Below are 114,599 nucleotides of genomic sequence, written 5' to 3' on the forward strand. Positions count from 1 at the left end.
GCAGTTCCACCGACAGGCCAAATCGGGTGCGTCGGTCGCCTGCAACCGGTGGATCACGTCGAGGACAACCTCGCCCTCGTTGACCTCGACCGTGTAGTCCTGAAGGTCGCCACCGTCGGCGTCACCCCGCCAGATCCGGAACTGGCGCTTCGTGCCCATCAGTCGTTCTCCTTCTCGGCGGCAGCGGCATCGGCGGCGACGAGGGCGTCGAACTCCGTCAGCTCCTCGTCGGTGAGGTACTTGGCCAGCTCGGCACGGTCGAACAGGCCGATCAGCTCGGGCCGCATCTTCGGCAGCGGCTTGCGCTCCAACCGGACGGTGTCGCCGACCAACGAGCAGACCAGGTTGACCCGTCGCCACTGCGGATCCATCGTGGGGAAGTCCTCGCGGGTGTGGCCGCCGCGCGACTCGCGCCGCTCCAACGCCGCCTTCGCGGTGCACTCGGAAACGACCAGCATGTTGCGCAGGTCCAGCGCCAGGTGCCAGCCCGGGTTGTACCGCCGGCCGCCGGAGGCGCTGACCTTCGCCACCCGCTCGCGCAACTCCGCCAGGCGGACCAGCGCGTCCTCCAGCTCGGCCTCCCGCCGGATGATCCCCACCAGGTCTCCCATCACCGCCTGGAGATCCTGCTGGAGGGTGTACGGGTTCTCGCCGGTGTCCCGCTGCAACGGCGCCAGGGCCGTCTCCACCGCGGTCTCCACCGCTGCCACCGCCACCCGGGGTCGGCCGGCGAGCTGGTCGACGTACGTGGCCGCGTGGCCACCCGCCCGCTTGCCGAAGACCAGCAGGTCGGACAGGGAGTTGCCGCCCAGCCGGTTGGAGCCGTGCATGCCGCCGGAGACCTCACCGGCGGCGAACAGCCCACGCACCGAGCCGTACGCGGCGCCGCTGTCCGGGTCCACCTCCACCCCGCCCATCACGTAGTGGCAGGTCGGGCCGACCTCCATCGGCTCCTTGGTGATGTCGACGTCGGCCAGCCCCTTGAACTGGTGGTGCATCGACGGCAGACGACGTCGGATCTCCTCGGCCGGCAGCCGGGAGGCGATGTCCAGGTAGACGCCGCCGGCCGGCGTACCCCGACCGGCCTTGACCTCGCTGTTGATCGCCCGCGCCACCTCGTCACGGGGCAGCAGCTCCGGCGGACGCCGGTTGTTGTCCGGGTCGGTGTACCAGCGGTCCGCCTCCTCGGGCGTCTCCGCGTACTGCTTGCGGAAGACGTCGGGGACGTAGTCGAACATGAACCGCTTGCCCTCGGTGTTCTTCAGGATCCCGCCGTCACCGCGTACCGACTCGGTGACCAGGATGCCCTTGACCGACGGCGGCCAGACCATGCCGGTGGGGTGGAACTGGAGGAACTCCATGTTGATCAGGGTGGCCCCGGCACGCAGCGCCAACGCGTGACCGTCCCCGGTGTACTCCCAGGAGTTCGAGGTGACCTTGTAGGACCGACCGACACCGCCGGTGGCGAGCACCACGGCGGGCGCCTCGAAGAGGACGAACTCGCCGGACTCCCGGTAGTAGCCGAACGCGCCGGCGATCCGGTCACCGTCGAGCAGCAGCTCGGTGATGGTGGTCTCGGAGAAGACCTTGATCCGCGCGTCGTACGAGCCGTGCTCGCGCTTGTCCTCCTGCTGCAACGAGACGATCTTCTGCTGGAGGGTACGGATCAGCTCCAGCCCCGTCCGGTCACCGACGTGGGCCAGCCGGGGGTACTCGTGGCCGCCGAAGTTGCGCTGCGAGATCTTGCCGTCCTTGGTGCGGTCGAACAGCGCACCGTACGTCTCCAGCTCCCAGATCCGCTGCGGTGCCTCCTTGGCGTGCAGTTCCGCCATCCGGAAGTTGTTCAGGAACTTGCCGCCGCGCATGGTGTCCCGGAAGTGCACCTGCCAGTTGTCCCGGCTGTTCACGTTCCCCATGGCCGCGGCGGCTCCGCCCTCGGCCATCACGGTGTGCGCCTTGCCGAACAGCGACTTGGAGATGATGGCGGTCTTCTTGCCGGCCAGCCGCGCCTCGATCGCCGCGCGCAGGCCGGCGCCGCCGGCCCCGATCACGACGACGTCGTAGTGGTGTCGTTCGATGCGAGTGGTAGTGGTCGTCATGTCAGGGGCCCTCAGTTGATGAACCGCAGGTCGGAGATCCACCCGGCGGAGACGGACATGACGTAGAAGTCGGTCAGCGCCAGCGTGCCGAGCGTGATCCAGGCGAGCTGCATGTGCCGGACGTTGAGCCAGGAGACGTAGCCCCAGGCGCGGTAGCGGACGGGATGCTTGGAGAAGTGCTTGAGCCGCCCGCCGATGATGTGCCGGCAGGAGTGGCAGGAGATCGTGTACGCCCAGAGCATGACCACGTTGCCGAGCAGGATCAGGTTGCCCAGCCCGAAGCCGAAGCCCTCGGGGCTGCGGAAGGCGGCAATCGCGTCCCAGGTGTTGATCAGCGAGATGATCGCGGCGAAGTAGAAGAAGTACCGGTGCGAGTTCTGCACGATCAGCGGGAAGCGGGTCTCACCGCCGTAGGAGGCGTGCGCGTCGGGCACCGCGCAGGCCGGCGGCGACAGCCAGAACGACCGGTAGTACGCCTTGCGGTAGTAGTAGCAGGTGAGCCGGAACAGCAGCAGGAACGGCAGGGTGAACGCGGCGTCCGGGATGATCCACCAGCCGGGCAGGTACTGCCCGAAGTGGGAGGCCTCCGGCAGGCACCGGTCGGTCACGCACGGGGAGTAGAACGGGGTCAGATAGTGGTAGTCCTCGACCCAGTACCACTTGTGCATGAAGACCCGGACCGTCGCGTACGCTACCCACGCGCTGAGCCCGATGACGGTGATCAGCGGGGCAAACCACCAGCGGTCCGTCCGCAACGTCTTCGCCGCTATGGCGGCGCGTGCGCGCACACCCTGCGGTTTCGTTGCCGATGATGTCATTCGCGTCGTCTCCCTGACGGGGCCCTGTCACGGGCGGCGGAACACTTCCGGGCGGCAGGCGGACCGGGCGAACCCGTGCCCGCATACCGCGTCATGCGCACACCAACGACCGCACCGGGCGTACCGGAGCAGCTAAGTGACACACGTTACGCCGATCTCGGCGGGCCGTCCGCGCAAGGCAGTGTCCCGTGTGTCCCGCACTTTGGAAAGCCTCTCAACAAGATCAATCTGTGAGCGTGCGGAAAAGATCGTCCAGCGGGCCCGAACGGTCAGCCGGAGGCCCCACCGGTGAAGTTCCACGAGGCCAGCCGCAACGACGGCGCCTCCCACCAGCCGCCGTCCGCGCGATCCGGCAGGCGTACCGCGTGTCGACCCACCTCCAGCACCGCGCCGGGAGCGAGCGCGCGGGGGTACGACTCGGTGAAGCGCAGGTCGCGGACCGCACGGGTGACCTGACCGTCCTCGACCAGCCACAACCCGTTACGGGTCAGGCCGGTGACGACCAGACTCAACGGATCCAGGACCCGGGTGTACCAGAGGTCGCTGACCAGCAGGCCGCGCTCCATCCGGGAGACCAGGGCGGCGGTGTCCGGGTCGCCGATCGCGCCGTCGCTTCCCGGGCCACCGGTCGGTGCGGTCACCTCCGCCGCCAGTCCGGCGGATCGCAGACGGAGGTTGCGGGGGATCGGGCCGATGGTGGCGCTGCCGGCCCAGGCGTGACCCGTGGAGGCGGCATCCAGCTCCGCGGCGGTACGCCGATCGTGGGTGACGGCGCTGGTGGTGCCCGCGTCCACCAGGGTCAGTGCCCGCCGTGGGGTGCCCTCCAGATCGAACGCCAGCCCTGAGGCCGCGAGCGGATCGTCGACCAGCGTCACCGCGCGGTCGAACTGGGCCACTCCGGGGGCGGCGAACGACTGCCGGTCGGCGTAGCGACGCCCGTTGAAGCCGTACCAGGCCAGGTTCTCCAACAGGTCCGCGACGGCCGCCGGCTCCAACACCACCGGATAACGCCCCGGAGGCAGCTCGACCGGTCGGACGGCCGCCCGGGCCTTCGCGGCGGCCCGGCTCCCCAGGGCGGCACCGTCGAGGTCGGCGAGCCGGTCGACGTGCTGCCGGGCGGTGCTGTCCGCGCCACCGGCCCGAGCGATCCCGTCCATCGCCGCGTCGGCCGCCTGGCCCCGCGTGTAGTGGCCCGCCGAGTTGGCGAACGCCGCCACCCGGTGACCCGTACGGCAGTAGCCGGCGGTCTCCAACCCGCCGGCCGCGTCGACGAACGCCCGGACCAGGGCGGCCCGCTCAGCGGGCTCGGCGTGGACCGTGGCCGGATCCCATCCCGGCGATGGCGACACCGATGCCGGCGGGGCGAGCCCCGGCCAGGCCGGATCCGGCGCGATGAACCGGGCCGCCGTCAGAACCCGCTCGACCAGCGTGCGCAACCCGTCGGCGGTGACCGTGTTCCCGCTGCCCGAGGCGGTACGCCCGGCCAGGTGGACCCGCAGCCGGACGTCCACGGAGGACGAGGCCACGTTCTGGTGGATCGCCGAGTTCGCGAATCGGGTCAACGCCGACTCGGACCGGGTCACCGTGACCTCCGCCTGCGCGCTCGCCCCGGCCAACCGGGTGACCAGATCCACCACCCGGCCGGCGATGTCCAACTCGTCCTCGACGGCTCGTGCCGCTGCGTCACTCACGCCGCACCCCGTGATCGGCCGGGTCGTACGGCGTCACCACCCCATACCGACGACTCGTCCACTGCTGCTCGATCACGCGCGTACCCCCACCCGGACGTTGCGGAAGCGGGCCGGTGCCGCCGGATGCCCGGTGTGACCGATCTGGCCCGGCTGGCCCTTGCCACAGTTCGGTGTGCCCCACGGCACGATCTCCGAGGAGAGCATGTCCATCGAACGCCAGAACAGCGGGCCGATGCCGGTGTACGTCGGATTGCGCAGCATCCGCCCTCGTCGACCGTTGCGGATCTCCCAGCCGATCTCGCAGCCGAACTGGAAGTTCAACCGCTTGTCGTCGATCGACCACGACCGGTTGACGTCCATCAGCACCCCCTGGTCGGTGGCGGCGACGATCTCCTCCAGGGTGTGCGGGCCCGGCTCCAGCCCGACGTTCGTCATCCGCACCATCGGCAGTCGCGCCCACCCGTCGGCGCGTACGCTGCCGCCGTGGTCGAGCCCCGCCACGGCGGCCGAGTCCCGACCCGCCAGCACGCCCACCCAGCGGCCGTCCCGCACCGCGTCGCGCCTGACCGCCGGTGAACCCTCGTCGTCGTAGCCGAAGCTGCCCAGCGCGCCGGGGATGGTCGGGTCGATGGTGATGTTCATCAGCTCGGAGCCGTACCGCAGCGAGCCGAGCTGCCCGAGATCCAGCCATGAGGTGCCGGCGAAGGCGGCCTCCCAGCCGAGGATGCGGTCCAGCTCGATGGCGTGCCCGACCGACTCGTGGATCTGTAGGGCCAACTGTTCGCCACCGAGGATCAGGTCGGTCTCGCCGCTGGGGCACAGCGGCGCGGTCAGCAGTGCCCGCGACTGCTCGGCGATCCGTGCCGCGTGCGCGGTCAGGTCGAGTGAGTCGACCAACTCCCAGCCGGTGGTGCCGTACTGGCCGCGGTAGCTGGGCCAGGACCGACGTTGGGTCTCGCCGTCTCCGACCGAGGTGGCCGAGATGCCCGCGCCGCATTCCCGGATGTGCTGGTCGATGCGATGCCCCTCGCTGGAGACGAACCACTTCGAGGTGTCCCAGATCTGGTAGAGCCCCTCGGTGATGTCGGCGCCGTGCTCGGTCATGGTGCGGGTGGCCGCCACCAGCAGGTCACCCTTCGCGGCGAGGGAGACGCCGAGCGGATCCACCCGACAGGGCGAGGACCAGCTCGCCGTGGTCGGGGCGGCGGCGACCAGGTCGACCGGCGGGCCGGGGACCAGGCCACTGGCCGCCGCGATCCGCCCGGCCCGGTGGCCGGCGTCGCGGGCCGCCCGCTCGGACAGCTCCGGTGTGGCGTGGAAGCCCCAACTCGACCCGACGAGCGCGCGTACGCCCAGGCCGACGCTCTCGTCCTGGGACAGCGACTCGATGTCGCCGTTGCGGGCGGTCATCGACTCGTAGCGTCGGTGCATCACCCGGACGTCGGCGTAGCGGGCCCCCGCGTCCAGCGCCGCCTGCACCGCTGCCTCGGCCACGTCGAACTCGCTCATGGCCCGACCCTAGGCCAGCCGACCGACAACCGTCAGGGGAGCTGCACCCATCGTCGCGCCCTCCGGGTGCCCGGACGGCATCGTCGTGCGGCGCTCACACCCCCAGGTGGGTACGGACGAAGTCGAGTTCCAGGCGGAGGAGGCGTTCGGCGGTGCCACCGGCGGCCATGTGGGTGGCGCCGGTCAACGGCAGCACCGAGTGCGGCCGACCGGCGGCCAGCAACGCCGCCGACAGTCGCAGCGTGTGCGCCGCCACCACGTTGTCGTCGACCATGCCGTGCACCAGCAGCAGCGGTCGGGCGTGTGCCGGGTCGGTGACCGGTTCGGCGGCCAGCTCCACCAGTGAATGGTGTGCGTAGACGTCCTCGCCGTCGGCGGGCAGGCCCAGGTACCGCTCGGTGTACGCGGTGTCGTACAGGGCCCAGTCGGTGACCGGCGCTCCGGCGATGCCGCACCGGAACAGCTCCGGATGCCGCAACACCGCCAGGCCCGCCAACCAACCGCCGAACGACCAGCCGCGCACCGCGACCCGGCCCAGGTCCAGGTCAGGGTGCTTGTCGGCGAGCGCGGTGAGCGCCTCCACCTGATCGAGCAGGACCACGTCGGCGACCCGCCGGTGGATGGCCTTCTCGTACGACGGTGCGATGCCCGGCGTACCCCGGTTGTCGGTCACCACCACCGCGAAACCGGCGTCGGCCCACCACTGCCGCTCCAGCCAGGCCGAGCGCGCGGCCACCACCTCCTGGTGCCCCGGGCCGCCGTAGACGTCCAGCAGGACCGGCAACCGGCGGCCGGTGACGTGGTTGTCCGGGTAGAGCACCGCCGAGGGGAGCCGACGATCGGTCACCCGCTCCAGCAGCGGCAGTGGTGAGTAGCTGGGTGTGGCGGCCAGCGACCGCAGCGTGGCGACCTCCTGATCGTCCTGGAACACCGTCCAGCGGACGCCCGGATGGTCCAGCGTGGCGCTGCCGACGACCAGCACTCCGCCACCGACCGCCCCGACGTGCCAGCCGGCGTCGGTGGTCAACCGGCGGGCGTCCACTCCACCGCCGATGCTGGTGCGGACCCGGAACAGATGCTGTTCGCTCGGCTCGCCGTCGCTCGCCTCGACCAGCAGGTCCGCCGGACCGTTGGCGCAGGCCAGCCGACCGATCACCCGGCGCACGTAGAGCGAGGGCGGGGTCAGCAGCGTGCCGTCGGCGAACAGGCAGCGCGCGTCGTACCCGTCGTGGGCCAGCTCGCCGCCGACCAGCACCCGCCCGTCGGGCAGGTGTACGGGAGTGCCCGGGATCGGCTCGACCCAGCGCGGGTCGGCCAGCTCGGCGTGCACCTGGGTCTCCCCGGTACGCGGGTCGACGGCGAGCACCAGACCGTGCTGCTGGGCACGGCGCAACACGGTGATCAGCGGCGCGCCCTCGCCCCAGTGCACCGCGGTCAGGTACGGGTACGTCTCCCGGTCCCAGTGCACGTCGACCCAGCCGCCGTCGAGGTCGAGCAGGTGCAGACTGACCTCGGCGTTGGGGCCACCGGCCACCGGGTACGCCACGCTGGTCGGCGCGCTGCCCGGCTGTGCGGGGTCGTGCAGGTGCCAGCGGGGCAGCCGCGACTCGTCCACCCGGGCGGCGAGCACCGACCGGCCGTCCGGTGCCCACCAGTAGCCGCGGTGCCGCCCGAACTCCTCCGCCGCGATGTGCTCGGCCAGACCCCAGCACACCCCGGAGTCCTCACCGGCCAGCATGGTGTCGGTGCCGTCGGTGTCGATCACCCGCAGCTCGCCCCGGCGCACCCCCTCGGCGGCGTCGGTCACGTAGGCCAGCCGTTGTCCGCTCGGATCCGGTCGGGGGTCGAGCACCGGCCCGACGGCCGGCACCTCGATCACGTCGCCGTGCACCAGGTCAGCCCGGAAGAGTCGCCCGGCCAGCGCGAATACCGCCACCCGTCCGGCACTGTCGAGGGCGTACGAGCCGATGCCGGAGGCGGTCAACCGCAGTCGCTCCCGCCGGGCCCGTTCGCCCGGGCTCAGCGCGTCGGGGTCGACCTCGCCACCGAGCAGGGTGCCCGGGTCGGCGACCAGCCGTTCCGTTCCGGTTGCCAGGTCCAGCAGCCAGAGCGCGTCGGCTGGGTCCTCCGGGCCCGCCGAGCGCAGGAAGACCACCCGGGCACCGTCGTCGGCCACGGAGAGGGCACGCGGCGCCCCGTGGCTGAACCTGCGGGTGCGGGCGGCCAGCTCCGGAAAGTCCACAGGCCAGATGGTAGGCCGGTACCGGGCGCAATGTGAGCGACCTGCGCGGACGCGTCGGAGCCGGCGGACGAGAACCGCCGGTTAGAGTGACCGTCGTGACGACGCTGCCTGACCGCCGCCTGTTGCTGGTCCACGCGCACCCCGACGACGAGTCCATCGGCACCGGGTCGACCATGGCCTACTACGCGGCCATGGGTGCCCACGTCACCCTGGTGACCTGCACCCTCGGTGAGGAGGGCGAGATCCACGTACCGGAGTTGGCCGGGCTCGCCGCGACCGAGGCCGACCAGCTCGGCGGGTACCGGATCGCCGAACTGGCCGCCGCCTGTGCCGAACTGGGCGTCACGGACCACCGGTTCCTCGGCGGTGCCGGTCGCTACCGGGACTCCGGGATGATGGGCCTGCCGACCAACGAGCACCCCCGGGCTTTCTGGGGCGCGGACCTGGACGAGGCCGCCGGGTACCTGCTGGAGATCATCCGAGAGGTACGCCCGCAGGTGGCCATCACGTATGACGAGAACGGCTTCTACGGTCACCCCGACCACATCCAGGCGCACCGGGTGACCATGCGGGCCGTGGAACTGGCCGCCGCCGAGGGGCTCGCACCGGCGAAGGTCTACTGGACGGCGATGCCCCGCAGCGTGCTGGAGGCGGGTATGACGCACTTCGCGGAGGCGTCGGACAACCCCTTCGCCGGCATCACCGACGCCACCGAGTTGCCGTTCTGCACCCCGGACGAGGAGATCGCGGCGCGTATCGACGCCACCGAGCAGCACGCCGCGAAGGAGGCCGCGATGCGCGCCCACGCGACCCAGATCCCGGCCACCTCCTGGCTGTACTCGATCGCCGGCAACTTCGGTGCCGAGTTCATGGGGGTGGAGTACTTCACCCTGGCCAGGGGGGAGAAGGGGCCGGGCCGGGGCCGGTACGGCTGGGAGTCGGACCTGTTCGCCGGGTTGGCGGCGGCGACGCCGGACGTGGCGGCTGGTCCGCCCGTGGTCGGTGGCCCGGTCAACCGGGCGGCCGCCTCGGTCGGTCACCGGTGACCCTGCCCGCCGCGATGTCGGTCGCCCCGCAGGAGCAGCAGCCGCCCCGGCCGAGCCGGTGGTGGCGGCGTCCGGTGGACGTCGGCCTGCGGACGGCCGGGGGATTGTTCGCCGTCGTGGCGGCGGTGCTGTCCGCGGTGCTGGAGCTGCTGCTCGCCCCGCTGCGGGTCGGTGGGTATCTGATCGGCGTCGCGGTGCTGGTGGCCGTGGCCACGAACATCGTGCTGAGCTGGTTCGCCGTGGAGACTGCCGGCCGTCGCTGGGCGGTGGTGCTGCCGGCGGTGCCCTGGGTGGTGATCATGGTGATCGCCGCCGACCGGACCAACGAGGGCGACGTCCTGCTCGTCGGGAACTGGGTCGGCCTCACCCTGGTGGTGGGCGGTGCGATGACTTTCACGGTGATGGCGTTCCGGTCGATCCTCGCACCGGCACCGGCCCTCAAGCGGTAATGACGACGTTCAGCGTCGAGTGATAGATATTCCTGCCAGGAGACCCGCCATCCGGGCGGGCCGTACGGCGGGAGGCGTGTCATGGCACAGCGGTGGCGTGCGGTTGGTGTGCTCGCGATCGCACTGTTCGCGGTCAACGTGGTCGCCCGGTTGATCATCCGGCTCGGCTTCGACGGCGACGACAGCGCCGCCGACCGGGTGTCGCTCGGAATGTTCGTCGTGATCGGCCTGATCCTGGCCGGGGTCGCCTTCGTCTGGGGTGAGCGGCGTCCGTTGGCCGAGTGGGCCAGTGACGTGGCCGCCGCGATCGGCATCGCGGTCGGGCTGACCGTGCTGATCGGGCCGCTGTCGGTCGGCCAGAACCCGTTCGCCGGTGGTGGCAGCACCTTCTTCGCGCAGATCGGGCTCTACCTGGTGGCGACCACCGTCGGCACGATGCTGGGCTACCTGCTGCTGGTCACACTCGGTCGCGACCACCGGTCCCGCAACCTGCAACGGTTCGCCGAGTCCACCGCGACCAAGCCCCGCCGCGTGGTCCGCCGCTGACCCATCGGGTCAGCTCGGCGCGACGCGGGTGAGATAGGTGTGGTGGGTGGTGAAGCCCAGCTTCCGGTAGAGCGCGACCGCGTCGGTGTTGCTCTGCTCGACCTGGAGGAACGCGTCGGTCGCGCCGATGCCGGCGGCCCAGGCGGCGAGTTCCCGGATCAGTCGGGTGGCGAGCCCCTGTCGGCGTGCGGCGGGCACCACCTCGATCAGACACAGTCCGAGCCAACGCCCCCCGCCGGTGACCGTGCCACGGCCGATCGCGGCGAGCGCGCCGTCGACGTGCACGTGGGCGAAGCGGATCTGGTCCACGGCGGTGAGCACGTGCCGGGCCGCGTCGGGCAGCCCGCCCTTGCGTCCGGCCGCCACGGTGAGCCAGTCCGCTGACGGTGCGGCGGCCAACTCGACGACGAAGTCGCCGGCGCCGCCGTCCGCATCTGCCGTCCCGGTGCCGCCGGGTGCGGTCGAGCTCGGGTCGTCCGGTGCCGCCGGGACGACGGTGGCGAGCGGGGCGGTCTGCACCAGCACCGGCGGGCGGCTGGCCCAACCCCGCCGGTCGAGTTCGGTGCCGACCGGTGCGGCCAGTGGTAGCGGCGTGTTGACCAGGGCTGGTTGGCCGTGTCCGACGTACCAGCGTTGCACCGCGTCCACCGCGTCCGGCAGCGGACGGTCCGGATCACCCACCGGCAGGGCCGAGTTGGCCCGGCCGGTCCAGCCGTCGGCAGCGCGCAGCAGCCAGTCGCCGAGACGCGCTCGGACGGGCGCGGGCCACGCCTCGTCGGCGGCGCGTTCCAACTCGATCATGGCGGCGGCGGTCGGTCGCCGCGCCGCCGGGACGCGTTTGGCCCGGTGCACCTCGTCGATCGGCACACGGAGCCGCCCCTGGCGGGTGGTCAGCGTGAGATGCGTCTCGGTCAGCTCGACCAGTTCGCCGAGGGAGTCGGAGTAGACCGGCCGACCACCGCGTACGCCGACGCGCCGCCGCACCACGATTCGGTGTCCCAAGTCTTGCTCTCGGAGCACGATCGACCTCCTCCCGGCGAGATACTAGGCTCTTACCGTCGCGGGTGATCGCGGCGTGTCTTGCGGAGGAGAAGACCGGTGACCTACATCATCGCCGAGCCGTGCGTGGATGTGCTCGACAAGGCATGCATCGAGGAGTGCCCGGTCGACTGCATTTACGAGGGCAACCGGATGCTCTACATCCACCCCGACGAGTGCGTCGACTGTGGTGCCTGTGAGCCTGTCTGCCCGGTGGAGGCGATCTTCTACGAGGACGACGTCCCGGAGCAGTGGAAGGACTACACCGGCGCCAACTACGAGTTCTTCGAGGACCTCGGCTCGCCCGGTGGCGCTTCGAAGATCGGCAAGGTGGAGAAGGACGCCACCTTCGTCGCCGCGCAGCCACCTCGCGGCGAGGGCCACTGAACCGCCCTGCCCCGGTCTCGTCGCGTCTGCCCGAGTTCACCTGGGACACCCTGGACGCCGCGGCCACGCTGGCCGCGGCGCATCCGGACGGCCTGATCAACCTTTCGATGGGTACGCCCGTCGACCCGGTGCCGCAGGTGATCCGGCAGGCCCTGGCGGACGCCTCGGACGCGCCCGGCTATCCGTTGACCGCCGGGAGCGTGGCGCTGCGGGAGGCGATCACAGGTTGGGTGTCGCGGGCCTGTGGTGCGCAGCCGGACGGGCTCGGGGTGCTGCCGACGATCGGGTCCAAGGAGCTGGTCGCCTGGTTGCCCACCCTGCTCGGGGTGGGCCCGGGTGACGTCGTGGTGGTCCCTTCGATCGCCTACCCGACCTACTCCGACGGCGTGCAGTTGGCCGGGGCCACCACGGTGCGCGCCGACTCGCTGACCGCCGTCGGCCCGACTCCCCGGGTCCGGCTGGTCTGGGTGAACTCGCCGGGCAACCCGACCGGGCGGGTGCTGCCCGCCGCCCACCTGCGCAAGGTGGTGGACTGGGCGCGTGAGCGCGGCGCGGTGGTGGCCAGCGACGAGTGCTACCTGCCGCTGGGTTGGGACGCCGAGCCGGTGTCGGTGCTCTCGCCCGAGGTGTGCGGCGGCTCGTACGACTCGGTGCTGGCGGTGCATTCGCTGTCCAAGCGATCCAACTTGGCCGGCTACCGGGCCGGCTTCGTGGCCGGCGATCCCGCGCTGGTGGCCGAGCTGCTCAAGATCCGCAAACACGCGGGGATGATCGTGCCGGCGCCGGTGCAGGCGGCCATGACGGCGGCCCTGCACGACGAGCGCCACGCCGACGAGCAGAAGGAGCGGTACCGCGCGCGCCGGACGGTGCTGCGGGCGGCCTTCACCGGTGCCGGGTTCACCGTGGAGCACTCCGAGGCGGGGCTCTACCTGTGGTTGACCCGTGGCGAGGACTGCTGGGACACGGTCGACTGGTTGGCCCGGCGGGGCATCCTGGTCGCCGCCGGGGTCTTCTACGGTCCCGGCGCCCGACAGTACGTCCGGGCGGCGTTGACCGAGTCCGACGAGCGGATCGCGGCGGTCGCCGACCGCCTGTCCTGAGCACGCCGGACCGCCGCCGGGAGGGCGATGTCGGGCGGCCTCCGGCAGACACCCCGAGCGGCTGCCGGTATCACGTCATCGAGGCCCGCCCCACGATCGTGCGGGGGCGGGCCTCGGCGAGGCGTCGGCTCAGTCCTCGTTGATCCGCTGGAACACCTGTAGCAGGTTGTCCCGGCTGTGCCGCTCCAGCAGCACGCTGCCGTACAGCTCCTGTAGGGCCACCGTCCGGCCGTCGTGCAGCGTCAGCTCGGCCTTCAGCGGAATCTCCCGGGTGACCGCCACCGAGCGCATCTCCTCGTACGGCAGGAACTGGTGCCGGGTGGCCAGCGTCGCCACCGGCGTGGACTCGAGCAGGCCCTTGAGTCGTTCCGCACCGTCGCCCGCCTTGCCCGGGCCCCCGACGAGGATCAGACCCCGGTCGAGCACCAGCAGATCGTGCTGCACACCGTCGACCTTCACGTTGCCGATGGCGCCGATGACACCGGCGTTGTCGGCGGTGGCCCGGCGCTGCACCACGGTCGCGGCGGCCGGGTCGACACCCAGCTCGGCGAGCCGGGCCTGTGCCTCGTCGACGGTCTCCGCCGAGACCGCCAGCTTGGCGATCTCGGCGAGGTCCAACGGCTCCCCGCCGGTGCCGACCAACTGGGCCGGGCCGCCCCAGGACAGCTGCCAGTACGCCCGCTGGCCGCGGATGGCCGCGTTGACCAGCAGCGTCTCCATCGGCCCGGCGAAGTGTGCCGCCGCCTCCCGAGGGGTGGTGTCGCTGAAGAACTGCTGGGCGAACTCGCCGAGGCGGTCCGAGCGCACCAGGTCGAGTACGGTCGCCAGGCCCGGTTCGGGGGCGCCGGTGAACCGGCCCAGCGCCCGGTAGACGCTGTCTGCCTGGCGCTGCACACCGACGGCGATCGCGGCGTGGGTGAACTCCGGCCAGGACAGCACCTGACGGTTGCCGAGTTCGAGCACGAGGCTCTGCAACCGGCGGCCGGCGTCCAGGATGTCGGCGAGCAGCACGTGTGCGGGACGGTCGTCGGGGCGGACCGTACCGGCCGGCAGCTGGGCCATGGCCGCGATCCGGACGCCGATCGGCGGATGGGTGTCCCAGCGGGACTGCTTGCGGTCCGGTACGTCCTGCCCCAGCTTGTCGATCTCGTCCCGGCGGGCCCGGAGAAGTTGCCCGAAGCCGCCGAAGAGGTCGTCCGGGGCGAAGCCGGCCTGCCAACCCGCCTCCACGTACCGGTCGGTGAAGAAGTTCCAGGCCGCGTCGAGCGCCGGCAGGTGCCGTAGCGCGGAGGTGGCCGCCTCGTGACCGGCGAGCTGGACGGAGGCGCGGTCGGCCTCCAGTTCCTGCCGCCGCGAGGCGGCGTTGTCGACCATCAGGTACAGCTTGGCGTACCCCTTGAAGACCAGCCCGATGGGGTTGCGCGGCTTGATCCGTTCGATGGTGCCCTCGATCGCCAGCCGTCCCCGGTAGGCGACGCCGCCGAGCCGGGTGTGCTTGCCGGAGTAGTGACCCAACTCGTGGGCCAGCACCGAGCGGAGCTGGTCGACCCGCATCGACTGGAGCAGCGGCAGACCCACGTAGAGAGTGCGTCGCCCGCCGACCAACCCGAGCAGCCGGCTCTGCTCGCCGACCGCCGCGTTCACCTCCGGCACCAACCGGATCTCGTCCGGTGCCCGGGTACCGACCGCGTCGGCCAGTTCCCGGACGGTGGCCCACAACTGCGGTGCCTCCCGCTCGCCGAGCACCAGGCCCGGTGCCGGTTCGTTCTTCGTCCGGATAGCGCGCCAGAGCCCGACCGCCACCGCGCCCAGCGCGATGACCAGCGGCAGCAGCAGTTTCCCGGTGACCAGGCCGTTCGTGTGGCTGAACAGCCACACGCCGAGGGCGGCGACGGCCGCCAGCTGAAGCAGCGCGACCACGTAGAACCCGATCAACATGACCACCGAGGCGAGTGCCCGGTACGTCGCGGCCATGGCCGTTCCTCCCCGTTCGTACGCCCGCGCGGCTGCGGGCGGCGCAGGGGACCGTACGACGTGGATGTTGGCCGGGCAACCCCCTTCCGGGTTGGGTCGACCGGATTCACGATCTTGCTTATCGTCGACGAGGTTGACCTGGTCGGCGCGTTCGGCCGCTGCCACGACAGCGGGTACGCCGTGCGCGGCTGACGGTAGTGGGCGCGTACCGGTCCGGCTGGCGGGCCGGCGGGTGGGCGGCGCTATCCTCGGCGCGGACGCAGGGCGTGTCCGCGCGGGAGAGGTGGCAGTTCGACGCGGATCCGGGCAGGCACGCCGCCGCGGGGCCGGCCGGCTCCGTGACGACACGGAACGCCGAGGTACGCGGATGGTGCTCAGCTCTGACGCACGGCTGCGGGCGGCGGTGGTCGGTACCGGCCTGATCGGTGGCTCGGTGCTGCTCCGACTGCACGCCGCCGGAATCGACGTGACCGGTTGGGATCCGGACGAGCCGACCCGTCGGCAGGCCCGGCTCGCCGGCCTGCCGACGGCGGAGCGGCTGACCGAGGCCGTGTCCGGCCGGGACGTGGTCTTCCTCGGCGGTCCGCTGCCCACGCTGCCCGCGACCCTGGCCGAGGTGGCCGCCGCCACCGGCGAGGGCTGTCTGCTCACCGACGTCGGTAGCACCAAGGCGGAGTTGGCGGCGTTCGCCGTGGAGCGAGGGCTGACCGACCGGTTCGTGCCCGGACATCCGATGGCCGGCACCGACCAGGCGGGACTCGCGGCGGCGTCGCCGGACCTGTTCACCGGTGCCGCCTGGGTGCTCTGCCCCGCACCTGGTGGACTGGCCGCGTTCCGTCGCCTCGCCACCCTGGTCACCGAAGTCTTCGCCGCCCGGGTGGTGCCGCTGGCGGCGGATCGGCACGACGCCGTGGTGGCGCTCGCCTCGCACGTGCCGCACCTGCTCGCCGGGGCGCTGGCCGGTGCGGCACACCGCTCGCCGTCGCGGGACGCGGTCCTGGCGTTGGCGGCCGGGAGCTTCCGGGACGGCACCCGAGTCGCGGGCACCCCGCCGCACCGCACCGGGAACATGCTGCGCGGTAACCGCGACCAGGTGCTGGCGGCGCTGGCCCAGGTCACCGCGTTCCTCGACGAGTTGGCCGGGGCGCTGCGCGTCGACGACGCCGATGCCCTCCTCGCCCGGTACGCCGAGGCCGGCGCCGCCCGGTCCGAGCTGGCCGGCCGCCCGTACGTCGAGCAGGTCAGGTCGTTCCGGGCGGGCGAGGATCCGGCCGAGGTGGCCTGGTTGCACGGCGTCGGTGCGGCGGGTGGGCATCTCGGTGAGTGTCGGACGGTGGCCGACGGCGTCTCCTACCTCGCGCACCTTCCACAGGTCTGAACCCGCCGCGCCCCGGTCATCGGCGGGCGCGGCGACGGGTCCGCCAGTAGGGTGAGGGCATGGTGGACGGACCGCTGGTGACCGTGCGCGGCGAGGCGTACCGCGAGGTCGCGCCGGAACTCGCCCGGTTCACCGTGGCCGCGCTGGCCCGGGACCGGGAGCGGGAGCCGACGTTGACCCGGTTGGCCGAGCGGGCCGCGGCGATCCGGGTCCTGCTCGACTCGTACGGTCCGACGATCGACCGCCGGGAGACCGGCGAGCTGCGGGTGCGCCCCGAAACCCGGCGCTCTGGGGAGCGGGTGGTGGCCTGGCACGGCTCGGTGGTGACCACGGTGACGGTCAGCGACTTCACCGCCCTCGGTGAGCTGATGCTGCGGTTGGCCGACCAGGATCAGGTCGAGGTGGCGGGCCCGTGGTGGTCGCTGCACCCGGACAGCCCGGTCTACCGGCAGGCGCGACATGCCGCGATCAAGGACGCGTTGCAGCGGGCCCGCGAGTACGCCGAGGCGCTCGGCGCCGAGGTCACCGACCTGGTCGAGTTGTCCGACGAGGGCGGCACCGCACAGCCGATGATGGCCCGGATGGCCTTCGAGTCCGGCGGGGTCGCCGCCGGTGGCCCACCCGAGCTGGAACTCGACCCGCAGCCGCAGAGCGTGCACGCGGCCGTCCGGGCCCGGTTCACGATCAGCCGACCGGTCCTGTCCTGATGACTCCCGCGCAGCTGATGCCGGTCGAGGATCTGCTGGCCCGCGCCCGGGCGCTGGCCGATGCCGGCCCGAGACAACTGCTCGGCATCACCGGCGCGCCCGGGGCGGGTAAGTCCACGCTGGCCGCCCAGGTGGTCGAGGCGGTAGGCCCGGCCGCCCGGCTGGTGCCGATGGACGGCTTCCACCTGGCCCAGGACGAGCTGCATCGGCTCGGTCGCGCCCTGCGGAAGGGGTCGATCGACACCTTCGACGCCAACGGCTACGTCTCGATGCTGCGTCGGCTGCGGCGCAAGGAACCGACGTCGGTCTGGGCCCCGCAGTTCCGTCGGGACCTGGAGGAGCCGATCGCCGGTGCGATCGAGGTGCCGCCGGAGGTGCGGCTGGTGGTGACCGAGGGCAACTATCTGTTGATCCCGAACTGGCCGTGGGACGAGGTACGCGCCCTGCTGCACGAAGCGTGGTTCCTGGATCTCGACGACGATCTGCGGCGTCGTCGGTTGGTCGCCCGGCACATGGCGTACGGGCGTTCGGAGCAGGACGCCCGCGCCTGGGCGATGGGCAGCGACGAGGTCAACGCGGCGCTGGTGGCCGGCACCGCCGAGCATGCCGACCTGGTGGTACGCCTAGCTGACCCCCCGCCGGGGTGACGGGACCGTACGCCGCAGCAGCCAGGCCACCCGGGATCTCTCCCGATGGAACTCGGCGGCCTCCGGGTAACCGCTGTGGCTGCGGATCGGCGGATCGGCGACCTCGCCGTCGCTCGGGTGCAGCGCCTCCGGGTCGGTGACCGCGATGTCCCGCTCCCCGGCGGCCACCGGCCAGCCGAGCGGGTCGGTGTCCCGCCAGAAGTTCGTCCACCGGGTGCTGTTGCCGGGGCGGGTCAGCGCCTCGGCCAGCACCGGTAGCCGGTCCGGGCCGAAGTAGGCGGGGAAGACCCGACCGTAGAGGCGGGTCAGTTGGCAGCCGTAGGAGAAGAACCAGATCCGGTGCCGCCAGCGGGCCGGCATCTGGAGGATGACCGCGGTGCAGATCACCGTGCCCTGGCTGTGTCCGGAGAGGATGATGCCGTCGACCCGGCGGGGATCGTGTTCGGGCAGCGCGAGCAGCCCGGTCGTGCGGGTGAGCAGTTCGGGCACCGCCCGCTCGGCGTAGCTCGGTGGTGCCAGGGGGTGGGCGGCACGGGGCCAGAAGGTTCCCACGTCCCAGATCACCCCGACCGAGCGGCGGATGGTGTTCTTGCGGTAGACGAGCAGGCCGATGGCGGCGACCGCCACCGGTAGCCAGCCGAGGAGCGCGTCGCCGACGGCACCCACCCCTCTGATCAGGGGGGCGGCTCCGTTGCTGCTGTTCTGCGGGAGAGGACACGCGAGCACGGCGGCGCACGCCAGGACGGCGAGGACGGTCATCGCGGCGGCGTACCAGCCGATCAGACGCAGCGCGTGCTCACCCACCAGCCGGTGCAGCGCCTGGTGGGCGCTGACGTCCCGGGCGCGACGCAGGTCGTGGGCGGAGAGGCGGCTGTCTCGCGCGGTCAGTTCGGCGTACTCCGCGCGGCGCAGCCGGTGGAAGAGCACCATCGCGCGGAGGGCGACCACGGCGAGTAGCAGCAGCGCGGCGGCGAAGGTCAGTCCGGCCCAGGTCACCGGGATCGGCGGAAACACCCGGTGGCGGTTGCCGGGGCTGCCACCCCCGTTGAGCTGGTTGGTGACCCAGTAGAGCACGCCGGTGCCGTACGCGAGGGAGAGCAGCCAGCCGAACCCGGCGATGACGGCGGGTGCCCGACCGTGCCAGGCCAGGTCGGTGTGCGGTTCGAGTGGCTGGTTGACCCCGTCGGGGCGGGTCCGGGGCAGCAGCAGGCCGATCGCGGCGAGGCCGAGCAGCGGCAGGGTGAGTTGCGACAGCGTTATCGAGACCGGTGGCCCGGCCGGCAGCCATCCTCGGCACCAGAGGGCGGAGAGGGTGATCAGCAGCGCGGCGGCGGCCGGTGCGGCGGCGCCACGCCGGCCGGAGCGGGCGGTCGAGCCGATCGCGATGAGCAGGAGCAGTTGACCGGTGCCCAGCCAGGCGATGACCCGGTCGAAGCCGGGCAGTGACCGGTCCGTCAGGCAGCCCGGCCGGGTGGGGTCGTCGTCGCAGCCGACGGGGGGACGTAGCTCGGCCAGCGGGCTGCCGGCGGCACCGTCGGGCAGCAGCAGCACCGCGAAGGTCCCGGCCAGGCCGATTCCGGTGAGGACGATGACCGCGATGCTCCATCGGCCGAGCGGGGTGGCACCGTCGCGTCGGGTCAGGAAGGGGCGGCCGATCGCCACCAGGGTGATCACCAGTACGGCGGTGAACGCGGCCACGGCGGACCAAGTGATCACCGCCCGGAGACCGTGCGGCGGGTCGAGCACCGAGACGGTGCCGAGCGGCACGGCCGCCGCGATCACGATGCCGGTGCACAGGTGCAGCACGGCGGTGCGGCGTAATTGCCCCTCGCCCCACCAGAACGTCGGGTCCTGTAGCGGGTTGGTCGACGGCCCGGGTGGCGGCTCGGGTGCCGGCGGTGGCTCCTGCACGGGCTGACCGACCGGCACGTCGGCGTCGACCGGCGGCGGGGTACGCCGACCCGCCGGGTTCGTGGACGGGTCGGCCGGCATGACCGCCTCGTACTGGTAGGTCCGCCAGGTGACCAGACCGAGCACCGCGATCATGACCAGCGGCACGGTGAGCCCGACGGCCATGGCCCGGCCGCCCTGCTGCCACCAGGGAGCGGCGAGGAAGTTCCACGGCCCGGGGATCCGGTTCAGGCAGTCCTGGTCCACGCACTGCCAGCCGATGAGGTCGACGCCGACGCCGGTCATCGCGAGCACGGGGGTGGCGGTCAGGCTCAGGCAGAAGAGCCTAATCAGCCAGGCCGTCATGCCGGAGCGGCTGGTCAGGCGGTCGGTGGTGGGGTCGGCCGGAATCCCCGGGCGGGCGTGCAGGGCGACGTTGGCCAGGGTGAAGGGCAACAGCAGCGTCCACAGGGCCCGCTCCACGTCGCGCGCGGTCCGCGCACCGGAGGTCAACTGCCCCCAGCTGTACGCCTCGACGACGATCGGGTCGGGGCTGGCGATCGGGGAGCGGTAGAAGCCGGTGACCGGGCCACCGGCGACGAGCCGTGGGTGTGCTGGCTCGCCGCCGGGTTCCGTGGTCAGACCCAGGGTCTCGGCGGGCGGTGTGTTGGACACTCCGTGTACGCGCAGTTCGAGGATCCGACCTCCCATGCGTGCCTCCTGGTGACGCGCCTGTCACCTACAGTGCCCGATGCGGAGGGTTGCACGCTACTCGCCGAGGATGGTGTTTGCGCAGCTAGAAGGGCCATTGTGGGGTCAATCGAGCTGGCGTACCGGGCGGGCCGGATTACCGACCGCTACGACGTTGGCGGGGATGTCGCGGGTCACCACGGCGCCCGCGCCGACGACCGCGTTGGCACCGACGGTGACTCCGGCGAGGACTATCGCCCCGCCGCCGAGCCAGACGTTGTCGCCGATGGTGATCGGTCGAGCCGCCTCCCACTTCGCCCGGCGCGGCTCCGGTTCCACCGGATGCGTGGGGGTGAGCAGCTGCACGTTCGGACCGATCTGCACGTCGGCGCCGATGGTGATCGGTGCGACGTCGAGGAAGACCGCGTGGTAGTTGACGAAGCTGCGGGGTCCGATCCGGATGTTGTAGCCGTAGTCGCAGTAGAACGGTGGCCGGATCCCGGTCTCCTCGCCGAGTTCGCCGAGCAGTTCGTGTAGTGCCGCCCGGCGCGCCTCCTGGTCGTCGACGCCGCTGTTGTTGATCTGTTCCATCAGGCGCAGGGCACGGAGGTGGTCGGCGACCAGTTCCGGATCGTCGGCGAGGTACGGCTCACCGGCGAGCATGCGTTCCTTCATGGACGTCATCCGTCCGATCATGCCCGGCTCCGCCACGGCTAGGACTCAACTTCGTCGAATTTATGACTCCCATTTGCATACTCGGTATGCAAGTCTGATGGAAGTCGATGTGTCCTACATCGATATATACGCTCCAGAGGAGGATTCAGTTGCGACGAAGGAGCAAGCTGACAGCTACCGGACTCGTTCTGGGTCTGGTGCTCGGCGTACCGGCGGCGGCCACGGCCGCACCGGCCCCGCTGGCAACGGCCCCACCGGCCCACGCCCCGACCAGCCGACCGGACCTCGGTCGCGCCACTGTCACCCTGATCACCGGCGACCAGGTGACGGTCACCGCGAACGGCGCGAGCGTACGCCCGGCGGACGGGCGGGACGGCATCCGCTTCATCACCCAGCGCAAGCGGGACCACCTCTGGGTGGTGCCGCAGGACGCCCTGCCGTTGATCCGCGACGGACGGGTCGACCGCCGACTCTTCGACGTGACCGGGCTGATCGCCGCCGGCTACGACGACGCGCACCGGGACGACCTGCCGCTGCTCATGACCTACGGGTCGGCCGCCCGACGGGCCGGTGCCCCGGCCGGGGTGACCGTCACCCGTGACCTGGCCGCCATCGGTGGTGTCGCGGCCAGCGCCGACAAGCAGCACGCGGGCCGGCTCTGGGCCGAGGTCGCCGGCATGCGAGGTGCCCGGTTCGACGCGGCGGGGGGTGTCGAGCGGATCTGGCTCGACGGCCGACGGCAGCTGACGCTGGAACACAGTGTGCCGCAGATCGGAGCACCCGCCGCCCACCAGGCCGGCTTCACCGGGCAGGGGGTACGCGTAGCGGTGCTGGACACCGGCGTCGACGCCGCGCACCCCGACCTGACCGGCCGGGTCGCCGAGTCGCGGAACTTCACCGAGGAGGAGAACCCGGGCGACATCGTGGGGCACGGCACCCACGTCGCCTCGACCATCGCCGGCAGCGGTGCCGCCTCCGGCGGTCGCTACCGGGGCGTGGCACCCGACGCGACCCTGCTCTCCGGCAAGGTCTGTGAGGAGTACGGGTGTACCGAGTCGGCCATCCTGGCGGGGATGCAGTGGGCCGCCACCGAGGCCGAGGCGGACGTGATCAACCTCAGTCTGGGCGGGACGGACACCCCCGAGGTCGATCCGCTGGAGGAGGCGGTGAACGCCCTCACCGAGCAGACCGGCGCCCTCTTCGTGATCTCCGCCGGCAACTCCGGACGGAGCGGGACGGTCGGCTCACCGGCCAGCGCCGACGCCGCGCTCGCCGTCGGCGCGGTCGATCGCGACGACGAACTCGCCTACTTCTCCAGCCAGGGCCCGCGCGTCGGTGACGACGCCCTCAAGCCGGAGATCACCGGGCCGGGCGTGGACATCGTGGCCGCCCGAGGGCAGGGCACGCAGCTCGGTGACCCGGTCGGCGAGGAGTACGTCGCACTCTCCGGCACCTCGATGTCCGCACCGCACGTCGCCGGTGCGGCGGCGCTGCTCGCCCAACAGCACACCGAGGCGACGGCGGAATGGCTCAAGGCCGCCCTCATGGCCTCGGCCCGGCCGCATCCGGAGCTGAGCGCGTACCAGCAGGGGGCGGGCCGGGTCGACGTGGCGCGCGCCATCACCCAGTCGGTGGTCAGTGAACCGGCGAGCGTCTCGTTCGGCCGGACGCTGTGGCCGCACGACGACGACGAGCCGATCGAGCGCGAGGTGACCTGGCGCAACACGGCCACCACGCCGGTCACCCTGGAGCTCAGCGTCGAGGCCACCGGCCCGGACGGGGAACCCGCGCCGGCCGGCGTGTTCACGCTCGGCGCGGAGCAGATCCAGGTGCCGGCTGGCGGCACCGCGTCCACCACGGTCACGGTCGACACCAGCGGCGACGGCCCGGACGGTCACTACACCGGCCGGGTGGTCGCCCGGTCCGGCGATCTGGTGGCGCTGACCCCGCTGGCGGTGCACAAGGAGGTGGAGAGCTACACCCTTTCCGTGCGCCACCTCGATCTTGAGGGCGGGGTGCCGGACTACTACGTGAGCTTTCTGATCGGGTTGGACGACTTCAGCGACATCTTCTTCTCCGACCCGGACGGCACCGCCGAGGTGCGGGTGCCCAAGGGGCGGTACGGCCTGGCCAGCTTCCTGGTCGACGAGACCGACGAGAGCCTGGTGCTGATGGCCCAGCCGGAACTGGTGGTGGCCGCCGACGGCGAGGCCGTGGTGGACGCACGCGTGGCGAAGCCGGTACGCATGACCGTGCCGGACCGGTCGGCGACGCCGGCTCTGGTCGCCGTCGACGCGACCTTCCAGTTCGACGACGGGTCGGCCTCGTTCGGCGCGATCGCCGACGACTTCGGCGGGCTGTTCAGCGGACAGGTCGGCCCCCGGACCTCGGCGGATCACTTCTTCGCCGCGTTCCACAGCCAGTTCGCCGACCTGGAGGCGGCCAGCAGCCCGTACCTCTACGCACTCGCCGAGATGGTCCCGGGTCGGCTGCCGTCCGGATTCACCCGCGACTACCGCCGCAAGGATCTGGCCACCGTCAAGCCGACCTTCACCGACAGCCATCCGGGCACGGTCGCCGAGCGGGTGTCCTTCGCCCAGTTCGAGCCCGACGTGGGCGGCTGGGCGGTGGGCCTGCCGGTCGCGGTGCCGGGCAAGCGGATCGAGCACTACAGCACCAAGGCGGTGCGCTGGAACACCGAGCTGTGGTCCGGCACGGTCAGCGACGACTCGCCGTGGCTCGAACCGGTGGCCGTGTTGTTCTCCGAAGCGATGGCGTACCGGGGTGGACGCACCTACCAGGAGGTCTGGAACGGCGCACCGCACGGCCCGTCGTTCCCGGCGCCGCGGTGGCCGGAGGAGGGCCTGACCCGGCAGGGCGACCTGATCACCCTCTCCGTGCCGCTGCACAGCGACGCGGTGGGACACCCGGGTGGTTCGCTGGTGGACACCGGGCGTACCGCGCTGTACCGCGACGGCAAGTTGGTCGGTGAGTCCTCGGATCTCGGCTGGGCTCAGTTCGAGGTGCCGGCCGGGCCCGCCAGGTACCGGTTGGAGACCTCGGCGAAGCGCTCCTTCACCGATCTGAGCACCGAGGTCGCCACCACCTGGACGTTCCGGTCCCGGCACGTCCGGGGCGACGAGCCGGTCCGGCTGCCCGCCTCGGCGATCCGCTTCGCACCGCGACTGGACGAGCGGAACACGGCTGCGGCGGGTCGGGCCTTCGTGATCCCGGTCGCGGTGCAGCGGCAACCCGGTGCACCGGCGGCGAAGACGACCTCGTTGACCGTCGAGGTCTCCTACGACGGCGGTAAGCGCTGGCAGCACGCGAAGCTGCGCAAGGTCGGTAACGGCTGGCAGGCCACCGTGCAGCACCCGCGCGGCCCCGGCCACGTGTCGCTGCGGGCCACCGCCCGCGACGCCGACGGCAACACCGTCACCCAGCGGATCATCCAGGCGTACCGCCTGCGGTGAGCCGCACCCCGGTGGTCCCGCCCCGGGCGCGGGCGGGACCACCGGGGTACGAGGCGTTAGGAAGGGCCCCTTCCTATACGTGAGGCGTTAGGAGGGGGCCCTTCCTTGCTCGTCAGTCGTTGGCGTGCAGCGCGGCGTTCAGCTCGATGCCCCGGCCGGTGCGGGGCCGGGCCTCCAGCGCACCGGAGACCGAGTTGCGCCAGAACAGCAACCCGTCGACGCCGGACAGTTCACGGGCCTTGACGACCCGGCCGTCCGGAAGGCTGATCTTCGAGGCGGCGGTGATGTAGCAACCCGCCTCCACCACGCAGTCGTCACCGAGCGAGATGCCGACACCGGCGTTTGCGCCGACCAGGCTGCGCTCGCCGATGCGTACCTTGTCGGTGCCGCCGCCGGAGAGGGTGCCCATGATGGAGGCGCCGCCGCCGATGTCCGAACCGTCACCCACCACCACGCCCTGCACGATGCGCCCCTCGACCATCGAGGTGCCGAGCGTGCCGGCGTTGAAGTTGACGAAGCCCTCGTGCATGACGGTGGTGCCGGAGGCGAGGTGCGCGCCGAGCCGGACCCGGTCGGCGTCGGCGATCCGCACTCCGGAGGGCACCACGTAGTCGGTCATCCGGGGGAACTTGTCCACCCCGTAGACGCCGAGGTGGCGGCCGGCGGCCCGCTCGATGACGCGCAGTTCGTCCACCCGATCCGGTGGGCACGGCCCGGCGGAGGTCCAGGCCACGTTGGCCAACTTGCCGAAGATGCCGTCGAGGTTGATCTCGTTGGGGCGCACCAGGCGGTGGGAGAGCAGGTGCAGCCGCAGGTACGCGTCCGAGGCGTCCTTGATCGGGTCGTCCAACGAGCCGATCACGGTGACCACCTGGACGGTACGCAGACCCGGCAGGGCCCGGTCGCCGATCGCGCCGGGCGGCAGGTCGAGCACGTCGGCCTCGTCCTCACCGGCCACCAGCGGCAGTTCACCGAGGCCCAGCTTGCCGGTCGGGTACCAGGTGTCGAGCACCTGGTCCTCGGCGGTGACGGTGGCCAGGCCGATGCCCCACGCGGATTGTGTGGACGTCACTTACTCACCCCTCGCTCCCTGCTGGGTTGGCTGCTCGCGACCGCTGGCGAGCCGCCGCGTGCCTCGGCGACGGGCTCGCGCCGCACGGTCGCCGGTTGTGACGGTACCGTGCGGACCATGGAGAACCCGCTTACCCCCGAGGTCCTCGCCGATCCGGTGGCGTTGACCCGTGCGCTGGTGGACATCGAGTCCGTGTCCCTCAACGAGAAGGCCATCGCCGACTGCGTGGAGGAGGTGCTGCGGGTCGCTCCGCACCTGACGACCTACCGGCACGGCAACACGGTGATGGCCCGTACCGACCTGGGGCGGGCTTCCCGGGTGGTGTTGGCCGGCCACCTGGACACCGTGCCGTTGAACAACAACTTCCCGTCGACCCTGCGCGGTGACCTGATGTACGGCTGTGGCACCTCGGACATGAAGTCCGGGGTCGCCTTCGCGCTGCACCTCGCGACGAGGCTGGCCGAGCCCCGCTACGACGTGACCTACTTCTTCTACGAGGCCGAGGAGATCGAGTCGAAGTACAACGGGCTGCACCTGGTCGCGCAGGCGCACCCCGACTGGCTGGAGGCGGACTTCGCCCTGCTGCTGGAGCCGACCCACGGCGTCGTCGAGGCCGGCTGCCAGGGGACCATGCGGGCGGTCGTGGTGACCACCGGGGTTCGGGCCCACTCGGCCCGTTCCTGGCACGGTGTCAACGCGGTGCACGGTGCGGGGGAGGTGCTCCGCCGCCTGTCGGCGTACCAGGCCCGACGGGTGACCATCGACGGGTGCGAGTACCGGGAGGGTATGAACGCGACCCGCATCCACGGCGGGGTCGCCGGAAACGTGGTGCCGGACCGCTGTGAGATCGAGGTTAACTACCGGTTCGCGCCGGACCGCACCCCGGCCGAGGCCGAGGCGCACCTGCGTGAGGTTTTCGCGGACTACGAGCTGACGGTGACCGACTGCGCGGCCGGTGCGCTGCCCGGGCTGGAGGCCGCCCCCGCGCGGGAGTTCCTGGCGGCGGTGGGTGCCGCGCCGATCGGCAAGCTGGGCTGGACCGACGTGGCCCGGTTCGCGGCGATGGGGATCCCGGCGCTGAACTTCGGCCCGGGGGATCCGAACCTGGCGCACCACCCGGACGAGCACGTCGAGATCAGCAAGATCCGCGAAGGGGCGGCCACCCTGCACCGCTGGCTCACCGCCGCCTGACCGGCCGGCGTCCGCGTGGACGCCGCGACAGGTCAGACCGAGGTCAGACGGGACTCGGTGCCGGAGTCGGTCGGCGGCTCGGGTGGGGTTTCGAGCAGGCGGCTGCGGCGGCGCTCGGCCACCAGGTCGCGGATGCGTCGCTGCATCTGTCGGCGAATCCTGATCCGTTCGCTGTTGTTGATCACGCTGTCTCCTCCCCCGAAGCCCGCGCGCCGGGGCATACCCGGTATGTGAATAGTAAGACGTACGGCAAAGCGAATTGGTTGCACAAGATCACAAAGTGTTTGCCGGGTTCTCTGGCTGGACTCCACTACGGTTGCTTCCATGACCCAGAGCAACCGGCGTGAACGGGGGCGGGAGCGGCACCGGGGCGCTGTCACACTCCGTCGTCAGTCGATCACCGGCAGCACTGCGGACCAGAGTCTGCTGGACTCCCGCGCGCGGGCCGACTGGAAGACAAAGGACGCCTGGCGGGCGCTGCGCATCCTCTCCGAGTTCGTCGAGGGCTTCGACACCCTCGCCGACCTGCCGCCGGCGGTCAGTGTCTTCGGTTCGGCGCGCAGCAAGCCGGACAGTCCCGAGTGCCAGCTCGCCGAGGCGTTGGGCGCGGCACTGGCCCGGGCCGGCTACGCGGTGATCACCGGCGGCGGTCCCGGCGTGATGGAGGCGGCCAACAGAGGGGCCAGCGAGGCCGGGGGTCACTCGGTCGGCCTCGGCATCGAACTCCCCTTCGAGCAGGGCATCAACGAGTGGGTCGACCTCGCCATCGACTTCCGCTACTTCTTCGCCCGCAAGACCATGTTCGTCAAGTACGCCCAGGCGTTCGTGGTGCTACCGGGCGGCTTCGGCACCATGGACGAGCTTTTCGAGGCGCTCACCCTGGTGCAGACCGGGAAGGTGACCCGGTTCCCGGTGGTGCTGATGGGCACGGACTACTGGCAGGGTCTGCTCGACTGGTTGCGGGACACGATGGCCGCCGAAGGCAAGATCGGCCCGGTCGACCTGGAGCTGATCTGCGTCACCGACGACGTCGCCGCGGCGGTCCGGCACATCGTGGAGGCCGAGGCCGCGCTCAATGTCGAGCAGGAGGCCGTACGCGAGGAGGCGGTCGCCCGGACCGCCGCCGCCCAGCAGGCCGCGGCCGACGCTCCGACCGCGACCGACGGCTCCGCGGGAGGCTGACCGGTGGCCGCGATCTGCGTGTTCTGCGCCTCGTCGCGCACCCTCGACCAGCGTTGGCTCGACCTGGCGGCCGAGACCGGCGCGCAGCTCGCCCGGCGCGGGCACACCGTGGTCAGTGGCGGCGGCCGCGTCGGGATGATGGGCGCGCTGGTCGAAGGCGCACGGTCGGCGGGAGGCCGCACGATCGGTGTCATACCGCAGGCGCTGGTCGACCTGGAGGTCGCCGACCTCACCTCCGACGAGTTGCTGGTCACCGACTCGATGGCCAGTCGGAAGATCCTCATGATAGAGAAGTCGGACGCCTTCCTCACCCTGCCCGGCGGCCTCGGCACGCTCGACGAGCTTTTCGAGGTCTGGACCACTGCGACGCTCGCCCTGCACCACAAGCCGATGGTGTTGGTGGACACCGACGGCTTCTACGGCCCGCTGCTGGCCTGGCTGCGTGATCTCGCCGGTCAGAGGTTCCTCAAACCAGCCGGGTTCAACCTGCTCCGGTCGGTCGACACCGTCCCTGGTGCTATCGACCTGATCGAATCCCAGCTCACCTGAGCCGACGGCGGCTCACCCCGCCGGTGGTCGGCGCGAGACGCGCCCGGCTGGTCGGCACGGGGCACAGCCGGGCGGTCGGCGTGGGGCGCGGCGGGATGGTCGGCGTCTGGCGCGGTGCCGAGCAGCGCTCCCACCTCGCGGTATGTCGAGCGTTCGGGCGTCTACCGGGCCGGGTAAGGCGCGTCGAGCGGTGTCGCAGGGCCGTGATGGGATGGCGGGATGCAGGCGTACCGGTTGGTGCGTCGGCCCGCAGGGCCGACCGAGGGGAGCAGCCCGTCCGCCGGGCCGCCCTCGGCTGCTGCTCGACCGCAGGCCGCCCCGGCTCAGACCGGGCCAGGGCAGGCGAACCCGGGCCAGTCCGCGCCGGGTCAGGAAGCGCCGGGTCAGGCTGCCGCCGGTCGGGTGGATCCGCGTCAGGCGGAGGTCATCGCGCACACCGCCGGCCCGATGCTCGTCCTGGGTGGACCGGGCACCGGGAAGACGCACACCCTGGTCGAGGCGGTCACCGCCCGGGTCACCGAGGGAGTCGACCCGGAGCGGATCCTGGTGCTCACCTTCAGCCGGCGGGGTGCCGCACAACTGCGGCACCGGATCGAGGCGCGGATCGCCGCCACCGGGCAACGGGTGCTGCGCGAGCCGCTGGTGCGCACCTTCCCCGCGTACGCCTTCGGTCTACTGCGGCGGGCCGCCGCAGAACGCGGCGAGCCCTCACCCCGGCTGCTCACCGGCCCGGAGCAGGATCTCGTCATCCGTGAGTTGCTGGCGGCCGTCGACGCGGAGTCCGACGCGGAACCCGACGACGATCCGGTCGGTTGGCCGGTCGACCTGCGGCCGGCGCTGCGTACCCGGGCATTCGCCGCCCAGTTGCGTGACCTGCTGATGCGGGCCGCCGAGCGCGGGGTGGGCCCGGTCGAGCTGGCCAGGATCGGTGAACGACTCGGTCGCGCCGACTGGCCCGCCGCCGCCCGCTTCCTACGGCAGTACGTCGCCGTGCTGGCCCTGCGCGACGTGGCCAACCGTGGCTCGGTCGCGTACGACCCGGCGGAGCTGGTCCGGGCGGCCACCGGGATGCTGCGCGACGACCCGGAACTGCTGGCCGCCGAGCGACGCCGGTTGGCGTGCGTCTACGTCGATGAGCTGGCCGACACCGATCCCGCGCAGCTGGAGCTGCTGGAGACGGTGGCCGGCGGCGGGCTTGCGCTGGTCGCCTTCGCCGATCCGGACTCCTCCACGTACGCCTTCCGGGGAGCCGACCCGACGGGCGTGGCGACCTTCCCGCACCGGTTCCGCACCGCCTCCGGCGCTCCGGCCGCCCAGGTGCTGCTGACCACCAGCTATCGCGCGGGCGAGCGGCTGTTGGCCGCGACCGCCCGACTGGCCCGACGGCTGCGCGGACCGGCCGCGCATCGACGGCTGCGACCACTGCCGGACACGCCACCGGGCACCGTGGAGGTACGCACGTTCTCCTCGACCACCAGCGAGGCGGCGTGGCTGGCGCACGCCCTGCGGGAGGCGCATCTGCTCGACGGCGTGCCGTGGGCGCGGATGGCGGTGCTGGTCCGCTCCACCGCCCGGCAGCTGCCCGGATTGCGCCGGGCGCTGCACGCGGCCGGCGTGCCGACGGTGGTGCACGGCGAGGACCTCCCCCTGCACCTGCAACCGGCGGTCGCGCCACTGCTGCTCCTGCTGCGGTGCGCGCTGGAGCCGGAGCGGCTCGACGAGGAGGCCGCCGTCGCATTGCTGCACTCCCCGCTCGGTGGTGCCGACCCGTTGGCGGAGCGGCGGCTGCGGCAGGGCCTGCGTGCCCTCGCCCTGGCCCGGGGCGACCGCCGACCCTCGGGCGAGCTGATCGTCGAGGCGCTGCGCGACCCGGCCGAGCTGGCGGGAGTCGAGCGACGCTGGGCCGAGCCGGCGCAGACGGTGGCCGGGCTGCTGGCCGTCGCCCGGGAGGCGGCCGCCCGACCGGCCGCCACCGCCGAGGAGGTCCTCTGGGCCGTCTGGCGGGCCAGCGGGCTGGCCGAGCTGTGGTCGGCGGCGCTGACCCGGGGTCCGGGCGTGGCCGGCGAGGGTGATCTCGCCCGGCGGCGTCGGGCCGAGGCGGCCGACCGCGACCTGGACGCGGTGCTGGTCCTCTTCGACGCGGCAGCCCGCTTCACCGACCGGCTGCCGGGTGCGCGTACCGAGGTCTTCCTCGACCACGTCCTCGGTCAGGAGTTGCCGGCCGACACGCTCGCGCCGACCGCCGACCGGGGCGACGCCGTGCGGCTGCTCACCGCGCACGCGGCCAAGGGACACGAGTGGGATCTGGTCGCGGTGGCCGGGGTCCAGGAGGGTGTCTGGCCGGACCTGCGCCTGCGCGGCAGCCTGCTCGGTTCGGAGCGCCTGGTCGACGTGCTGGCCGGTCGAGGGGACGGCGCGGCCGAGGCGGCCACCGTGGTCGGGCAGACCTCCGCGTTGCTCGACGAGGAGCGGCGGCTGTTCCACGTGGCGGTGACCCGGGCCCGGCGACGGTTGCTGGTCAGCGCGGTCGCCTCCGCCTCCGTGGGCGGTGACGACCACGAGGAGCAACCCAGCCGTTTCCTCTACGAGCTGGGCGCCACCGACGATCCGGGGCAGCTGCCGCCGGGTCAGCCGGGCACCGCTCCGACGGAGCCGGGCGATGACGGCCCGGGTGCGTCCGCCGGGCGGCTGCCGTTGAGTCGGCCGCCCCGGGCGCTCACGCTGCCCGCGCTGGTGGCGGAGCTGCGTACCGCGTTGGTCGACCCGGCCGCACCGGTTACCCGGCGGCGCGCGGCCGCCGCCGAGCTGGCTCGGCTGGCCGCCGCCGGGGTGTCCGGCGCGCACCCGGACGACTGGTGGGGCCTGCGTCCCCTCTCCGACGACCGGCCCCTGGTCGACGACGGTGAGCCGGTCCGGGTGACGCCGTCGGGGATGGAGAGCGCGCTGCGGTGCAGCCTGCGGTGGTTGCTGGAGCGGCACGGTGGCAGCGCACCGACCAGCACCGCGCAGGGCGTCGGCAACCTGGTGCACGCGGCGGCGATGCTCGCCGAGGACGCCCGCGTCGACCGGGAGACGCTGCTGGACTACGTCGCCGCCCGCTTCGACGCGATCGAGTTGGCCGCGCGGTGGATGGTCGGCCCGGAGCAGGCCCGGGCCGAGGCGATGGTCGACAAGCTGCTGCGGTGGCTGGCCGCCAACCCGCGTCGGTTGCTCGCCATCGAACACGAGTTCGCGGTACGCCTCGACGACCCGCACCGGCCGGTCGAACTGACCGGCCGGGTGGACCGGTTGGAGGTCGACGCGGACGGCCGGTTGGTGGTGGTCGACCTGAAGACCGGCAAGTCCACCGCGGTCACCGAGGGGGAGGTGGCCGAGCATCCGCAACTGGGCGCGTACCAGGCGGCGGTGGAGGCGGGCGCGTTCGCCGAGTTCGGCGACGAGCCCGGCGGCGCGGCGTTGGTGCAGCTCGGCACCAGCGCGAAGGACGCCCGCGAGCAGGCCCAACCGCCGGTGACCGACGGTCCGGAGGCCGGCTGGGCGACCGCGCTGGTGCGTCGTACCGCCGACACCATGGCCGCGGCGACCTTCGCGGCGGTCGCCAACTCGAAGTGCCGGGTCTGCCCGGTGCGCAGCAGCTGCCCGGTCTCCGGCCAGGGACGGCAGGTGGTCGAACCGTGAGCCAACCGACCCTGTTCGAGCCGGTCCCACCGGCGCCTCGCACCGCCGACGCCGGGCCCCGGTACACGCCTACGGAACTGGCCAAGCTGCTGCGGCTGCCGGCACCCACCCGGGAACAGGCGGCGATCATCGCCGCGCCGGTGGAGCCGCTGCTGGTGGTCGCCGGTGCGGGCTCGGGCAAGACCGAGACGATGGCCGCCCGGGTCGTGTGGCTGGTGGCCAACTCGTACGTCCGACCGGAGCAGGTGCTCGGCCTCACCTTCACCCGCAAGGCCGCCGGTGAACTGGCCCACCGGGTACGCGTCCGGCTCGACCAGCTGATCCGGCGGTTGGGTCGACGCGAGCGGAATCCGCTCGACGACCCCCTCGCCGGTGAGCCGACGGTGGCCACCTATCACTCGTACGCCGGGCGGATCGTCACCGAGCACGGCCTGCGTGCCGGGTACGAGCCGTCGACCCGGCTGCTGACCGAGGCGTCCCGCTGGCAGTTGGTCGACATGATCGTGCGCAACTACGACGGGGACATGTCCGAGGTGGACCGGATGCCGAGCACCGTCACCGACGCGGTGTTGGCGCTCGCCGGCGAGCTGGACGAGCACCTGGTCGACCCGGACGAGCTGGCGGCCTGGACCGGCCGGTTCTTCGCCGACGTGCAGTCGCGTCCGGGGCGGATCTACGCGGGTGTGCGCAAGGCCCTCGCCCTCCAGCAGACCCGGCTGAAGCTGCTACCGCTGGTGCGTGCGTACGCCCGCCGCAAGGACGACTTCGAGGCGATGGACTTCGCCGACCAACTCGCCCGGGCGGCCCGGGTCGCCCGGGACCATCCCGCCGTCGGTGAGATCGAGCGCGACCGCTACCGGGTGGTGCTGCTCGACGAGTACCAGGACACCAGCCACGCCCAGGTGGTGTTGCTCCGCGCGTTGTTCGGCGGCGGCCACCCGGTGACCGCGGTGGGTGATCCCTGCCAGTCCATCTACGGCTGGCGGGGAGCCAGCGCCGGCACCCTGGACCGGTTCCCGACCGAGTTCGCCCGAGCCGACGGCAGCCCGGCGCGGGTGCTCGGGCTGACCACCAGCTGGCGCAACCGGCCCGAGATCCTCGCGGTGGCGAACGCGCTGGCCACGCCGCTGCGCGCGGCCGGTGCCCGGGTGCCGGAGCTGCACGCCGCGCTCGGCGTCGACGATCCGATCCCGCATCGCAGCCCACGCGGGGCAGCCGCCGGCACGGTGCACTGTGCCCTGCTGCCGACCTACGCCGACGAGGCCGACTGGATCGCCGACAGCGTGTTGGCCGCCTGGCGGGGCGCGGCCGGTGCGCCGGGCGCGCTGCCCGAGCAGATTCCGGTCACCCGTCGCCCGACCACGGCGGTGCTGGTCCGACTGCGGAGCCAGATCCCGCCGATCGCCGCCGCGCTGCGCGAGCGCGGCCTGCCGGTCGAGGTGGTCGGGCTCGGCGGCCTGCTGGACACCCCGGAGGTACGCGACGTGGTCTGCACCCTGCGGGTGCTGGCCGATCCGACCGACGGGGCCGCACTGCTGCGGCTGTTGACCGGCGCGCGGTGGCGGATCGGGCCCCGGGATCTGGTGGCCCTGCACCGTCGGGCCAGGGCCATCGCGGCGGCTCGCCGACGACTCGCCGACGACGGCGACCCGGAGATCACCCCTGATCGTCTCGACGAGGCGACCCTGGTGGAGGCGCTCGCCGACCTGGGGCCCGCGCAGGCCTACTCGGCCGAGGGGTACGCGCGGCTGCGCGCGTACGCCCGGGAGCTGGGTCTGCTGCGCTACCGCCTGGACCAGCCCCTGCCGGAGCTGATCGCGGACGTCGAGCGGACCACCGGGCTGGACGTGGAGGTGGCGGTACGGGCAGGCCGCGACGGCGCCGGTGACGCCGGTCTGGCCCGGGGGCACCTGGACGCGTTGGGTGACGTGGCCGCCCGGTTCAGCGGGGAGTCACCGGCCGCCACGCTCGCCGGTTTCCTGGCCTATCTCGCCGCCGCCGAGGAGGAGGAGCGCGGACTCGCCCCGGGCGAGGTGGAGGTGGTCGAGGGTGCGGTGCAGATCCTCACCGCGCACGCGGCCAAGGGGCTGGAATGGGACGTGGTGGCGGTGGCCGGGCTGAGCCGTGGCGTGTGGCCCGGGCCGGTCCGCAACTCCGACCACTGGCTGGGTGGTCTGGGCGTGCTGCCGTTCCCGCTGCGGGGAGACGCCGACGGGCTGCCGGAGCTGGCCCTGGCCGAGGCGGACGACCAGCGGGGGGTGGCCCGGGCGTTGGAGGACTTCACCGACGCCTGGCGGGCCCATGACGAGCGGGAGGAACGACGGCTGGCGTACGTGGCGGTGACCCGGCCGCGCCGCCTGCTGCTCTGCTCCGGTCACTGGTGGGGTGACGGCACCAAGCGTCCGCGCGGCCCGTCGGCGCTGCTCCGCGAGGTGTACGACGCCTGCCTGGACGCGGGCGCCGGTCACCTGGTGGACGAGTGGACTCCGGAACCGGCACCGGACGCGGTGAATCCGACCACCGAGGTGGTGCTGCGGGCGGAGTGGCCGGCGGATCCGCTCGGCCCCCGCCGTCCGGCGTTGGCCGAGGCGGCTGCGCTGGTCCGCCGTTTCCTGACCGACGGCGACGAGCAGGCCCCGGCCGAGGCGGCCGGTTCGGATCCGGAGGTGGCCCGCTGGCGGCGGGAGACGGACCTGCTGCTGGCGGAGCGGGCGGAGTTGAGCCGGCTCTCCGGCCCGGTCGAGGTGCCGCTGCCCGACCATCTGTCGGTGACGCAACTCGTCGCGTTGCGTCGGGATCCGGCCGGGCTGGCTCGGGCCCTGCGCCGCCCGATGCCGACCGAGCCCAACCCGTACGCCCGCCGGGGCACCGCGTTCCACGCCTGGCTGGAGCAGCGGTTCGGGGCGGACCGGCTGCTCGACACCGACGAGTTGCCCGGGGCGGCGGACGCGGACGCGGCACCGGACGAGGCGCTGGCCGAACTTCAGCGCCGCTTCCTGGCCAGCGAGTGGGCGGACCGTACCCCGATCGAGGTGGAGGTGCCGTTCGCGACCGTGATCGGCGGCGTGGTCGTACGCGGCCGGATGGACGCGGTGTTCCGCCGTCCCGGCGACCGCTTCGACGTGGTCGACTGGAAGACCGGCGCCCGGCCGGAGGGGGCCGCCGCCGAGGTGGCAGCGGTGCAGTTGGCGGTCTACCGGCTGGCCTGGGCAGAGCTGGCCGGCGTGCCGGTGGAGCGGGTCGGCGCGGCGTTCCACTACGTACGGGACGGGGTGACCGTCCGTCCGGCCGACCTGCTCGACGCCGACGGGCTGACCGCGTTGATCAGCTCGGTTCCCGAGTCGGAGTGAGGCACTGGCGCGAGGCCGGTTTCGTGGTAGGGTTCCTCTCGTTGCAGTTTCGGTTACCAGCTCTGTTTGCGCCTGGCGGAATGTGGCCCCAGGCGCTCTTTGTTATGTCCGGACATCTCCGGGCGGGGCGACCAGCAGCGACAGGCGTTTCGGGCAGGTTCGTCCGAAACATTCCTCCTCAACTCCGCAACAAGTGTGGGGTTGACGTTCCGTCAAGGAGACGAAACAAGCATGGCTATTGGCACCGTCAAGTGGTTCAACGCTGACAAGGGCTTCGGCTTCATCACCCCGGACGGCGGCGGCGCGGACGTCTTCGCCCACTTCTCGGCAATCCAGACCTCCGGCTACCGCAGCCTCGACGAGAACCAGCGGGTCGAGTTCGAGGTCGTGCAGGGCCAGAAGGGCCCGCAGGCGGAGAACATCCGTCCGGTCTGACCTCCGGTCACCCGGTTAACGGCCGGGTCGCCCCGTGCGATCGCGCACTGGTGGCGGCCCGGCCGTCGGTCTTTCCCAGCGGACGCCGGCCGGCTGCGTGGCCGCCGTCACCGGCCGGTCCGCTCCCGCGTTCTAGCTCCGACCAGGACCGCAATCCTGAGTCGGCAATCAGCATTCCGAGCGTCGGGTGGGCGACAGTCATCCTGGACCCACTTCGAAATCCTGACTGCCGGGGGGAACGAGCCGGGGGGCTCGGGTTCGGCAGGGGGAGAGAGCGACGATGGTGGGTACGGCAGCGCGTGAGCTGCTCCTGGTGATCGCGGTGGCGGCAGTCGGACTGCTGCTGGCCACGGTCGTGGCCTTCACTCCCTGGCCGGTCGAACCGGGCGGCCCCGCTCCGTCCGGGCTGGTGGACCTCCAACGACCGGCACCGACCGAGCACTCCGGCAGCGCGTCGGGCTGACCGGACGAGTTCGTCGGCCAGCCGTCGTACCGGGCCGGTCGCCGTGTGCTTCGTCGCGTAGGCACCGGTGGGCACGCTGAGACGTTAGGGTCGGATCCGTGCCGACCCGTAGAGCGAGAATTCCAGCGACGAGGTATCCGGTCGAACGGTTCACCCTCGACAACGGCCTCCGGGTCGTGCTGACCCCCGATCGCAGCGCCCCGGTCATCGGGGTGGCGGTCGTCTACGACGTCGGCATCCGGTCCGAACCGCAGGGGCGTACCGGCTTCGCGCACCTCTTCGAGCACCTGATGTTCCAGGGCTCGGAGAACCTGGAGAAGCTCGCCCACTTCCGGCACGTGCAGGGCGCCGGTGGCACCTTCAACGGTTCCACCCACCTGGACTACACCGACTACTTCGAGACCCTGCCGAGCAACGCCCTGGAGCGGGCGCTGTTTCTGGAGGCCGACCGGATGCGCGGCCCCCGCCTGACCGAGGAGAACCTGCGCAACCAGGTGGACGTGGTCAAGGAGGAGATCCGGGTCAACGTGCTCAACCGGCCGTACGGCGGTTTTCCCTGGTTGACCCTGCCACCGGTGCTGTTCGACACCTTCCCCAACGCGCACGACGGATACGGCTCCTTCGACGATCTGGAGTCGGCCACCGTCGCCGACGCCGCCGACTTCTTCCGGCGCTACTACGCCAGCGGCAACGCGGTGCTGGCGGTCAGTGGGGACATCGACACCGCCGAGGCCGTGACGCTGATCGAGCGGCATTTCGGTGACGTGCCGGCCCGCCCGGCGCCTGACCGGCCGGACTTCGACGAGCCGGACCTGACCGCCGAGCGCCGTTCCGCGTACACCGACCAGTTGGCTCCGCTGCCGGCGGTGGCGGCGGCGTGGCGGGTGCCCGACCCGATCGACGACTTCGCCGCCTACCTGCCGTACGTGGTGCTGGCCGAGGTGCTCACCGACGGTGACGCCTCGCGGCTGGTGGGGCGGCTGGTGCACCGGGACCGGGCGGTGACCAGCATCGGTGGCTACCTGGGCGTCATGGGTGACCCGTTCGACGTACGCGACCCGACCGCGCTGGTCGTCCAGGCGCACCTGCCGCCCGGCGGCGATGCCGACAAGGTGCTGCGGGTCCTCGACGAGGAGTTGGACCGGCTCGCCCAGGGCGGGCTCGAAGACGGCGAACTGGCTCGCACCCAGGCGCGGATGGCGACCCACCTGCTCCGCGAGACCGACGCGGTGCTCGGCCGGGCGCTGCGGATGGCGGTGTTGGAGCAGCAGCGCGGCGAGCCGGGCTTGCTCGGCGAGCTGCCCAGCCTGCTTGGCGCGGTCACCGAGGAGCAGGTCCGGGCCGCTGCGGCCACCCTGCGCCCGGAACGCCGCGCCTCCGTCGAAGTCATCCCCGGCGGTGGCCGGTGAGCGCGAGGAGTGAGCCGGTTTTGCGAGCCCCGCAGTCGCGAACGAAGGACGGCTCGGTGAGCGCGAGGAGTGAGCCGGTTTTGCGAGCCCCGCAGTCGCGAACGAAGGGTGGGTTCCGGTGAGCGCGACCGCGCAGCGTCGACCGCTGCCGCCGCTGGGCCCGACCCGGCGGCTCAAGCTGCCCCGGCAGGCCGAGCGCACGCTCGCCAACGGGCTTACCGTCATCGTGGTCCGCCGGCCTGCGGTCCCGCTGGTGGAGCTGCGGCTCTGGATGCCCTTCGGGCGGGTCAACCTGGCCCGGAGTCATCTGCTCACGCAGACGTTGCTCTCCGGTACGGAGACGATGAGCAGTGTGCAGATCGCCGCCGAGTTGCAGAAGATCGGCGGTGGGCTCTCCGCAGGGCTCGACCCGGACCGGCTGATGCTCTCCGGCACCGGTCTGGCCACCGGGCTGGACCGGATGCTGGAGATCCTCGCGGAGGTCCTCACCGGTGCCACCTACCCGACCGATTGGGTGGGCGTCGAGCGGGATCGGCTCGTCGACGGGATAGAGGTCGCGCGGAGCCAACCGGCGCACCAGGCCCGGACGGCGTTGCTCCGGCGGATCTTCGGCAAACACCCGTACGCCACGCAGACACCGGAGCCGGAGCAGGTCCGGGCCGTACGCCCGGCGGCGTTGCGGTCGCTGCACGCCCAGCGGGTGCATCCGGCGGGCGCGGTGCTCGTGCTGGTCGGCGACCTGCGTCCGGAGCGGGCGCTGGACGCGGCCGAGAAGGCTCTCGGCGACTGGAGCGGCGCCGGGCACGAGGCCCGGGTGCCGCCCATCCCGCCGCTGGCACCGGGGCCGTTGTTGCTGGTCGACCGGCCGGGTTCGGTGCAGTCGTCGATGCGGGTGGCGTTGCCGGCGGTGCCGCGTACGCATCCTGACCACGCGGCGTTGCAGCTGGCCAACCTGATCTTCGGCGGCTACTTCTCCTCCCGCTGGGTGGAGAACATCCGGGAGGACAAGGGCTACACGTACGGGCCGCACTCGCTGATCGAGCATTCGGTCTCCGGCTCGGTGCTGGTGGCCGCCGCCGAGGTGGCCACCGAGGTGACGGCACCGGCCCTGGTGGAAACGATCTACGAGCTGGGCCGGATCGCCACCGTGCCGCCCGATGCGGACGAGTTGGAGCAGGCCAGGCAGTACGCCCTCGGCACGCTCCAACTCGGCATCTCCACCCAGGCCGGGCTGGCGTCGTTGGTCAGCGCGTACGCCGGCAACGGGCTGCGGCTGGACTACCTGGCCGAGCACGCGGCCCGGCTGACCAAGGTGAGCGTCGACGACATCACCGAGGTGGCGGCCCGTTATCTCGCCCCGGCACGAGCGGTCACGGTGGTGCTCGGTGACGCCGAGCGGGTTGCCGCATCGCTGGCCACGCTGGCCCCGATCGAAACCGCTCCTGTCCCGTGTTGAGGCGGCACCGTCGTCCGGTGGGCACCCGCGCGGCCTGGCGTCGCGGGGGAGCACCGTGGTGAGCGGGGGCGTGGAGAACACCCCGCCGCTGGCCCGCTCCACGCTGGACCGTGCGGCGCACCGGCGTACCGACCCGCAGTGGTTGGCGCAGGCTTGGGCCGGGGCGCGGGTGCTGGTCCTGGACGTCGAGACGGGTGGGCGGGCGCTGGTGCGTACCGACACCGCCGCGCCGGAGTTGGTGCTGGTGACCGCCGACGCCCTGCCACCGGCACTCGCCTCGGGCGCGATGTTCCTCGGCGTCGAGCCGGACGGGGTGCCGGTCTTCTGCGTGCACAGCGCGTTACCGGTGACTGCGCAGACCCGACCGGCTCACCTGCGGGAGGTCGGGCATCTGCTCAGCGACCGGGACGCCGGGCTGTTCACCACCGCGTTGGCGTTGACCAACTGGCATCTGCGGCACCTCTACCACCCGGTCACCGGGGAGCCGACCCGGGCGGACGAGGCCGGCTGGACCCGGGTGGACAGTACCGGCGAGCGGGTGTGGCCGCGTACCGATCCGGCGATGATCGTGCTTGTGCACGACGGGGTCGACGGCGGCGAGGGCCGGTGCCTGCTCGGCAACAACGCCACCTGGCCCAGCAAGAAGGGCGTCCGGCGGTTCTCCTGTCTCGCCGGCTACCTGGAGCCGGGGGAGTCGGCCGAGGCCGCGGTGCTGCGCGAGGTCCGCGAGGAGGTCGGCGTCGAGGTTTCCGACATCACGTACGCGGGCAGCCAGGCCTGGCCGTTTCCCGGTTCGCTGATGCTCGGTTTCCTGGCCACCGCCGATTCGGCGCAACCGCTGCGGACCGACCCGGTCGAGATCGCCGAGGCGCGCTGGTTCTCTCGGCAGGAGATCGAGGCGGCGCTGGCCGGTCGACCGGTCGAGGTGGGCGACGCCCGGCTGCTGCTGCCTCCGCCCTCGTCGATCGCGCTGTTTCTGGTGCAGCGCTGGCTGGAACGCAGTTCCTGACGGAACGGTTCGGCCCCGGTCCGTGACCGTCGTTGCCGCGGCGGTCACGGACCGGGGACACCGGCCGTCGTGGTCGGCTGGGTGAGGAACTCGGCGGGGGAGCCGGTCGACCACGACGGACGTGGGGTGGATCAGGTGCCGGGCCGTCCGGGGGCGGCCCGCCGGTGGCGGGTCTCGTCCAGCGGCAGCACCTTGACCCGTTGCTTGCCGGAGCGTACGGCGCCCACGGTGGCGATGGCGCGGGCCAGCAGCAGTGCGGCGTCGCGGTCGTCGGCGTGGACGACCTGGCGACGTGGCTCGGGCCGGGCGGTCTCGTCTCGCAACCGTCGACCTCCGGCCCAGGCGGCGGTGATGTCGGTGTCGGCGGCGGCGCGTATCTCGGTGCGAACGATCAGGAACCGCATGGGGGTCTCCGGATGTGTCGCGACGGGGTGGAACCGTGGAAGTTCCACGTCACGGACGTCATCGTACGCCCGCCCCGCGTCCCAGCAAGTGAAACGCGCCCATTGGCGTACAGGCTCGACCGATCATCCGATCCCTGCTCAGGGGTTGTCGGACGACGACAGGGCCGCCGGCTCGACAGCCGACGGCCCGTTTGGACGCCCGGGTGTCAGGGCGTGCCGAACTCCCCGTTCCTGGCACCGGAGATGAAGGTCTGCCAGCCGGCCCGACCGAACAGCAGCACCGGGCCACCACGGTCCTTGCTGTCGCGCAGCGCCACTGCGGCGGGACCGTCGGACAGCGGTGCGACCTCCACGCAGTTGGAGGTCTGGCTGCGGGTACTGGTGCGCCAGGGTGCGTCCGCGAGCTGGGCGAGGACGGCTGTCGTGTTGCGGAACTCGTTCATCGTTGCGCTCCTGTGGTGAACCGATGGAACGAGTGGCACCGCACGTCCCGACGGTGACCGGTGGTGGTCACCGTTCCGTCAGGCGCCCGGAGGCTCTGCGGCGTTGAGCCGGCGCCGTTGCCGGACCACCCGCCACAGTGGGCGGGGTCGCCGCGGCGGACAGCTGTCCCGACGACTCCATCAGCCAGGAGAGGGTGTCCGATGCGGAGAGTGCCGCCGTGCAGAGCCACTCGAACACCACTTTATAGCGATTTATGGTGATTGCATCGGTCGACATGACGTCGGTGAAGCCACCTTCGATCGCGAGCGTTTCCGGATCGTGGGGATCGGCGAAGCGATAGAGCGAGAACGCGGTCGGCGGGAGGTACCACTGGCCGATCGGGGCGTCCCGGGGAAGCACGTGCAGCGTGACGTTCGGCAGTAGGGCCAGCTCGCAGAGCTGCGCCAACTGTTCCCGGAGCACCTCGGGGGGCCCGGCCCGGCGACCGAGCGCGGACTCCTCCAGCACCGCCGTGTAGCGGGGCGGATCGGTTTCCCGGGTGAGTGCCGACTGGCGCGCCAACCGGGCCTTGATCTCGGTTTCGATCTCGTTGTCGGCCTCCGGGACGCCAGCGGCCTGGTCGACCTGCCAGGCGGAGGAGATCCGCATCCGGGCGTACCCGGTGGTCTGCAACAGCCCCGGCACCAGCACCGGGTTGTACTCGGAGATCTCCGCGCAACCCGCCTCCAACTCGGCGAAGCCGCGCTGTTGTTGGGTCATCGCCGGATATCGCTTCAGCCACCCACGCATGTCACCGGCCTCCTGGGTGATGCTGAGCAACTCCGCCCGGACAGCGTCGTCGACGCGGTACAGGTCGAGCAGATCCCGGACGTCACCCGGGTCGGGTCGGCTGCGACCGTTCTCCAGGCGGGACAGTTTGGACGCGGAAGCCCAGCCGACGCGTTCGATGACCTGGTCGCCGGTGAGCCCGGCTGACTCGCGCAGTCGGCGCAGCTCACCGCCGAGCCGGCGGCGGCGCAGGATCGGGCTGGGTGCGGCAGGAGGCACAGTGTCCTCTTTTCCGTCGACCGCCGCGGACGCGACGGTAACTGTATGAAATTCGCCCCCCACGGTCAGTATGGACGTCGCGACCGGCGTCGGAGGTACCGGCGGAGGGCGTGTCCCCAGAAATACCCAGACCCGACAGCACTCCGGGCGACGCGATCCACGTCGCCGGATTCGTCGATTCCACCCACCCCGCGTCGCGTCACCGGAGGATCAATGCGCACCGTCCTGAGTCGCCCGGACTTCCGCCTGCTCTTCGGAGGGCTGCTGGCCAGCATGACCGCAGAGTCGATCCTGCTGCTGGCGCTCGCCGTCTGGGTGAAGGACCTGACCGGATCGGACGGCCACGCCGGTGCCACGATCTTCGCGATCCTCGCGCCACGGATGCTCGCGCCGCTGGTCGGATGGTTCGTCGACAGGTGTCCCGGCCGTCCCCTCTTCGTGATCACCAACCTCGCGACGGCGTTGCTGCTCACCCCGCTGTTCGCGGTCCGCGACGCGGGCGACATGTGGATCCTGTACGCGGTGGCCGCGTCGTACGGGTTGTCGAACCTGACCATCGGTACGGTGCTCAGCCGCCTGGTGCGGGAACTGGTGCCGCCGGACCTGCTCGGTGAGGCGAACGGGGCGTTGCAGACGGCTCGGCAGGGACTGCGGTTGATCGGCCCGCTCGCCGGTGCCGGTCTCTATCTGGCGCTCGGCGGATGGCTGCTGGTCGTGGTGGGGATTGTCGGATTCCTGCTCGCCGCCGTGGTGGTCGGTACGCCTCGGACGCTCCCCGGGCCCAGCGAGCTGCCGGCCGGGCCACGCGAGTCGCCGGCCGCGACGGCCACCGCCCGACTCCGCTGGCCGGAGGAACTGATCGCCGGACTCCGCCACCTGGCGGGCGAGCCGGCGCTGCGGCGGGCGTTGCTCGGGTACGGCCTCGGTTCGCTGGTGATGGGCTTCACCGAAACGCTGATCTTCGCGTACGTGGACCGAGGGCTCGGGCGGGATCCGGCCTTCGTGAGCGTGCTCTTCACCACGCAGGGCATCGGCGGTCTGGTGGGTGGGCTGTTCTCGGCGGCCGTGCTGCGTCGGGTCGGTGAGCTGGGCACCCTGGCCCTCGGGGTGGCGCTCTTCGGACCTGCCGCGCTGCTGCTGGCGTACCCGAATCTGTGGCTCGGCCTCGTCGCGGTGCTGATGGCGGGCCTGTCACTGCCGTTGTCGATGGTCGGGCTGCACACCCTGATCCAGCGGCGGACCCCGGCGGAACTGCTCGGCCGGGTCGCCGCCGCCGCCGAGGCGGTGGTCAGGTTCCCGCAGACGGTCTCGATCGGCATGGGCGCGCTGATCGTGGCCCTGCTCGACTACCGGCTGGTGTTCGTGGCGGTCGGTCTGGTCACCCTGCTCGCCGGCAACCACCTCTGGCGCGGCCGTCACCTGAGCCCGCCGTCCGGACCGGCGACACGCCCCCGGATCCCCACCCAGCGCTCCGGCCCCGGCGTGGCCGACCACGACGTCGTCGCCTCGGGTGGACGGCTACCCGAGGCGACGACATCATGATCGTGTGGGTCAGACGGCGAGACTCGCCAGGTGCTGCTTGACCTGGTTGATCGACGGGTTGGTCAGCGCGCTGCCGTCGGCGAAGCGCAGCGTGGGCACCGTCTGGTTACCGCCGTTGACCTGCATCACGAACGTGGCAGCCGCGGGATCCTGCTCGATGTCGACCACCTCGTAGGCGATCCCCTCCCGGTCGAGCTGCGACTTCAACCGGTGGCAGTAGCCGCACCAGGGGGTGGAATACATCGTCAGCATGGTCAGATCCTCCAACGTCACGCCCGGTGGCTTGCCGATCAAGCACGGGCTATCCGCTGCAACATCAGGGGAAGCTGCGACAATTCCCCGCTGTGGTGGTTAACTCCGCAGCCGATCGCGTGCTGGCCGGGCTCGATCCGGAGCAACGCGCGGCGGTGACCGCCCCGGCCGGCCCGGTCTGTGTGCTCGCCGGAGCGGGCACCGGGAAGACCCGGGCGGTCACCTCCCGGATCGCGTACCGGGCGCTGACCGGTGAGATATCGGCCCGGCATGTGCTGGCGGTCACCTTCACCGCCCGAGCCGCCGCCGAACTGCGCCAACGGCTCGCTGCGGCCGGTGTGGCCGGCGTACAGGCACGCACCTTCCACGCGGCGGCGCTGCGTCAGGTGCGGTACTTCGCGCCCCGGCTGCTCGACGGCCGGGCCATGCCCGAGTTGCTGGACAGCAAGGTCAGGTTGGTCACCCTCGCCGCCGCGCGAGCCGGTCTGCGGGCCGACCGGACGGCCGCCCGCGACCTCGCCGGTGAGATCGAGTGGGCCAAGTCCTCCCTGGTAGAGCCGAGCGAGTACGTGGTGGCCGCGGCCAAGGCGCTGCGGGAGACCACACACGAGCCGGCGAAGGTGGCGCAGGTGTTCGCCGCGTACGAGAAGCTCAAGCGCACCGGAGGTGTGATCGACTTCGAGGACGTGCTGCGGGCCGCGGTGTGGGGGATCGAGGAACATCCGGACGTCGCCGAACAGGTCCGCAACCAGTACCGACACCTCGTCGTGGACGAGTACCAGGACGTCAACCCGTTGCAGCAGCGGCTGCTCGACGCCTGGCTCGGCGGCCGTGACGACCTGACCGTGGTCGGCGACGCCTCCCAGACCATCTACTCGTTCACCGGCGCCACCTCGGCATACCTGGTCGACTTCCCCCGGCGCTACCGGTCGGCCACCGTGGTCCGGCTGGTCCGGGACTACCGTTCGACACCCCAGGTGGTGGGGCTCGCCAACGCGGTCATCTCGCAGGCGCGGGGCACCGAGGCGCGGCTGCGCCTGGAGTTGGTCGGGCAGCGCCCGGCCGGTCCGGAACCGGAGCGGCGGATCTTCACCGACGAGCCGGCCGAGGCCGCCGCCGTGGCCGCCCGCTGCCGCGCGTTGATCGACGCCGGCACCCCGGCCCGCGAGATCGCCGTGCTGTTCCGCACCAACGCCCAGTCCGAGGCGTACGAGAAGGCGCTCGCCGAGGTGGGCGTGCCGTACCTGGTCCAGGGGGCGGAGCGGTTCTTCGAGCGCGCCGAGGTCCGGCAGGCGATGGTCGCGTTGCGGGCGGCGACCCGGTCCCTACCCGGTGAGATGCCACTGCCGGCGGCGGTGGTCGAGGCACTGGCCGGCGTCGGCTGGGCACCGGACGCGCCGCCGCCCGGTGGCGCCGCCCGCGAGCGGTGGGAGGCGCTGGCCGCGCTGGTGCAGCTCGCCGAGGAGTACGCGGCCGCCCCGGAGCTCCTGCCGCTCGGGGTGGCCGCCACGGTGGAGCGCCCGGCCACCCTGACCGACTTCACCGAGGAGTTGGCCCGGCGGGCGGCCCAGCAGCACGTACCGACCGTGGAGGGGGTGACCCTGGCCTCCCTGCACTCCGCCAAGGGGCTGGAGTGGGACGCCGTCTTCCTGGTCGGCCTGGCCGAGGGCACCCTGCCCACCACGTACGCGCGCACCACCGAGCAGGTCGAGGAGGAACGCCGCCTGCTCTACGTCGGCATCACCCGGGCGCGGCAGTGGCTCTGGCTGTCGTACGCGTCGGCCCGTTCGCCGGGTGGCCGAGCGCGCCGGCCGTGTCGTTTCCTGCCGCAGCTGGCACCCACCTCGGCGACGGAGCGGGCGGGCGGGGGGCGGCTGGCGCGGACCGCGCAGCGGCGTGCCGCCACCCGGATCGTCTCCTGCCGGATCTGCGGCACGACCCTGCTCTCCGGGCCGGACCGGAAACTGGGCCGGTGTGCCACCTGCCCCTCCGACATCGACGACGAGCTGCACGAGCGGCTGCGCGAATGGCGGTCCCGGATGGCCGGGGCGCAGAAGGTTCCCGCGTACGTGGTCTTCACCGACGCGACGCTCGTGGCCCTGGCCGAACGGAGGCCGGGCCGGGCCGAGGAACTGGTCGCCATCGCCGGCATCGGGCCGCGCAAGCTCGGCCTGTACGGGGAGGCGGTGCTGGCGTTGGTGGGGGGCGCGGCGGTCGACGAAATCTGCCCACAGAAAAGTTCTGAATCTGACCGTTAATTCGTTTGCCCTCGCCCCGCAAGCAGGCATAGCCTCATGACACACCTCGCAAGGGGGCCCTGTTCGGGCTGCTCACGGGGTTTGTGTCCGGGTCGACCACGAGTGAACGTCAAGGAGGTGGCACCGATGGAGAGCTACATCTACCAGCGTCCGACGGCGCTGCCCGTTGCCGTCGCTTCGCTGTCGGCTGCCCCGACGGCCGTCGCTGCGCTGGCGGAAGTCCGGGCCACCACCGTCGCCCCGCGACCGTGGGCTCCGCAGGTGCACCGGGCCGAGATTCAGGCCGAGCTGACTCTCGCACCGACTGCGAACGGGCTCCAGGGGAGCAGTGTCTTCACGGGCAAGGGCGTCGATGGCGTCAACAAGCGGATGGACGTCCGCGGTGTTCCACCTCGAGGTAGACCGGTCTGATCACAGACCACCGGCTCACCTCGAGGCCGCGGAACCCGCATACCGGGATCCGCGGCCTCAGTTTTTTGCACCGCCGAAGTTCGTCAACAGCGATCCACGGGGGATCGCAGTGAGAGAGAGGTGACCGGGCGATGAGTCTGGCGTTGGCCCCGCTCGACGTGAGCGTCGAGGTGGAGGCGAACCTGCCCTGCCGGAAGTTCGACCCCGACCTGTGGTTCTCCGACTCGCCCACCGAGCTGGAACTGGCCAAGTCGCTCTGCGGGGACTGCCCGCTGCGCGTCGAGTGCCTGGCCGGCGCGGTCGAGCGAGCCGAGCCGTGGGGCGTCTGGGGCGGCGAGATCTTCGAGCGTGGCGCGGTCGTTCCGCGCAAGCGGCCCCGTGGCCGCCCGCGCAAGGAGGACCTTGCCCGAGACGCCGAGTTGCGGGTCGAGGCGGAGGCACGACTGGCGGCCAATGGCCTCGCCACGTCGCGCAACGCGGTCCGGCTGGCTGCCTGACATGTTCCCGATTCGGATCAACCCCGCCGGTGTCGTACCGGCCGAGAGAAAGCTGACCACGATGCTGTCCCTTTCGAACGGAGCCGACATGTACCTACTTCAAGAAGCGTTGTCCAGGGCTCGAATGCTCCGGCCTCAGGCCGGTCGCAGCACCACGAGCACTGAGGCAACCCGATCCGCCCGTACCGTCGCCATGGCCGGCCGCGCCCGGTCAGCTCGCGAACTGGGCGTTCTGTAGGACCACACCGCAGACGGCGGGCGGGGACCGATCGGTCCCCGCCCGCCGCATTTCGTACCGGGTCAGCTGACGGCGGCGAATCCCGGCAGCCAGCGTTCCAGGATGCCTCGATAGGGGGCCTTGGCCTCCAGTTGGCACAGCACCCCGATCGACCCGAGCGTCACCCGGTGGATGAGCAGGTAGGACGGCGGCAGGTTGAGTTGCCGGCTGAGCTGGTACGCCGGGGAGCGCGGGTTGGCCAGCCGGGTGGCTTCGGCGCGCAGCCAGGCCCGGGTGAACCGGAACTCGTCGGCGGCGATCGGCTCCAACATCGGACGCAGGAATTCCAGCAGCGCCTGCGCGTCGATCGGCTCGTCGGTGCTGACGAAACCCTCGGCCCGCAGCCCGGCCACCACCTCGTCGGCATCGCCGCGCAGGGCCAGCCCGGCGATGCGACCGATCGGTTCCGGTGTGCCCTCCGGCATCCGGGCCACCGCTCCGAAGTCGATGACACCGAGTCGGCCGTCGGGTAGCAGCCGGAAGTTACCCGGATGCGGGTCGGCGTGCAGCAGCCCGGCCCGGGCGGGCGCGGACAGGTGGAGGGTGGCCATCAGCCGGCCCGCCTCGTCGCGCTGTTCCTCGCTGCCGGACCGGATGATGTCGGCCAGCGGGGTGCCCGCGATCCATTCGGTGACCAACACCCGGGGTGAGGCGTGGAAGACCTCCGGAATGTAGATCTCCGGGTCGTCGACGTACCCGGTGGCGAAGGCCCGCTGGGACTCCGCCTCCAACTCGTAGTCCAACTCCTCGGTGATCCGTTCCCGCAGCTCGGCCAGGAGTGGCTTGATGTCCAACCCGGGCTGGATGGCCCGGAACATGCCGCCCAGCCGGGAGAGCTGTTTGAGGTCGGCGAGCAGGGCATCGCCGGCACCCGGATACTGGATCTTCACGGCGGCGTCGCGTCCGGTGCCGTCCGGCAGCCGCCACACGGCCCGGTGCACCTGCCCGATGCTGGCCGCCGCAGCCGGGGAGTCGTCGAAGCTGACGAACCGGTCTCGCCAGGCCGGCCCCAACTGCTCGGCCAGCACCTTGTGCACGCTGGCGGCGGGCAGCGGCGGCGCTGCCTCCTGGAGTTTCGTCAGCGCCTGTCGGTAGGGCGCGGCGATCTCCTCCGGCAGGGCGGCCTCGAACACCGACAGCGCCTGACCGAACTTCATCGCCCCGCCCTTGAGCTGGCCCAGGACGCTGAACAACTGTTCGGCGGTGCGTTGCTGGATCTCGGCGGAGATCACGTCGGAGGCGAGCCCGGTGACGCGCTTTCCCATGCCGAGGACGGTCCGGCCGGCGAAGCCGAGCGGCAGAGCGGCGAGCTTGGCGGTCCGGGACACGGCCCGGCGCGGGATGTCGGTCACTTGGTCATTGTTACCGACTCGGCCAGCCCATTGCTGCCGTGCAGCCGCACCCGCCGCCGGTGCGGTCGTCAACCGCCACATCGGCAGCGCGGATGTGGCGGCCAGTAGCGTCGCCGCAGGCTGCCGGCAGCCACCACCTCGACAGACCCGCCGAGGGTCTCGGGAGTGCCTCCGTCGAGCTGGCTCAGCGCCTCGCCGACGGCGTACCCGGTCGCGGTCAGCAGGAGACTTGCGGCGCAGGCCGCAGCGGGTTGGGCACCGGCGAGTTGCGCGGCGAGCGCCGGCCAGCCCGGATCCCGGTCGGCCCGGTGCAGGTCGAGGCAGTGCAGGCAGGGGCCGACCGGCGGGCGGACCAGGGGCCCGATCGTCGGGACACCCTCCCGGACGTCCACCAACAGGTGCGGTTGTCTCCGTTGCGCGTGGCCGGCGGCCAGCAGCGCGGCAGGCCGGTCGGTGCCGAGCTGCACGACCAGGTCGGGTCGTGGTCGGCGGAGTGGACCGGTGCCGGTGCCCGGAGCGGCCCGCTGGATCGCCGCTCGGGCCGCGCCGTCGAGTGGCCGCCCGACCTCGGTCGCGGGAATGCCGGTGCCGACGAGGTCGATGGGGCGAACCGATCCGGGCAGGTCCGGATGAACGTGACCGACACCCGCCTGGGCGAGCGCGACCGCGATGGCGGGGCCGAGCGGGCCGCTGCCGGTGATGGTCACCCGGGCGGCCAGGCGGCGTCGGAGCACCTGGGCGGGGGTGCCCGGCAACCGGGCGGTGGTCAGCGCCAACGCGTCGGCCTCGGCCCGCAGCCGGGTCCGTCGTGCTCCGGTGAGATCCCGGGGTAGGAGGGTGTGCGCGGGCACCACCAGGCCGGCGGCGCGGAGGGCGTCGAGCAGGGCGCGGGCGAGTTCCGGGCGCACTGTCGTCCCGGTCAGCACCTGCCGCTCGCTGTGGGCGCCGTCGAGCAGGTCGAGCAGCCGGGCCGCTCGGGGGTCGGCCACTTCGACCAGAACCGCACGCTCTCGGCCGAGGCCGAGCTGGAGGGTGTGCCGGTCACGCCAGAGGCGGGTCAGCCCGGGTAGCAACCGGGGGCGGGGAGACGGCGGGCTCTGGATGGATCGCGTCATGGGCACGAATAGTGACCGCGTCCATGCTTTCCGTGGATCGTTGTCCACAGGTGGCCAGCCTTAGATCCAGGGCTGTCCACAGGATTCGGCGAGTTATCCACAACCCGCGAGTAGCGGAGTCGGCGGTCCGACAGTAATCACGCGCGTCGACGGGGGTGGCGTTGTCGCCACCCCCGTCCGGTACGCGTAGGTCAGACCTTTGCCTTGCCCAGGATGCGGTTCACTGTTGTGCCACATACCGGACACTTGCCCTTGGCCATGTTCATGCCGGTCTTCGAGACCTCGACGCGGCCCTCGAAGTCCCGCTTCTCCTTGCACTTGACGCAGTAACCGTTGTAGGTCTGGGCCTGGTCGGCCACGGTGTGCCCTCCTCGTGTCGTCCACCGGTCGATAAACGGCCCGGTGGGTCTCCCGGTGGCGGTCGCTCAGAGCGCCCGGCGCCGGGTCCTGTCCAGTGACCACCTACGTGGCCACTGGTTGGCGGACCCTACCCAGGTGTGGGTGGTTCCATGTCAGCTGCGCTTTGCCACTGTGAGCAAGGCGACGTCGAGAGTGTGCACGCCCAATTGGGTCAGATCAGTCAGTTTGGCGGGGACACGCCGACCGGTATCCCGCAATTGCGCTGGTGGTGCCGCTGCGACCGGGTTGAGGACCCCGAATCGGGGCCCATCGTGATGATCACTTACCGTGGTGGGTGGTCCCGGTGTGACGCCTCGCCGGCCACCACGAAGGGTGACCGTGACGGACCGTACCGCTTCTGGGCAGAAATTTTTCGGGACTCCTGGCGACCAATCCCCATTTTCCGGGCGCGTGTCGGGGAGTTGACCCTTGCGGAGCCCTGGTCACAACGCATTAGCTTGCCAACGTGACAGCAAACCGAGGCTGCGCGGTCCACTGATGGCTGGGCCGCGGAAGCCGGTCGTCGAGGTACGGCGCAGCCAGCGTCGGCGACGCACGGTGTCCGCCTACCGCGACGGGGAGCGGGTCGTCGTCCTCATCCCGGACCAGTTCTCCCGGGCCGAGGAGAGCGAGTGGGTCGACCGGATGCTCGCCAGGCTGGCCGCCCGCGAGGGACGCCTGGTCCGCTCCGACGCCGAACTGCTGGCCCGTGCCGGCCGGCTGATCAAGCTCTATCTCGCCGAGTACGGCAACCAGGCCCTGCCGGCCAGCGTCCGCTGGGTGAGCAACCAGAACGGCCGGTGGGGCTCCTGCACCCCGGCGGACCGTTCGATCCGGCTGTCGCACCGGATCCAGGAGATGCCGGACTGGGTGATCGACTACGTGCTGCTGCACGAACTGGTCCACCTCATCGTGGCCAGTCACAACGCGCAGTTCTGGGCGCTGGTCGGCAGGTACCCGAAGACCGAACGGGCACGCGGTTACCTGGAGGGCGTGGCGGCCGTGGCCGGCACCCCCTGAGCGCACCGACGCGACGGCGGTAGGGTCGGTGGATGGCCCGACGTGTGGTGGTGGCGCTGCTCGCACCGGTCGCCTGGGCACCGCCCGGCGTCGACCCGACAGACTGGCGCACCGCGCTCGCCGAGGACGTGGTGGACCTGCTCGCCATGCTCAACGAGGTGGATACGGCGGTGGCGGTCACCCGGGCGGACCGCTGGCTGGCCGATGCGGTGATCTGGCCCCAGACGGCCGTGTACGAGGTGCCCGAGCCGACCCCGAACGCCGTGTTCGCCGCCCTGACCACGACCGACCGCTACGAACAGGTGGCGGTCGTCGCGGGCGACGCGCCCGACCTGCCCGGACTCACCGTGGGCAAGCTGCTGCGTCCGCTGTCCAGCCGGCCGGTGGCGGTCGCCCCGGCCGAGGGTGGTCTGCCCGGACTGCTCGGGATGGCGGCCCGGCTGCCCGTACCGTCCTGGCTGCCGCCGCTGGACATGGACGCCACCGTGCCCGCGGCCATCCGGGCAGCGGCTCCTCGCCCCGGCGACCTGGCGGTGACGCCCTCCTGGCACCGGCTGCGCGGCCCGGCTGACCTGGCCCGGCTCGATCCGGCGCTGGACGGGTGGGAGCACACCCGGTCGCTGCTGTCCGGCGCCGATCGCAGCGGCTGACGCCGTCACGCCGGCAGCGTGACGGCGACCAGCCGGTGGTCAGGGACGGTCCTCGCCGTCCTCGGTGTCGTCGCGGCGGTCCCGCTCGCCCGGGGCCTTCTCCTCGGGGCCGCCCGGCGCGGAGAAGTCGAAGCTCTCCAACTCGGCCATCAGATCCGTGTCCGCCATGGCGAAGGCCACCGGGTCGGCGAAATCGTCGTCGGAGGGAAGCAGGTCGGGGTGGCCCCACAGCGCGTCCCGCCCGGCGATTCCCCGGTGCTCGGTGAGCGCCGCCCAGAGCGCCGCGGCCTCGCGCAGCCGACGGGGCCGCAACTCCAGCCCGACCAGGGCCGCGAAGGTCTGCTCGGCCGGTCCGCCGGCCGCCCGGCGGCGACGGAACGCCTCGCCCAGCGCCACGACGTTCGGCAGCCGCCCGGCCGCCGCGCCGTCGACCACGTGGCAGACCCAACCCTCCACCAGGGCGAGGGCGGTTTCCAGGCGGGCCAGCGACGCCTTCTGCGTCGGGCTGTCCTCCGGAGTGAAGATGCCCTCCAGAGCGATCGCCTGCATCGACTCCGGGTCGGTCGGGTCGACCCGGCCCATCGCCTCCTCGATCGCCTCCCGGTTCACCCGGATGCCTGCGGCGTACGTCTCGACGGCGTTGAGGACGTGCCCGCGCAGCCACGGAACGTGCTCGAAGAGTCGCTGGTGCGCCGCCTCGCGGAGGGCCACGTAGAGGCGGACCTCGTCCTCGGGCAGCTCCAGGCCCTCGCCGTACGCCTTGATGTTGGCCGGGATGAGTGCGGCCGTGCCGGCCGGTCCGAGCGGCAGGCCGATGTCGCCGGCCGAGAGCACCTCCGCGGCGAGTGACCCGAGTGCCTGGCCGAGTTGGCCACCGAAGAGCGCGCCACCGAGGGTGGCCACCATCGACTGCATCGGGCCGAGCTGGGCTCGGGCCTCCGGTGGGACCAGGTCGCCCATCGCGCCGACCATCCGGCTGGCCACCGGATCACACAGTTTGCGCCAGACGTCCAGCGTCTTGAAGATCCACTCGTTGCGGTTCCAGGACACCGTGGCGCGGATGCCCGAGGGCAGCGCGGAGGCTGGCTCCAGCCAGAGGTCGGCGATGCGCAGGGCCTCCTCGACCGCGTGACGCTCGTGGGGCGAGACCGCCGGGTCGCCCGCACCGGCGAGCTGACTGGCCGCCACCTGACGGGCCAGGTCCCAGTTGACCGGCCCGCTGCCCGACGCGGAGAGCAGGTGCTGCAACTGCGACATGAACTGCTGCATCTGCGCGGGGTCGTTGGGGTCGGGCGGCTGCCCACCCGGTAGCGCGAAACCGAACGGAATATCAGGCACGACGTCTACGGTACGCGCGTGACGCCCGAGGTCGCCGCCACCGTGGTTGCGCTGAGGGCGAAGTCGTGCGTCGTGCCGACCGGGAGCCGTGGCCGGGATCGGTACGCTCTGCCGCATGAGACGTCGCGGCATGACCGTTCTGCTCGGTGCTCTGCTCACCGCACTGCTCAGCATCGGGGTGCTCGGCGCGCCCGTCCCGTACGTGGTGCTCGGTCCCGGCCCGACCGTCGACACCCTGGGCCGGGAGGACGGCAAGGAGGTCATCCAGGTCACCGGCCGGGAGACCTCGACCTCCGAGGGTCAACTGCGGTTGACGACGGTGGGCGTGCAGCCCGGCGTCAAGCTCCGCTCCGCCATCCAGGGCTGGCTCTCCGACGAGCAGGCGGTGGTGCCGCGTGAGCTGGTCTACCCGCCGGGGGAGAGCCAGGAGGAGGTGGAGCAGCGCAACGCCGAGGACTTCCAGGTCTCGCAGACCAGCGCGGAGACCGCGGCACTGCGCAAACTCGGGTACGAGGTGCAGGTGGTGGTCAGGACGGTGGCCGACGACGGGCCGGCGGCCTCGGTGCTGCGCCCCGGTGACGTGGTGACGTCGGTCGACGGTGAACCGGTCCCGCTCGCCTCCCGGCTGACCGAACTCATCCGGTCCAAGCCGGCGGGCACGGCGCTGCGGATCGGGTACACCCGCGACGGCACCGCGCGGACCGACACCATCACCAGCCAGGAGCAGGACGGCCGCCCCCGGATCGGGATCGAGATCGAGCAGCAGCAGCCGCATCCGTTCACCCTCTCCATCGACCTGAAGGACATCGGTGGCCCCAGCGCGGGTCTCATGTTCGCCCTGGGCATCATCGACAAACTGACCCCGGACGATCTGACCGGCGGCCGGATCATCGCCGGCACCGGCACCATCGACGACGCCGGTCAGGTCGGCCCGATCGGCGGGATCCCACAGAAGCTGGTCGGCGCGAAGCAGGCCGGTGCCACCGTGTTCCTGGTGCCGGCGGCCAACTGCGCCGAGGCGGTCCGTAACCGGCAGCCGGACCTACCGTTGGTGAAGGTGGGATCGCTCGACGAGGCGCTGGACGCGCTGGAGAAGCTCCGTTCCGGGGGCGAGCCCGCGTACTGCTGAGCCGCGCGGCATGACCTTGCGCTCACGCTTTCAGGAACACCCCGTACTCTGGGTGCCTGGTCGGAGCCGATCATAACGAGCGTGCGGAGCCAACAGTGGTCATGCGTAGCAGCAGCCCCCTGCCGAGGATGAGCCGACGCGGACGCGTCACGATCGGGGTCCTGATCGGGGTGTTCGTACTGTTCACCCTGTTGGGCTGGGGAGTGCAGGCCTGGACGGACTGGCTCTGGTTCTCCGAGGTCGACTACACCGAGGTCTTCCGGGGTGTGCTGGTCACCCGGTTGCTGCTCTTCCTGGCGGCGGGCCTGGCCATGGCGGCGATCGTCGGCGGGAACCTCTGGCTCGCGCAACGGCTGCGCCCCCGGATGCGACCGCACTCGCCGGAACAGGCCACCCTGGAGCGGTACCGGATGCTGCTCGGCCCCCGGCTGGGTCTGTGGATCGCGGTGGCCGCCGCCGTCGTGGGTCTGTTCGCGGGCCTGTCCGCGCAGAGCCGTTGGAACCAGTGGCTGCTCTTCCTGCACGGTGGTGACTTCGGCGTCGACGATCCGGAGTTCGGCGTCGACGTCGGCTTCTACGTCTTCCAGCTGCCGTTCTGGCGGTTCCTGCTGGGGCTCGCGTTCACCGCGGTGGTCCTGGCGTTGATCGGTGCGCTGGCCGTGCACTACCTCTTCGGCGGGGTACGCCTGCAAGGCGTCGGTGACCGGATGAGCAACGCGGCCCGCGCCCATCTGAGTTCGCTGGTGGCGGTCTTCGTCCTGTTGAAGGCCGTCGCGTACGTGCTGGACCGGCGGGCGATGCTGCTGGAGTACAACGACGGCGTGGGGGTGTACGGCGCCGGCTACGCCGACATCAACGCACTGCTGCCGGCCAAGGAGATCCTCGCGTACATCTCCGTGGTGGTGGCGATCGCGATCATCGTGTTCTCCAACGCCTGGATGCGCAACCTGGTCTGGCCGGGCATCTCGCTGGCCCTGCTCGGTGTCTCCGCGGTGGCGATCGGCGGCATCTACCCGTGGGCGGTGCAGACCTTCGAGGTCAAGCCCAGCGCCCGGGACAAGGAAGCGCCCTACATCCAGCGCAGCATCGAGGCCACCCGCGCGTCGTTCGGGTTGGACATCGCCGAGAGTTCGGCGTACCCGGCCAACAACCTGAACCCGCCGGAGAGCCTGGCCACCGACACCTCGGTGGTGCCGAACATCCGGTTGCTCGACCCGCAGTTGGTCAGCGAGACCTACACCCAGCTTCAGCAGGTCCGTGGCTTCTACGACTTCGGGCCGAAGCTCGACATCGACAGGTACACGCTCGACGGCGCGACCCAGGACTACGTGGTCGGCGTACGTGAAATCAACTACGGCGAGCTGACCGCGCAGCAGAGCAACTGGATCAACCGGCACACCGTCTACACCCACGGCTACGGCGTGGTGGCCGCGCCCGCCAACCGGGTCGTCTGCGGTGGCCAGCCGTTCTTCGTCTCCGGTTCGCTCGGCGAGCGTTCGCAGGAGTCGTGCGCCTCGCCCACCGACCTGATCCCGGCGAGCCAGCCCCGGATCTACTACGGCGAGCGGATGTCGGACGGCGACTACGCGATCGTCGGCAAGCCGAACGAGAACGCCAACCCGGCCGAGTTCGACCGCCCGGCCGGCGAGGGCGGCGAGGGGTCGGAGTCGTACTACACCTACACCGGTTCCGGTGGCGTCGAGATCGGCTCGTTCACCCGCCGCCTGCTCTACGCGATCAAGGAGCAGGAGGCCAACTTCCTGCTCTCCGAGGCGGTTAACGAGAACTCCAAGCTGCTCTACGTACGTAACCCCCGGGACCGGGTGGAGAAGGTCGCGCCGTTCCTCACCCTGGACGGTGACCCGTACCCCGCCCTGGTCGACGGGCGGGTGCAGTGGATCGTCGACGGTTACACCACCGCCGCGACCTACCCGTACGCGGAGCGGGTCAACCTCCAGCAGGAGACCACCGACGAGCTGACCGGCCGGGGCACCATCCAGCTGGCCCGGGAGAACGTCAACTACATCCGCAACTCGGTGAAGGCGACCGTCGACGCGTACGACGGCACTGTCGTCCTGTACGAGTTCGACGAGAACGACCCGGTGCTCAAGGCGTGGAACAAGGCGTTCGGCGGTGACCTGATCAAGCCGCGAGCCGAGATCCCCCAGGCGCTGGTCGACCACTTCCGGTACCCGGCCGACCTGTTCAAGGTGCAGCGCAACCTGCTGACCCGGTTCCATGTCACCAACCCCGGCGACTTCTACTCCGGCCAGGACTTCTGGCAGGTGCCGAACGTGCCGGACGCGCCGGACAGCGGGCAGAAGCAGCCGCCGTACTACCTCTACACGCAGTTCCCGGGGCAGGACGCGCCGCGTTTCCAGCTGACCAGCGCGGTCACCCCGAACGGTCGGCAGAACCTGGCCGCCCTGATCTCCGGGTCGTACCAGGACGGCAAGCCGACGTTGCAGGTGTTGGAGTTGCCGGACCAGACGGCGGTCTCCGGGCCGGTGCAGGTGCACCAGCGGATGACCAACACCAACGCCAACATCCGGCAGCAGTTGAACCTGCTCTCCTCGAACCAGGCCCAGGTGCAGTACGGCAACCTGCTCTCGCTGCCCTTCGGCAACGGGATGCTGTACGTCGAGCCGGTCTACGTCAAGAGCAACCAGCAGGACGCGTACCCGCTGCTGCAGAAGGTGCTGATGTCGTACGGCGACGGCGGTTCCTACGTCGTGCTGGCCGACAGCGTGGCCGACGGCATCAAGCAGCTCGTCGAGCAGGGCAAGCAGGCGGCGGCCGGTAATCCGCCGCCGCCCCCGACGCAGGGCGAGGAGCCGCCGGAGCAGGGCGGGGAACCGCCGGCCTCACCGTCGGCCACCCCGACCCCGGGTGACGCACCGCCGGCGACCGGTGAGCTCGGTGCCGCCGCCGACCGGGTCCGGGCCGCGATCACCGAGGTACGTGCGGCGCAGGCGTCCGGCGACTTCGAGCGGTACGGTCGCGCGTTGGCCGCGCTGGACGAGGCGCTCACCGCCTTCCAGCAGGCACAGACAGCGGCCAACCCCGGTGCCACCCCGAGCGGCGGGGCGACCGAGTCCCCCGGCGGCTGACGGCCGGTGACGTGAAACGGTGGGTCCTCGGTTCGTCACGAACCGGGGACCCACCGTTCATTTGTGTCGTGTCACCCTCAGGTCAGCACCAGGAAGCCTTGGTGGGGTACAGCACCACGTAGCGGGCGTAGTAGGGGAAATCCCAGTTCTCCCAGTCGCAGAAGGCCCACGTGGAACTGGTGCCGTAGTAGACGATGCCGGACCATCCGCCGGCCTTGAACCGAACTGCCTGTTGGTAGATGTCGTGGGTCCCGGAGCAGGTGATGCCCTGGGACCAACCGTTGGCGAAATCGATCTGGAACATCGCGGACGTGGACTGGCAGCCGAGCGTCCCGATGGACCCGGCGGCTGCGCTGCTCTCCACCAGCTTCGCCCGCTGCGCGATCAGTGGCGGAATCCGGTCGGGGCCGGCTGCGGGTCCGGCGGTTGCCGGGCTGCCGGAAAATGTGATCGCCAATGCGGTCAGGAGAGCCGCGATGAACCTCAGCGGTGATCGGTAATTGTTGAACGCTGCCTTCAACGTGTTTTCCTTCCCCGTTTTCGACGGCGTTGCTGCGTGTTCGCCGGGGTGCCCGATAGGAAGGGAGCGAGCGGCCGTACACGTCCCTCGCTGGGCATGACCTGCTGAAATGAGGCGCCGTCGTAACTTGATAGGGTCTGCTCGACCGATGTGTTCGATGAGTGCGGACCGGGCATCATGCAGCGCAGAAAGCTAGCCAGAAAGCTTCCCCCGCTTGTGGGCGAAACAATTTCGCCCACCTCTGGCTTTCGATTCAACGTAGTTATCTGATCGATGTGTGTCAAGGTCGATGGTGGCCGTCCGGTTGTGATTCGCGCATCGGTGGTCGTGGCCGTGGTGTCCGCCCGGGTCGTTTTCGACGTCGCGGCCGGAAGGCGGGCCGGCGCGGCGGGAGCCGTGTCGCGGGCCGTTTTGCGGTCACCGGGGGTGGTGCGCTACGGTGGATCTACCGACGCGGGGTGGAGCAGCTCGGTAGCTCGCTGGGCTCATAACCCAGAGGTCGCAGGTTCAAATCCTGTCCCCGCTACTGTGACGAAAGAGACCCAGGCGATCGCCTGGGTCTCTTTCGTATCCCGGACGTTCCGTTCCCGCCGCCCCGACCAGTGCCGCCCGGTGAACGACAGGGTGCCGAAGGTGGGGCGGCGGGCATCGGGGTGGGCGGGCGAGGACGTCACGCGATGGGGTAGAGTGATCGTACCGACGCGGGGTGGAGCAGCTCGGTAGCTCGCTGGGCTCATAACCCAGAGGTCGCAGGTTCAAATCCTGTCCCCGCTACTGCAGTAGAAGAGGCCCCGGACGAATCCGGGGCCTCTTCTCGTTGCGTTGTCGGTCATCCCGATGCGGGCGTCATTCGTGCCGTGCATGTTGCGCGCCTCGGCGAGGATGAGCGCATGTCTTCCTTCGATAGGTGGTGGGGGCGGCTCGGCACGCTCCTGAGCACGGTGGTGTTGGCGGTTTTCGTTCCGGTCGCGGCGTGGGCCTCGACCGGGACCGGGGAACTGGTGGTGGAGGCGGCCCGGCGGCGCGGGCGCGGTGGCGGATTCTTCGGCTTCGTGAGTCTGCTCTGCTGCCTGGTGGTGGTGGCGGTGATCGTCCTGCTGGTGATCCGGTTGACCCGTCGTCGGCGTTGATCGGCGGGTCTGCGCCCCCGGCCCGGGGTACGGACCGCGAGCGGCGGCGCGGGCGGCGCGTGGTCTACTTGTCCGCGTGGAACTTCTGCACTCGGGCAAGGTGAGGGACGTCTACGCCGAGGGCGATGACCTGATACTGGTCGCCTCCGACCGCATCTCCGTCTACGACACGGTGCTGCCGACCCCGATTCCGGACAAGGGCAAGCTGCTCACCGCGTTGTCGCTGTGGTGGTTCGAGCAGCTGGCCGATCTGGTCCCCAACCACGTCATCTCGGCCACCGACGTGCCGCCGGAGTTCGCCGGCCGGGCGATCAGGTGCCGCCGGTTGGAGATGGTTCCGATCGAGTGCGTCGCCCGGGGGTTCCTCACCGGCGGTGGCTTGAAGGAGTACGAGCGCACCGGGAAGGTCTCCGGTGTCGAACTGCCGCGCGGGCTGTCCGAGGCGTCCATCCTGCCCGAGCCGATCTTCACCCCGTCCACCAAGGCGCCGGTCGGCCAGCACGACGAGCCGATGACCTTCGCCGAGGTGGTCGACAAGGTCGGCGCCCAGACCGCCGAACGACTTCGCCGGCTCACCATCGAGGTGTACTGCCGGGGAGCCGAGCTGGCGGCGGAACGGGGCATCCTGGTCGCCGACACCAAGATCGAGCTTGGGTGGGCGCCGGACGGCACCCTGGTGCTCGCCGACGAGTTGCTCACCCCGGACTCGTCCCGGTTCTGGCCGGCGGAGTCCTACCAGCCGGGGCGTGCCCAGTTCTCGTACGACAAGCAGTACGTGCGGGACTGGGCGGCGAACAGCGGCTGGGACAGGCAGGAACCGGCACCGGAGGTGCCCGCCGACGTGGTCGAGGCCACCCGGGCCCGTTACGTGGACGTCTACGAGACGCTGACCGGCACCCGCTGGTAGGGCTGGCGGGCGGTCACTCGCTGCTGCGGTGGCGACCGACGTGCTGCTCGGCGGGAGTGATCGCGGTGGTGATGCGTACCGTGGTCCCGGCCGGCCCGGTCTCGACGTCCATCGCGTCGGTCAACTCACGGGCCAGCCAGAGCCCCCAACCACCGGCCGTCTCGGGCGCGGGGCGGCTGCGGTTGTCGAGATTCTGTGTGCTGATGCCCGGACCGTGGTCGGCGACCTCGCACAGCACCAGGCCGGACTCTTTCCACAGCCGCAGCCGGCCCTGACCGCCGCCGTGTCGGACCGCGTTGGTGATCAGCTCGTTGACGGCCAGCACGAAGTCGTCCAGCCGCTGGTCGCGCAGGCCCGCAGTGCGCGCGCAGGAGGCGACCGAGTGTCGAAGCTCGGTCACCTGTGCCTGGTCGAAGGCGTCGGCGATCAGGAGGGCGTGTTCGATGGGGACCACCGTACGCGGTGTGGGTGATCCGGCGTTCGTCATGGCCCCGTCCCGACAGAGATCGCAGAGTTTTCGCGGCTTTTACCACCGTACGTCAGTATTGGTGTAGGCGCATCGGCCGTAGCCGTTCCAACGGCCTATGGCATCGTGACCGGATGCCCGCTGCCGGTGGTTTCGACGTCCCGCTCTGGCGGGCCGTGGCGGTCTTCCGGGTGGCCGCCCTGGCGTACGTCTGTGTGGTGTTGGTCCGCGACGCGGACCGGTACGCCCACCCCCTCGCCGCCGGGTTCCTGGTGCTGCTCATGGCGGTCTGGACCGCCGTCACCGCGATCGGGTACGCGGTGCCGGCCCGGCGCGGCTGGCCGCTGCTCCTGGCCGACCTGGCGGTGGTGGTGGCGATCCTGCTGGCCACCCCGTTGGTGATGGGTCGGGAAGCCCTCGACGCGGGCCTGCCGACCCTTCCGGTGGCCTGGCTGAGCGGACCGGTGCTGGCCTGGGCGGTCTGCGGCGGGCGGCGGCGTGGTGCGGCCGCCGCACTGGTGCTCGGCGCGACCGACCTCGCGACCCGGGGCATGGTCACCCCGACCGCGTTCAACGGAGCGATCCTGATGCTGCTCGCCGGCGTGGTGGTCGGCCACGTCGCCCGACTCACCGTGACCGCCGGGGAGCGGTTGCAGCGGGCCAGCGAGTTGGAGGCGGCCACCCGGGAACGGGAACGGCTGGCCCGCGACATCCACGACTCGGTGCTCCAGGTGCTCGCCCTGGTGCAGCGGCGCGGCGCCCACCTCGACGGCGAGGCCGGTGAGCTGGCCCGGTTGGCCGGCGAGCAGGAGGTGGCGCTGCGGTCGCTGATCTCCGGCGCCGAACCGTTCGCAGCCGGTCCCGCCGACGCGCCGGTGGACCTGCGTACCCTGCTCGGCCGGCACGCCTCGGCCGCTGTGTCGCTGTCCGCACCGGCCGATCCGGTGCTGCTGCCCTCGGCGGTGGCCCGCGAGCTGGCGGCGGCCGTCGGGGCGGCGTTGGACAACGTGGCCCGGCACGGCGGCGGTCGGGCCTGGGTGCTCATCGAGGACGAGGAGTCGGCGGTCACCGTGTCGATCCGGGACGAGGGGCCGGGCTTTCCGGCCGACCGACTGCGCGAGGCCGTGGCCCAGGGACGGTTGGGGGTGGCCCAGGCCATCCGGGGGCGGCTGACCGACCTGGGCGGCACCGCCCGGATCAGCTCGACGCCGGGTGCCGGCACCGAGGTGGAACTCACCGTGCCGAGGAGGGAATCATGAACGGCGTACGCGTGATGGTCGTCGACGACCACCCGATGTGGCGGGAAGGGGTGGCCCGCGACCTCGCCGAGGCCGGCCACGAGGTGGTGGCCAGTTGCGGGGAGGGTCGCCAGGCGGTCCGGGTGGTGGCCGCGGCCCGGCCCGACGTGGTGGTGCTCGACCTGCAACTGCCCGACATCTCCGGCGTGGAGGTGATCCAGGGGCTGCGGGCCGCGCACCCCGGCGTGCGGGTGCTCATGCTCTCCGCCAGTGGCGAGCAGCAGGGCGTGCTCGACGCGGTGAAGGCCGGGGCCACCGGCTATCTGCTCAAGTCCGCCGGGTTGGCGGAGTTTCTGGAGGCGGTGCGGCGTACCGCGGCGGGCGACCCCGTCTTCACGCCCGGCCTGGCCGGGCTGGTCCTCGGCGAGTACCGCCGGCTGGCCGCCACCAACGACGCGCCGGGCGGTGCCGCAGCCGCCGCACCCCGGCTCACCGAACGGGAGACCGAGGTGCTGCGGCTGGTGGCCAAGGGGATGTCGTACAAGCAGATCGCCGAGCGGCTCGGGCTGTCGCACCGCACGGTGCAGAACCACGTGCAGAACACGCTCGGCAAGCTGCACCTGCACAACCGGGTCGAGCTGACCCGGTACGCGATCGAGCGCGGCCTGGACGGCTGAGCGGCGGTACGACAGGGACCCGCCGATCAGACCGAGTGCGGCGGCCGGGTCTCGTGCACCGCCAACTCCTCGGCGCTGGCTCCACCACCGGCGGCACCCGCGTCGTACGCGATCGAGTCGGTCTCCTGGTCGGTGTGCGCCCCCTCGTCCGGCTCGACCAGCCGTCCCACGGTGGCGTCGGCGGTGGTGCCCAACTGGTCGTGGTCGTAGAGGGACACCGGGGACTTCGGGTCGGAGGTCGGACCGGGGTCGATCACGTCGGCGTCGAGCTGTGCCTGCGCCGCCTGTTCCCGGCTGTCCGCCTCGGCCGCGATGTCCGGATCCACCGGACCGGCCAGCGGATCGTCGACCGGCAGCTCGAACTGCTCCCGGCTCAGCTTGTAGTCCAACGACTCGCCGTCGAGCTGCTCCTCGGCGGTGGTGCCGAACTCGTCGACCGCGACCGGAGATCGGTCACCGGGCAGCTGGGCCGGTGCCGGGCCGTCGGCCTCCCGTCCGGTGAGCACGTCGTCCCCGGCCGTCGAGTCGTCGTCGGCGGTGTCGGGCAGGCCGTCGGCCTCGGGATCGGACACAGGGGTCGGGTACTCGTCGTCGCGCATGACTGACCTCTACCCGCTGCCCTCCCGCCGTAACCGGTCCCACGGGTGGATAACGGCCCGGACGCCGACGGCCCTCGCTCAACGGTTCATCCGGCGGGCCAGCGCGGCGGCCGTGCCGACGGCGGTACCGGCGGCGGCCAGCCCGAACGCGGCGGAGATCCGCACCAGCTGGCGACGACGGCCGGGCCAGCCGCCCTCGACCGTCGCCCCGGCGTCGGGGCGGAAGAGGTTACCGGTGCTGTCGGGCGCCGGAGCGCCGAACTGGGTGTATCGGCCGTACCACCCGAGAACCCGCTCGACCAGCGCCGGAGCGAGCCGCCACTGCATGCCGATCAGGCGGGCCGCGCCACCGGCGTACGCCTCGCGTCGGGGCCGCCGTAGCAACCGGACGATCGTCTCGGCGACCACCTCCGGCGGGTAGACCGGTGGCGGCGGAAGGACCTGCCGACCGCTGCGATTGGCGGCGTGCCGGAAGAACGGGGTGTCGATGGTGGCCGGGAGCACGGTGCAGATCGAGATCGATCCTCGGCCGGTGGCCCGCAACTCCTGGCGGATGGTGTCGGCCAGCCCCCGCACGCCGTGCTTGGCCGCGTTGTACGGGGACTGGTACGGCATCGCCACCTCGGCCAGGACCGAGGCGTTGTTGACCACGACCCCACCACCGCCCGCGCTCAGGTGCGGCAGCGCGGCCCGGATCCCGTTCGCGGTGCCGAGCAGGTTGACCTCCAGCACCCGACGGAACTCCGCCGCCGGGATCTCGTCGAACAACCCGATGGTGCCGACCGAGGCGTTGTTGATCCACGCGTCGATCCGGCCGAACTCCGCCATCGCGGTCGCCGCGAGGCGTCGTACCGCGTCCGCGTCGGTGACGTCCGTGGGCACCACCAGGGTGCGACCGCCCAGCTCACGGCAGCGTCCGGCCACCTCGCGCAGGGCCGGCTCGGTGCGCGCGGCCAGCACCACGGTGCTGCCCTGCCGGGCCAGGGCGTACGCGGTGGCGGCACCGATGCCGCTGGAGGCGCCGGTGATGACGACGGTGGCGTCGGCGAGGGTACGGACGAGGGGCATTGCGCACCCGTACCCCGTCATGTCCGGGTCATGCCGCCGGGCGGGCCCTCGGATCTGCGAGGTTTCGGCTCGTCGGAGGCCGGTTAATGGGACGCTCTGACCGAAGACCACCGCCCACAACCGCATGGAGGTGACCCATGCGCGTCGGCCTTGTCTGCGCCCACGCCGCTGCGCCGCCGTCCGGCGACGGAACCGTCGTCGGCACCTACCAGCACATCGCACGGGTCGCGGCCGAACTGGCCGGGCGAGGTCACGACGTACGCGTCTACACCCGTCGGGACGATCCCGAGGTCACCGAGACCGACATGGTGGACGGCTACCGGGTGGAACGCGCGCCGGTGGGCCCGGTGGCACCGATTCCCACGGCTGAGCTGGTGCCCTACGTGGCCGAGTTCGGTCAGTGGCTGGCCGACCGGTGGTCCGGCGACTGGACCCCCGAGGTGGTGCACGGCCACTACTGGATCGGGGGCCTGGCCGCCGCGCACGCCGTGCGGGAGACCGACATCCCAATGGTGCAGACGTTCCACTCGATCGGCATGGAACAGCTGCGCCACCTCGGTGCCAGCTACGACGGGCCGGGCACCCGCATCCCGCTGGAGCGGGCGCTGACCCGGGCGGTGGACATCGCCGTCGCCCAGTGCAACGACGAGGTCGACGAGTTGACCCGGATGGGCCTGCAACGCACCTCGGTCGCGATGGTGCCGACCGGTGTCGACACCGAGCGGTTCCACCCCGACGGCGAGGCCGCCCCACGAGAGCAACGTCCCCGGATCCTCTCCGTGGGCGGGCTCGGACGCGGTCACGGCCAGGAGGACCTGATCCGCGCGATGCGCCTGGTCGGTGACGCGGAGCTGGTGATCGCCGGTGGACCACCGGCGGAGCAGCTGGCCAACCACGCCGAGGCGCGTCGGCTGCGTGAGCTGGCCGACCGCGTCGGGGTCGGCGAGCAGGTGCAGTTGGTCGGTGCGGTGCCGCACGAGCAGATGCCCACCTGGTACCGCTCGGCCGACGTGGTGGCCTGCACGCCGCACTACTCCTCGGCGGGGCGGGTGTCGCTGGAGGCGATGGCCTGTGGTGTCCCGGTGGTGGGCTACGCCATGGGTGGCATCGCCGACGCGGTGGTCGACGAGGTGACCGGCAAGCTGGTGCCGCCGGGCGACGTCCGCACCCTCGGGGTGACGCTGCGCCGGCTGCTCACCGACAACGCCGGCCGGTTCGCGTACGGGCACGCGGCGGTCGACCGGGTGCGGTGCAGCTACACCTGGGAGCGTACGGCCAGTGCGCTGGAGCGGCTCTACGAGCGGGTGGTGGGACGGCGCAAGCCGGTCGAGGCGGCCTGAGGCAGCGGATCGCCCACGCCGTTGGTCGCCCCCGCGATCTCGTAACCCGAGGCGGCGGGTTGCGGCACGAGCGGCGACGGGACACCGACCACCGCCCGGCTGGTCTCCCGGGCGACCGCGTGCTGGTGCTGCGGCTCGGCGTACCGGGTGAGCCCGACGACCGCCGCGAGGGTGACCAGGAAACCGACCCCCGCGAGCCACTCCCGGCCCGGCCAGATCTTGTCGTCGAGCAACAGCAGACCGACGATGGCGGCGGGCACCGCACCGGCGGCGTCCATGGCGGCCACCGCAGCCGTGGTGGAGCCGCGCTGCATCGCCAGCCCGAGCAGCAGCTGGCCCACCACGGAGTGGGCGATGAGCAGGTAGAGCAGCGGATTGCCGAGAAACGCGTCCCAACTCGACGCGGAGGCCAGCGGTCGGGCCGCCACCGCGGCGGCGGAGAAGGCCAGCCCGGCCAGGGAGCCGAGTGCCACCGAACCGGGCGCGCCGTGCAGCCGGACCGCGAAGAAACCCAGCACCGCGATCACCGCCAGGGCCACCAGCAGCGCGACCATGCCACCGGTGCCGAGGGCCTTCGACGGCGCGGGCCGGGCGGCGAGCACCAGCGCGGTGATCCCGGCGAAGAGCAGCACCAGCAGCGCGACCTCGGCCACCGGCAGCCGCCATTTGAGCAGGATCACGCCGAGCAGCGCGGTGACGCCCAGCCCGGCGGCCACGCTCGCCTGCACCAGGAACAGCGGTAGGTCCCGCCGGGACAGGAAGGCCAACACGAACCCGGCGACCTGGCAGGCCAGCCCGACCAGATAGGTGCGGTGCCCGGCCAGGCGCAGCAGCAGGCCGGGATCGAAGGTGTGATGCACCGTGGTGCGGGCGGCGGCCACCGACTGTAACAGGTTGGCGACGCCGTACGCGACGATCATCGCAGCCAGGAAACACCAACCCGAGGTAGCCACCTGGCGAGGATAGAGGTTACCGGGCGTCAATGCGCGGCGGGCTGCCGAGCCGATCGAGGAGGACCGAATGTAGCGCACCGTTGCTGGCCAGGGTGCTGTTGTCGCCGCCGGCCGGGGCCGGACGACCGGACATGTCCGTGATCGTGCCCCCCGCCTCGGTCACGATGGGTACCAGCGCGGCCACGTCCCAGAGTGACAACTCAGGTTCGACCATGATGTCCAGCGCGCCCTCGGCCAACAGCATGTAACCGTAGAAGTCGCCGTAGGCCCGGCTACGCCAGGTGTCCCGCATCAGTTGCAGCACCGCGTCGAGCCGGCCGGCCTTCTCCCAGCCCTCCAGCGAGGAGTAGCAGAAGCTGGCGTCGGCCAACCGGGTCACCCCGGACACCCGGATCGGCGTGCCTCGGGAGGCGTCCGGGCCCGCGTACGCCCCGGTGCCCCGCGCCGCCCACCAGCGGCGGCCCAGAGCCGGCGCGGAGACCAGCCCGGCGACCGGCCGGCCGTCCTCCAGCAGGGCGATCAGGGTGGCCCAGATCGGCACGCCCCGGACGAAGTTCTTGGTGCCGTCGATCGGGTCCACCACCCACTGGCGGGTGCCGGCGGCGGGGGTCGCGCCGTACTCCTCGCCGAGCAACCCGTCGTCGGGTCGGTGCTCGGCGAGCAGGGCACGGATCTCGCGTTCCACGGCGGTGTCGGCGTCGGAGACCGGAGTCAGGTCGGGCTTCGACTCGACCCGCAGGTCCAGGGCGCGGAACCGGGCCGTCGACAGCGCGTCGGCGGCGTCGGCGAGCCGGTGGGCGAGGGTCAGGTCAGCGGAGTACCCGGTCATGCCGGAAACGGTAGCGGCGGCGGGACCGCGACCGCGCCGGGGTCCGGTGCCGTCCGGATCGCCGGACCGTGGCGGGTCACTCCGGACGTCCGCGCGGGTCGGGCTCGGTCCGTGGGTCGGGCTCCCCGGCACGGGAGGCCAGCAGTCGACGGTACGAGGCCAGCCGGCGAGGGTCGGCCCGTCCCGCCGCCACCCAGGCGTCGAGGGCACAGTCGGCCTCGTCGGCGGTGTGCGGGCAGTTCGCCGGGCAGTCGGCGGTCGCCTCGACCAGGTCCGGGAAGCCGTGCAGCAGGCTCTCGGCCGAGACGTGGGCCAGCCCGAAGCTGCGTACCCCGGGGGTGTCCACGATCCAGCCCGGGTCCTGCCGGGCGTCGGGTGGCGCGGGCAGCCGCAACGCCACCGCGCTGGTCGAGGTGTGTCGCCCCCGGCCGATCGCGCTGACCGTGCCGACGGCCCGTTCGGCCTCCGGCACCAGGCGGTTGACGAGTGTCGACTTGCCTACCCCGGAATGCCCGACCAGCACCGAGATCCGGCCGGTGAGCAGGCTGCGGAGCGCGTCCAGCGGGGAGTCCGGCCGGATGAGCAGGTACGGCAGTTCCAACTCGGTGTAGTAGTCGAGCACCGCCTCGGGCCCGGCCAGATCGGCCTTGGTCAGGCAGAGCAGCGGCTCGATGCCCGCGTCGTACGCGGCGACCAGGCAGCGGTCGATGAACCCGGTACGCGGCGGCGGGTCGGCCAGCGCGCTGACGATCACCAGTTGGTCGGCGTTGGCGACCACCACCCGCTCCAGCCGCCCTTCGGCGGTGGAGGCGTCGTCCTCGGCGGTACGCCGCAGCACCGACCGGCGTGGCTCGATCCGGACGATGCGGGCCAGCGCCCCGGACGCCCCAGAGGTGTCGCCGACCAGCCCCACCCGGTCACCGACCACCACCGACTTGCGGCCCAGTTCGCGGGCGCGCATCGCGGTGACGGTGGGGTCGTCCGGCTCGGCTCCGGGCAGCACGCAGGTGTACCGCCCGCGGTCCACCGCGATGACGAAACCGTCCTTGGCGTCGGCGTGCCGTGGTCTGGTCCGGGTACGCGGACGGGAGGATTTACCGGGTCGGACCCGGACGTCGTCCTCGTCGTACTCGCGCCGCCTGATCGCCAGGTCCGCCCCTTCTTCCGCTCAGCTCTTACCGGTCACCAGTGCCGACCATAGTGCCGGGAACTCGGGCATGGTCTTCGAGGTGCACGACACGTCGTTCAACTCGATGCCCGGCACCACCAGCCCGGCCACCGCCGCCGCGTGCGCCATCCGGTGGTCGTGGTAGGTGCGGAACTGGCCACCGTGCAACGGGCGGGGCCGGATCTGAAGGCCGTCGGCCAACTCGGTGATGTCCGCACCGAGGCCGCTGAACTCCTGGACCAGGGCGGCCAGCCGGTTGGTCTCGTGGCCCCGGATGTGGCTGATCCCGGTGAACACCGACGGCGAGTCGGCGAGCATGGCCAGCGCGGTCAGTGCCGGGGTCAGCTCGCTGACGTCGGACAGGTCGGCGTGCAGGCCCTTCACCTGACCGGTGCCGCGCACCGTCAACCCCTCGGTGGTGAGGGTGACCGTCGCCCCCATCTGCTGCAACAGCGAGCGCAGTCGCTCCACCGGCTGGGCGCTGCCCCCCGCCGGCCAGCCACGCAGGGTCACCTCGCCGCCGGTGACCAGTGCAGCGGCGAAGAACGGCACCGCGCCGGAGAGATCCGGCTCGATCTCCCAGCCGCGCCCGGTCAGCGGCCCCGGCTCGACCGACCAGACATCGGGGGTGCTGTCGTCGACCGCGGCACCGGCGGCGCGCAGCATCTGCACGGTCATCCGCAGGTGCGGCGCGGAGGGCACCGGCGGGCCGACGTGCCGGACCACCAGCCCTCGGTCGAACCGGGGGGCGGCGAGCAACAGGCCGGAGACCAGTTGGCTGGAGGCCGAGGCGTCGATGACGACCTCGCCGCCGGCCACCCGGCCGGTGCCCATGACCGCCAGCGGCAGGCTGTCGCCGGAGGCGGGGGTGTCGACGCGTACGCCGAGGGAGCGCAGCGCCTCGATCAGCGGGCCGAGCGGGCGGCTGCGGGCGGACGGGTCACCGTCGAGGGTGACCTGCCCGTTGGCCAGCCCCGCCACCGGGGGAACGAAGCGCATGATCGTGCCGGCCTGCCCCACGTCGACCTGGGCCGGGCCGAACAACCGGTGCGGCCGGACCAGCCAGCGGTCGTCGTCGGCGATCGAGACGTGCGCCCCCATCGCGCGCAGCGCGGCGGCCATCAGCTCGGTGTCCCGGGCGCGCAGTGGCCGGGACAGTGTCGAGGGCCCGGCGGCGAGCGCGCTGAGCACCAGGGCGCGGTTGGTCATCGACTTGGAACCGGGTAGGCGCAACGACGCGGACACCGGGTCGCTGGCCGTCGGTGCGGTCCACGGCTGCGGCGGCCGGGTCGCGGTCACATTACCCACACCTCCATTCTGCCGTGCGGTGACGCCGCCGGCTGCTACGGTCACCGACCGCTCCCGGGGAACGGGACGGCGGTCGGGCGGCGGGGCGCGCTAGCGTGAGCGGCATGTGCGGGAGGTACGCCACGAGTCGGAGCGCCGGTGACCTGAGCAGCCTGTTCGAGGCCGTCGACGAGACCGGCGACGGGTTGGTCCCGGATCACAACGTGGCGCCGACCGATCCGGTGCCGCTGGTCCGGGTCAGTGCCGACGGGCACCGGGCGCTCTCGCGGGGCCGCTGGGGTCTGGTGCCGCCGTGGTCCCGGTCGCCCTCGGGCGCGGCCCGCATGATCAACGCCCGGGTCGAGACGGTCGCCACCAGCCGGGCCTACGCACCGTCCTTCGCCCGCCGACGGTGCCTGGTGCCGGCCGACGGGTGGTACGAGTGGGTGCGGTTGACCGGTGGCGCGAAGCAGCCGTACTACATGACCCCGCAGGACGGCTCGGTGCTCGCCTTCGCCGGCATCTGGTCGCTCTGGGGCGGCCCGGACGACCCGCTGCTGACGTTCAGCGTGTTGACCACCCCGGCTCTCGGCGAACTGGCCGAGGTGCATGACCGGATGCCGTTGCTGCTGCCGCCCGAGCGCTGGGCGAGTTGGCTGGACGAGACCGACGACCCGCAGCGGCTGCTGGTGCCGCCGCCGATGGACTGGTTGGCCCGGTTGGAGGTGCGGCCGGTCGGGAAGGCCGTCGGTGACGTACGCAACGACGGCCCGGAGTTGACCGCCCGGGTGCCACTGACCCCTCCCGCCGGGCCGTCGGCGTCGACTCTGTTCTGAACACTCTCCGGCGCATTGTCGGGAGTGATTTGCTGTGATTGCGGATGAAAGGTGACCCCAACGTTCTGCCAAGTTCCCGGCAGAGTCTTGTCCCCGTGCGCGCAAGTGCGATAGAACACAGCGCCGGTGGTGGGTGTCGTTCACGTTGGGTGAACGATATCCATCGATCTTGCTGGTCCCACGGGGGAGGTGGGTGGATGACACGGGCGCGTATGCCCCGTCCGCACGAGGTGGCCGCAGCGCGACGTGATCCGCGACTGTTGCGGGCGTTGCGTGAGCGGCGACAGGACGAAGCCTGGCGCACCAGAGGCACTTGTCAGAGCGTCGACCCGGAAACGTTCTTTCCGGCGCCGAACGAGCCGGCCGACGTGGCGGTGGCCCTGTGCCGCAGCTGTGACGTGCAGGGCTCCTGCCTGGCCTGGGCATTGGAGGTCGGCGACTGCCATGGCGTATGGGGTGGCACCACCCCGCGCGAGCGACGGGCGATGCTGGTGGCCTGGCGCAGCGAGGTGCAACCCGACCCCGATGCCGCCGGTGAACCGGGGCCACCGGTGCGTGACCGGCTGCTCACCCTGGTGCCGTTGAGCTGACCGGCCCGGCACCACCCGGTTCGACGGGTTCAATGGGTCGGTGCCACACGACGACATCATCGACACGCCACGCGGTCCCGCCCGGGTCGACACCGATCAACCGTCCGGCCCGCCCCGAGCCCTGCTGGCGCTCGGGCACGGGGCCGGTGGTGGGGTCGACGCACCGGATCTGGTCGCCCTACGCGACACGGCGGTGGCCGCTGGGACGGTGGTGGTCCGGGTGACCCAGCCGTACCGGGTCGCCGGTCGCCGCGCGCCCGCCCCGGCAGGACACCTCGACGAGGCATGGTGCGCGGTGTTGGCGGTGCTGCGGCAGCGGCATCCGGGCGTACCGGTGGTGGTGGGTGGCCGCTCCAGCGGCGCGCGGGTGGCCTGCCGGACGGCGACCACGGTGGGCGCCGCCGGGGTGCTGGCCCTGGCCTTCCCGCTGCATCCGCCCGGTCGGCCGGACCGGAGTCGGGCCGGTGAGCTGCTGACCGGCTTGCCGACGCTGGTGCTGAACGGGGACCGAGATCCGTTCGGTGTGCCGGAGCAGAGCGCTCAGGTGCGGGTGCTGGTCCGGCCGGGGGAGCGACACGACCTGCGGGGCGACCCGGCCGGTACGGCCGCCCTGGCGGTGGACTGGCTGCGCGGGCACGGCTGGGCGACACCCTGACGGCACGGGCCACCACCGGCCCATCCCGGCGCCGCTGCCGTTTCCGCCTACCGCGCCGGGTCGTTGCATTCGATGGTGTCCCAGTGCCCGTCCGGGCGACGACACCGGGCTCCCAGGCCCTTCCTGGTCCCAGCCACGGGACGCACCGCCGGGGCGGGGACCAGGAACGCCTGGCCGGAGCCGGAATGTCCGCCCCCGTAGCGGGTGTTGAACACCTCGGACAACCACTGTGCGAGGGGGTGACCGGTGCCGACCGAGATCCGGAACCGGGAACACAACGAGCGGGAGGCACGGCAACTCAGGAAGTTGCTGGCCGGCCCGAAGTGGCCGGCGGCGGTGCCGTCGGCCGAGGTGGCGACGGGCACACCCGGCCGAACCGAATCGTCCAGAAGGTCGGTGCGCGTATCCTCGGCGGGGAAGCAGCCGACCCGAGGGGATGTGCGGTTGACCACGGAGAAGACGGACGAGCGCAGGGCCCGGTTCGAACGGGACGCAATGCCATTCGTCGATCAGCTGTACGCGGCCGGCCTGCGGATGACACGTAACCCGGCGGACGCCGAGGACCTGGTCCAGGAGACCTACCTGAAGGCGTACGCCGCCTTCCACCAGTTCGAGCAGGGCACGAACCTGAAGGCCTGGCTCTACCGGATCCTGACCAACACCTACATCAACTCGTACCGGAAGCGGCAGCGCCAACCGGTGCAGGCACCCACCGACGAGATCACCGACTGGCAGTTGGCCGAGGCCGAGTCGCACACCTCCAGCGGGCTGCGTTCCGCCGAGACCGAGGCGCTCGACCGCCTGCCGGACAGCGACGTCAAGGAAGCCCTCCAGCAGTTGCCGGAGGAGTTCCGGCTGGCCGTCTACCTGACCGATGTCGAGGGTTTCTCCTACAAGGAGGTCGCCGACATCATGGGCACGCCGATCGGCACGGTGATGTCGCGTTTGCACCGCGGGCGTCGTAATCTGCGCAAGCTGCTTGAGGGGTACGCCGCGGAGCGGGGTTTCTCCGCGGCCCAGCCGGCCCGGAGCTCGACCGCCGCCACCGGCGGGGAGGTGTGACGTGAGCTGTGGAGACCCGCACAAGACGGACTGCCATGAGGTGCTCGCCGAGGTCTACCTTTACCTCGACCTGGAGTGCGCGCAGGAACGGCGGGAGTTGATCCGGCACCACCTCGACGAGTGCGGCCCCTGCCTACGCGAGTACGGCATCGAGCAGGAGGTCAGGGCGCTCGTGGCGCGCTGCTGCGGCAACGAGTCCGCGCCGGACGAGCTGCGCGAGCGGCTACGGGTACGGCTGAGCGAGATCGTCGTGTTCGAGGGCAGCGAGTCGCGCGAACTGGCGGACTGACCGAGACGAGACCGGTGCCCGGGTCGGAGGACCCGGGCACCGACGTCCGTCGTCCGATCGGCGGGTAGCCGCCGCCCGAATCAGGAGTTGGGGCGCTTGCCGTGGTTGGCGGCGCTCTTCTTCCGGGCCTTCTTCTTCCGGGCCTTCTTCGCCATGTGACCTCCTTGTGATGGCCGGACCGACTACGCGCGACCCCGCCCACCGGGGGTGCCGTCGCCCTCGCCGGCGTCGGGATCCGACCCGTTGATGCTAGTGCCGGTGGTACCGACGGATCGCTGCCGGGGCCGCTCCACGCCCGTCGGACGCCTGCTCATGATTGGATACGTCGCAGGAGCAGCCGCGAGGAAGGGGCCGCAGGAGATGGCCGAGGAGATCCGCGCCGAGATGGTGGCGAACGTCTGGAAGGTCGTCGCGTCGGCCGGGGACACCGTGTCCGAGGGGGACACGCTGGTGATCCTGGAGTCGATGAAGATGGAGATCCCGGTGATCGCCGAGTCCGAGGGCGTCGTGCAGCAGCTCGCGGTGAACGAGGGCGATGTGGTGCAGGACGGCGACCTGATCGCGGTGATCGGTTGACCGAGGTACTGATCCGGCGGGCCGAGCCGGCCGACTTCGCCGGGGTCGCCCAGTTGACCGTCGCGGCGTACGAGGCCGACGGTCAGCTCAAGCACGAGCCCGCCTACGCCGACGCGCTGGGGAACGTCTCGGCCCGGGCCGAGCACGGTGACGTGCTGGTGGCCGTCGACCGGGAGAGCGGTCGGCTGCTCGGGTCGGTCACCTTCGTGCTGCCGGGTACCCGGTTCGCCGAGATGTCCCGCCCGGGGGAGGCGGAGTTCCGGATGCTGGCGGTGGACCCGGCCGCGCAGGGCCGGGGCGCCGGTGCCGCGCTGGTGGAGGCGTGCGTCGCACGGGCGATCGAGCTGGGCTGCACCGGGGTGACCATCTGCGTACGCGACGGGTTCGCCGAACCGGCCCACCGGCTTTACCGCAGGCGTGGCTTCGTCCGCCAGCGGGAGCGGGACTGGAGCCCCGCTCCCGGGGTCGACCTGCTCGCCCTTTACCTGCCGCTGCGTTAGCCAGCCGGAGCTGCGCCTACTGCCGGGTGGTCGGCTCGGCGATCGCCGCCAGCAGTTCGTCGGCGACCTCCAGGGCCACCCGTTTGCGCTCGGCGTCGGTGATGTCCGGGGTGCGTACGGCGAACCAGCTGCTGTGCACCGCGAACAGGGCGAGCACCGCACGCAGCTGCGCACCGGGGGAGTCGTCGCCCTGGCAGAGCGCGCTGGCCAGCCGGAACATCCGGTCGCGCAGTTCCCGACCGGCGGAGAGGCTCTTCAACGCGGTCTGGTTCTGCTCGAAGAACCGCATCACCGAGGGCTGCTCGCCACCGAACATGGCATCGGCGTACCGCTCGACGATGGCCCGGCGGGTGGCCCGCGTCGCCGGCTGGCCTTCCGCCCACGCGATCAGCGCGTCCATCCGCTCCAGCCGGTCCTCCACCACGCTGGTGACGATCTCGTCCTTGCTCTTGAAGTGGTAGTAGAGCGCCGCCTTGGTCACCCCGAGTCGCTCTGCCACCTCACGCAGTGAGGTCGCCTCGTAGCCCTGCTCGGTGAAGAGCTCCAGCGCCACGGCCTTGATCCGCTCCCGCGTGCCGCCTGTGCTCTGACTCACGCCTACCCGCCAATCCGGTTGACCGTCGTTCGCTGTCCAACTTACCGTCCGGCTAGTAAGGTGACTAGCCGGACGGCAAGTAAGTGTGCCGCATCTCGGGGGGAGCTTACTGATGGCACAGCAGAGTCAGGCGCCCGTACGACCCAATGTCCGGGTCGTCCTTTTCGGCCTGATGATCGCGATGATGCTCGCGATGCTCGACAACATGATCGTCAGCACCGCGCTGCCGCGCATCGTCGGCGAGTTCGGTGGGCTTAACCACTTCACCTGGGTGGTGACCGCGTACGTGCTGGGGACCACCGTCTCCACCCCCATCTGGGGCAAGCTCGGTGACCTCTACGGCCGTAAGGCGGTCTTCCTCACCGCCGTGGTGACCTTCCTGGTCGGTTCCGCGCTCTGCGGCATGGCCGGGTCCGGGTTCCTCGGCGGCCCGGACGACGGCATGGTCCAGTTGATCGCCTTCCGGGCTGTCCAGGGTCTGGGCGCCGGTGGCCTGATGGTCGGCGTCATGGCGATCATCGGCGACCTCGTGCCGCCCCGCGAGCGTGGCCGCTACCAGGGCATGATCGCCGGGATCATGGCGATCGCGATGGTCGCCGGCCCGCTGGTCGGCGGCTTCATCACCGACCACCTCTCCTGGCGCTGGGCGTTCTACGTCAACCTGCCCCTGGGCGGTGTGGCGCTGGTGCTGCTGATCGCCACCATGCACCTGCCCAAGTACCGCACCGAGCACCGGATCGACTGGCTCGGCGCCGCGTTGTTGTCGGTCGGCATCACCGGGATCGTGCTGATCACCACCTGGGGTGGCAACGAGTACGCCTGGGCCTCCCCGCAGATCCTCGGCCTCGCGCTGCTGGCCGTCGTGGCGCTGGTGATCTTCGGGTTCGTCGAGCGCCGGGTTCCCGAGCCGATCCTGCCGCTGCGGCTGTTCGCCAACCGGAACTTCGCCCTCATCTCGGTGATCGGGTTCCTGCTCGGCTTCGCGATGTTCGGGGCGATGAACTTCCTGCCGCTCTACCAACAGACCGTGCAGGGCGCCTCGGCGACCAACTCCGGCCTGCTGCTGCTCCCGCTGATGTTCGGCATGTTGGTGGTCTCGCTGGTCGTCGGCCGGGCGATCACCCGGACCGGGCGGTACCGGATGTTCCCGATCGTCGGCGGCGTGGTGATGACCGTCGGGCTCGCCCTGCTGAGCCTGCTGGACGTGGACACCAGCAAGTTCCAGTCGTCGCTCTACATGCTCGTGCTCGGTAGCGGCATGGGTTTCCTCATGCAGACGTCGATGCTGATCGCGCAGAACAGCGTCGACCAGAAGGACCTGGGGGCGGCCAGCGGCGCGGCCACCTTCTTCCGCTCCATCGGCGGATCGTTCGGCATCTCGCTGTTCGGCGCGATCTTCGCCAACCGGTTGGCCGGTTCAGCTGCCGGTGGCGCGTTCAGCGGTGGCGGCGAGGCCGGGGCGGCGATGAACATCGAGAAGCTCCGCGACCTGCCGGCACAGGCTCGGGAGGTGGTGCTCGGCGGGCTCGCCGACGCGATCTCCCACGTCTTCCTCTGGGCGGTGCTCTTCGCCGTGGTGGTCCCGGTGCTGGCCTGGTTCATCCGGGAGATCCCGCTGCGCACGAGCAACGAGCGGGAGCCGGACGGCGGCCAGGAGCAGACCGGGACCGACCTGGCCCACTCACCGGCCGGCTGATTTCCCGGGCTCAGAACCGTGTGGGCGGCTGCGCCACGGCGGCAGGAGGCGGCGTAGCAGGGCGCGCAGCGCGCCACGGCGCTGGCTGGCGGTCACGCCGGCCAGCTTCCGCGCCAGCGCGACGGCCTCCGGATCGAGGCCCGGCGTGGCCAGCGCCAGGTGCGCCACGGAGGTGGCGTTCGGCGGCGTCGGCTGCCGCGTCGCGTCGGTCACCGCCACCAGCCGTCCGGTGACCAGAGCGGCCACGTCGGAGCGGACGGACGGGTCGACCCAGGCGGCGGTCACCAGCGCGAACAGGGCCGCCTCGGCCACCGCCTCCGGCTGCTGCGCCAACTCCACGAGCACCCGCCGCCGGGTCGACTCCGCCCACGGCTCGTCGGTCCGGTGGTGTAGCAGCCCGAGGCAGGTCCAGACCTGCACGCACCGCAGCCACAACGCCGGGTCCTGGCCGGAGAGCACCCGCCCCAGCGCGTTCTGTGGCGGCTCGGGTGGATGGGCCAGCAGGCCGAGCAGGTCGGCCAGGTCGAGCGTGGCCAGGCCGACCGCCGCGTCGTACGCCGCCGGCGGGTGTGGCCAGGCCGGGTGGGCGAGTTCGCGCAGTCGGCGGGCGGCCTCCGCCGACGGTGGGGGCGGCGTGGGACGCCCGGACGCCGACTCGGCGGCCTGCCCGTCGACCGAGGCGGTGGGCGACGCCGGTGGCGTCACCTGCCCCAGCCAGGGGCGTCCGCGACAGCACTCGGCGAGGTCGCCGTGCTCGTGTGAGTCGTCCGGGTGGTCGCGGATGAAATCCGCCAGCGCCACCAGGTGGTCCACCGAACCGTCGCGCTGGAATCGCAACCGGTGTGCGGTGTGCACCGCGCAGTCGAAGGACGGATTGCGGGCCAGGGCACGCTCGATCCAGTCCAGCGCCTCCGCCAGCCTGCCGTGGTCGGCGAGGGTGCCGGCGATGTCGGCGTACACCGCCAGGTCGTCCGGGTCGTGCCCGACGGCGCGGCGCAGCGCCGCGAGCGCCTCCCGGGTCCGGCCGGCGCTGCGCAGCGCGTACCCGAGCCACACCTCGCCCATCTTGGACGGTGCCGCGCGTACCCCCCGGCTGGCCCAGCGGACCGCGAGTGGGACCTCGCCCAACCGCCGGGCCAGCGCGGACGCCGTGCCCAGCAGCAGCGGGTGCTCCGGGTGCACGGTGATCGCGTTGCGGGCGAGGGTGAGGTACGGCGACAGGGCCGCCCGGTTCGGTGGCGGGACCGGGTCCGCGACGGCGGCGCACACCTGCATCAGCACCCGGGCGGCCTCTTCGGGGCCGAGGCGTTCGGCCAACTCGGGCGAGGTCACCCAGGGCACCGCGGCCCAGTCCGCGCCGGGTGCGTGCGCGGTGGCGGCGACCAGCAGATCGAGCCCTTCGGCCGGTCGCCCCGCCGCGGCGAGCAGATGTGCGCGGGCGACCACCGCGCCGACGAACGTGTGGTGTTGCAGCGGAAACAGGCCGAGGCCGCCGTCGCCGCTGGTGGCGGCCAGGCGGGCGAGGGTCTCGTGCACCTCGGGCAGCGTCGGTGCCCGGGCCAACGCCGCCGCGACGTGGTCGGCGGCATGCGCCAGCTCGCCGGCATCAAGGGCCCGCCGGGCCAGGGTCAACTCCTCCGTCGCCGGCAGCGCCCGGTCGTCCGTTCCCTCGGCCACGTGGTCCTCTCGCTCGTCGGTACCGGCTGCGCGGTGAGGTCGGGTCAGCGTAGGTGACAGGGCCAGGTTTTGGTGATCCACTGCGCACTCCTGCTCGTTTGATTGCCTTAAGTCGTTAAAAGCTGCAAGACTGAGCATCATTCGCGCGGATAACGCGCAGGGGAGGAGTTTCCGTGACACGCCCAGGCAGCGGCATGGCCGCCGACATCGACGAGCAGCCAGCCGGCTACGAGCGGTTGCTCGCCACCGAGCACGCCACCGGTGTCGCCCGGGTGGCCGCGATCGTCGCCGAGCGTCGACCCCGGCACGTGGTCTTCACCGCGCGGGGCACCTCGGACCACGCCGCGCTGTACGGCGCGTACCTCAGCGAGATCCGCCTCGGCTTGCCGGCCGGTCTCGCCTCGCCGAGCACGGTCACCCTCTTCGACGCCCGGCTGGACCTCTCCGACGCCCTGGTGATCGGGGTCAGCCAGAGTGGGGGATCGCCCGACCTGACGGAGGTGCTCCGGGCCGCCCGTGACTCCGGTGCCCTCACCCTCGCCGTCACCAACGCACCCGACTCCCCGTTGGCGACGACCGCGGAACTCTCCATCGACATCGCGGCCGGGCACGAGCGTGCGGTGGCCGCCACCAAGACCTACACGGCCGAGCTGCTCGCCCTGCTGATGCTGGTGGAGGGGATCCGGGCCGGCGACGGCGTGCTGCCCGCCGAGGAGCGCCGGGCCCTGGCCGAGCTGCCCGAGCTGGCCGCCCGCACCCTCGCCGACCCGGTCGCGGCCCAGCTCGCGCCGCGATACCGCTTCGCCGCCCAGATCGTCACCACCGGCCGGGGGTACGCGTACCCCACCGCCCGGGAGGCGGCGTTGAAGCTGATGGAGACGTCGTACCTGCCGGCGCTGGCGTTCTCCGGCGCCGACCTGCTGCACGGGCCGCTGGCGATGACCGATCCGGACGTGCCGGTGCTGGCGGTGGTCGGCTCGGGGCCGGGCGGACGGTCGATGGGCGAGGTGCTGCCCCGACTCGGCGAGCGCCGCGCCGACGTGGTGGTGGTCGGCTCCGCCGAGGTCGACGGCGCCACCCGCCTGGCCGTGCCCGAGGTCGACGAGCGGTACGCCCCGCTGCTGGACATCCTGCCGTTGCAGCGGCTGGCACTGGCGCTCGCCCTGACCCGGGGCGAGAACCCCGACGCGCCGCGTGGGTTGAAGAAGGTCACCGCGACCAGGTGACGGTCGGCGTGGCACGCTGGTCGGCGTGTCAACGCTGCGCGATCTCGCCGAGGAACACACCCGCCTGAGCCGGGTCGACATCGACCACCTGCACCGCATCGCCGGTGACTGGCAGCTGCTGTCCGACCTCTCCTTCGCCGACCTGCTGCTCTGGGTACCGGTGGACGGTGAGGGCAGCTTCCTCTGCGTGGCCCAGGTCCGCCCGACGACCGCGCCCACCGCCTACCAGGACGACCAGGTGGGACGGATCGTCGGCGGCCCGGAGGTGGCACACCTGGATGTGGCCTACCGGCAGGGGCGGATCTGGCGGGAGGGCGACCCGGTCTGGTACGGCGACGTGCCCGCCCGGCACGAGGCGATCCCGGTCCGGCTGCGTACCGCCGACGGCGAATCCGGCGAGGTGATCGCCGTGGTGGGCCGGGACACCAACCTCTCCACCGCCCGTACGCCCAGCCAACTGGAGTTGAACTACCTGACCACCGCCGACGACCTGGCGCAGATGATGGCGGACGGCACCTTCCCGCCGCCCCGGCACCCGGGCGAGACCACCTCGGCACCACGGGTCGGCGACGGGTTGGTGCGACTGGACGCGGGCGGCAAGGTCACCTATGCCAGTCCCAACGCGCAGTCGGCGTACCGGCGGCTGGGGCACGCCTCGCTCCTGGTCGGCGAGGATCTCGCGGTGCTGCACCGGCGGCTGGCCGACGACCCCCTGGAGGGCACGGACGCCGCCAACGGCATCCTCGCCGCGCTGCGCGGCGAGGCGCCGCCCCGGCGGGAGATCGACGCACGCGGGGCGACGATGCTCACCCGGGCCCTGCCGCTGATGCCCGCCGGGGTGCCGATCGGCGCGTTGGTGCTGGTTCGGGACATCACCGAGGTACGCCGACGCGACCGCGCCCTGATCACCAAGGACGCCACCATCCGGGAGATCCACCACCGGGTGAAGAACAACCTCCAGACGGTGGCGGCGCTGCTGCGCCTCCAGGCCCGCCGGGTGTCCATGCCCGAGGCGCGGGTGGCGCTGGAGGAGTCCGTGCGGCGGGTCGCGTCGATCGCCTTGGTGCACGAGACGCTCGCCATGTCCAGCGACGAGGCGGTGGAGTTCGACGGGATCGTCGACCGGGTGGCCAACGCGGCGACCGAGGTGGCGGCGACCGAGGTGACCGTCGCGATGCGTCGTATGGGCACCTTCGGTGTGCTGCCGGCCGAGATCGCCACGTCGTTGGTGATGGTGCTCAACGAGCTGCTGCTCAACGCCGTCGAGCACGGCTTCCCACCGGCCGGAGACGACTCCCCGGCGCTCACCGGCCCTGCGAAACCCGAGGTGGTGGTCTCGGCTCAGCGGCTCCGCAAGATGCTGCACGTCACCGTCACGGACAACGGCCGGGGCCTGCCGGCGGAGTTCGACGCCGAGGGCGGTGCGAAGCTCGGGTTGCAGATCGTGCGGGCACTGGTCACCGGGGAACTGCGCGGCACCATCGAGTTGCGACCCGGTGTCGAGGGGGGCACCGAGGCGTTCCTGGCCCTGCCGCTGGCCCGTAGCGCCCCCGAGGGGCGCTGAGAGCGGCGCTTCCCACCCGGTCCGCCGCCCCGCCAGCGGCGGCCGAGCAGCCCGAGGTGCGCCGGCCTCGCCCGCACCGGTGGTCAGCCGCGCCGGGTCAGCAGGGCGAGGGTGATGCCGGGCCGTGGCCACACCTCGGCCACCGTGAAGCCGTCGCGTAGCGCGTCCCCCTTGGCGCCGGGTACGCCGGCCAACGGGTCGGCCCGCCGCCCGGCCCGTACCAGCCAGACCCGGTCCGCCCCGGCCAGGCACTCGGCCGGGCGGTCGCATTCGGCGGCCCACAGATCACCCCGGCGTTGCGCCTCCTCGACCAGCAGCGCGTCGCGTGGAGTCCGGTCGCCCAGGTGGTATCGCAGACCGAGGTCGAGGAAGAACCAACTGTCCCGGGGTGAGTAGACCACCGCGTCACCGGGCCGCCGACCGCTCGCGACGATCTCGGCGACCGCGCGGTAGTCCACCGTCGCACTGCGGGGCCACTCGTGGGTACGCCGCAGCGCGGCCTGGTCGGGCAGGCCGAGCAGGCCGGTGAGGACCACCACCGCCAGCGCGGCGGGCAGCCGGGTGGAGGCCAGCGCCGTGCCGGCCAGCAGGCAGCCGAAGGGCACCACGAAGACCAGGTAGCGGGGCACCCACAGGGGGACGACCAACCCGGCCAGGAAGAGCAGTAGCACCGGTGCCAGCACACAACTCAGCGGCAGCAGACCACGGCGACCGGCCCGGGCCGCGCCCAGCGCGGCGAGTCCGAGCAGCACCCCACCGACCACCCCGCTCTGTGCCACGCCTGTGGCCAGCGCCGCCAGGTCCCCGGGCCGGGCGGCGTCCACCCAGTCGAGCTGCCGGGCCCGCTGCCCCCGGGCCACCAGGGCCACCGGCACCACCGCCAGCGCCACCGGCACCAGTGCGACCAACCACGACCAGACCGGTGACACCCGTCTCCGGCCCGATCCGCCCGCCCGGTCACCGTCGTCCGGGCCGGTGGCGGCCCGGACGCCGCCGGTCCTGGTCAGCACGGCGAGGGCCTGGGCGGCGAGCAGGGTGAGGGCCACCAGGTGGGTGAGCCCGACGGCGGTGGTCGCCGCCGCGTAGCCGACCCACCGCCGTCGAGCGGGTCGCCGCAGCGCGTCGACCAGCAGCAGGGTGCTCAGCACGGCGAGCGCGCTGGCCACGGCGTACGGCCGTGCCTCCTGCCCGTACCGGGAGGTGCCGGGAAGCACCGCGAACAGCAGACCGGCGAGGGTGCCGACGCGGACGTCCCACAGCCGCTGCCCGAGGAGGGCGGTCAGCCCGGCCGTGGTGGCCATGGCGAGTGCCGAGGGCAGGCGTAGGGCGGCCACCGAATCGCCGGCCACCGTCGACCAGGCGTGCATGAGCAGGTAGTAGGGGGCGCTCGCGGCGTCGATGGTGCCGGTGAGCCGGAACAGGCCGGTCAGTCCTCGGGTGGCGGCACTCCAGGTGGCCAACTCGTCCCGCCAGGGCTGGGCGGAGTCCAGCCCCACCAACGTCACCAGCAGGGTGACGGTCGACGGCACCAGCCACACCGGCAGCGAGCGCAGCCGCATTCCGCTCAGCCGGACGCCGATCCCGGCGACCGGAATCGACTTATCGGGCAAATCCCCCACAGGGTGAGCCTGCCACACGGTGACGCTCGGAGCGGTCGGCAGCAACCGCCCGTGATGTGGGATCCAGCACGCGGTCATTGGCTGGCCTGCCCGGGGTGTGGCAGCATGACGTTCATGACTGCCGCTGTCGTACGTCGCTTCGTGGCTCGCCGCCACGTCGACTACGGCCGCGTTCGCAGCGCCATCTGTCCGGCTCACTGACGACGCCCGACCACCCTGCCTCGGGCACGCAGCGCGCCGGCCGTGCAAGACAACGTTGTCCACGGTCCCTCCGGGGAACCGGTCGCCGCGCCCGCTCAGCCCCACCGAGGCGCAGCAGACAACGGAGGACGCCGCGATGGCAGTCAGCGAGATTCCGGCCCGTCAGCCACGATCCCCCCGACGTCCCCGTGGCGAGGGTCAGTGGGCGCTCGGGCACCGGGAGCCCCTCAACCCCAACGAGCGGATGAAGAAGGACGACAATCCGCTCAACGTGCGGGCGCGCATCGAGAACATCTACGCCCATCGTGGTTTCGCCTCCATCGACCCACAGGACCTGCGCGGCCGGTTCCGGTGGTGGGGCCTGTACACCCAGCGGAAGGCGGGCATCGACGGCGGGCGCACCGCCGTGCTGGAGCCGCACGAGCTGGAAGACGAGTTCTTCATGCTGCGGGTACGCGTCGACGGTGGCCAGCTCGACCTGGCGCAGCTGCGGACCGTCGCGGAGATCTCCCGCGAGTTCGCCCGGGACACCGCGGACATCACCGACCGGCAGAACATCCAGTACCACTGGATCCGGGTCGAGGACATGCCGGAGATCTGGCGGCGGCTGGAATCGGTCGGGTTGCAGACCACCGAGGCCTGCGGCGACTGCCCCCGGGTCATGCTGGGCAGCCCGGTGGCCGGGGTGGCCGAGGCCGAGCTGATCGACTCCACGCCCGCCATCGACGAGATCGTCAAGCGGTACGTCGGCGACCCGGAGTTCTCCAACCTGCCACGCAAGTTCAAGTCGTCGATCTCCTGGCTGGCGGACATCCCGTACGAGGCGAACGACATCGCCTTCCTCGGTGTCGATCACCCCGAACACGGTCCGGGCTTCGATCTCTGGGTCGGCGGCGGCCTGTCCACCAACCCGATGCTGGCCCAGCGGCTGGGCGTCTGGGTGCCGCTGTCCGAGGTGCCCGACGTCTGGGCCGGGGTGGTGGGGATCTTCCGTGACTACGGCTACCGCCGACTGCGTCACCGGGCCCGGCTGAAGTTCCTCGTCGCCGACTGGGGCGTGGCGAAGTTCCGGGAGGTGCTGGAGAAGGAGTACCTCGGCCGGACGCTGCTCGACGGTCCCGCCCCGGAGCTGCCCGAGCGGCCGATCGACCACATCGGCGTGCACCGGCAGCGCGACGGTCGCAACTACGTCGGTGCCGCCCCGGTGGTCGGGCGGGTCTCCGGCAGCCAGCTCGCCCAGTTGGCGGACGTGGTCGAGGCGCACGGCAGCGGCCGGGTGCGACTCACCCCGTACCAGAAGCTGCTGGTGCTGGACGTGCCGCCGGAGCGGACGGACTCGTTGGTCGCGGGTCTGCGCGACATCGGCCTGGAGGCGCAGCCGTCGGCCTGGCGGCGCGGCACCATGGCCTGCACCGGCATCGAGTACTGCAAGCTCGCCATCGTCGAGACCAAGGCGCGCGGCGAGGAGCTGGTGGCCCGGCTGGAGCAGCGCCTGCGTGACTTCGACGCGGACATCTCCATCCACATCAACGGCTGCCCCAACGCCTGCGCCCGCACCCAGGTCGCGGACATCGGCCTCAAGGGGCAGTTGGTGACCGGGCCGGACGGCCGTCAGGTGGAGGGCTTCCAGGTGCACCTCGGCGGCGGACTCGGCATGGCCGAGGGACGCACCGCCGGCTTCGGGCGCAAGCTGCGTGGCCTGAAGACCACCGCCGAGGAACTGCCCGACTACGTCGAGCGGCTGGCCGTGCGCTATCTGGCGGGGCGGACCGAGGGCGAGACGTTCGCCAACTGGGTGATTCGGGTCGACGAGGAGGAACTGCGATGAGTGGTACAACTCGTTCCGCGCCGCTGTACTGCCCGTACTGCGGCGAAGAGGATCTACGGCCGAGCGAGACCGGGCACGGCGCGTGGGAGTGCCACGCCTGCGCCCGGGTCTTCACGGTCCGGTTCACCGGCCTGCTCTCCCGGGCGGTGAGCCGATGAGCGCCCTGATCTCCGCCGCCGCCCTCAACCTGGTCGACACCCGTCCGGTCGTCGCCACCGACACCGATGCGTCTCGGCGTGACCCGGACGAGCTACGCGCACTGGCCGAGCGGGCCGCTCGGGAACTGGAGGGCGCGCCCGCGCTGGAGATCGCGCGGTGGGCGGCGGAGACCTTCGGGGACCGGTTCTGCGTGACCAGCTCGATGGCCGACGCGGTCCTCGCCCACCTGGTCTCCCGGGTCGCACCGGGGGTGGACGTGGTCTTCCTCGACACCGGCCTGCACTTCCCGGAGACCCTCGCGATCCGCGACGAGGTGGCCCGCACGCTGCCGGTGAACGTGCGGTCCATCCGGCCCCGGCTCACCGTGGGGCAACAGGACGGCGAGTACGGGCCACGGCTGTTCAACAGGTCGCCGGACGAATGCTGCCAGCTGCGCAAGGTGGAGCCGCTGGAGCGGGCGCTGGTCGGTTATGACGCGTGGGCCGCCGGTCTGCGCCGTGACGAGTCACCGACCCGCGCCAACACGCCGGTGGTGACCTTCGACGCGCGTCGGGCCAAGGTGAAGGTCAACCCGATCGCGGCCTGGACCCAGTCGGACGTCGACGCGTACATCGCCAGGTGGAACGTGCCGGTCAACGAGCTGTTCCGGCGCGGCTACGGCTCGATCGGCTGCTGGCCGTGCACCCGGCGGACCAAGGCGGGCGAGGACCCACGGGCGGGTCGTTGGGCGATGTTCGAGAAGACCGAGTGCGGGCTGCACGTCTGACCGGAGACGGCGGACGAACCCCTCCCGCCGAGCCCCGGTCGTCGGGAGATCCGCTGCTGCTGGTCGCGCATGGCAGCCGCGATCCGCGGGCGGCCGACGCGACCAGGGCGCTCGCTCGGGCGGTGGCCGCCGTCCGTCCCGGTACCCCGGTGTCGGCGAGTTGGCTCGACCACACCGACCCCGACCCGACCGAGGCGCTCCGAGGGTTGGCGGCGGCCGGACACTCCCGCGCGGTGCTGGTGCCGCTGCTGCTGACGGCCGCGTACCACCGCCGGGTCGACATCCCGGCGGCGGTGGCGGCGGCCCAGCGATCGGGTCCACCGATCCAGGTGCGGGTCACCGACGTGCTCGGACCGGTTGGCGGGGAGGTGGACCCGGCACTGCTGGCCGGGCTGCGGCGGCGGCTGGGCGAGGCGCAGCCGGGTCGGTACGACGCGGTGGTGCTGGCCGCCGCGGGAACCCGGGACGCGGCGGCTCGGGGATCCGTGGGTCGGGTGGCCGAGGCCCTCGGTGGCGCCCTCGGCGCTCCGACACGGGTCTCCTACGCCTCGGCGGCACCGCCGGCCGTGGACGCCGCGGTGGCGCGGTTGCGGGCACGTGGCGCGCGCCGGGTGGCGGTGGCCGCGTACTTCCTGGCACCCGGGTTGTTCCACGACGGCGTGGTGACCGCGGCACGGCGGGCTGGGGCGGTCGCGGTGGCCGACCCGCTGACCGACGCGCCGGAACTGGTCGATCTGGTGCTGCGCCGGGTGGACGCCGCCGGGCAGCAGAACGCCCCGGCGGGCTGAGCCGACCGGGGCGTCTCGCTTCGTACGTGTGTGGTGGTCAGGCGGAGTGAGCGCGCAGCACCCGGAGGCCGCCGCGACGCTTGACGGCGCGCCGCTCCTCCTCGCTCATCCCGCCCCAGACGCCAGCGTCCTGACCGGATTCCAGTGCCCACTGCAGGCACTGGTCGGTCACGGAGCAGCGCCGGCAGACGGCCTTGGCCTGCTCGACCTGCAGGAGAGCCGGACCGGACGTCCCGATCGGGAAGAACAGCTCCGGGTCCTCGTCGCGGCAGACAGCATGGTGACGCCAGTCCATGGCGGCAACACTCCTCATTCTGGATGGGTGGCAGATGTTGCTTCTTGGTGCTTTTCCTATATGCATCCGCATTGCCGATCGTGACGGTTAGCGACCGTCATTTCACCAATGCGTGAGCAGGCTGTTGGCCCGCAGGACCTGCTGAAAAGCTCGACTGGTCGAGCGAATCCAGGCAATGTCCCGCTAGTTCAAGTTCGCTTGTGAATACTTTCACGAACTCACCCAATGTCAAGGGTGACGCTCGGAAAAACTCCGGACGGTGAGCAAGCCCACAACCCATTTGTCCGGGTTCCGGAGGCCTCCGGCTACCCGTCGTACCACAGTCGAGGATCAATATAGTACAGTCCGCCGCACATTGCTGACATTTCCGACACGCGCCTCGGGTGTCGCAGCCGTCGCGTCGGGGGAACGTCGACTACCTCACCCCGGTGGGACCGGAGACCTAACAGATTACTCTGAGTGCGGCCGGAACGGAGGTGAATCTGACTTTTTCCCGCTCGCCAAGATAGTCGCCGTCGAGCTGAAATGCCTGCGGACGGCCCGCTACCAGCGTGAACTCGGCCACGTCGTGCAGCCGGAGCACCTGACGACCTCGCGGATCGGGCGTCTGAGCGAAGAACTGCGTCACCGTACGTGTCGTGCTGACAACTCCGAGGTGGCGAAGGGCCATCACATCGAGGCCGAGGTCGAACGACGCGTCCGGGTTCGGGTTGACCTCCCGCTCCCCGACGTAGGTCCACGGGGCGGTGTTCTGCACGATGATCGTGGCCAGCTCGTCCTCGGTCGCCTCGCCCGGACGCTCCAACCGGATCGCCGGGTGCCGCCGCTCGCCACCCAGCAGGAACTGCGCGGTGAACGCCCGGAAGTAGAGCGAAGGGGAGGGGACCCGTCCCCGGCGGCGCGACTCCTCGACCCGGTGGATCACCGACGCGTCGAGCCCGAAGCCGGCGCAGAACGTGAAGTAGCGGTCGTCGGCCCGGCCGAGGCCGATCGTGCGGTGCCGACCCAGGCGTAGCCCTTCCAGGATCATGCTGGCGCCCTCCGGCCACTCCCGGGGCAGACCGAGCGCCCGGGCGAAGACGTTGGTCGAGCCCCCGGGCACGGTGGCCAGCGCCGGCAACCGGTCGGCGGTCGGCTCGGCACCACCGGCGGAGGTCGCCGCCATCAGGCCGTTGACGACCTCGTTCACCGTGCCGTCGCCACCGAGGGTGACCACCACGTCGACGCCCTCCTCGGCGGCCTCCCGGGCCAGCGTGGTGGCGTGGCCGCGCTGGCGGGTGTACCGCACGGAGAGTTCGACCTCACTGCGCAGCGCTCGGACGAGCACGTCACGCGCGCGCTCACTGGTGGTGGTGGCCTTCGGATTGACCAGCAGGACAGCCCGCATGGGCGGCACAATACCCCGCGACCCCACCGGTATCGTGACCGCGTGACCATCGACTCCGACCCAACCCCTGTCACGCTCCGTTGGGCGGTCCGGCTGCTGCGCGGCCAGGCGGTCGCGGTCGGACTGGTCGCCGCCTGGCTGATCTTCGCCGACCTGACCGCCACCACCACGGACCTGACCTCGGCGCTGCTGGTGACGGCCTTCGCCATCGGTGCCGCCGTCGCCCTCTGGGCGCTGGGCGGTGCCCTGCTCCGACGGCGGGCCGGTGCTCGCGCACCGGCCATCGTGCTCCAGCTCATGCTGCTGCCGATCGGCTGGTTCATGATCCAGGGCGGGCTGGGCTGGCTCGGCGTGCCGCTGATCGCGCTCGGGGTCGGGGTCACCTGGTTGCTGGTGAGCCCGCCGACCACCCGCGCGCTGGGCTTCGAGTGAGCTGACCCGCGCGTCCGTTCGCCGAGCCGCGTACGGCGTACCGCGTCGCTCAGCCGCGCGGCACGCTCACCAGCCGGAGGCGCGTCGGGTGAGCAGCGAGATGGTCGCCCGCCCGTCGGTCGCGCTCGCGCCCGCCGACGTGGTCAGCGCGGTGAGCACCTTCCACGCGAACGAGGACTCCGCCGGCAGCCGGGCACCCGGCGTCGTCGGCACGGTCACCTCGACGGTCAGTGCGTCCTCGGTGACCGAGAAGCGGCAGTCCAGTTCGGCGTCGCGGGCGGCGATGGCGAGCAGCATCGCGCAGGCCTCGTCGACCGCGATGCGCAGGTCCTCGATCTCGTCCAGCGCGAACTGGAGGCGGGCCGCGAGGCCAGCGGTGGCGGTACGCAGCACGCTCAGGTAGCCGCCGTCCGCAGGCACGGTGAGGTGCACGATGTCGTCATCGGTCGTCGGCTGGCCGGTCAGTTGAGTCACCACTCATCCCCCCGGTCGGGGACTCTACCCGCTGGGGCCGCCGAGTGGTTGGTGATGGTCAGCGCGGCCACCGGGGCGTACCGGAGGGACTCGTCCGGGACGGCGACCGAGGGCACCAACGCGTCGGCGGTCGGCGCGCCGCTGGGGCACGCCGACCGCCGACGCGATGAACGGCAGTGAGGCGACTCGCGCCTCAACCGCCGTACGCGGCAGCGTCACGCCTGCTTGGTCTCCCAGAAGATCTTGGAGATCTCGTCGATCTTCTGGAGCAGTTCGTCCGCCTTGGACGGGTCGGTGGCGCCCTTGGCCCCGGCGGCACCGGCCAGCTTGGTGGCCTCGTTGAACAGCTGGTGCAGGTGCGGGTACTTCTCGAAGTGCGGCGGCTTGAAGTAGTCGGTCCACAGCACCCAGAGGTGGTGCTTGACCAGGTCAGCCCGCTGCTCCTTGATCAGGATCGCCCTGGTGCGGAACTCCGGATCGGTGTTGGCCTGGTACTTCTCGCAGATCATTTTCACCGACTCGGCCTCGATGCGGGCCTGTGCGGGGTCGTAGACGCCGCAGGGCAGGTCGCAGTGGGCGCTGGCGCTCACGCGGGGCGTAAGGATGCGTGGAAGTCGCATCGGGATCCTCCATGGGAAGTTTGCGATGATCCAAGACGACATTACTCCTGGACGGTGGTCCCCGAGGCCGCTGGAGGTGAAACCCGTGCCCGCACCCCGGCTGCGGTGGCCGCTGTCGGCCGTGCTGGTGACCGGACCCTCCATGTCGCCCACGCTGCGCCACGGTGACGCGGTGCTGGTACGGCGGGGGGACCGTGCCGTCCGCCCCGGTGACGTGGTGATCGCGGTCTTCCGCAGCCGGCCTGAGTTGCTGGTGGTCAAACGGGCGGTTCGCCCGGTCGACGGCGGCTGGTGGCTGGCCGGAGACAACGATCTGGTCACCGACGACTCCCGGGCGTACGGCGTGGCTGACGTGCATGGCCGCGTGCTGCTCCGGTACTGGCCACGGCCGGGACGGTTGTCGTCCCGGCCGTTATGACCCTGCTCACATACTGGACCGTAGGGCGTGACTATGCTCGGAAGCGCCCGGGTGACCCCCCGCACCGCGCGCCGCCGCTCGTCGCCTCACCGTGCGCCCGATCGGTCGGTCCAGTCGCTCGATTCTTCTGGAGTCACCATGTCTTCGTCCACCGTGGACCCTGCTGATCCCGTCTTCCAACTGCACCGGGGCGGCAAGATGGCCGTCGTCTCAACCGTGCCGCTGACCAGCCGTGAGGACCTCTCCCTCGCGTACACACCGGGTGTGGCCCGGGTCTGCGAGGCGATCGCCGCCGAACCGGACCTCGCCCACGACTACACCTGGGCGTCGCGCACCGTCGCGGTCGTCACCGACGGTTCGGCCGTACTCGGTCTCGGCAACATCGGCCCGAGCGCCGCGCTGCCGGTGATGGAGGGCAAGGCCGTGCTGTTCAAGCAGTTCGGTGGAGTCGACGCGGTACCCGTCTGCCTGGCCACCCAGGACGTCGACGAGATCGTCGCGGTGGTCACCGCGCTCGCGCCGTCGTTCGGTGGCATCAACCTGGAAGACATCAGCGCGCCCCGGTGCTTCGAGGTGGAGCGGCGGCTCGACGAGGCGTTGGACATCCCTGTCTTCCACGACGACCAGCACGGCACCGCGATCGTCGTGCTGGCGGCGTTGCGCAACGCCGCGACGCTGCTCAACCGCAAACTCGGCGATCTGCGGGTGGCCGTCAGCGGCGCCGGGGCGGCCGGCGTGGCGGTGACCAAGATGCTGGTGGCCGGCGGAGTGGACCCGGAGCGGGTGGTGGTCTGCGACTCCCGGGGCATCATCTCCCGGCAGCGCACCGGGCTGACCGGGACGAAGGCGGAGCTCGCCGAGCTGACCAACGCCGACGGTCGGCAGGGTGACATCACCGAGGCGCTGCGCGACGCCGACGTGTTGATCGGCGTCTCCGGCGGGCTGATCCCCGAGCGGGCGGTGGCCGGGATGGCACCGGACGGCATCGTGTTCGCGCTGGCCAACCCCACCCCCGAGGTGGACCCGGCGGTGGCCGCTCGGCACGTCGCGGTGGTCGCCACCGGTCGTAGCGACTATCCGAACCAGATCAACAACGTGTTGGCCTTCCCGGGCGTGTTCCGGGGAGCGCTTGAGGCCCGAGCCTCCCGGATCACCGACGCCATGAAGGTCGCCGCGGCCGACGCGATCGCCTCGGTGGTGGCCGAGGCGCTGACGCCGGAGGCCATCGTCCCCTCGCCGCTCGATCCCAGGGTGGCACCGGCGGTGGCCGACGCGGTCGCCGAGGCCGCCCGCCGCGACGGCGTCGCCCGCGCCTGAGGTGTTGGTGTAAGGAAGGGCACCTTCTTAACGCCTGGTGTATAGGAAGGGTCCCTTCCTTACATCCAGGTGTAGGAAGGGGCCCTTCTTAACGGGCGCTCAGCTTGTTACGGTGCGGATCATGCGTGCCGCCTTCGCCTGCCGATTCGACGACGCCGACCCGCTCGCCGCGCTCACCGTCGGTGAGCAACCCGAGCCGAGCCTGGCCGACGACGACTGGGTGACGCTGCGCGTCACGGCCAGTTCGCTCAACCACCACGACCTCTGGTCACTGCGCGGGGTCGGGCTCCGGGCCGAGCAGTTGCCGATGATTCTCGGCTGCGACGCCACCGGCGTGGACCCGGACGGCAACGAGGTGGTCGTCTACCCCGTCGTGCCGACGCCGGGCGATCCGCGCGGGATGTCCATCCTCTCCGAGCACTTCCCCGGCACGCTGGCGGAGCGGGTGGCCGTACCCCGGTCGAATCTGCTGCGGCTGCCGACGGGGCTCACGGCCACCGACGCCGCGTGCCTGCCGACGGCCTGGCTGACGGCCTGGCGGATGCTCACCACCAAGGGCCGGGTCGACGAGGCCGACGCCGTCCTGGTACAGGGCGCCGGGGGCGGCGTGGCCACCGCGGCCGTCGTGCTGGCCGCCGCGATGGGCAAACGGGTGTACGCGACCAGCCGGGATGCCGCCAAGCGTGCGCGCATCGCCGAGTTGGGCGCGACCGCCGTGGAACCCGGCGCACGGCTGCCCGAGCGGGTCGACGTGGTGATCGAGACGGTCGGCGCGGCCACCTTCGACCACTCGTTGAAGTCGTCCGCCCTGGGGGCCCGGATCGTGGTCTCCGGCGCGACCGCCGGTCACGAGCCGAAGGTCAACCTGCGCCGGGTCTTCGCCATGCAGTTGGAGATCCTGGGCACCTCGATGGGCACCCTGGACGAGCTGGCCGCCCTGCTGACCTTCTGCGCCGAGCGGGGGGTCCGCCCGGTGGTGGACAGCGTCGTGCCGTTCAGCCGGGTCGGCGACGCCTTCGCCCGCCTGCACTCCGGGGACGTCTTCGGCAAGGTGGTCGTCGACCACACCGCGTGAGACCGCCGCTCACCTTGCGGTCGTCGTCGCCGGGCGAGCGCCGGAGGCGACGACGACCGGGTGTTCGTACGCGGATCCGCGTGACCTACAGCTGGTTGTCGAGGTTGGCGATGCCGTCGCGGGAGGCGGCGGTGGAAATACGCTCCTTGGCCTCGGCGTCGCCGTAGAGCGTCCACCGGAGGAACTCGATGGTGGTGTCCGAGACCACCCGCAGCGACGCTCCCTCATCGCGCAGCAGGCCACGGCCGTGGTCGCCGTCGGGCAGGCTCAGCATCGCCTTCGGCCACGGCACCTTGTCGTACGCGGCCTTGCCGGCGGCGTACTGCACCACCTCGTCGACCTCGCCGTGCACGAACAGTTGCGGAGCGGGGGTACCGGCGAACGCGGTGCCCACCCCGGCGGCGGTGCCGGAGAGGACGACCCCGGCGGAGAGCCGGATGTCGCGGTTGAAGGTGAACAACCCGATGGTGGTCACCCCTCCCGCCGAGTGCCCGGCGGCGGCGACCCGGTCGGTGGCCAGTCGGCCGCGCAGCGGATCGCCGTCACGGGTGTCGAGGGCGAGCACCCGGGTCAACGCGGACGACACGTCTGCCGCCTGGTTGAGCACGTCGAACACGTTGAGGTTCGCACTGCTCCCGGAGGTGTTCGGGAAGGTCGGGGCGGCCACCACGAATCCGGCGGCGGCCCAGCGGGTCACCAGCGTGGCGTAGTCCTCCGGGTAACCGCCCAGGCCATGGCTGAACATGATCACGGGAAACGTCCCGTCGGCGGCGTCGGCACCGCTGACCGGATTCCCGCCGGCCCGCCCGACCGCGGGATACCAGATGGTGATCGGCACCTTCCGGTCGTCGTCGGGGTTCGCCTTCAGCTTGCGTACGCCGAGTGCGAAGGTCCGCTCCGGGGCGCTGCCGGCGGGGATCGCCGGTGCCGAGGCGGAGGCCGACGGCGTGACGGAGGCGGTGGCCGACGGGCTGGGCGCTTCCGCCCCGACGGTCGGCTCCTGATCGGTGGAACAGCCGACCAGAGCGCTGGCGAGAAGACCGGTGGCGACCAGAGCGGCGACGGTGCGAGGCGACATGGCTCAGATTGTGCCCGCCGTCGGCTCGTCCGGGCGGTGCGGGCTCGACGGCGGTGGGCAGGATGCCGACTGGACAGGTTTCGCTAAGGTTCCCGGCATGGCTGAGAACTACACCGATCCGAGCGGCAACACCGAGGCGTTCCGCGCCTTCGTCAACACGGACACCGCTGCGGCGGAGGCGACCTCGCGTACCGGCCTGATCATCGGGGCGGCAGTGGTCGCCGTGGTGCTGCTCGCCCTCGCCACCTGGCTCGCCTTCGGCTGACCGGTCGGGCTCGACCGATCCTCCGCACGTCGCCCGCGCGCCCGGCCGACCCCGCTGCGCCCGTGGGCCGACCAGTCGTGCCCGGCCGAGGTCAACCGCCGTCCGCGACCACTGCCCGGGCGGCCCGGGCGATCTCCCGCTCCTCGTCGGTGCCGATGACGCAGACGGCGACCTCCGCCCCGTCCGGGGAGATCAGCCGATCGCCGCTGCCCACGTTGCGGTCCGGGTCGACGACGATGCCGAGCCGGTCCAGTCCGGCCAGCGTCGCCGCGCGTACCGGTGCCGCGTGCTCGCCGACACCGGCGGTGAAGGTGACCGCGTCCACCCGGCCGAGCAGCGCGTAGTACGCCCCCACATAGCCGGTGATCCGGCGGCAGTAGACGTCGAAGGCGAGCGCTGCGGCCTCGTCACCGGCGGCCCGGCGGGCGAGTAGTTCGCGTACGTCGTTGACCCCGCTCAACCCGAGCAGGCCGCTGCGGTGGTTGAGCAGATCGTCGATCTCGTCGACGCCCATGCCCCCCTCGCGACGCAGGTGGAACACGATGGTCGGATCGAGATCACCACTGCGGGTACCCATCACCAGGCCCTCCAGTGGCGACATCCCCATCGAGGTGGCGACGCTGCGGCCACCGGCCACCGCGCACGCGCTCGCGCCGTTGCCCAGGTGCAGCGTGATCGTGTTGATCTCCTCGTACGGGCGGTCCAGCAGTTCCGCCGTGCGCCGGGACACGTACGCGTGGGAGGTGCCGTGGAAGCCGTACCGCCGGACCCCGTACCGCTGTGCGACCTCGCGGTCGATCGCGTACGTGGCGGCGGATTCGGGCAGCGTGTGGTGGAACGCGGTGTCGAAGACCGCCACCTGCGGCACGTCCGGCAGGGCCCGACGGGCCACCTCGATACCGGCGAGGTTCGCCGGATTGTGCAGGGGCGCCAGCGGCACCAGGTCGGCGATGGCGGCCAGTACGGCGTCGTCGACGAGGGTCGGTGCGGTGAACCGCCGGCCGCCGTGCACCACCCGGTGACCCACGACCGCCAGGCCGGTCAGGTCCAGCTCGCCCAGGATCTGCCGGATCGCGCCGGTGTGGTCGCTCGGCCCACCGCCGGGCTCGCCGATGCGTTCGACGGTGCCCTTGTCCAGGACGCGGTCACCGTCGTACAGCCGGTATTTGATCGATGAGGAGCCGCTGTTGAGCACCAGCACCTTGCTCATGCCGACCCTCCGTCGCACTGCGGGGTGGCCGCGGGCCTACCGGGGCCGGGTCGGCGGTTCACGACGCCGCCTCGTCCGACGTGGGCACCTCGGCGAGTGCGGCGGCCTGGATGGCGGTGATCGCCACGGTGTTCACGATGTCCGGCACGGTGGCCCCCCGGGAGAGATCGTTGACCGGCCGGCGTAGGCCCTGCATGACCGGCCCGACGGCCACCGCTCCGGCGGAGCGCTGCACCGCCTTGTAGGTGTTGTTGCCGGTGTTCAGGTCGGGGAAGATGAAGACCGTCGCACGACCGGCGACCGGGCTGTCCGGCAGTTTGGTGGCCGCGACCGCCGGATCGATCGCCGCGTCGTACTGGATCGGACCCTCCACGGCCAGGTCAGGTCGGCGTTGGCGGACCAGCGCGGTGGCGGCGGCGACCTTTTCCACGTCCTCGCCCGCACCGGAGCTGCCGGTCGAGTACGACAGCATCGCCACCCGAGGTTCGATGCCGAACCGGGCCGCGGTGTCCGCCGACGAGATGGCGATGTCGGCGAGCTGTGCGGCGTCCGGGTCACGGTTCACCGCACAGTCGCCGTAGACCAGGACCCGGTCGGCGAGCAGCATGAAGAAGACGCTGGAGGCGACGGAGACGTCCGGCATGGTCTTGACGATCTCGAAGGCCGGGCGGATGGTCGCCGCCGTGGTGTGCGTGGCACCGGAGACCATGCCGTCGGCGTGGCCTGCCCACACCATCATGGTGCCGAAGTAGTTCGGTTGGGCGACGATGTCGTGGGCCAGTTCGGCGGTGACGCCCCGGTGGGCACGCAGCTTCGCGTACGCCTCGGCGAACTCGTCGCGCCACGGGCTGGTCGCCGGGTCCACCACCTGTGCCTTGCCGATGTCCACGCCCAGGTCCCGGGCGCGTCGAGCGACCTCCTCGGGGCGGCCGAGCAGAGTCAGGTCGGCGACCCGCCGACGCAACAGGATCTCGGTGGCGCGCAGGATCCGCTCCTCGGTCCCCTCGGGCAGCACCAGGTGCCGCCGTTGGGCGCGGGCGCGGTCGATCAGGTCGTACTCGAACATCAGCGGGGTGACCCGGGTGGGGCGGCTGACCCGTAGCCGGGCGGCCAGCTCGTCGGTGTCCACGTGCGCCTCGAACGCGCCGACAGCGGTCTCCACCTTCCGGGGGTTCCCGATGTTGGGTCGGCCCTCGATCCGGCTCGACGCGGCCACCGTGTGATAGCTGTCGCTGTCCACCGAGAGGACCGCGAGCCGGGCGTTCAGCGCCTCCACCAGGCGCATCGCCCGGGGATCGGGTGGCACGCCGAGGGTGAGCACCAGCCCGGCCAGGGACACCTCCCCGGCGACGTGCGCGGCGCTCGCCGCGACCAGCAGGTCGTCCCGGTCGCCCGGCATGATCACCAGCGCGCCCTCGGTCAGGTGCTCCAACAGGGTCGGCACGTGGGCGGCGCCGACGACGTAGTCGAGCACGTCACGGGAGAGGGCGTTCTCGTCGCCGGCCAGCAACCGGGCGTTCAGCGCCGCCGCCACCTCCGCCACGGTCGGCGCGGAGACGCTCGGCACCTCCGGAATGGCGTACGTGGGGACCGGCAGCCGGGGCAGCGTCATCGACTCGGGAACCCGGTTGGCGAGCACCGCGAGCACGGTCGCGCCGAGGTCCGCGAGGTCGTGGTAGGCGCCCCGGGCGGCGGCCGCGATCGCCTCCGGCTGCCGCCCGTACCCGTCGACCACGGGCACCACGACGCTGCCGAACTCGGTGGCCAGTCGGGCGTTGAAGGCCAGTTCCCGTGGCCCGGCCTTGTCACCGGCGGCGGCGAAGTCACTGCCGATGACGACCATCGCGGCGAATTTCCGCTCCACCTCGCGGTAGCGCTCGACGATCCGGGTGATCAGTTCCTCCCGGCGACCGTCGGCGACCAGGGCGGTGGCCTCGGCGTACGTGGTGCCGTGCAGGTCAGCCACCGGCAGCCCCACCCGGTAACGCTCGCTGAGCAGGGCGAGGATCGGGTCGGGACGGTCCTGCGCGACCAGCGGACGGAACACGCCGATCCCGCCGACCTGCCGGGACAACAACTCGGCGAGGCCGAGGGCGATGGTCGACTTCCCCCCGCCCGAGCCGACACTGGTCAGGTACACGCTGCGGGCCACGGACTCACGCTACAAGATCAGGGTTGTTCCCGCGTAGGTCCTCGGACCCGCCCATCCGGGCCGTCCGGCAATCCCGCGCGCCCACGGGCCACCGAGCGAGCGCCACCAGCGTGGCGGGGGAGGGACCGGGGATCCCGCGCCACGGGCCACCCGTTTCCGCCACGGTCGGTTCGGCCGGAAGGATTTTTGTTTCGGCCCGACCGACCAGGTCGGGCCGCCGGATCGCCCGGGCACGGCGACCGACGGCAGGAGGTCGACCAGGCCGTTTGACCTGCTCACGGCGGGTTTCGGTGGTGCTGGGAAGCCGGGTCGACGGCGGCGGTGCGCCCACCGGGCGAAGTGGCGCTCACCGTCGGTGAGGCGGCGCGTACGAGAGTGGTCGGGGATGCTCGCCGCACTGGGATCCACGTCGCATCGCCCCGCTCCGCGAGTAAGCCGAAAATTGTTCACTCCTAGACTCCCGGCCATGACTGCGGACCCTCTGACCAGCGCCGATGCGGCCGACGGCGGGCGGGAGGTCGAGCGAACCGCAGCCGACGAACCGGTCACCACGCGAGGGCTCACGGACCCGCCGACGCTTGTGCGGCCGGCCATGGCGGACGCGCCGACGGTCCTCCAGCGACCCGTGCTGGACACCCCCACGGTCGTCCAACCGGCAGTGCGGGACGCGCCGACCGGCGTCCAGCGCGTGCTGTCGGACGCGCCCACGGTCGTGCAACCGGCCGTCCCGGTGAACCCGCCGATGGTGTCCGCGGACAGCCCCACCACCGTCATCTCCGCCGTGTCGGATCCGCAGCCGGTCTTCGTCGATCCGAGCGGGCGGCGACGGTCCCGGTTGCGCTGGATCGCGTACGCCCTGGGTCTGGTCAGTCTGATCTACACCGGCCTGGTCGTGGCGAGCTTCGCCGGCGCCCCGGTCAAGGCGGACCTGGTGTTGCCGTTCGTGGAGTCGACCCGCCCGCCCTGGCAACCGCCGCCCGCCCCGTCGGTCCCCGCCGTGGAGGCCCCGGCGACCACCGCCGCGCCCCGGCCCACGGGCAACGACGCGCCGCGCCCCCGGGTCACCCCGTCCCGGACACCCGCGACGGTGACCAGCCCACCGGAGACGCCGCGCCCCGCCCCCTCCTCGGTGCCGGCGTCGCCCCGACCCTCCCGGTCGACCACGCCGGTGACCACCCCCAGCGCCGAGCCGCCCAGCACGGAACCGTCGCCGTCGACCAGCGACCCGTCGGGCGGCGGCGACGAAACTCCTTCCGCCGATGACTGAACCGCCAGCGCGCCGGTCCCGCCGGGCGGTACGCCGCCGCCGGGTCGTGCCACCGGCGAACTGGGCCATCCTCGGCGTGCTCTGCACGGTGCTGGCCGCGGTGCTGCTCGTCGGCGCGTACGCCAACGCGTCCTTCGCACCGGACCGCCAGCAGGTCCACCACGGGCAGCGTGACGTGCCGACGACGGTGGTCTCCGGTGGCCCGATCATCAGCTCCACGGACGGGCTGACCCGGTCGTACCGGCTACCCCCGCGCACCCTCGCACTCACCTTCGACGACGGGCCCGACCCGGTCTGGACCCGGGAGGTACTGCGGGTGCTGGCCGCCCACCAGGTGCCGGCCACCTTCTTCGTGGTGGGTTCGCAGGCGGCCCGCCATCCGGAGCTGGTCCGGGAACTGGCGGCGAACGGCCACGAACTCGGTGTGCACACCTTCACCCACCCCGATTTGGCCGCGCTGCCCGACTGGCGACGCCGGATGGAGTACAGCCAGACCCAGTTGGCCATCGCCGGCGCGGCCGGCGTCCGCACCTCGTTGATCCGCTTTCCCTACTCCTCGTTCGCCAGCGCCATCAGCGACCTGGACTGGCCGGTGTTCACCCAGGCCGGCGACCTGGGCTACCTGAGCGTGCTCAACGACACCGACAGCCAGGACTGGGCGCTACCCGGTGTGGACCAGATCCTCACCAACGTGACGCCGCCCGGATACTCCGGAGCGATCACGCTCTGGCACGACGCGGGCGGCGACCGGGCGCAGACGGTCGCCGCGCTCGACCGGTTCATCCCGCTCATGCGGGAGCGCGGCTACCGCTTCGTCACGGTGACCGACGGGCTGAACCTGGCGCTCGCCGAGGCCGGCATCGACCACCGGGTCGAGACCGGTCAGGCGGCCAGCGCGGGGGAGCGTTGGCGCGGGCGGATGCTGACCTGGGGGGTGCAGGGCGCGGACCGCACGCTGGGCTGGCTCGGGGTGCTCTTCCTGGCGGTGGGTGCGCTGACGGTGGGGCGTACCGTGCTGCTGCTCGTGCTCGCCGGGCGACACGCCCGCCGACGCCGGGCGAGGAGCTGGTCATGGGGACCACCGGTGACCGAGCCGGTCTCGGTGATCGTGCCCGCGTACAACGAGAAGGAGGGGATCGCCGCGGCGGTCCGTTCGCTGGCCGATGGCGACCATCCCGGCGGCATCGAGGTGATCGTCGTAGACGACGGCTCCACCGACGGCACGGCCGAGATCGTCGAGGCGCTCCGGTTACCGAACGTCCGGGTCGTCCGGACCCCCAACGGCGGCAAGCCCCGCGCGTTGAACACCGGGCTGGCGTTGGCCCGGCACGAGCTGGTCGTGATGGTCGACGGCGACACCGTGTTCGAGCGTGACTCGGTGCGGCGGCTCGTCCAGCCGTTCGCCGACCCTCAGGTCGGCGCGGTCGCCGGCAACGTCAAGGTGGGTAACCGCGCCAGCCTGATCGCCAAGTGGCAGCACATCGAGTACGTCATCGGCTTCAACCTCGACCGTCGGCTCTACGAGACGTTGCGCTGCATGTCCACCGTGCCCGGGGCGATCGGCGCCTTCCGCCGGCAGGCGCTGCGTTACGCCGGTGGCATGACCGACGACACGCTGGCCGAGGACACCGACATCACCATGGCGCTCGGCCGCGCCGGTTGGAAGGTGGTCTACGAGGAGAAGGCCCGCGCGTGGACCGAGGCCCCGGCGACGTTGGGGCAGTTGTGGAAGCAGCGCTACCGGTGGAGCTACGGCACCATGCAGGCGATGTGGAAGCATCGACGCTCGCTGGTCGACCGGGGAGCCTCCGGCCGTTTCACCCGGCGCTGCCTACTGTTCCTGAGCCTGTTCGGGGTGCTCCTGCCGCTGCTGGCACCGGTGATCGACCTGCTCGCCCTCTACGGCCTGCTCTTCCTCGACCGGACCGCGACCGCGGTGGCCTGGCTGGTCATGCTCGCGATGCAGACGCTGAGCGCCGTGGTGGCGTTCCGGCTGGACCGGGAGAAGCTCGGCGTGCTGTGGGTGCTGCCGTTGCAGCAGTTCGTGTACCGGCAGCTGATGTACCTGGTGATGATCCAGTCGGTGACGACCGCGCTGACCGGTGGCCGCCTGGGCTGGCAGAAGCTGCGCCGAACCGGCCTGGCCCCCGCCCCATCCGCCGCCGAGGCCCCGCCGGGCTGAGGAGTGTGCCGGCCTGGCCCCCGCCTCACCCGCCGCCGAGGCCCGCCGGGCAGGCTCAGGACCGGACCAGGGAGATGGCGTACGCGGGCCAGAACTCGCCGCTGGGCGGCTCACCGGCCCGACAGTCACCGTCGGACTCACCGGGGAACTTGACCCAGAGCAAAGCGTCCACCCGGGGCAGCCCGGGGTCGGCGGTGGGCTCCTCACCGATCGCCCGTCCGGGGGGATTGCACCAGCTCGGCGCACCGTCGACGCGTTCGGCCGGGTAGGGGCCGTTGCCGTTGCGGCTGGTGTCGATGACGAAGGTGGTGTCGCCGCCGAGCGCATCGGAGATCCGGTGCCCGTACGCGACGTTGTCCCCGGTGCGGACGAAGTTCGCCACGTTGAGCGCGAACCCGTCGGCCTCGGTCACCCCGGCCTGACGCAGCGCACCCGCCAACGCCTCGACGTCGCGGATCCACCCCGGATGCCCGGCGTCGAGGTAGATCTGTGCCTTGCCCGTGCTGGCCAGCACGGTGACCGCGTCACGCAGCAGCGCGAGCCGCCCGGCGGTGTCGGCCACGCAGCCGGCCACCGCGTCCGGCAGCGCGCCGGGTTCGAGCACGACGATCACCGGTCGACCGGCCACGCCTGCCGCGACCTCGCGGATCCACGCCTGGTACTCCGCCCCGGTGCGGGCACCGCCGGTGCCGCGCCGACCGCAGTCCCGTTGCGGCACGTTGTGCACCACCAGCACCGGGGTCTGGCCGGCGATCGCGGCCTGGCCGAGGAAGGCGTCGACCTCGTCCCGGGCCGCGCCACCGGTGAGCCACTTCGCGCTCGGTCGGCTGCCGATCACACCCAGCGCCTCCGCGGCGGTCACATCGCCCTTCGCCGCACGCCGCTGCGCCTCCGCCTCGGCCGGATTGGCCGGGTCGAGGTAGAACACCGAAGGCGCGGGCGGTGGCGCGGAGCCCGTCGGATCGGGTGCCGGAGTCGGGGTGGGCGGGTCGGAACAGCCGGCCAGCATCGCCAGGGCGACGGCGGCCACCACGACGCGCCGACGCATCACTCGTCGTCTTCGTCGTCGAGCCGAGCCAGCCAGGTGGCGAACCGCTCGATCGGGGTTTCGAACTCCGGGTTCAGGTCGACGAAGTCACGCAGCCGCTCACCCAGCCACTCCAGGCTGACCTGCTCCTCGCCGCGGCGCTCGACCAGCTCCTCGATGCCCCGGTCGGTGAAGTACATGACCTGCTCGCTTCCTCACCGGAATGTCCCGGTGACCGGCCGGTCCCGCCCCACCATCGGTGGGACGGGACCGGGTCAGTTCTCGTCAGGGGCGGGGGAACGCCGCCTCGATCAGCGCGGTCTGCTCGACCTCGTGCATCTTCGCCGAACCGACGGCCGGAGCCGCAGCGGCCGGGCGGGAGATGCGGCGCAGCCGGACACCGTCGAGGTGCTCCAGCAGGTTGAGCGCGACGAACGACCAGGCGCCCTGGTTGGCCGGCTCCTCCTGTACCCAGGCGAAGTCCTCCGCGTTCGGGTACTGCGCGAGGGCGGCCCGGATCTCCTCCACCGGCATCGGGTAGAGCTGCTCCAGCCGGATGATCGCCGTGTCGGTGACACCGCGTTCCTGCCGGGCCTGGAACAGGTCGTAGTAGACCTTGCCCGAGCAGAGCAGCACCCGCTTGACCTGCTCCGGCGCGCTCACCGCCGGGTCGGGCAGCACCGGGGAGAAGGTGCCGGTGGTGAAGTCCTCCACCGAGGAGACGCAGAGCTTGTGCCGCAGCAGCGACTTCGGCGTGAACACCACCAGCGGCTTGCGCTTGGGCGAGAGGGCCTGACGGCGCAACAGGTGGAAGTAGTTCGCCGGGGTGGTCGGGTTCGCCACCCGCATGTTGTCCTCGGCGCAGAGCTGGAGGAACCGCTCCGGGCGGCCGGAGGTGTGGTCCGGCCCCTGGCCCTCGTGGCCGTGCGGCAGCAACAGGGTGACCGCGGACCGCTGGCCCCACTTCACCTCACCGGAGGAGATGAACTCGTCGATCACCGTCTGGGCGCCGTTGACGAAGTCGCCGAACTGCGCCTCCCAGCAGACCAGCGCGTCGACGTTCTCCACCGAGTAGCCGTACTCGAAGCCCATCGCCGCGTACTCGCTCAACAGCGAGTCGTGCACGAAGAACCGGGAACGCTCGCCGTCGGCGGTGAGCGACTTCAGCGGCAGGTAGTCGTCGCCGGTCTCCGCGTCGACGATCGAGGCGTGCCGTTGCACGAAGGTGCCCCGGCGGGAGTCCTGACCGGCGAGCCGGACCGTTATCCCGTCGTGCAGCAGTGCCCCGAAGGCGATGATCTCGCCGAAGCCCCAGTCGATGTTGCCCTCGACGGCCATCCGGGCCCGCCGGTCGAGCAGCTGCTGGATCCGCTTGTGCGGGGTGAAGCCCTCGGGCAGGTTGACGTGCGCCTCACCGATGGCCTTGATGACCGACGCCTCGGTCGCCGTCTCCACCTTCGGCTCGGGCTCGTCCTGCCGGGGCGGGCGGCTCAACTGACGCGGCGTGCTGGCCGCGTCACGGGTGGCCTTGAAGACCCGCTCCAGCTGCGCCTGGTAGTCGCGCAGCAGCTCCTCGGCATCCTCCACGGTGATGTCACCCCGCCCGATCAGCTCCTCGGTGTAGAGCTTGCGGACCGAGCGCTTCGAGTCGATGATCCGGTACATCTGGGGGTTGGACATCGAGGGGTCGTCGCCCTCGTTGTGTCCGCGCCGCCGGTAGCAGACCAGGTCGATGACGACGTCCTTGTTGAACGCCTGGCGGTACTCGAAGGCGAGCCGGGCGACCCGCACCACGGCCTCCGGGTCGTCACCGTTGACGTGGAAGATCGGGGCCTGGATCATCCGGGCCACGTCGGTGCTGTAGAGGCTGGAGCGGCTGTACTCCGGTGCGGTGGTGAAGCCGACCTGGTTGTTGACCACCACGTGGACCGTCCCACCGGTGCGGTAACCGCGCAGCTGGGAGAGGTTGAGCGTCTCGGCCACCACGCCCTGACCGGCGAAGGCGGCGTCGCCGTGCACCGCCAGCGGCAGCACGGTGTAGCCCTCCAGCTTGAGGTCGATGCGGTCCTGCTTGGCCCGCACTATCCCCTCCAGCACCGGGTCGACGGCCTCCAGATGCGACGGGTTCGCCACCACCGAGACCTTCACGGCGTGGTCGCCGTCGGGGGTGCTGAACTTGCCGTTCTGACCCAGGTGGTACTTCACGTCGCCGGAGCCCTGGGTGGACCGTGGGTCCAGGTGCCCCTCGAACTCGGAGAAGATCTTCTCGTACGGCTTGCCGACGATGTTGGCCAGCACGTTGAGCCGGCCCCGGTGGGCCATGCCGATGACGACCTCGTCCAGCCCGTCCTCGGCGGCGGCCTCCAGCACCTCACCGAGCAGCGGGATGAGCGACTCGCCGCCCTCCAGCGAGAAGCGCTTCTGGCCGACGTACTTCGTCTGTAGGAAGGTCTCGAACGCCTCGGCCGCGTTGAGCCGGTTGAGCACGTGCTTCTGCTCGCCGGCCGGCGGCTTCTCGTACTTGCGCTCGACCCGTTCCTGGATCCAGCGCCGCTCGGCCGGGTCCTGGATGTGCATGTACTCGATGCCGACCCGGCGGCAGTACGAGTCACGCAGCACGCCGAGGATCTCCCGCAGCTTCATCCGCTGCCGACCGGCGAAACCGTTGACCGGGAAGGTGCGGTCGAGATCCCAGAGGGTCAGCCCGTGCTGGAGGACGTCCAGATCCGGGTGCTTACGGATCTTGAACTCCAGCGGGTCGGTGTCGGCCATCAGGTGACCGCGCACCCGGTACGAGTGGATCAGCTCATGGACCCGGGCGGTCTTGTTGATCTGACCCTCGCTGTCGACCGCGACGTCGCGCATCCAGCGCACCGGCTCGTACGGGATGCGCAGCGAGGTGAAGATCTGGTCGTAGAAGCCGTGCTCGCCGAGCATCAGCTCGTGCATGGCCTTGAGGAACTCGCCGGACTGCGCGCCCTGGATGATCCGGTGGTCGTACGTGCTGGTCAGCGTGATGACCTTGCTGACCGCCAGCTCGGCCAGGGTGGCCTCGCTCATCCCCTGGTACGGCGCCGGGTACTCCATGGCACCGACCCCGATGATCGCGCTCTGGCCCTGCATGAGCCGCGGCATCGAGTGCACGGTGCCGATGCCGCCGGGGTTGGTCAGCGAGATCGTGGTGCCGGAGTAGTCCTCCATGGTCAGCTCGTTGCGGCGGGCCCGCCGGACGACGTCCTCGTACGCCTGCCAGAACTGCCGGAAGTCCATCTGCTCACAGGCCTTGATGGAGGGGACCACCAGGTTGCGGCTGCCGTCCGGCTTGGTCAGGTCGATGGCGATGCCCAGGTTGACGTGCTCGGGGCGGACCATCGCCGGCTTGCCGTCGACCTCGGCGAAGGAGTTGTTCATCTCCGGGTGCGCGACCAGTGCCCGCACCAGGGCGTAGCCGATCAGGTGGGTGAAGCTGACCTTGCCACCGCGCCCCCGGGCGAGGTGGTTGTTGATCACGATGCGGTTGTCGACCAGCAGCTTGGCCGGTACGGCGCGCACGCTGGTCGCGGTCGGCACGGCCAGCGAGGCGTCCATGTTCTGGACGATCTTGGCGGCTACGCCGCGTAGTGGCGTGGTCTGCGGTCCGTTGGCGGTGGGCGCGGTCCGGGTCTTCGTCGGCTCGGCCTTGGCCGCCGCCGGCTTACCGGTGGTCGGCTTCGCGACGGCCGGCTTGGCCGCGGCGGGTGCCGGCTTCGACGTGGTCGGTGCCGCCGAGCGGCGTTCGCCCTTGCCGGCCGGCTCGGCCTTGGCCGCCGGCTGGCTCTTGGGGGCCGGTTCGGTCTTGGTCGGGGCGGCGTCCTTGGTCTCGGTGGCGACCGGTCGGCCGTCACCGCCGCTCGCTGTGCCCTGACCGGGCCGATAGTCGGCGAAGAAGTCGTGCCAGGCCGGGTCGACGCTGCTGGGATCGGCGAGATACCGCTGGTACATCTCCTCGACGATCCACTCGTTCGGGCCGAAACCCGCCAGTGGGTTCTCCTGCGAAGTCTGCTGGGTCGACACGGCCGGTAATCGCCTCTTTCACGCGGGTTTGTGTGTCACGCGGTGCCCGACGCGCCGGGACGGGCGCACAGGACGGTTCCCAGGCTACGCCGTAGCGAACCCCAGGGCATTTCCGCCTCGGTCGCGTGGTCGGATTCACAGAAGATGCCAGAAGTTCGGTAAGCGCTGCGTGTCTTTCCGGTCGCTGCTATGGCCGGTGCCTGACCCGCCGACGGGCCCGGTACGCCGGTCGTCCACCGGTGTACCGGGCCCGTCGGGCGGTGCGACCCTGCTCGGCCGCTCGGGCGTCAGGAGATGTCGCGGCGTCGGGTGATCAGGACACCGACCACGCCGCTGACGACGGCGTAGCCCACCAGCACGAGCGCCCCCACCCACCAGACGGGCAGCATCTCGTTCTCACCCGGCGTGATCATGACCTGGGACGCGGCGGCCGGCCAGATCACCTGCCACTTGAGCACGGCCATGTTGTCCATCAGGTTGGCCAACAGCAGGAAGAGCAGTCCCACCACCTGCGTGCCGATCAGGTAGAGCACCGAGGCGGTGATCACCGCGCCGAGCTGGTTGGTGACCAACGTGCCGATGCCGACACCGAGCACCGTCCAGATCGCGTACGCCATCAGGTTGAGCAGCAGGGCGCGGTGGACCTCCCACTCGCCGAGCTGGGTGCCGAAGTCGTTGAGCGACAGGAACGCCGCACCGGCCGCGAGGTCGATCACCGTGGTCACCAGCCAGAACGCGAAACCGAGCAGGCTGGCCGCGATGAGCTTGCTGACGATCACCGAGGTGCGGCGCGGGGTGGCCAGGAAGGTCGTGGTCGCGGTCTGGTGGAAGAACTCGTTGGTGACCATGAGGATGCCGATGAGCATCACGAACATCAGCCCCAGGTACTGGCCCGAGGTGTAGAGGTTCGCCGCCTGAGCCGGCGCGGAGGCGGCGTCGCCGGTGTAGCCGAACTCCTCCCCGCCGCCGGTGAGGGTCTCACTGGCCAGCCAGGCGTTGAAGGCGAAGGCCAGGGCGATCGACAGGAACGCCCCGATGGCCAACCACCACCAGGTGCTGGTCGTACGGATCTTGAGCAGTTCGGAGCGGACAAGGTTGCTCATCGGATGCCCGCCTTTCCGGCCGTCAGCTCCAGGAACACACGTTCCAGGTCTGGTCGTTCAGTGGTCAGCTCGTGTAGTTCGACCCCGGCGGCCAGGGCCGCCCGGCCCACCGTCGGAGCGTCGACCCCGCCGATCAACAGCGTGCCCTGCCCGTCGTTCTCCACCGTGGCCGGCCCCTGGGCCAGCGCGGCGGTCAGCGCGTCGGCCTGCGGGGTGCGGACCCGGACCCGGACGCCCTGCGCCATCGAACCGATCACCTGGTCCACCGGGCCCTGCCGGACCAACTGGCCCGCCGCGATGATCACCACGTCGTCGGCCAGCAGTTGCATCTCGGAGAGCAGGTGGCTGGAGACGAGCACGGTCCGTCCCTCGGCGGCCAGCCCTTTGAGGAACCCGCGCATCCAGCGGATGCCCTCCGGGTCCAGGCCGTTGGCCGGCTCGTCGAGGATCAGCACCCGGGGGTCACCGAGCATCGCCGCGGCGATACCGAGCCGCTGCTTCATGCCCAGCGAGTAGCCCTTGAACTTGCGGTTCGCCGCCGGGGTCAACCCGACCAGCTCCAACGCCTGGTCGGCCCGCTCCCGGGGCAGCCCGGCAGCGGCGCAGAGCACCCGCAGGTGGTTGATCCCGGTACGGCCCTTGTGCGCGCTGGACGCCTCCAGGACCGCGCCGACGTGTCCCAACGGGTTGGTCAGCTCGGGGTACCGGTGACCGCCGATGGTCGCCACCCCGGCGGTCGGGGTGACCAGGTTCAGCAGCATCCGCAGCGTGGTGGTCTTACCCGCGCCGTTCGGGCCGAGGAAGCCGGTGACCCGACCCGGTTCGACCGTGAACGACAGGTTGTTGACCGCGAGCACGTTGCGGTACTGCTTGGTCAGACCGGAGACCACGATCTGCGCGTCGTTGGTGGGGCTTGGTCGCCCGTGGGTCATCGTTCTCCTCCCGTGGCGGCGCCGGGATGCGCCGTTGCACAGCGTGACGTTAGCGGTTGGGCAAATCAATCGGGCTCGGTCGGGAGATGGTGATCCGCCTCAGGCAGGAGTCGTCTCATCCCCAGGGACGACCCGATCGACGACGGTGCCGACCCGGATCCGGGCCTACACGGCGATCCAGGTCGCCCGGGCGTGGCCGAGCAGGCGGCCGTCCGGGGCGTACAGGCTGGTGCGGACGAATGCCTTACGGCCCTCGGTGCCGATCACCGCGCCGGTCACCACGCACTCGTCGCCCGGGCCGGGCAGCGCCTCGACGCGGGCCGCGATCCGGCCGAGCACGTACGGTCGACCGGCGGCGATCACCGCCCACCCGCCGGGACAGTCCAGGGCGGCCCAGATCGTGGCGACCTCCACTTGCGGTGGCACCCGCAGCGGGGCGGCCGTGCGGCCGTCCGGCAGCCGACCGGGAAAGACCCGTAGGCCGTCGGCGCGCTGTGGCCCGCACACGTAGCACCCGGGAAACGGATGGTCCACCAGGCCCGGGTACGCCGCCGAAGCGGCCCGGGCGGTCGCCAGATCCACCGGCGGGACCGCCGCCTCGTCGAACTCCTCCGCTGCGCGCAGCAGCGCGACCACCTCGCCGGCCGGGTCGCGCACCTCCGCGTCGGCGAGCGTCAACGGGGTGTCCAACGGCGGTGGTCGACGCAGCGTCACCTCGACCGGACCGTCCCCGCCGTACGCGGTGGCGAAGACACCGGCGCTCCATCCGCCGTTGCCCGAGCCGGGCGGTCCGTTGAAGCGCCCCTCGATGATCATCGAAGTCTCCCTCCGCCACGTGGTCCGGCCTCGTCGCCGGGCACCGGCAGCCTCGCACGTATCCGCCACCGGTCGACCTGACGGGTCACCGCCGGAGCACCGGCTCGCCGGGTCCGTACCCGCCGCTCACAGGCTTTTTTCAGGCTCCGCCCAGCGCCGGTGCAGCGGCTGCGCGGATGATGGGCGGCATGGCCGCTACCCAGACCGAGGCGCGACTGCTCGTCGTCGAGGACGACCCGAACATCCTCGAACTGCTCTCCGCGAGCCTACGTTTCGCGGGCTTCGACGTCGCCACCGCCACCAGCGGCAGCGCCGCGCTGAGCGCGGCCCGGGACCATCGCCCCGATCTCGTGGTGCTCGACGTGATGCTGCCGGACCTCGACGGGTTCGAGGTGATCCGGATGATGCGCGAGGGCGGCACCCGTACCCCGGTGGTCTTCCTCACCGCCCGCGACGCCACCGACGACAAGATCCGTGGGCTGACCCTCGGCGGTGACGACTACGTCACCAAGCCGTTCAGCCTGGAGGAGTTGACCGCCCGGATCCGCGCGGTGCTCCGCCGCACCAGCACCGGCGAGCAGGCCCCCGCCCGGCTCACCTTCGCCGACCTGGAGTTGGACGAGGAGACCCACGAGGTCTACCGGGCCGGTCAACGGGTGCAGTTGTCGCCAACCGAGTTCAAGCTGCTGCGGTACCTGATGCTCAACGCCAACCGGGTGCTGTCCAAGGCGCAGATCCTCGACCACGTGTGGAACTACGACTTCCGAGGCGACGACAACATCGTCGAGTCGTACATCTCGTACCTGAGACGCAAGGTGGACACGACCGATCCCCGGTTGATCCACACCCTGCGTGGCGTCGGGTACGTCCTGCGCAAGCCGGTGGCGTGAACGCGTTGCAGCAGGCCAAGATCTGGCTCCGCACGATTCCGCTGCGGGTCAAGCTGGTCGCGGCCGTGCTGACCCTGGTCGCCGCCGCGCTGCTGGTGATCGCCTCGCTGACCACGATCTTCCTGCGCAGCTACCTGGTGGACCAGGTGGACGCGGAGTTGAAGAGCGTGGCCGACAACCTGGAGGCGGTGGCCGGCGCCGAACGGTTCGGCACCGACCTGCCCACCGACTACCTGGTGGTCTTCACCGACAGTCGGACCGGCGCCGTCTACTCGGTGTACTTCGACACCAAGCGGTTCGACGTCAACGACCTGCCGCCCTGGCCGGAGAACGCCGCCGGCTTCGAACAGGCGGCCGGACAACCCTTCCCCGCTCGGGCGCGGGCCAGCGACATGCGCTGGCGGATGCTCTACACGGAGCTGCCCAACGGCCAGTGGACGGCGATCGCGCAGCACCTGACCGACGTGGACCAGGCGGTGAAACGCCTCATCTGGATCGACCTGCTGGTCGGCGGGGCGGTGCTGGTGCTGCTCGCCTCGATCGGCGCGGCGATCGTCCGGACCAGCCTCAAGCCGCTGGTGGAGATCGAACGTACCGCCGCGGCCATCGCCGGCGGCGATCTCAGTAGACGGGTGCCCGATCCGGAGGACGGCCAGCCCTGCCCGACCTCGGAGCTGGGGCGGCTGTCCCGGGCCCTGAACGCGATGCTCAGCCAGATCGAGATGGCCTTCACCGCCCGAGCGGCCTCGGAATCCGCCGCCCGGTACGCCGAGGTCGCCGCTCGGGAGGCCGCCGAGGCGGCGCGGGCCTCCGAGGCTCGCGCCCGTCGCTCGGAGGAACGGATGCGACAGTTCGTGGCGGACGCCTCACACGAGCTGCGTACCCCCCTGACCACCATCCGGGGCTTCGCGGAGCTGTACCGCCAGGGTGCGGCCCGCGCCCCCGAGCAGACCTCCGACCTGTTGCGCCGGATCGAGGACGAGGCGGCCCGGATGGGGCTGCTGGTGGAGGACCTGCTGCTGCTGGCCCGACTGGACCGCGAACGACCGCTGGCCCTCACCCCGGTGGAACTGCCGGTGCTGGCGGCCGACGCGGTGGCGGCGGCGCGGGTGATGGCCCCGGACCGGCGGATCGAGCTGGAGATCGAGGCGGGTTCGGGCCCGCTGGTGGTGCGGGGCGACGACGCCCGGCTGCGTCAGGTGATCGGCAACCTGATGACCAACGCCCTGCGGCACACGCCACCCGAGGCGGCGGTGACGCTGCGGCTGCGCGCCGAGCCCGGCAACCTGGCGGTGATCGAGGTGGCCGACACCGGGCCGGGGCTCACCGCCGAGCAGGCGGAGCGGGTCTTCGAGCGGTTCTACCGGGTGGACGCCTCGCGGACCCGGCGGACCGACGGCAACAGCGGCACCGGCCTCGGCCTGGCCATCGTCGCCGCGCTGGTGGCCGTACACCAGGGCACGGTCGAGGTGACCGGGACGCCGGGCGGCGGAGCCACCTTCCGGGTACGGTTGCCGCTCGCCCCCGCCACTGACATCGACGATGAGTGATTTTCAGCCAATCCTCAGGTCAGCCCAAGGCGGGGCGCAGAGCGATGGGAGAAGGTAGGGACATGACCGAGTACGAGTCCGACCCGCGCCGGCCGGCCCCCACCGACGCCGAGCCGTCGCAATCCGAGCTGTCCCGCGCCGAGTACGCGCGGTCCGACTCTGCGTCCACCGACCGCCCCGACGCCGCCCCGACGGCTGAGGCGCCGACTGTGCCGGTTCGGGCCGTCGAACCGGGGTCGACCGGCCCGGACGCCACCCTGAGCAGCCCCGGCCCGGGTGACGGTGGCGGTTCACCCCCGGCCAGTCAGCCGGTGGCCGGTCAGTCCGCCTGGGCACCGGCCGGCCCTCAGCACCAGCAGTACCAGCACCAGCAGTACCAGCACCAGCAGTACCAGCACCCGTACCAGCCAGGTGCCCGCTACCCCGGCAATCCGTGGTACCCCGGTCAGCCGACCTGGAGCGGTGCTCAGTCCCCGGGACCCGGTGCCGGGCAACCCGGGTATCCGGGGCAGGCCGCCGGGATGCCGGGTGGCCACCCAGGTCAGCCGAACCCGTGGGCACCCAACCCGCCCACCGGGCCCCGCCCCGGCCGGATCGCCAAGGTGGCCGGAGCCGGCGTGGCGGTGTTCGCCCTGATGCTCGGCAGCGGGGCCGCCGGTGGCGCCCTCGCCCTCGCCTTCAGTGACGGTGGCGGGGTCACCCGCACCTACACCGCCGCGCCCGTGATCGACAGCGCTGATCTGCCACGTATCGCGGCGGCGGTGCAGGACAGCGTCGTGTCCATCAGCACCGGCAGCGGCGAGGGTTCCGGCGTGGTGCTCAGCGCCGATGGTTACGTGCTGACCAACAACCACGTGATCGCCGGTGGCGGCGACACCGTGCGGGTCTTCTTCGCCAACGGCACCAACACCCAGGCCGAGGTCATCGGCACCGACCCGAGGACCGACCTCGCGGTGCTGAAGGCGAACGGGATGACCGATCTCCAACCGGCCACCTTCGGCGACAGCGACGCGATGCAGGTCGGCGACCAGGTGCTCGCGTTGGGTAGCCCGCTCGGTCTGCAGGGCTCGGTCACCGCGGGCATCCTCAGCGCCCGGGACCGCACCATCCAGGCCGGTGGGGGGCAGCAGATCCCCGGCCAGGGGGTCAGCTCGATCTCGGGGCTGTTGCAGACCGACGCCCCGATCAACCCGGGCAACTCCGGTGGGGCGCTGGTCAACACCCGGGGCGAGGTGATCGGCATCAACACCGCGATCGCCACAGCTGGGCAGGGCAACACCGGCAACATCGGCGTCGGCTTCGCCATCCCGAGCAACAAGGCCAAGGACGTTGCCGGGAAGCTTCAGCGTCGCGAGAAGATCAGCCACCCGTCGCTGGGGGTCAGCGTGAACTCCGCTCCCGACGGCGGCGCGCTGATCGGCGCGGTGAATCCGGGCAGCGCGGCCGAGCGGGCCGGTCTGCAACAGGGCGACGTGGTCACCCGGTTCGGCGACAAGGTGATCAACGACTCGAACGATCTGGTCGCCGCCGTCCAGGCCGGCAAGGTCGGTGACGAGGTCGAGGTGACGTATCTGCGAAATGGGGCCGAGGCGAAGGCAACCGTGACGCTCGCCGAAGCGTCATAACGAAACAGGACTGCTTTCCTCCCTCCGGGGCGGCGGGTGGCGCGGCCAAGGGGGTTGGCCGCGACACCCGCCGCCCTTCTTTCTACCGGTTCACCCGGGCGGGGTGAACCGGGCTAACCCCGCCGGTCGGCAATCTCGGGCGGAGAAGGACACGGCGGCGGATGGGGGTGCCATGACCACGGCGACGGCGACCCGCAGCGATGACCAGATCCAGCGCGACGTGCTCGACGAACTCGCCTGGGACGCGCAGGTGCGCTCGACCGACATCGGGGTGAGCGTGCACGCCGGGGTGGTGTCGCTCACCGGCGGTGTGGACAGCGCCGCCCGCAAATGGGCGGCGGTACGCGGGGCGCAGCGGGTACGCGGGGTGCGGGCGGTCGCCGACAACATCGAGGTACGCCCCGTCGGGCCGGTCGACATCACCGACGGCGATCTGGCGCTCGCGGCCAGCCGTGCCCTGGAGTGGAACAGCTTCGTGCCGGCCGAGCGGTTGGACCTCACCGTCGCCGATGGCTGGCTGATGCTGCGCGGTGCGGTGGAGTTCGGCTGGCAGCGGCGGATCGCCGAGCGGGAGCTGCGTCGGCTGCGGGGCGTACGCGGCGTCACCAACCTGGTCGAGGTGCGGCCCGCCGCCCCGGCCGACGCCGACCGCATCCGCAGTGACGTGCAGCGTGCCCTGATGCGGGGCATCGGCACGGAATGGGTGATCGCCCAGGTGGACGGCGACACGGTGACCTTGCGCGGGGTGGTGCGGTCCTGGTGGGAGCGGGATCAGGCGGAACGGATCGCCTGGTCGGCGGAGGGCGTGTGCATGGTACGGGACCACCTGCTGGTGGGCGGCTGAATCGTCGACCGGTTTGTCCGTACCGAGACCGGGAAGACGCTCGAACCAGCCTGGCGGCGATCGGCGTCGACGCGGCGGGAGAGCGACGGGGGAGGGCACGTGAGCGACAACCTTGCGCGTCAGCACCGGTTGCGGATCGCCATGGTCGTGCCACCCTGGCTGTCCGTGCCGCCACCTGGCTACGGCGGTCTGGAACAGGTGGTGGCCGGTCTGGTCGACGCCCTGGTCGCCCGGGGGCACGCGGTGACGCTGATGGGTGCCGGTGCGGCGCACGGCACCGCCGCGGACTTCCTCGCCACCGTCGACGAGTTGCAGTTCGACCGGCTCGGTGAGGCGCTGCCCGAACTGGCTCACCTGGCCCGGATCAACCATCTGCTCAGCCGGGCCGACTTCGACATCGTGCACGACCACACCACCATCGGCCCGCTGGTGGCCGGGCGGCGGGACGTACCCACGGTGGCCACCGTGCACGGCAACCCGGTGGGCGAGTACGGGACGGTGCTCAGCGACACCGACCGGGGCGTGGGCCTGGTGGCGATCTCACACGCCCAGCGGGGGCTGAACCCACACCTGCCCTGGGTCGGCACCGTGCACAACGCGATGAGCCTGGACGACTTCCCGCGCAAGGACAGCCCCAGCGACGGGCCGGTGCTGTGGCTCGCCCGGTTCAGTCCGGACAAGGGGCCGGACCTGGCCATCCGCGCCTGCCGCGCGGCCGGTCTGCCGCTGGTGCTGGCCGGCAAGTGCAACGAGCCGGTCGAACGGCGCTACTTCGACGAGGTGGTCCGACCGATGCTCGGATCAGACGTCACGGTGGTGCTCGACGCCGACCGCAGCACCGTGCTGCGCCTGCTGATCGAGGCGCGTTGCCTGGTGATGCCGATCCAGTGGGAGGAGCCGTTCGGCATCGTCATGCTGGAGGCGATGGCGACCGGTACGCCGGTGGTGGCGTTGAACCGGGGAGCGGTGCCGGAGTTGGTCCGTCCCGGGGTGAGCGGGTTGATCTGCCAGCAGCCGGACGAGTTGCCGGCGGCGCTTCGGCAGGCCCCCGAGCTCGACCCGAAGGAGTGCGTGGCACACGTGGCGCGGACCTTCTCCACGGAACGGATGGCGGTCGGCTACGAGGAGGTGTACCGAGGCTTCCTCGCCGCCGCCAACCGGCGTGAGCCGGTCCGCGAGCCCGCCCGGGTCACCCCGGCCTGACTCAGACCTGTGCGGCGCCGAGCGCGGTGATCGCCGCGTCCAACTCCTGCGCGTACGCCGCGCTCAGCCCGTCCTCGCGCAGCCGGATGGAGACCTTCTCCCGCAGCCGGGCGACTCCCGGCCCCAGCTCGCCCTCGCCACCGGTCACCGCCTGGGTGAGGTTGCGCAGCTCGTTGC

The 114,599-nt window shown here is 71.7% G+C and carries 105 protein-coding genes and 2 tRNA genes (2 of these 107 only partly in view); 60 read left to right on the top strand and 47 right to left on the bottom strand.

The window, feature by feature from the left end; translation table 11 throughout:
• From FF096_RS02625 to FF096_RS02650, 6 genes are all read right to left on the bottom strand, one after another.
• Positions 1–159, bottom strand: the start of a protein-coding gene (locus FF096_RS02625; protein ID WP_155214646.1) for a succinate dehydrogenase/fumarate reductase iron-sulfur subunit. The gene continues 912 nt to the left of window position 1, outside the view; the window shows 159 of its 1,071 coding nt (coding positions 1–159); the start codon lies at positions 157–159; the stop codon falls past the left edge of the window.
• A complete protein-coding gene (locus FF096_RS02630; protein WP_155214647.1) occupies positions 159–2,099 on the bottom strand; it encodes a fumarate reductase/succinate dehydrogenase flavoprotein subunit in 1,941 nt (646 codons plus the stop codon). The genes FF096_RS02625 and FF096_RS02630 overlap by 1 nt, the downstream gene beginning before the upstream one ends.
• Before the next feature lie 11 nt (positions 2,100–2,110).
• Entirely contained in the window at positions 2,111–2,917 is an 807-nt protein-coding gene (locus tag FF096_RS02635; RefSeq protein WP_155214648.1) for a hypothetical protein, read from the bottom strand.
• Positions 2,918–3,186: 269 nt separating this feature from the next.
• Positions 3,187–4,608, bottom strand: coding sequence for a metallopeptidase TldD-related protein (locus FF096_RS02640; RefSeq protein ID WP_309222530.1), 1,422 nt, complete (start codon positions 4,606–4,608; stop codon positions 3,187–3,189).
• 72 nt (positions 4,609–4,680) lie between these two features.
• Complete coding sequence (locus tag FF096_RS02645) at positions 4,681–6,117, bottom strand: TldD/PmbA family protein (RefSeq protein ID WP_155214649.1); 1,437 nt, start codon at positions 6,115–6,117, stop codon at positions 4,681–4,683.
• Positions 6,118–6,211: 94 nt separating this feature from the next.
• A complete protein-coding gene (locus FF096_RS02650) occupies positions 6,212–8,359 on the bottom strand; it encodes a prolyl oligopeptidase family serine peptidase (protein WP_309222531.1) in 2,148 nt (715 codons plus the stop codon).
• Positions 8,360–8,445: 86 nt separating this feature from the next.
• Between FF096_RS02650 and mshB the strand changes: the two genes are divergently transcribed.
• From mshB to FF096_RS02665, 3 genes are all read left to right on the top strand, one after another.
• Positions 8,446–9,405 carry an N-acetyl-1-D-myo-inositol-2-amino-2-deoxy-alpha-D-glucopyranoside deacetylase gene (mshB, locus tag FF096_RS02655; RefSeq protein WP_309222532.1) on the top strand — a complete coding sequence of 320 codons (960 nt, stop codon included), beginning with the start codon at positions 8,446–8,448 and terminating at the stop codon, positions 9,403–9,405.
• A 14-nt stretch (positions 9,406–9,419) separates the two neighbouring features.
• On the top strand, positions 9,420–9,854 hold the full coding sequence (locus tag FF096_RS02660) for a hypothetical protein (protein WP_155214909.1): 435 nt from the start codon (positions 9,420–9,422) through the stop codon (positions 9,852–9,854).
• 81 nt (positions 9,855–9,935) lie between these two features.
• Positions 9,936–10,400, top strand: coding sequence for a hypothetical protein (locus FF096_RS02665; RefSeq protein WP_155214650.1), 465 nt, complete (start codon positions 9,936–9,938; stop codon positions 10,398–10,400).
• Positions 10,401–10,409: 9 nt separating this feature from the next.
• On the opposite strand, the gene FF096_RS02670 is transcribed toward FF096_RS02665, so the two are convergent.
• Complete coding sequence (locus tag FF096_RS02670) at positions 10,410–11,420, bottom strand: GNAT family N-acetyltransferase (RefSeq protein WP_309222533.1); 1,011 nt, start codon at positions 11,418–11,420, stop codon at positions 10,410–10,412.
• A 78-nt stretch (positions 11,421–11,498) separates the two neighbouring features.
• On the opposite strand from FF096_RS02670, the gene fdxA reads away from it, so the two are divergent.
• Both fdxA and dapC read left to right on the top strand, forming a co-directional pair.
• The gene (fdxA, locus tag FF096_RS02675) at positions 11,499–11,825 is read left to right on the top strand and encodes a ferredoxin (protein ID WP_007464872.1); all 327 of its coding nucleotides are present in this window, start codon (positions 11,499–11,501) and stop codon (positions 11,823–11,825) included.
• Positions 11,822–12,925 (top strand): succinyldiaminopimelate transaminase, encoded by a 1,104-nt coding sequence (gene dapC, locus FF096_RS02680; RefSeq protein WP_155214911.1) that lies wholly within the window; start codon positions 11,822–11,824, stop codon positions 12,923–12,925. The genes fdxA and dapC overlap by 4 nt, the downstream gene beginning before the upstream one ends.
• 129 nt (positions 12,926–13,054) lie before the next feature.
• On the opposite strand, the gene FF096_RS02685 is transcribed toward dapC, so the two are convergent.
• The gene (locus FF096_RS02685; RefSeq protein ID WP_155214652.1) at positions 13,055–14,899 is read right to left on the bottom strand and encodes a M48 family metallopeptidase; all 1,845 of its coding nucleotides are present in this window, start codon (positions 14,897–14,899) and stop codon (positions 13,055–13,057) included.
• A gap of 367 nt (positions 14,900–15,266) precedes the next feature.
• Here FF096_RS02685 and FF096_RS02690 point away from each other — a divergent pair, with 367 nt between their 5' ends.
• Genes FF096_RS02690 through FF096_RS02700 form a run of 3 tightly spaced genes read left to right on the top strand, consistent with a single transcriptional unit; the run spans position 15,267 to position 17,631 of the window.
• Complete coding sequence (locus FF096_RS02690) at positions 15,267–16,277, top strand: prephenate dehydrogenase/arogenate dehydrogenase family protein (protein ID WP_155214653.1); 1,011 nt, start codon at positions 15,267–15,269, stop codon at positions 16,275–16,277.
• Between the two features lie 59 nt (positions 16,278–16,336).
• A complete protein-coding gene (locus FF096_RS02695) occupies positions 16,337–16,984 on the top strand; it encodes an SIMPL domain-containing protein (RefSeq protein WP_155214654.1) in 648 nt (215 codons plus the stop codon).
• Positions 16,984–17,631, top strand: a complete 648-nt coding sequence (locus FF096_RS02700; protein WP_155214655.1) for a nucleoside/nucleotide kinase family protein — start codon at positions 16,984–16,986, stop codon at positions 17,629–17,631. Before FF096_RS02695 ends, FF096_RS02700 begins: the two co-directional genes overlap by 1 nt.
• On the opposite strand, the gene FF096_RS02705 is transcribed toward FF096_RS02700, so the two are convergent.
• Together FF096_RS02705 and FF096_RS02710 are read right to left on the bottom strand one after the other, a co-directional pair.
• Positions 17,608–20,232: a hypothetical protein gene (locus FF096_RS02705; RefSeq protein ID WP_155214656.1), complete on the bottom strand. Its 2,625-nt coding sequence runs from the start codon at positions 20,230–20,232 to the stop codon at positions 17,608–17,610. The genes FF096_RS02700 and FF096_RS02705 overlap by 24 nt on opposite strands.
• A 105-nt stretch (positions 20,233–20,337) precedes the next feature.
• Positions 20,338–20,895: a sugar O-acetyltransferase gene (locus FF096_RS02710; RefSeq protein WP_155214657.1), complete on the bottom strand. Its 558-nt coding sequence runs from the start codon at positions 20,893–20,895 to the stop codon at positions 20,338–20,340.
• 140 nt (positions 20,896–21,035) lie between these two features.
• Between FF096_RS02710 and FF096_RS02715 the strand changes: the two genes are divergently transcribed.
• The gene (locus FF096_RS02715) at positions 21,036–24,359 is read left to right on the top strand and encodes a S8 family serine peptidase (RefSeq protein ID WP_230462224.1); all 3,324 of its coding nucleotides are present in this window, start codon (positions 21,036–21,038) and stop codon (positions 24,357–24,359) included.
• A gap of 112 nt (positions 24,360–24,471) precedes the next feature.
• Here the strand turns inward: FF096_RS02715 and dapD are convergent, their stop codons facing one another.
• Entirely contained in the window at positions 24,472–25,431 is a 960-nt protein-coding gene (dapD, locus tag FF096_RS02720; RefSeq protein WP_309222534.1) for a 2,3,4,5-tetrahydropyridine-2,6-dicarboxylate N-succinyltransferase, read from the bottom strand.
• A 117-nt stretch (positions 25,432–25,548) separates the two neighbouring features.
• Here dapD and dapE point away from each other — a divergent pair, with 117 nt between their 5' ends.
• Positions 25,549–26,622 (top strand): succinyl-diaminopimelate desuccinylase, encoded by a 1,074-nt coding sequence (gene dapE, locus FF096_RS02725; RefSeq protein WP_155214659.1) that lies wholly within the window; start codon positions 25,549–25,551, stop codon positions 26,620–26,622.
• A gap of 32 nt (positions 26,623–26,654) precedes the next feature.
• On the opposite strand, the gene FF096_RS02730 is transcribed toward dapE, so the two are convergent.
• The gene (locus FF096_RS02730; RefSeq protein WP_230462272.1) at positions 26,655–26,807 is read right to left on the bottom strand and encodes a hypothetical protein; all 153 of its coding nucleotides are present in this window, start codon (positions 26,805–26,807) and stop codon (positions 26,655–26,657) included.
• Between the two features lie 139 nt (positions 26,808–26,946).
• Between FF096_RS02730 and FF096_RS02735 the strand changes: the two genes are divergently transcribed.
• From FF096_RS02735 to nudC, 9 genes are all read left to right on the top strand, one after another.
• The gene (locus tag FF096_RS02735; RefSeq protein WP_155214661.1) at positions 26,947–27,804 is read left to right on the top strand and encodes a TIGR00730 family Rossman fold protein; all 858 of its coding nucleotides are present in this window, start codon (positions 26,947–26,949) and stop codon (positions 27,802–27,804) included.
• A 3-nt stretch (positions 27,805–27,807) separates the two neighbouring features.
• Positions 27,808–28,353, top strand: coding sequence for a TIGR00730 family Rossman fold protein (locus FF096_RS02740; protein WP_309222535.1), 546 nt, complete (start codon positions 27,808–27,810; stop codon positions 28,351–28,353).
• A 447-nt stretch (positions 28,354–28,800) separates the two neighbouring features.
• Positions 28,801–32,031, top strand: a complete 3,231-nt coding sequence (locus tag FF096_RS02745) for an ATP-dependent helicase (RefSeq protein ID WP_375335281.1) — start codon at positions 28,801–28,803, stop codon at positions 32,029–32,031.
• Positions 32,028–35,381 carry an ATP-dependent DNA helicase gene (locus tag FF096_RS02750; RefSeq protein ID WP_309222536.1) on the top strand — a complete coding sequence of 1,118 codons (3,354 nt, stop codon included), beginning with the start codon at positions 32,028–32,030 and terminating at the stop codon, positions 35,379–35,381. Before FF096_RS02745 ends, FF096_RS02750 begins: the two co-directional genes overlap by 4 nt.
• A gap of 231 nt (positions 35,382–35,612) precedes the next feature.
• Positions 35,613–35,816 (top strand): cold-shock protein, encoded by a 204-nt coding sequence (locus tag FF096_RS02755; RefSeq protein WP_155214663.1) that lies wholly within the window; start codon positions 35,613–35,615, stop codon positions 35,814–35,816.
• Between the two features lie 280 nt (positions 35,817–36,096).
• The gene (locus FF096_RS02760; protein ID WP_155214664.1) at positions 36,097–36,279 is read left to right on the top strand and encodes a hypothetical protein; all 183 of its coding nucleotides are present in this window, start codon (positions 36,097–36,099) and stop codon (positions 36,277–36,279) included.
• A 98-nt stretch (positions 36,280–36,377) separates the two neighbouring features.
• Positions 36,378–37,688 (top strand): pitrilysin family protein, encoded by a 1,311-nt coding sequence (locus FF096_RS02765; RefSeq protein ID WP_309222537.1) that lies wholly within the window; start codon positions 36,378–36,380, stop codon positions 37,686–37,688.
• A 118-nt stretch (positions 37,689–37,806) separates the two neighbouring features.
• Entirely contained in the window at positions 37,807–39,144 is a 1,338-nt protein-coding gene (locus FF096_RS02770; RefSeq protein ID WP_309222538.1) for a pitrilysin family protein, read from the top strand.
• Positions 39,145–39,199: 55 nt separating this feature from the next.
• Positions 39,200–40,153, top strand: a complete 954-nt coding sequence (nudC, locus tag FF096_RS02775) for an NAD(+) diphosphatase (RefSeq protein ID WP_309222539.1) — start codon at positions 39,200–39,202, stop codon at positions 40,151–40,153.
• A gap of 131 nt (positions 40,154–40,284) precedes the next feature.
• On the opposite strand, the gene FF096_RS02780 is transcribed toward nudC, so the two are convergent.
• From FF096_RS02780 to FF096_RS02790, 3 genes are all read right to left on the bottom strand, one after another.
• On the bottom strand, positions 40,285–40,557 hold the full coding sequence (locus tag FF096_RS02780) for a hypothetical protein (RefSeq protein ID WP_155214665.1): 273 nt from the start codon (positions 40,555–40,557) through the stop codon (positions 40,285–40,287).
• Between the two features lie 206 nt (positions 40,558–40,763).
• Complete coding sequence (locus FF096_RS02785) at positions 40,764–41,000, bottom strand: DUF397 domain-containing protein (protein WP_155214666.1); 237 nt, start codon at positions 40,998–41,000, stop codon at positions 40,764–40,766.
• A gap of 67 nt (positions 41,001–41,067) precedes the next feature.
• On the bottom strand, positions 41,068–42,048 hold the full coding sequence (locus FF096_RS02790) for a helix-turn-helix transcriptional regulator (protein WP_309222540.1): 981 nt from the start codon (positions 42,046–42,048) through the stop codon (positions 41,068–41,070).
• Between the two features lie 213 nt (positions 42,049–42,261).
• Here FF096_RS02790 and FF096_RS02795 point away from each other — a divergent pair, with 213 nt between their 5' ends.
• Positions 42,262–43,590 (top strand): MFS transporter, encoded by a 1,329-nt coding sequence (locus FF096_RS02795; RefSeq protein WP_155214668.1) that lies wholly within the window; start codon positions 42,262–42,264, stop codon positions 43,588–43,590.
• A 9-nt stretch (positions 43,591–43,599) separates the two neighbouring features.
• Here FF096_RS02795 and FF096_RS02800 read toward each other — a convergent pair whose 3' ends face one another.
• A complete protein-coding gene (locus FF096_RS02800) occupies positions 43,600–43,842 on the bottom strand; it encodes a mycoredoxin (RefSeq protein WP_155214669.1) in 243 nt (80 codons plus the stop codon).
• A gap of 92 nt (positions 43,843–43,934) precedes the next feature.
• Between FF096_RS02800 and FF096_RS02805 the strand changes: the two genes are divergently transcribed.
• From FF096_RS02805 to FF096_RS02815, 3 genes are all read left to right on the top strand, one after another.
• Positions 43,935–46,100 carry an ATP-dependent DNA helicase UvrD2 gene (locus FF096_RS02805; RefSeq protein ID WP_309222541.1) on the top strand — a complete coding sequence of 722 codons (2,166 nt, stop codon included), beginning with the start codon at positions 43,935–43,937 and terminating at the stop codon, positions 46,098–46,100.
• A 126-nt stretch (positions 46,101–46,226) separates the two neighbouring features.
• Positions 46,227–46,511 carry a hypothetical protein gene (locus tag FF096_RS02810; RefSeq protein ID WP_155214670.1) on the top strand — a complete coding sequence of 95 codons (285 nt, stop codon included), beginning with the start codon at positions 46,227–46,229 and terminating at the stop codon, positions 46,509–46,511.
• 131 nt (positions 46,512–46,642) lie between these two features.
• Positions 46,643–47,008, top strand: a complete 366-nt coding sequence (locus FF096_RS02815; RefSeq protein WP_155214671.1) for a WhiB family transcriptional regulator — start codon at positions 46,643–46,645, stop codon at positions 47,006–47,008.
• A 300-nt stretch (positions 47,009–47,308) separates the two neighbouring features.
• On the opposite strand, the gene FF096_RS02820 is transcribed toward FF096_RS02815, so the two are convergent.
• From FF096_RS02820 to FF096_RS26230, 3 genes are all read right to left on the bottom strand, one after another.
• Positions 47,309–48,637, bottom strand: coding sequence for an AarF/ABC1/UbiB kinase family protein (locus tag FF096_RS02820; protein ID WP_309222542.1), 1,329 nt, complete (start codon positions 48,635–48,637; stop codon positions 47,309–47,311).
• 68 nt (positions 48,638–48,705) lie between these two features.
• Positions 48,706–49,752 (bottom strand): hypothetical protein, encoded by a 1,047-nt coding sequence (locus FF096_RS02825; RefSeq protein ID WP_155214672.1) that lies wholly within the window; start codon positions 49,750–49,752, stop codon positions 48,706–48,708.
• A 191-nt stretch (positions 49,753–49,943) separates the two neighbouring features.
• On the bottom strand, positions 49,944–50,111 hold the full coding sequence (locus tag FF096_RS26230; protein WP_012014940.1) for a DUF5679 domain-containing protein: 168 nt from the start codon (positions 50,109–50,111) through the stop codon (positions 49,944–49,946).
• Between the two features lie 538 nt (positions 50,112–50,649).
• Between FF096_RS26230 and FF096_RS02830 the strand changes: the two genes are divergently transcribed.
• Positions 50,650–51,171 carry a M48 family metallopeptidase gene (locus FF096_RS02830; protein WP_155214673.1) on the top strand — a complete coding sequence of 174 codons (522 nt, stop codon included), beginning with the start codon at positions 50,650–50,652 and terminating at the stop codon, positions 51,169–51,171.
• A gap of 32 nt (positions 51,172–51,203) precedes the next feature.
• Positions 51,204–51,821: a hypothetical protein gene (locus FF096_RS02835; RefSeq protein WP_155214674.1), complete on the top strand. Its 618-nt coding sequence runs from the start codon at positions 51,204–51,206 to the stop codon at positions 51,819–51,821.
• Positions 51,822–51,860: 39 nt separating this feature from the next.
• Here FF096_RS02835 and FF096_RS02840 read toward each other — a convergent pair whose 3' ends face one another.
• Positions 51,861–53,159: a zinc-dependent metalloprotease gene (locus FF096_RS02840; protein WP_309222543.1), complete on the bottom strand. Its 1,299-nt coding sequence runs from the start codon at positions 53,157–53,159 to the stop codon at positions 51,861–51,863.
• Positions 53,160–53,274: 115 nt separating this feature from the next.
• Between FF096_RS02840 and FF096_RS02845 the strand changes: the two genes are divergently transcribed.
• Both FF096_RS02845 and FF096_RS02850 read left to right on the top strand, forming a co-directional pair.
• On the top strand, positions 53,275–54,288 hold the full coding sequence (locus tag FF096_RS02845; RefSeq protein ID WP_196222420.1) for a PDZ domain-containing protein: 1,014 nt from the start codon (positions 53,275–53,277) through the stop codon (positions 54,286–54,288).
• A 101-nt stretch (positions 54,289–54,389) separates the two neighbouring features.
• Positions 54,390–57,398: a UPF0182 family protein gene (locus FF096_RS02850; protein ID WP_155214675.1), complete on the top strand. Its 3,009-nt coding sequence runs from the start codon at positions 54,390–54,392 to the stop codon at positions 57,396–57,398.
• A gap of 82 nt (positions 57,399–57,480) precedes the next feature.
• Here FF096_RS02850 and FF096_RS02855 read toward each other — a convergent pair whose 3' ends face one another.
• Positions 57,481–57,918, bottom strand: coding sequence for a hypothetical protein (locus FF096_RS02855; protein ID WP_155214676.1), 438 nt, complete (start codon positions 57,916–57,918; stop codon positions 57,481–57,483).
• 452 nt (positions 57,919–58,370) lie between these two features.
• Here FF096_RS02855 and FF096_RS02860 point away from each other — a divergent pair.
• The 4 genes from FF096_RS02860 to FF096_RS02875 all read left to right on the top strand — a co-directional run bounded on the left by FF096_RS02860 (position 58,371) and on the right by FF096_RS02875 (position 59,955).
• Positions 58,371–58,444 (top strand) — tRNA-Met (locus tag FF096_RS02860).
• A gap of 174 nt (positions 58,445–58,618) precedes the next feature.
• Positions 58,619–58,692 (top strand) — tRNA-Met (locus FF096_RS02865).
• A gap of 116 nt (positions 58,693–58,808) precedes the next feature.
• Positions 58,809–59,048, top strand: coding sequence for a hypothetical protein (locus FF096_RS02870; RefSeq protein WP_155214677.1), 240 nt, complete (start codon positions 58,809–58,811; stop codon positions 59,046–59,048).
• Between the two features lie 76 nt (positions 59,049–59,124).
• Positions 59,125–59,955, top strand: a complete 831-nt coding sequence (locus FF096_RS02875) for a phosphoribosylaminoimidazolesuccinocarboxamide synthase (protein ID WP_309222544.1) — start codon at positions 59,125–59,127, stop codon at positions 59,953–59,955.
• A gap of 13 nt (positions 59,956–59,968) precedes the next feature.
• Here FF096_RS02875 and FF096_RS02880 read toward each other — a convergent pair whose 3' ends face one another.
• Positions 59,969–60,442 (bottom strand): ATP-binding protein, encoded by a 474-nt coding sequence (locus tag FF096_RS02880; RefSeq protein ID WP_155214678.1) that lies wholly within the window; start codon positions 60,440–60,442, stop codon positions 59,969–59,971.
• 113 nt (positions 60,443–60,555) lie between these two features.
• Between FF096_RS02880 and macS the strand changes: the two genes are divergently transcribed.
• Positions 60,556–61,680: a MacS family sensor histidine kinase gene (gene macS / locus FF096_RS02885; RefSeq protein WP_155214679.1), complete on the top strand. Its 1,125-nt coding sequence runs from the start codon at positions 60,556–60,558 to the stop codon at positions 61,678–61,680.
• Positions 61,677–62,336, top strand: a complete 660-nt coding sequence (locus FF096_RS02890) for a response regulator transcription factor (RefSeq protein WP_155214680.1) — start codon at positions 61,677–61,679, stop codon at positions 62,334–62,336. Before macS ends, FF096_RS02890 begins: the two co-directional genes overlap by 4 nt.
• Positions 62,337–62,362: 26 nt before the next feature.
• Here FF096_RS02890 and FF096_RS02895 read toward each other — a convergent pair whose 3' ends face one another.
• Both FF096_RS02895 and FF096_RS02900 read right to left on the bottom strand, forming a co-directional pair.
• Complete coding sequence (locus FF096_RS02895; RefSeq protein ID WP_155214681.1) at positions 62,363–62,935, bottom strand: DUF5709 domain-containing protein; 573 nt, start codon at positions 62,933–62,935, stop codon at positions 62,363–62,365.
• A 78-nt stretch (positions 62,936–63,013) separates the two neighbouring features.
• Positions 63,014–64,003, bottom strand: coding sequence for an SDR family oxidoreductase (locus FF096_RS02900; protein WP_155214682.1), 990 nt, complete (start codon positions 64,001–64,003; stop codon positions 63,014–63,016).
• Between the two features lie 137 nt (positions 64,004–64,140).
• Here FF096_RS02900 and FF096_RS02905 point away from each other — a divergent pair, with 137 nt between their 5' ends.
• Entirely contained in the window at positions 64,141–65,343 is a 1,203-nt protein-coding gene (locus tag FF096_RS02905) for a glycosyltransferase (protein ID WP_155214683.1), read from the top strand.
• Here FF096_RS02905 and FF096_RS02910 read toward each other — a convergent pair.
• From FF096_RS02910 to aroA, 4 genes are all read right to left on the bottom strand, one after another.
• On the bottom strand, positions 65,298–66,263 hold the full coding sequence (locus FF096_RS02910; RefSeq protein ID WP_155214922.1) for a hypothetical protein: 966 nt from the start codon (positions 66,261–66,263) through the stop codon (positions 65,298–65,300). The genes FF096_RS02905 and FF096_RS02910 overlap by 46 nt on opposite strands.
• A gap of 49 nt (positions 66,264–66,312) precedes the next feature.
• Positions 66,313–67,125, bottom strand: a complete 813-nt coding sequence (gene hisN, locus FF096_RS02915) for a histidinol-phosphatase (protein WP_155214684.1) — start codon at positions 67,123–67,125, stop codon at positions 66,313–66,315.
• A 76-nt stretch (positions 67,126–67,201) separates the two neighbouring features.
• The gene (rsgA, locus tag FF096_RS02920) at positions 67,202–68,128 is read right to left on the bottom strand and encodes a ribosome small subunit-dependent GTPase A (protein WP_309222593.1); all 927 of its coding nucleotides are present in this window, start codon (positions 68,126–68,128) and stop codon (positions 67,202–67,204) included.
• Positions 68,129–68,293: 165 nt separating this feature from the next.
• A complete protein-coding gene (gene aroA / locus FF096_RS02925; protein ID WP_309222545.1) occupies positions 68,294–69,601 on the bottom strand; it encodes a 3-phosphoshikimate 1-carboxyvinyltransferase in 1,308 nt (435 codons plus the stop codon).
• A 104-nt stretch (positions 69,602–69,705) separates the two neighbouring features.
• Between aroA and FF096_RS02930 the strand changes: the two genes are divergently transcribed.
• The 3 genes from FF096_RS02930 to FF096_RS02940 all read left to right on the top strand — a co-directional run bounded on the left by FF096_RS02930 (position 69,706) and on the right by FF096_RS02940 (position 71,661).
• Entirely contained in the window at positions 69,706–70,416 is a 711-nt protein-coding gene (locus FF096_RS02930) for an SOS response-associated peptidase (RefSeq protein ID WP_155214685.1), read from the top strand.
• Between the two features lie 197 nt (positions 70,417–70,613).
• A complete protein-coding gene (locus FF096_RS02935) occupies positions 70,614–71,006 on the top strand; it encodes a WhiB family transcriptional regulator (RefSeq protein ID WP_155214686.1) in 393 nt (130 codons plus the stop codon).
• Between the two features lie 40 nt (positions 71,007–71,046).
• Positions 71,047–71,661 (top strand): alpha/beta family hydrolase, encoded by a 615-nt coding sequence (locus FF096_RS02940; RefSeq protein WP_309222546.1) that lies wholly within the window; start codon positions 71,047–71,049, stop codon positions 71,659–71,661.
• Between the two features lie 47 nt (positions 71,662–71,708).
• Here the strand turns inward: FF096_RS02940 and FF096_RS26235 are convergent, their stop codons facing one another.
• The gene (locus FF096_RS26235) at positions 71,709–72,026 is read right to left on the bottom strand and encodes a hypothetical protein (protein ID WP_196222421.1); all 318 of its coding nucleotides are present in this window, start codon (positions 72,024–72,026) and stop codon (positions 71,709–71,711) included.
• On the opposite strand from FF096_RS26235, the gene FF096_RS02945 reads away from it, so the two are divergent.
• Both FF096_RS02945 and rsrA read left to right on the top strand, forming a co-directional pair.
• Positions 71,908–72,723 (top strand): sigma-70 family RNA polymerase sigma factor, encoded by an 816-nt coding sequence (locus tag FF096_RS02945; RefSeq protein ID WP_309222547.1) that lies wholly within the window; start codon positions 71,908–71,910, stop codon positions 72,721–72,723. The two genes, FF096_RS26235 and FF096_RS02945, sit on opposite strands and share 119 nt — an antisense overlap.
• 1 nt (position 72,724) lies before the next feature.
• Positions 72,725–73,012, top strand: a complete 288-nt coding sequence (rsrA, locus tag FF096_RS02950) for a mycothiol system anti-sigma-R factor (RefSeq protein WP_309222548.1) — start codon at positions 72,725–72,727, stop codon at positions 73,010–73,012.
• Positions 73,013–73,092: 80 nt separating this feature from the next.
• On the opposite strand, the gene FF096_RS27435 is transcribed toward rsrA, so the two are convergent.
• Positions 73,093–73,167, bottom strand: coding sequence for a 50S ribosomal protein bL37 (locus FF096_RS27435; protein ID WP_370461611.1), 75 nt, complete (start codon positions 73,165–73,167; stop codon positions 73,093–73,095).
• 205 nt (positions 73,168–73,372) lie between these two features.
• Between FF096_RS27435 and FF096_RS02955 the strand changes: the two genes are divergently transcribed.
• Together FF096_RS02955 and FF096_RS02960 are read left to right on the top strand one after the other, a co-directional pair.
• A complete protein-coding gene (locus FF096_RS02955) occupies positions 73,373–73,588 on the top strand; it encodes a biotin/lipoyl-binding carrier protein (protein WP_092378133.1) in 216 nt (71 codons plus the stop codon).
• Complete coding sequence (locus FF096_RS02960; RefSeq protein WP_155214688.1) at positions 73,585–74,088, top strand: GNAT family N-acetyltransferase; 504 nt, start codon at positions 73,585–73,587, stop codon at positions 74,086–74,088. Before FF096_RS02955 ends, FF096_RS02960 begins: the two co-directional genes overlap by 4 nt.
• 16 nt (positions 74,089–74,104) lie before the next feature.
• Here the strand turns inward: FF096_RS02960 and FF096_RS02965 are convergent, their stop codons facing one another.
• The gene (locus tag FF096_RS02965) at positions 74,105–74,683 is read right to left on the bottom strand and encodes a helix-turn-helix domain-containing protein (RefSeq protein ID WP_309222549.1); all 579 of its coding nucleotides are present in this window, start codon (positions 74,681–74,683) and stop codon (positions 74,105–74,107) included.
• 112 nt (positions 74,684–74,795) lie between these two features.
• Here FF096_RS02965 and FF096_RS02970 point away from each other — a divergent pair, with 112 nt between their 5' ends.
• A complete protein-coding gene (locus FF096_RS02970) occupies positions 74,796–76,379 on the top strand; it encodes an MDR family MFS transporter (RefSeq protein WP_155214689.1) in 1,584 nt (527 codons plus the stop codon).
• Here the strand turns inward: FF096_RS02970 and FF096_RS02975 are convergent.
• Complete coding sequence (locus FF096_RS02975; protein WP_309222550.1) at positions 76,365–78,056, bottom strand: tetratricopeptide repeat protein; 1,692 nt, start codon at positions 78,054–78,056, stop codon at positions 76,365–76,367. The two genes, FF096_RS02970 and FF096_RS02975, sit on opposite strands and share 15 nt — an antisense overlap.
• Positions 78,057–78,250: 194 nt before the next feature.
• Here FF096_RS02975 and FF096_RS02980 point away from each other — a divergent pair, with 194 nt between their 5' ends.
• Both FF096_RS02980 and FF096_RS02985 read left to right on the top strand, forming a co-directional pair.
• Positions 78,251–79,282: an SIS domain-containing protein gene (locus tag FF096_RS02980; RefSeq protein ID WP_155214928.1), complete on the top strand. Its 1,032-nt coding sequence runs from the start codon at positions 78,251–78,253 to the stop codon at positions 79,280–79,282.
• A 25-nt stretch (positions 79,283–79,307) separates the two neighbouring features.
• Positions 79,308–80,846: a histidine kinase N-terminal domain-containing protein gene (locus FF096_RS02985; RefSeq protein ID WP_309222551.1), complete on the top strand. Its 1,539-nt coding sequence runs from the start codon at positions 79,308–79,310 to the stop codon at positions 80,844–80,846.
• An 83-nt stretch (positions 80,847–80,929) separates the two neighbouring features.
• On the opposite strand, the gene FF096_RS02990 is transcribed toward FF096_RS02985, so the two are convergent.
• Positions 80,930–82,405, bottom strand: a complete 1,476-nt coding sequence (locus FF096_RS02990; protein WP_155214930.1) for a glycosyltransferase family 39 protein — start codon at positions 82,403–82,405, stop codon at positions 80,930–80,932.
• A gap of 397 nt (positions 82,406–82,802) precedes the next feature.
• Here FF096_RS02990 and FF096_RS02995 point away from each other — a divergent pair, with 397 nt between their 5' ends.
• The 4 genes from FF096_RS02995 to FF096_RS03005 are packed head-to-tail and all read left to right on the top strand — an operon-like array spanning position 82,803 to position 86,207.
• The gene (locus FF096_RS02995; RefSeq protein ID WP_155214690.1) at positions 82,803–84,494 is read left to right on the top strand and encodes a nitrite/sulfite reductase; all 1,692 of its coding nucleotides are present in this window, start codon (positions 82,803–82,805) and stop codon (positions 84,492–84,494) included.
• On the top strand, positions 84,491–84,652 hold the full coding sequence (locus tag FF096_RS26240) for a hypothetical protein (RefSeq protein WP_196222424.1): 162 nt from the start codon (positions 84,491–84,493) through the stop codon (positions 84,650–84,652). The genes FF096_RS02995 and FF096_RS26240 overlap by 4 nt, the downstream gene beginning before the upstream one ends.
• A complete protein-coding gene (locus tag FF096_RS03000) occupies positions 84,649–85,419 on the top strand; it encodes a phosphoadenylyl-sulfate reductase (protein ID WP_155214691.1) in 771 nt (256 codons plus the stop codon). The genes FF096_RS26240 and FF096_RS03000 overlap by 4 nt, the downstream gene beginning before the upstream one ends.
• Positions 85,401–86,207, top strand: coding sequence for a sirohydrochlorin chelatase (locus FF096_RS03005; RefSeq protein ID WP_375335279.1), 807 nt, complete (start codon positions 85,401–85,403; stop codon positions 86,205–86,207). Before FF096_RS03000 ends, FF096_RS03005 begins: the two co-directional genes overlap by 19 nt.
• A gap of 37 nt (positions 86,208–86,244) precedes the next feature.
• Here FF096_RS03005 and FF096_RS03010 read toward each other — a convergent pair whose 3' ends face one another.
• Positions 86,245–86,502, bottom strand: coding sequence for a WhiB family transcriptional regulator (locus FF096_RS03010; protein ID WP_007072794.1), 258 nt, complete (start codon positions 86,500–86,502; stop codon positions 86,245–86,247).
• Positions 86,503–86,944: 442 nt separating this feature from the next.
• Positions 86,945–87,889, bottom strand: coding sequence for a diacylglycerol kinase family protein (locus tag FF096_RS03015; RefSeq protein ID WP_155214692.1), 945 nt, complete (start codon positions 87,887–87,889; stop codon positions 86,945–86,947).
• Positions 87,890–87,931: 42 nt separating this feature from the next.
• Here FF096_RS03015 and FF096_RS03020 point away from each other — a divergent pair, with 42 nt between their 5' ends.
• Positions 87,932–88,321: a hypothetical protein gene (locus FF096_RS03020; protein WP_309222552.1), complete on the top strand. Its 390-nt coding sequence runs from the start codon at positions 87,932–87,934 to the stop codon at positions 88,319–88,321.
• Between the two features lie 66 nt (positions 88,322–88,387).
• On the opposite strand, the gene FF096_RS03025 is transcribed toward FF096_RS03020, so the two are convergent.
• Together FF096_RS03025 and sodN are read right to left on the bottom strand one after the other, a co-directional pair.
• Complete coding sequence (locus FF096_RS03025; protein WP_309222553.1) at positions 88,388–88,795, bottom strand: ATP-binding protein; 408 nt, start codon at positions 88,793–88,795, stop codon at positions 88,388–88,390.
• Positions 88,796–89,010: 215 nt separating this feature from the next.
• The gene (gene sodN, locus FF096_RS03030; RefSeq protein ID WP_099849980.1) at positions 89,011–89,415 is read right to left on the bottom strand and encodes a superoxide dismutase, Ni; all 405 of its coding nucleotides are present in this window, start codon (positions 89,413–89,415) and stop codon (positions 89,011–89,013) included.
• 25 nt (positions 89,416–89,440) lie between these two features.
• Between sodN and FF096_RS03035 the strand changes: the two genes are divergently transcribed.
• The 3 genes from FF096_RS03035 (at position 89,441) to FF096_RS03045 (ending at position 92,225) form a co-directional block, all read left to right on the top strand.
• Positions 89,441–89,833: a S24/S26 family peptidase gene (locus FF096_RS03035; protein WP_155214693.1), complete on the top strand. Its 393-nt coding sequence runs from the start codon at positions 89,441–89,443 to the stop codon at positions 89,831–89,833.
• Positions 89,834–89,971: 138 nt separating this feature from the next.
• Positions 89,972–91,150, top strand: coding sequence for an NADP-dependent malic enzyme (locus FF096_RS03040; protein WP_155214694.1), 1,179 nt, complete (start codon positions 89,972–89,974; stop codon positions 91,148–91,150).
• Positions 91,151–91,262: 112 nt separating this feature from the next.
• Entirely contained in the window at positions 91,263–92,225 is a 963-nt protein-coding gene (locus FF096_RS03045) for a zinc-binding dehydrogenase (protein WP_309222554.1), read from the top strand.
• Positions 92,226–92,310: 85 nt separating this feature from the next.
• Here FF096_RS03045 and FF096_RS03050 read toward each other — a convergent pair whose 3' ends face one another.
• Complete coding sequence (locus FF096_RS03050; RefSeq protein ID WP_155214696.1) at positions 92,311–93,303, bottom strand: chlorophyllase; 993 nt, start codon at positions 93,301–93,303, stop codon at positions 92,311–92,313.
• A gap of 97 nt (positions 93,304–93,400) precedes the next feature.
• Between FF096_RS03050 and FF096_RS26245 the strand changes: the two genes are divergently transcribed.
• Positions 93,401–93,568 carry a hypothetical protein gene (locus tag FF096_RS26245; protein ID WP_196222425.1) on the top strand — a complete coding sequence of 56 codons (168 nt, stop codon included), beginning with the start codon at positions 93,401–93,403 and terminating at the stop codon, positions 93,566–93,568.
• Positions 93,569–93,659: 91 nt separating this feature from the next.
• On the opposite strand, the gene FF096_RS03055 is transcribed toward FF096_RS26245, so the two are convergent.
• Both FF096_RS03055 and pta read right to left on the bottom strand, forming a co-directional pair.
• On the bottom strand, positions 93,660–94,778 hold the full coding sequence (locus FF096_RS03055) for an acetate/propionate family kinase (protein ID WP_155214697.1): 1,119 nt from the start codon (positions 94,776–94,778) through the stop codon (positions 93,660–93,662).
• A gap of 58 nt (positions 94,779–94,836) precedes the next feature.
• The gene (pta, locus tag FF096_RS03060; protein ID WP_309222555.1) at positions 94,837–96,930 is read right to left on the bottom strand and encodes a phosphate acetyltransferase; all 2,094 of its coding nucleotides are present in this window, start codon (positions 96,928–96,930) and stop codon (positions 94,837–94,839) included.
• A 466-nt stretch (positions 96,931–97,396) separates the two neighbouring features.
• Here pta and FF096_RS03065 point away from each other — a divergent pair, with 466 nt between their 5' ends.
• Both FF096_RS03065 and FF096_RS03070 read left to right on the top strand, forming a co-directional pair.
• Complete coding sequence (locus FF096_RS03065) at positions 97,397–98,197, top strand: hypothetical protein (protein WP_155214698.1); 801 nt, start codon at positions 97,397–97,399, stop codon at positions 98,195–98,197.
• Positions 98,190–100,379, top strand: a complete 2,190-nt coding sequence (locus tag FF096_RS03070) for a bifunctional polysaccharide deacetylase/glycosyltransferase family 2 protein (protein WP_155214699.1) — start codon at positions 98,190–98,192, stop codon at positions 100,377–100,379. The genes FF096_RS03065 and FF096_RS03070 overlap by 8 nt, the downstream gene beginning before the upstream one ends.
• Positions 100,380–100,434: 55 nt before the next feature.
• On the opposite strand, the gene FF096_RS03075 is transcribed toward FF096_RS03070, so the two are convergent.
• The 6 genes from FF096_RS03075 to FF096_RS03100 form a co-directional block, all read right to left on the bottom strand.
• The gene (locus FF096_RS03075) at positions 100,435–101,427 is read right to left on the bottom strand and encodes a glycoside hydrolase family 6 protein (RefSeq protein WP_155214700.1); all 993 of its coding nucleotides are present in this window, start codon (positions 101,425–101,427) and stop codon (positions 100,435–100,437) included.
• Positions 101,427–101,606, bottom strand: coding sequence for a DUF6104 family protein (locus tag FF096_RS03080; RefSeq protein ID WP_091124467.1), 180 nt, complete (start codon positions 101,604–101,606; stop codon positions 101,427–101,429). Before FF096_RS03080 ends, FF096_RS03075 begins: the two co-directional genes overlap by 1 nt.
• Positions 101,607–101,691: 85 nt before the next feature.
• Positions 101,692–105,459 carry a multifunctional oxoglutarate decarboxylase/oxoglutarate dehydrogenase thiamine pyrophosphate-binding subunit/dihydrolipoyllysine-residue succinyltransferase subunit gene (locus tag FF096_RS03085; RefSeq protein WP_309222556.1) on the bottom strand — a complete coding sequence of 1,256 codons (3,768 nt, stop codon included), beginning with the start codon at positions 105,457–105,459 and terminating at the stop codon, positions 101,692–101,694.
• A gap of 287 nt (positions 105,460–105,746) precedes the next feature.
• A complete protein-coding gene (locus FF096_RS03090) occupies positions 105,747–106,562 on the bottom strand; it encodes an ABC transporter permease (RefSeq protein ID WP_155214701.1) in 816 nt (271 codons plus the stop codon).
• Positions 106,559–107,494 (bottom strand): ABC transporter ATP-binding protein, encoded by a 936-nt coding sequence (locus FF096_RS03095; RefSeq protein WP_155214702.1) that lies wholly within the window; start codon positions 107,492–107,494, stop codon positions 106,559–106,561. Before FF096_RS03095 ends, FF096_RS03090 begins: the two co-directional genes overlap by 4 nt.
• A gap of 165 nt (positions 107,495–107,659) precedes the next feature.
• The gene (locus FF096_RS03100) at positions 107,660–108,310 is read right to left on the bottom strand and encodes a hypothetical protein (RefSeq protein WP_155214703.1); all 651 of its coding nucleotides are present in this window, start codon (positions 108,308–108,310) and stop codon (positions 107,660–107,662) included.
• A gap of 188 nt (positions 108,311–108,498) precedes the next feature.
• On the opposite strand from FF096_RS03100, the gene FF096_RS03105 reads away from it, so the two are divergent.
• From FF096_RS03105 to FF096_RS03125, 5 genes are all read left to right on the top strand, one after another.
• Positions 108,499–109,200, top strand: coding sequence for a response regulator transcription factor (locus FF096_RS03105; protein ID WP_155214704.1), 702 nt, complete (start codon positions 108,499–108,501; stop codon positions 109,198–109,200).
• Positions 109,197–110,750, top strand: coding sequence for an ATP-binding protein (locus tag FF096_RS03110; protein ID WP_309222557.1), 1,554 nt, complete (start codon positions 109,197–109,199; stop codon positions 110,748–110,750). The genes FF096_RS03105 and FF096_RS03110 overlap by 4 nt, the downstream gene beginning before the upstream one ends.
• A 62-nt stretch (positions 110,751–110,812) precedes the next feature.
• Positions 110,813–112,375 carry a S1C family serine protease gene (locus FF096_RS03115; RefSeq protein WP_155214705.1) on the top strand — a complete coding sequence of 521 codons (1,563 nt, stop codon included), beginning with the start codon at positions 110,813–110,815 and terminating at the stop codon, positions 112,373–112,375.
• A 172-nt stretch (positions 112,376–112,547) separates the two neighbouring features.
• Positions 112,548–113,219, top strand: a complete 672-nt coding sequence (locus FF096_RS03120) for a BON domain-containing protein (protein ID WP_155214706.1) — start codon at positions 112,548–112,550, stop codon at positions 113,217–113,219.
• 141 nt (positions 113,220–113,360) lie between these two features.
• On the top strand, positions 113,361–114,422 hold the full coding sequence (locus FF096_RS03125) for a glycosyltransferase family 4 protein (protein WP_155214937.1): 1,062 nt from the start codon (positions 113,361–113,363) through the stop codon (positions 114,420–114,422).
• A gap of 1 nt (position 114,423) precedes the next feature.
• Here FF096_RS03125 and FF096_RS03130 read toward each other — a convergent pair whose 3' ends face one another.
• Positions 114,424–114,599 carry the 3' end of a serine/threonine-protein kinase gene (locus tag FF096_RS03130; protein WP_155214707.1) on the bottom strand. Its footprint extends 1,447 nt past the window's final position, so 176 of the gene's 1,623 nt are visible here — the last part of the coding sequence; its start codon lies off the right edge, out of view — the gene reads right to left on this strand; it ends in the stop codon at positions 114,424–114,426.

This window comes from Micromonospora sp. CP22 (assembly GCF_009712475.1).
Classification (GTDB): Bacteria; Actinomycetota; Actinomycetes; order Mycobacteriales; family Micromonosporaceae; genus Micromonospora.

Coding starts and splice junctions, on each gene's coding strand:
- FF096_RS02630 (WP_155214647.1), bottom strand. CDS start 2,099: ATGACGACCACTACCACTCGCATCGAACGACACCACTACGACGTCGTC.
- FF096_RS02635 (WP_155214648.1), bottom strand. CDS start 2,917: ATGACATCATCGGCAACGAAACCGCAGGGTGTGCGCGCACGCGCCGCC.
- FF096_RS02645 (WP_155214649.1), bottom strand. CDS start 6,117: ATGAGCGAGTTCGACGTGGCCGAGGCAGCGGTGCAGGCGGCGCTGGAC.
- FF096_RS02660 (WP_155214909.1), top strand. CDS start 9,420: ATGTCGGTCGCCCCGCAGGAGCAGCAGCCGCCCCGGCCGAGCCGGTGG.
- FF096_RS02665 (WP_155214650.1), top strand. CDS start 9,936: ATGGCACAGCGGTGGCGTGCGGTTGGTGTGCTCGCGATCGCACTGTTC.
- FF096_RS02685 (WP_155214652.1), bottom strand. CDS start 14,899: ATGGCCGCGACGTACCGGGCACTCGCCTCGGTGGTCATGTTGATCGGG.
- FF096_RS02690 (WP_155214653.1), top strand. CDS start 15,267: ATGGTGCTCAGCTCTGACGCACGGCTGCGGGCGGCGGTGGTCGGTACC.
- FF096_RS02695 (WP_155214654.1), top strand. CDS start 16,337: ATGGTGGACGGACCGCTGGTGACCGTGCGCGGCGAGGCGTACCGCGAG.
- FF096_RS02700 (WP_155214655.1), top strand. CDS start 16,984: ATGACTCCCGCGCAGCTGATGCCGGTCGAGGATCTGCTGGCCCGCGCC.
- FF096_RS02705 (WP_155214656.1), bottom strand. CDS start 20,232: ATGGGAGGTCGGATCCTCGAACTGCGCGTACACGGAGTGTCCAACACA.
- FF096_RS02710 (WP_155214657.1), bottom strand. CDS start 20,895: ATGACGTCCATGAAGGAACGCATGCTCGCCGGTGAGCCGTACCTCGCC.
- dapE (WP_155214659.1), top strand. CDS start 25,549: ATGGAGAACCCGCTTACCCCCGAGGTCCTCGCCGATCCGGTGGCGTTG.
- FF096_RS02735 (WP_155214661.1), top strand. CDS start 26,947: ATGACCCAGAGCAACCGGCGTGAACGGGGGCGGGAGCGGCACCGGGGC.
- FF096_RS02745 (WP_375335281.1), top strand. CDS start 28,801: ATGCTCGTCCTGGGTGGACCGGGCACCGGGAAGACGCACACCCTGGTC.
- FF096_RS02755 (WP_155214663.1), top strand. CDS start 35,613: ATGGCTATTGGCACCGTCAAGTGGTTCAACGCTGACAAGGGCTTCGGC.
- FF096_RS02760 (WP_155214664.1), top strand. CDS start 36,097: ATGGTGGGTACGGCAGCGCGTGAGCTGCTCCTGGTGATCGCGGTGGCG.
- FF096_RS02780 (WP_155214665.1), bottom strand. CDS start 40,557: ATGCGGTTCCTGATCGTTCGCACCGAGATACGCGCCGCCGCCGACACC.
- FF096_RS02785 (WP_155214666.1), bottom strand. CDS start 41,000: ATGAACGAGTTCCGCAACACGACAGCCGTCCTCGCCCAGCTCGCGGAC.
- FF096_RS02795 (WP_155214668.1), top strand. CDS start 42,262: ATGCGCACCGTCCTGAGTCGCCCGGACTTCCGCCTGCTCTTCGGAGGG.
- FF096_RS02800 (WP_155214669.1), bottom strand. CDS start 43,842: ATGCTGACGATGTATTCCACCCCCTGGTGCGGCTACTGCCACCGGTTG.
- FF096_RS02810 (WP_155214670.1), top strand. CDS start 46,227: ATGGAGAGCTACATCTACCAGCGTCCGACGGCGCTGCCCGTTGCCGTC.
- FF096_RS02815 (WP_155214671.1), top strand. CDS start 46,643: ATGAGTCTGGCGTTGGCCCCGCTCGACGTGAGCGTCGAGGTGGAGGCG.
- FF096_RS02825 (WP_155214672.1), bottom strand. CDS start 49,752: ATGACGCGATCCATCCAGAGCCCGCCGTCTCCCCGCCCCCGGTTGCTA.
- FF096_RS02830 (WP_155214673.1), top strand. CDS start 50,650: ATGGCTGGGCCGCGGAAGCCGGTCGTCGAGGTACGGCGCAGCCAGCGT.
- FF096_RS02835 (WP_155214674.1), top strand. CDS start 51,204: ATGGCCCGACGTGTGGTGGTGGCGCTGCTCGCACCGGTCGCCTGGGCA.
- FF096_RS02845 (WP_196222420.1), top strand. CDS start 53,275: ATGAGACGTCGCGGCATGACCGTTCTGCTCGGTGCTCTGCTCACCGCA.
- FF096_RS02850 (WP_155214675.1), top strand. CDS start 54,390: ATGCGTAGCAGCAGCCCCCTGCCGAGGATGAGCCGACGCGGACGCGTC.
- FF096_RS02870 (WP_155214677.1), top strand. CDS start 58,809: ATGTCTTCCTTCGATAGGTGGTGGGGGCGGCTCGGCACGCTCCTGAGC.
- FF096_RS02880 (WP_155214678.1), bottom strand. CDS start 60,442: ATGACGAACGCCGGATCACCCACACCGCGTACGGTGGTCCCCATCGAA.
- macS (WP_155214679.1), top strand. CDS start 60,556: ATGCCCGCTGCCGGTGGTTTCGACGTCCCGCTCTGGCGGGCCGTGGCG.
- FF096_RS02890 (WP_155214680.1), top strand. CDS start 61,677: ATGAACGGCGTACGCGTGATGGTCGTCGACGACCACCCGATGTGGCGG.
- FF096_RS02895 (WP_155214681.1), bottom strand. CDS start 62,935: ATGCGCGACGACGAGTACCCGACCCCTGTGTCCGATCCCGAGGCCGAC.
- FF096_RS02900 (WP_155214682.1), bottom strand. CDS start 64,003: ATGCCCCTCGTCCGTACCCTCGCCGACGCCACCGTCGTCATCACCGGC.
- FF096_RS02905 (WP_155214683.1), top strand. CDS start 64,141: ATGCGCGTCGGCCTTGTCTGCGCCCACGCCGCTGCGCCGCCGTCCGGC.
- FF096_RS02910 (WP_155214922.1), bottom strand. CDS start 66,263: ATGATCGTCGCGTACGGCGTCGCCAACCTGTTACAGTCGGTGGCCGCC.
- hisN (WP_155214684.1), bottom strand. CDS start 67,125: ATGACCGGGTACTCCGCTGACCTGACCCTCGCCCACCGGCTCGCCGAC.
- FF096_RS02930 (WP_155214685.1), top strand. CDS start 69,706: ATGTGCGGGAGGTACGCCACGAGTCGGAGCGCCGGTGACCTGAGCAGC.
- FF096_RS02935 (WP_155214686.1), top strand. CDS start 70,614: ATGACACGGGCGCGTATGCCCCGTCCGCACGAGGTGGCCGCAGCGCGA.
- FF096_RS02955 (WP_092378133.1), top strand. CDS start 73,373: ATGGCCGAGGAGATCCGCGCCGAGATGGTGGCGAACGTCTGGAAGGTC.
- FF096_RS02970 (WP_155214689.1), top strand. CDS start 74,796: ATGGCACAGCAGAGTCAGGCGCCCGTACGACCCAATGTCCGGGTCGTC.
- FF096_RS02980 (WP_155214928.1), top strand. CDS start 78,251: ATGGCCGCCGACATCGACGAGCAGCCAGCCGGCTACGAGCGGTTGCTC.
- FF096_RS02990 (WP_155214930.1), bottom strand. CDS start 82,405: ATGCGGCTGCGCTCGCTGCCGGTGTGGCTGGTGCCGTCGACCGTCACC.
- FF096_RS02995 (WP_155214690.1), top strand. CDS start 82,803: ATGGCAGTCAGCGAGATTCCGGCCCGTCAGCCACGATCCCCCCGACGT.
- FF096_RS26240 (WP_196222424.1), top strand. CDS start 84,491: ATGAGTGGTACAACTCGTTCCGCGCCGCTGTACTGCCCGTACTGCGGC.
- FF096_RS03000 (WP_155214691.1), top strand. CDS start 84,649: ATGAGCGCCCTGATCTCCGCCGCCGCCCTCAACCTGGTCGACACCCGT.
- FF096_RS03010 (WP_007072794.1), bottom strand. CDS start 86,502: ATGGACTGGCGTCACCATGCTGTCTGCCGCGACGAGGACCCGGAGCTG.
- FF096_RS03015 (WP_155214692.1), bottom strand. CDS start 87,889: ATGCGGGCTGTCCTGCTGGTCAATCCGAAGGCCACCACCACCAGTGAG.
- sodN (WP_099849980.1), bottom strand. CDS start 89,415: ATGCGACTTCCACGCATCCTTACGCCCCGCGTGAGCGCCAGCGCCCAC.
- FF096_RS03035 (WP_155214693.1), top strand. CDS start 89,441: ATGATCCAAGACGACATTACTCCTGGACGGTGGTCCCCGAGGCCGCTG.
- FF096_RS03040 (WP_155214694.1), top strand. CDS start 89,972: ATGTCTTCGTCCACCGTGGACCCTGCTGATCCCGTCTTCCAACTGCAC.
- FF096_RS03050 (WP_155214696.1), bottom strand. CDS start 93,303: ATGTCGCCTCGCACCGTCGCCGCTCTGGTCGCCACCGGTCTTCTCGCC.
- FF096_RS26245 (WP_196222425.1), top strand. CDS start 93,401: ATGGCTGAGAACTACACCGATCCGAGCGGCAACACCGAGGCGTTCCGC.
- FF096_RS03055 (WP_155214697.1), bottom strand. CDS start 94,778: ATGAGCAAGGTGCTGGTGCTCAACAGCGGCTCCTCATCGATCAAATAC.
- FF096_RS03065 (WP_155214698.1), top strand. CDS start 97,397: ATGACTGCGGACCCTCTGACCAGCGCCGATGCGGCCGACGGCGGGCGG.
- FF096_RS03070 (WP_155214699.1), top strand. CDS start 98,190: ATGACTGAACCGCCAGCGCGCCGGTCCCGCCGGGCGGTACGCCGCCGC.
- FF096_RS03075 (WP_155214700.1), bottom strand. CDS start 101,427: ATGCGTCGGCGCGTCGTGGTGGCCGCCGTCGCCCTGGCGATGCTGGCC.
- FF096_RS03080 (WP_091124467.1), bottom strand. CDS start 101,606: ATGTACTTCACCGACCGGGGCATCGAGGAGCTGGTCGAGCGCCGCGGC.
- FF096_RS03090 (WP_155214701.1), bottom strand. CDS start 106,562: ATGAGCAACCTTGTCCGCTCCGAACTGCTCAAGATCCGTACGACCAGC.
- FF096_RS03095 (WP_155214702.1), bottom strand. CDS start 107,494: ATGACCCACGGGCGACCAAGCCCCACCAACGACGCGCAGATCGTGGTC.
- FF096_RS03100 (WP_155214703.1), bottom strand. CDS start 108,310: ATGATCATCGAGGGGCGCTTCAACGGACCGCCCGGCTCGGGCAACGGC.
- FF096_RS03105 (WP_155214704.1), top strand. CDS start 108,499: ATGGCCGCTACCCAGACCGAGGCGCGACTGCTCGTCGTCGAGGACGAC.
- FF096_RS03115 (WP_155214705.1), top strand. CDS start 110,813: ATGACCGAGTACGAGTCCGACCCGCGCCGGCCGGCCCCCACCGACGCC.
- FF096_RS03120 (WP_155214706.1), top strand. CDS start 112,548: ATGACCACGGCGACGGCGACCCGCAGCGATGACCAGATCCAGCGCGAC.
- FF096_RS03125 (WP_155214937.1), top strand. CDS start 113,361: ATGGTCGTGCCACCCTGGCTGTCCGTGCCGCCACCTGGCTACGGCGGT.